The 109,075-nt window shown below is 61.9% G+C and carries 120 protein-coding genes, 1 tRNA gene and 1 pseudogene (1 of these 122 cut by a window edge); 51 read left to right on the plus strand and 71 right to left on the minus strand.

Annotated features, from left to right (window positions below; translation table 11 throughout):
* Positions 1–246: 246 nt before the first annotated feature.
* Positions 247–465 carry an addiction module protein gene (locus OOT43_RS10930; protein WP_266020613.1) on the minus strand — a complete coding sequence of 73 codons (219 nt, stop codon included), beginning with the start codon at positions 463–465 and terminating at the stop codon, positions 247–249.
* A 123-nt stretch (positions 466–588) separates the two neighbouring features.
* Positions 589–987 (minus strand): VOC family protein, encoded by a 399-nt coding sequence (locus OOT43_RS10935; protein ID WP_266020614.1) that lies wholly within the window; start codon positions 985–987, stop codon positions 589–591.
* Positions 988–1,634: 647 nt separating this feature from the next.
* On the opposite strand from OOT43_RS10935, the gene OOT43_RS10940 reads away from it, so the two are divergent.
* From OOT43_RS10940 to OOT43_RS10950, 3 genes are all read left to right on the plus strand, one after another.
* Positions 1,635–2,441 (plus strand): GlcG/HbpS family heme-binding protein, encoded by an 807-nt coding sequence (locus OOT43_RS10940; protein ID WP_266020615.1) that lies wholly within the window; start codon positions 1,635–1,637, stop codon positions 2,439–2,441.
* A gap of 185 nt (positions 2,442–2,626) precedes the next feature.
* Positions 2,627–2,932: an EthD family reductase gene (locus OOT43_RS10945; RefSeq protein ID WP_266024893.1), complete on the plus strand. Its 306-nt coding sequence runs from the start codon at positions 2,627–2,629 to the stop codon at positions 2,930–2,932.
* A gap of 62 nt (positions 2,933–2,994) precedes the next feature.
* A complete protein-coding gene (locus tag OOT43_RS10950) occupies positions 2,995–3,501 on the plus strand; it encodes an AAA family ATPase (protein WP_266020616.1) in 507 nt (168 codons plus the stop codon).
* 60 nt (positions 3,502–3,561) lie between these two features.
* Here OOT43_RS10950 and OOT43_RS10955 read toward each other — a convergent pair whose 3' ends face one another.
* Positions 3,562–4,536 (minus strand): helix-turn-helix domain-containing protein, encoded by a 975-nt coding sequence (locus tag OOT43_RS10955; RefSeq protein WP_266020617.1) that lies wholly within the window; start codon positions 4,534–4,536, stop codon positions 3,562–3,564.
* Between the two features lie 176 nt (positions 4,537–4,712).
* On the opposite strand from OOT43_RS10955, the gene OOT43_RS10960 reads away from it, so the two are divergent.
* The 8 genes from OOT43_RS10960 to OOT43_RS10995 all read left to right on the plus strand — a co-directional run bounded on the left by OOT43_RS10960 (position 4,713) and on the right by OOT43_RS10995 (position 19,621).
* Positions 4,713–7,829 carry a hypothetical protein gene (locus OOT43_RS10960; RefSeq protein WP_266020618.1) on the plus strand — a complete coding sequence of 1,039 codons (3,117 nt, stop codon included), beginning with the start codon at positions 4,713–4,715 and terminating at the stop codon, positions 7,827–7,829.
* A 240-nt stretch (positions 7,830–8,069) separates the two neighbouring features.
* Positions 8,070–8,465, plus strand: coding sequence for a DUF1761 domain-containing protein (locus tag OOT43_RS10965; protein WP_266020619.1), 396 nt, complete (start codon positions 8,070–8,072; stop codon positions 8,463–8,465).
* A 72-nt stretch (positions 8,466–8,537) separates the two neighbouring features.
* On the plus strand, positions 8,538–9,041 hold the full coding sequence (locus OOT43_RS10970; RefSeq protein WP_266020620.1) for a cupin domain-containing protein: 504 nt from the start codon (positions 8,538–8,540) through the stop codon (positions 9,039–9,041).
* A 303-nt stretch (positions 9,042–9,344) separates the two neighbouring features.
* On the plus strand, positions 9,345–10,727 hold the full coding sequence (locus OOT43_RS10975; RefSeq protein ID WP_266020621.1) for a (Fe-S)-binding protein: 1,383 nt from the start codon (positions 9,345–9,347) through the stop codon (positions 10,725–10,727).
* 413 nt (positions 10,728–11,140) lie between these two features.
* A complete protein-coding gene (locus OOT43_RS10980; RefSeq protein ID WP_266020622.1) occupies positions 11,141–15,175 on the plus strand; it encodes a class II glutamine amidotransferase domain-containing protein in 4,035 nt (1,344 codons plus the stop codon).
* Between the two features lie 31 nt (positions 15,176–15,206).
* The gene (locus tag OOT43_RS10985) at positions 15,207–17,654 is read left to right on the plus strand and encodes a HEAT repeat domain-containing protein (protein WP_266020623.1); all 2,448 of its coding nucleotides are present in this window, start codon (positions 15,207–15,209) and stop codon (positions 17,652–17,654) included.
* A 36-nt stretch (positions 17,655–17,690) separates the two neighbouring features.
* Positions 17,691–19,247 carry an efflux transporter outer membrane subunit gene (locus OOT43_RS10990; protein ID WP_266020624.1) on the plus strand — a complete coding sequence of 519 codons (1,557 nt, stop codon included), beginning with the start codon at positions 17,691–17,693 and terminating at the stop codon, positions 19,245–19,247.
* Between the two features lie 59 nt (positions 19,248–19,306).
* Entirely contained in the window at positions 19,307–19,621 is a 315-nt protein-coding gene (locus tag OOT43_RS10995) for a P-II family nitrogen regulator (RefSeq protein WP_266020625.1), read from the plus strand.
* A gap of 60 nt (positions 19,622–19,681) precedes the next feature.
* On the opposite strand, the gene OOT43_RS11000 is transcribed toward OOT43_RS10995, so the two are convergent.
* The 34 genes from OOT43_RS11000 to nifE all read right to left on the minus strand — a co-directional run bounded on the left by OOT43_RS11000 (position 19,682) and on the right by nifE (position 43,517).
* Complete coding sequence (locus OOT43_RS11000) at positions 19,682–20,977, minus strand: ammonium transporter (protein ID WP_266020626.1); 1,296 nt, start codon at positions 20,975–20,977, stop codon at positions 19,682–19,684.
* 159 nt (positions 20,978–21,136) lie between these two features.
* A complete protein-coding gene (locus OOT43_RS11005) occupies positions 21,137–21,301 on the minus strand; it encodes a hypothetical protein (RefSeq protein WP_218808026.1) in 165 nt (54 codons plus the stop codon).
* Positions 21,302–21,315: 14 nt separating this feature from the next.
* Positions 21,316–21,798, minus strand: a complete 483-nt coding sequence (locus tag OOT43_RS11010) for a hypothetical protein (RefSeq protein ID WP_266020627.1) — start codon at positions 21,796–21,798, stop codon at positions 21,316–21,318.
* Between the two features lie 25 nt (positions 21,799–21,823).
* Positions 21,824–22,144: a hypothetical protein gene (locus OOT43_RS11015; protein WP_266020628.1), complete on the minus strand. Its 321-nt coding sequence runs from the start codon at positions 22,142–22,144 to the stop codon at positions 21,824–21,826.
* A 124-nt stretch (positions 22,145–22,268) separates the two neighbouring features.
* Complete coding sequence (locus OOT43_RS11020) at positions 22,269–22,508, minus strand: hypothetical protein (protein ID WP_266020629.1); 240 nt, start codon at positions 22,506–22,508, stop codon at positions 22,269–22,271.
* A gap of 11 nt (positions 22,509–22,519) precedes the next feature.
* Positions 22,520–23,197, minus strand: coding sequence for a fumarylacetoacetate hydrolase family protein (locus OOT43_RS11025; protein WP_266020630.1), 678 nt, complete (start codon positions 23,195–23,197; stop codon positions 22,520–22,522).
* Between the two features lie 207 nt (positions 23,198–23,404).
* Positions 23,405–23,656 (minus strand): hypothetical protein, encoded by a 252-nt coding sequence (locus OOT43_RS11030; protein WP_266020631.1) that lies wholly within the window; start codon positions 23,654–23,656, stop codon positions 23,405–23,407.
* 1 nt (position 23,657) lies between these two features.
* Complete coding sequence (locus tag OOT43_RS11035) at positions 23,658–25,361, minus strand: AAA family ATPase (RefSeq protein WP_266020632.1); 1,704 nt, start codon at positions 25,359–25,361, stop codon at positions 23,658–23,660.
* 33 nt (positions 25,362–25,394) lie between these two features.
* Positions 25,395–25,628 (minus strand): FmdB family zinc ribbon protein, encoded by a 234-nt coding sequence (locus OOT43_RS11040; RefSeq protein WP_266020633.1) that lies wholly within the window; start codon positions 25,626–25,628, stop codon positions 25,395–25,397.
* Between the two features lie 19 nt (positions 25,629–25,647).
* Entirely contained in the window at positions 25,648–25,896 is a 249-nt protein-coding gene (locus OOT43_RS11045) for a BolA family protein (RefSeq protein ID WP_266020634.1), read from the minus strand.
* Positions 25,897–25,901: 5 nt separating this feature from the next.
* Positions 25,902–26,234 carry a Grx4 family monothiol glutaredoxin gene (grxD, locus tag OOT43_RS11050; RefSeq protein WP_266020635.1) on the minus strand — a complete coding sequence of 111 codons (333 nt, stop codon included), beginning with the start codon at positions 26,232–26,234 and terminating at the stop codon, positions 25,902–25,904.
* Between the two features lie 237 nt (positions 26,235–26,471).
* A complete protein-coding gene (locus tag OOT43_RS11055) occupies positions 26,472–26,780 on the minus strand; it encodes a 2Fe-2S iron-sulfur cluster-binding protein (protein ID WP_266020636.1) in 309 nt (102 codons plus the stop codon).
* 54 nt (positions 26,781–26,834) lie between these two features.
* Positions 26,835–27,323: a hypothetical protein gene (locus OOT43_RS11060; protein WP_266020637.1), complete on the minus strand. Its 489-nt coding sequence runs from the start codon at positions 27,321–27,323 to the stop codon at positions 26,835–26,837.
* Between the two features lie 13 nt (positions 27,324–27,336).
* Positions 27,337–27,663: a (2Fe-2S) ferredoxin domain-containing protein gene (locus tag OOT43_RS11065; protein ID WP_266020638.1), complete on the minus strand. Its 327-nt coding sequence runs from the start codon at positions 27,661–27,663 to the stop codon at positions 27,337–27,339.
* Between the two features lie 64 nt (positions 27,664–27,727).
* Positions 27,728–28,066 (minus strand): nitrogenase-stabilizing/protective protein NifW, encoded by a 339-nt coding sequence (nifW, locus tag OOT43_RS11070; protein WP_266020639.1) that lies wholly within the window; start codon positions 28,064–28,066, stop codon positions 27,728–27,730.
* Positions 28,067–28,104: 38 nt separating this feature from the next.
* Positions 28,105–29,259, minus strand: a complete 1,155-nt coding sequence (gene nifV / locus OOT43_RS11075; protein ID WP_266020640.1) for a homocitrate synthase — start codon at positions 29,257–29,259, stop codon at positions 28,105–28,107.
* An 8-nt stretch (positions 29,260–29,267) separates the two neighbouring features.
* Positions 29,268–29,606: an ISC system 2Fe-2S type ferredoxin gene (gene fdx / locus OOT43_RS11080; protein WP_266020641.1), complete on the minus strand. Its 339-nt coding sequence runs from the start codon at positions 29,604–29,606 to the stop codon at positions 29,268–29,270.
* 2 nt (positions 29,607–29,608) lie between these two features.
* Positions 29,609–31,468, minus strand: a complete 1,860-nt coding sequence (gene hscA / locus OOT43_RS11085) for a Fe-S protein assembly chaperone HscA (RefSeq protein ID WP_266020642.1) — start codon at positions 31,466–31,468, stop codon at positions 29,609–29,611.
* The gene (gene hscB, locus OOT43_RS11090; RefSeq protein WP_317133981.1) at positions 31,468–32,043 is read right to left on the minus strand and encodes a Fe-S protein assembly co-chaperone HscB; all 576 of its coding nucleotides are present in this window, start codon (positions 32,041–32,043) and stop codon (positions 31,468–31,470) included. Before hscB ends, hscA begins: the two co-directional genes overlap by 1 nt.
* Complete coding sequence (gene iscA / locus OOT43_RS11095) at positions 32,013–32,336, minus strand: iron-sulfur cluster assembly protein IscA (protein ID WP_266020644.1); 324 nt, start codon at positions 32,334–32,336, stop codon at positions 32,013–32,015. Before iscA ends, hscB begins: the two co-directional genes overlap by 31 nt.
* Before the next feature lie 26 nt (positions 32,337–32,362).
* Positions 32,363–32,755, minus strand: coding sequence for an iron-sulfur cluster insertion protein ErpA (erpA, locus tag OOT43_RS11100; protein WP_266024896.1), 393 nt, complete (start codon positions 32,753–32,755; stop codon positions 32,363–32,365).
* A 25-nt stretch (positions 32,756–32,780) separates the two neighbouring features.
* A complete protein-coding gene (gene iscU / locus OOT43_RS11105) occupies positions 32,781–33,200 on the minus strand; it encodes a Fe-S cluster assembly scaffold IscU (RefSeq protein WP_266020645.1) in 420 nt (139 codons plus the stop codon).
* A gap of 40 nt (positions 33,201–33,240) precedes the next feature.
* A complete protein-coding gene (locus OOT43_RS11110; RefSeq protein WP_266020646.1) occupies positions 33,241–34,452 on the minus strand; it encodes an IscS subfamily cysteine desulfurase in 1,212 nt (403 codons plus the stop codon).
* 379 nt (positions 34,453–34,831) lie between these two features.
* Entirely contained in the window at positions 34,832–36,100 is a 1,269-nt protein-coding gene (clpX, locus tag OOT43_RS11115) for an ATP-dependent Clp protease ATP-binding subunit ClpX (RefSeq protein ID WP_266020647.1), read from the minus strand.
* Positions 36,101–36,187: 87 nt separating this feature from the next.
* On the minus strand, positions 36,188–36,808 hold the full coding sequence (clpP, locus tag OOT43_RS11120) for an ATP-dependent Clp endopeptidase proteolytic subunit ClpP (protein ID WP_317133982.1): 621 nt from the start codon (positions 36,806–36,808) through the stop codon (positions 36,188–36,190).
* A gap of 56 nt (positions 36,809–36,864) precedes the next feature.
* A complete protein-coding gene (gene apaG / locus OOT43_RS11125; protein ID WP_266020648.1) occupies positions 36,865–37,245 on the minus strand; it encodes a Co2+/Mg2+ efflux protein ApaG in 381 nt (126 codons plus the stop codon).
* A 35-nt stretch (positions 37,246–37,280) separates the two neighbouring features.
* Entirely contained in the window at positions 37,281–38,351 is a 1,071-nt protein-coding gene (gene ygfZ, locus OOT43_RS11130; RefSeq protein ID WP_266020649.1) for a CAF17-like 4Fe-4S cluster assembly/insertion protein YgfZ, read from the minus strand.
* Complete coding sequence (locus OOT43_RS11135; protein WP_266020650.1) at positions 38,330–38,935, minus strand: nitrogen fixation protein NifQ; 606 nt, start codon at positions 38,933–38,935, stop codon at positions 38,330–38,332. Before OOT43_RS11135 ends, ygfZ begins: the two co-directional genes overlap by 22 nt.
* Positions 38,936–38,984: 49 nt before the next feature.
* Complete coding sequence (fdxB, locus tag OOT43_RS11140; RefSeq protein WP_266020651.1) at positions 38,985–39,296, minus strand: ferredoxin III, nif-specific; 312 nt, start codon at positions 39,294–39,296, stop codon at positions 38,985–38,987.
* A 9-nt stretch (positions 39,297–39,305) separates the two neighbouring features.
* Positions 39,306–39,497 (minus strand): CCE_0567 family metalloprotein, encoded by a 192-nt coding sequence (locus OOT43_RS11145; RefSeq protein ID WP_169602473.1) that lies wholly within the window; start codon positions 39,495–39,497, stop codon positions 39,306–39,308.
* A 13-nt stretch (positions 39,498–39,510) separates the two neighbouring features.
* A complete protein-coding gene (locus OOT43_RS11150; protein ID WP_266020652.1) occupies positions 39,511–39,990 on the minus strand; it encodes a NifX-associated nitrogen fixation protein in 480 nt (159 codons plus the stop codon).
* Entirely contained in the window at positions 39,983–40,408 is a 426-nt protein-coding gene (gene nifX, locus OOT43_RS11155) for a nitrogen fixation protein NifX (RefSeq protein ID WP_266020653.1), read from the minus strand. Before nifX ends, OOT43_RS11150 begins: the two co-directional genes overlap by 8 nt.
* Before the next feature lie 43 nt (positions 40,409–40,451).
* On the minus strand, positions 40,452–41,825 hold the full coding sequence (nifN, locus tag OOT43_RS11160) for a nitrogenase iron-molybdenum cofactor biosynthesis protein NifN (RefSeq protein WP_266020654.1): 1,374 nt from the start codon (positions 41,823–41,825) through the stop codon (positions 40,452–40,454).
* A gap of 9 nt (positions 41,826–41,834) precedes the next feature.
* Positions 41,835–43,517: a nitrogenase iron-molybdenum cofactor biosynthesis protein NifE gene (gene nifE / locus OOT43_RS11165; protein ID WP_266020655.1), complete on the minus strand. Its 1,683-nt coding sequence runs from the start codon at positions 43,515–43,517 to the stop codon at positions 41,835–41,837.
* 223 nt (positions 43,518–43,740) lie between these two features.
* Here nifE and OOT43_RS11170 point away from each other — a divergent pair, with 223 nt between their 5' ends.
* Together OOT43_RS11170 and OOT43_RS11175 are read left to right on the plus strand one after the other, a co-directional pair.
* On the plus strand, positions 43,741–43,995 hold the full coding sequence (locus tag OOT43_RS11170) for a type II toxin-antitoxin system TacA family antitoxin (RefSeq protein ID WP_266020656.1): 255 nt from the start codon (positions 43,741–43,743) through the stop codon (positions 43,993–43,995).
* A complete protein-coding gene (locus OOT43_RS11175) occupies positions 43,996–44,541 on the plus strand; it encodes a GNAT family N-acetyltransferase (protein ID WP_266020658.1) in 546 nt (181 codons plus the stop codon).
* A 70-nt stretch (positions 44,542–44,611) separates the two neighbouring features.
* Here OOT43_RS11175 and OOT43_RS11180 read toward each other — a convergent pair whose 3' ends face one another.
* The 4 genes from OOT43_RS11180 to nifH all read right to left on the minus strand — a co-directional run bounded on the left by OOT43_RS11180 (position 44,612) and on the right by nifH (position 49,339).
* On the minus strand, positions 44,612–44,980 hold the full coding sequence (locus OOT43_RS11180) for a 2Fe-2S iron-sulfur cluster-binding protein (protein ID WP_266020659.1): 369 nt from the start codon (positions 44,978–44,980) through the stop codon (positions 44,612–44,614).
* 251 nt (positions 44,981–45,231) lie between these two features.
* Positions 45,232–46,791, minus strand: coding sequence for a nitrogenase molybdenum-iron protein subunit beta (gene nifK, locus OOT43_RS11185; protein WP_266020660.1), 1,560 nt, complete (start codon positions 46,789–46,791; stop codon positions 45,232–45,234).
* A gap of 110 nt (positions 46,792–46,901) precedes the next feature.
* Positions 46,902–48,362, minus strand: coding sequence for a nitrogenase molybdenum-iron protein alpha chain (gene nifD / locus OOT43_RS11190; protein WP_266020661.1), 1,461 nt, complete (start codon positions 48,360–48,362; stop codon positions 46,902–46,904).
* Positions 48,363–48,457: 95 nt separating this feature from the next.
* Positions 48,458–49,339, minus strand: a complete 882-nt coding sequence (gene nifH, locus OOT43_RS11195) for a nitrogenase iron protein (protein ID WP_266020662.1) — start codon at positions 49,337–49,339, stop codon at positions 48,458–48,460.
* A gap of 511 nt (positions 49,340–49,850) precedes the next feature.
* Here nifH and OOT43_RS11200 point away from each other — a divergent pair.
* From OOT43_RS11200 to OOT43_RS11225, 6 genes are all read left to right on the plus strand, one after another.
* The gene (locus OOT43_RS11200) at positions 49,851–50,276 is read left to right on the plus strand and encodes a response regulator (protein WP_266020663.1); all 426 of its coding nucleotides are present in this window, start codon (positions 49,851–49,853) and stop codon (positions 50,274–50,276) included.
* Between the two features lie 111 nt (positions 50,277–50,387).
* The gene (locus OOT43_RS11205; protein ID WP_266020664.1) at positions 50,388–50,975 is read left to right on the plus strand and encodes a hypothetical protein; all 588 of its coding nucleotides are present in this window, start codon (positions 50,388–50,390) and stop codon (positions 50,973–50,975) included.
* A 57-nt stretch (positions 50,976–51,032) separates the two neighbouring features.
* Entirely contained in the window at positions 51,033–51,359 is a 327-nt protein-coding gene (locus tag OOT43_RS11210) for a Rieske 2Fe-2S domain-containing protein (RefSeq protein WP_266020665.1), read from the plus strand.
* A gap of 63 nt (positions 51,360–51,422) precedes the next feature.
* Entirely contained in the window at positions 51,423–51,674 is a 252-nt protein-coding gene (locus tag OOT43_RS11215) for a hypothetical protein (RefSeq protein ID WP_266020666.1), read from the plus strand.
* A 7-nt stretch (positions 51,675–51,681) separates the two neighbouring features.
* The gene (locus tag OOT43_RS11220; RefSeq protein WP_266020667.1) at positions 51,682–52,119 is read left to right on the plus strand and encodes an ArsC/Spx/MgsR family protein; all 438 of its coding nucleotides are present in this window, start codon (positions 51,682–51,684) and stop codon (positions 52,117–52,119) included.
* On the plus strand, positions 52,116–53,717 hold the full coding sequence (locus OOT43_RS11225; protein ID WP_266020668.1) for a SagB/ThcOx family dehydrogenase: 1,602 nt from the start codon (positions 52,116–52,118) through the stop codon (positions 53,715–53,717). The genes OOT43_RS11220 and OOT43_RS11225 overlap by 4 nt, the downstream gene beginning before the upstream one ends.
* 51 nt (positions 53,718–53,768) lie before the next feature.
* Here the strand turns inward: OOT43_RS11225 and OOT43_RS11230 are convergent, their stop codons facing one another.
* Positions 53,769–55,388, minus strand: a complete 1,620-nt coding sequence (locus tag OOT43_RS11230) for an alkaline phosphatase D family protein (RefSeq protein ID WP_266020669.1) — start codon at positions 55,386–55,388, stop codon at positions 53,769–53,771.
* Between the two features lie 160 nt (positions 55,389–55,548).
* Positions 55,549–55,851 carry a hypothetical protein gene (locus tag OOT43_RS11235; RefSeq protein ID WP_266020671.1) on the minus strand — a complete coding sequence of 101 codons (303 nt, stop codon included), beginning with the start codon at positions 55,849–55,851 and terminating at the stop codon, positions 55,549–55,551.
* A 154-nt stretch (positions 55,852–56,005) separates the two neighbouring features.
* On the opposite strand from OOT43_RS11235, the gene OOT43_RS11240 reads away from it, so the two are divergent.
* Positions 56,006–56,755, plus strand: coding sequence for a YkgJ family cysteine cluster protein (locus tag OOT43_RS11240; RefSeq protein ID WP_266020672.1), 750 nt, complete (start codon positions 56,006–56,008; stop codon positions 56,753–56,755).
* 41 nt (positions 56,756–56,796) lie between these two features.
* Here the strand turns inward: OOT43_RS11240 and OOT43_RS11245 are convergent, their stop codons facing one another.
* The 15 genes from OOT43_RS11245 to nifB all read right to left on the minus strand — a co-directional run bounded on the left by OOT43_RS11245 (position 56,797) and on the right by nifB (position 65,822).
* Positions 56,797–57,639 (minus strand): SIR2 family NAD-dependent protein deacylase, encoded by an 843-nt coding sequence (locus OOT43_RS11245; RefSeq protein WP_266020673.1) that lies wholly within the window; start codon positions 57,637–57,639, stop codon positions 56,797–56,799.
* A 6-nt stretch (positions 57,640–57,645) separates the two neighbouring features.
* Positions 57,646–57,876, minus strand: coding sequence for a hypothetical protein (locus OOT43_RS11250; RefSeq protein ID WP_266020674.1), 231 nt, complete (start codon positions 57,874–57,876; stop codon positions 57,646–57,648).
* Positions 57,877–57,894: 18 nt separating this feature from the next.
* Positions 57,895–58,239: a 2Fe-2S iron-sulfur cluster-binding protein gene (locus OOT43_RS11255; protein ID WP_266020675.1), complete on the minus strand. Its 345-nt coding sequence runs from the start codon at positions 58,237–58,239 to the stop codon at positions 57,895–57,897.
* Complete coding sequence (locus OOT43_RS11260; protein ID WP_266020676.1) at positions 58,236–59,390, minus strand: DegT/DnrJ/EryC1/StrS family aminotransferase; 1,155 nt, start codon at positions 59,388–59,390, stop codon at positions 58,236–58,238. Before OOT43_RS11260 ends, OOT43_RS11255 begins: the two co-directional genes overlap by 4 nt.
* Positions 59,387–59,665 carry a hypothetical protein gene (locus tag OOT43_RS11265; RefSeq protein ID WP_266020677.1) on the minus strand — a complete coding sequence of 93 codons (279 nt, stop codon included), beginning with the start codon at positions 59,663–59,665 and terminating at the stop codon, positions 59,387–59,389. The genes OOT43_RS11260 and OOT43_RS11265 overlap by 4 nt, the downstream gene beginning before the upstream one ends.
* A 2-nt stretch (positions 59,666–59,667) precedes the next feature.
* Positions 59,668–59,886 carry a putative nitrogen fixation protein NifT gene (nifT, locus tag OOT43_RS11270; protein WP_266020678.1) on the minus strand — a complete coding sequence of 73 codons (219 nt, stop codon included), beginning with the start codon at positions 59,884–59,886 and terminating at the stop codon, positions 59,668–59,670.
* A 66-nt stretch (positions 59,887–59,952) separates the two neighbouring features.
* A complete protein-coding gene (locus OOT43_RS11275; RefSeq protein WP_266020679.1) occupies positions 59,953–61,101 on the minus strand; it encodes a cysteine desulfurase family protein in 1,149 nt (382 codons plus the stop codon).
* Positions 61,098–61,439: a DUF3024 domain-containing protein gene (locus OOT43_RS11280; RefSeq protein ID WP_266020680.1), complete on the minus strand. Its 342-nt coding sequence runs from the start codon at positions 61,437–61,439 to the stop codon at positions 61,098–61,100. The genes OOT43_RS11275 and OOT43_RS11280 overlap by 4 nt, the downstream gene beginning before the upstream one ends.
* Positions 61,440–61,484: 45 nt before the next feature.
* Positions 61,485–61,754 carry a nitrogen fixation protein NifZ gene (locus tag OOT43_RS11285; protein ID WP_266020681.1) on the minus strand — a complete coding sequence of 90 codons (270 nt, stop codon included), beginning with the start codon at positions 61,752–61,754 and terminating at the stop codon, positions 61,485–61,487.
* Positions 61,751–62,071 (minus strand): nitrogen fixation protein NifZ, encoded by a 321-nt coding sequence (locus OOT43_RS11290; protein WP_266020682.1) that lies wholly within the window; start codon positions 62,069–62,071, stop codon positions 61,751–61,753. Before OOT43_RS11290 ends, OOT43_RS11285 begins: the two co-directional genes overlap by 4 nt.
* 21 nt (positions 62,072–62,092) lie before the next feature.
* On the minus strand, positions 62,093–62,884 hold the full coding sequence (locus tag OOT43_RS11295; RefSeq protein ID WP_266020683.1) for a 4Fe4S-binding leucine-rich repeat protein: 792 nt from the start codon (positions 62,882–62,884) through the stop codon (positions 62,093–62,095).
* Positions 62,865–63,425 carry a hypothetical protein gene (locus OOT43_RS11300; protein WP_266020684.1) on the minus strand — a complete coding sequence of 187 codons (561 nt, stop codon included), beginning with the start codon at positions 63,423–63,425 and terminating at the stop codon, positions 62,865–62,867. Before OOT43_RS11300 ends, OOT43_RS11295 begins: the two co-directional genes overlap by 20 nt.
* A gap of 7 nt (positions 63,426–63,432) precedes the next feature.
* The gene (locus OOT43_RS11305; RefSeq protein ID WP_266020685.1) at positions 63,433–63,816 is read right to left on the minus strand and encodes a HesB/IscA family protein; all 384 of its coding nucleotides are present in this window, start codon (positions 63,814–63,816) and stop codon (positions 63,433–63,435) included.
* Positions 63,817–63,827: 11 nt separating this feature from the next.
* On the minus strand, positions 63,828–64,052 hold the full coding sequence (locus OOT43_RS11310; protein ID WP_266020686.1) for a 4Fe-4S binding protein: 225 nt from the start codon (positions 64,050–64,052) through the stop codon (positions 63,828–63,830).
* Between the two features lie 201 nt (positions 64,053–64,253).
* The gene (gene nifB, locus OOT43_RS11315; protein WP_266020687.1) at positions 64,254–65,822 is read right to left on the minus strand and encodes a nitrogenase cofactor biosynthesis protein NifB; all 1,569 of its coding nucleotides are present in this window, start codon (positions 65,820–65,822) and stop codon (positions 64,254–64,256) included.
* Positions 65,823–66,314: 492 nt separating this feature from the next.
* On the opposite strand from nifB, the gene fic reads away from it, so the two are divergent.
* The 7 genes from fic (at position 66,315) to OOT43_RS11350 (ending at position 71,745) form a co-directional block, all read left to right on the plus strand.
* Entirely contained in the window at positions 66,315–67,430 is a 1,116-nt protein-coding gene (fic, locus tag OOT43_RS11320; protein WP_266020688.1) for a protein adenylyltransferase Fic, read from the plus strand.
* Positions 67,399–67,893 carry a type I restriction-modification enzyme R subunit C-terminal domain-containing protein gene (locus OOT43_RS11325; RefSeq protein ID WP_266020689.1) on the plus strand — a complete coding sequence of 165 codons (495 nt, stop codon included), beginning with the start codon at positions 67,399–67,401 and terminating at the stop codon, positions 67,891–67,893. Before fic ends, OOT43_RS11325 begins: the two co-directional genes overlap by 32 nt.
* Before the next feature lie 34 nt (positions 67,894–67,927).
* The gene (locus tag OOT43_RS11330) at positions 67,928–68,209 is read left to right on the plus strand and encodes a SelT/SelW/SelH family protein (protein ID WP_266020690.1); all 282 of its coding nucleotides are present in this window, start codon (positions 67,928–67,930) and stop codon (positions 68,207–68,209) included.
* An 11-nt stretch (positions 68,210–68,220) separates the two neighbouring features.
* Complete coding sequence (locus tag OOT43_RS11335; protein WP_266020691.1) at positions 68,221–68,598, plus strand: 4a-hydroxytetrahydrobiopterin dehydratase; 378 nt, start codon at positions 68,221–68,223, stop codon at positions 68,596–68,598.
* 304 nt (positions 68,599–68,902) lie between these two features.
* Positions 68,903–69,778 (plus strand): ThiF family adenylyltransferase, encoded by an 876-nt coding sequence (locus OOT43_RS11340; RefSeq protein ID WP_266020692.1) that lies wholly within the window; start codon positions 68,903–68,905, stop codon positions 69,776–69,778.
* A 226-nt stretch (positions 69,779–70,004) separates the two neighbouring features.
* Complete coding sequence (locus OOT43_RS11345) at positions 70,005–70,667, plus strand: class I SAM-dependent methyltransferase (RefSeq protein ID WP_266020693.1); 663 nt, start codon at positions 70,005–70,007, stop codon at positions 70,665–70,667.
* A 241-nt stretch (positions 70,668–70,908) separates the two neighbouring features.
* Positions 70,909–71,745 (plus strand): PEP-CTERM/exosortase system-associated acyltransferase, encoded by an 837-nt coding sequence (locus tag OOT43_RS11350; RefSeq protein ID WP_266020694.1) that lies wholly within the window; start codon positions 70,909–70,911, stop codon positions 71,743–71,745.
* A 427-nt stretch (positions 71,746–72,172) separates the two neighbouring features.
* Here OOT43_RS11350 and hflD read toward each other — a convergent pair whose 3' ends face one another.
* Both hflD and OOT43_RS11360 read right to left on the minus strand, forming a co-directional pair.
* On the minus strand, positions 72,173–72,793 hold the full coding sequence (gene hflD / locus OOT43_RS11355) for a high frequency lysogenization protein HflD (protein ID WP_266020695.1): 621 nt from the start codon (positions 72,791–72,793) through the stop codon (positions 72,173–72,175).
* An 11-nt stretch (positions 72,794–72,804) separates the two neighbouring features.
* Complete coding sequence (locus OOT43_RS11360; protein WP_266020696.1) at positions 72,805–73,179, minus strand: nucleotide pyrophosphohydrolase; 375 nt, start codon at positions 73,177–73,179, stop codon at positions 72,805–72,807.
* A gap of 142 nt (positions 73,180–73,321) precedes the next feature.
* On the opposite strand from OOT43_RS11360, the gene OOT43_RS11365 reads away from it, so the two are divergent.
* Together OOT43_RS11365 and OOT43_RS11370 are read left to right on the plus strand one after the other, a co-directional pair.
* Positions 73,322–73,636: a hypothetical protein gene (locus OOT43_RS11365; RefSeq protein ID WP_266020697.1), complete on the plus strand. Its 315-nt coding sequence runs from the start codon at positions 73,322–73,324 to the stop codon at positions 73,634–73,636.
* Positions 73,633–74,613 carry a metallophosphoesterase gene (locus tag OOT43_RS11370; protein WP_266020698.1) on the plus strand — a complete coding sequence of 327 codons (981 nt, stop codon included), beginning with the start codon at positions 73,633–73,635 and terminating at the stop codon, positions 74,611–74,613. The genes OOT43_RS11365 and OOT43_RS11370 overlap by 4 nt, the downstream gene beginning before the upstream one ends.
* On the opposite strand, the gene OOT43_RS11375 is transcribed toward OOT43_RS11370, so the two are convergent.
* Positions 74,607–75,104: a CDP-archaeol synthase gene (locus OOT43_RS11375; protein ID WP_266020699.1), complete on the minus strand. Its 498-nt coding sequence runs from the start codon at positions 75,102–75,104 to the stop codon at positions 74,607–74,609. The genes OOT43_RS11370 and OOT43_RS11375 overlap by 7 nt on opposite strands.
* A gap of 67 nt (positions 75,105–75,171) precedes the next feature.
* On the opposite strand from OOT43_RS11375, the gene OOT43_RS11380 reads away from it, so the two are divergent.
* Positions 75,172–75,603 carry an archease gene (locus OOT43_RS11380; protein WP_266020700.1) on the plus strand — a complete coding sequence of 144 codons (432 nt, stop codon included), beginning with the start codon at positions 75,172–75,174 and terminating at the stop codon, positions 75,601–75,603.
* Between the two features lie 14 nt (positions 75,604–75,617).
* Positions 75,618–77,048, plus strand: a complete 1,431-nt coding sequence (locus OOT43_RS11385; protein WP_266020701.1) for an RtcB family protein — start codon at positions 75,618–75,620, stop codon at positions 77,046–77,048.
* Positions 77,049–77,106: 58 nt separating this feature from the next.
* On the opposite strand, the gene OOT43_RS11390 is transcribed toward OOT43_RS11385, so the two are convergent.
* On the minus strand, positions 77,107–77,577 hold the full coding sequence (locus OOT43_RS11390; RefSeq protein ID WP_266020702.1) for a hypothetical protein: 471 nt from the start codon (positions 77,575–77,577) through the stop codon (positions 77,107–77,109).
* A 137-nt stretch (positions 77,578–77,714) separates the two neighbouring features.
* Here OOT43_RS11390 and OOT43_RS11395 point away from each other — a divergent pair, with 137 nt between their 5' ends.
* The 4 genes from OOT43_RS11395 to OOT43_RS11410 all read left to right on the plus strand — a co-directional run bounded on the left by OOT43_RS11395 (position 77,715) and on the right by OOT43_RS11410 (position 88,139).
* The gene (locus tag OOT43_RS11395) at positions 77,715–84,158 is read left to right on the plus strand and encodes an alpha-2-macroglobulin family protein (RefSeq protein WP_266020703.1); all 6,444 of its coding nucleotides are present in this window, start codon (positions 77,715–77,717) and stop codon (positions 84,156–84,158) included.
* Positions 84,159–84,173: 15 nt separating this feature from the next.
* Positions 84,174–86,477, plus strand: coding sequence for a penicillin-binding protein 1C (gene pbpC, locus OOT43_RS11400; RefSeq protein ID WP_266020704.1), 2,304 nt, complete (start codon positions 84,174–84,176; stop codon positions 86,475–86,477).
* Positions 86,478–86,888: 411 nt separating this feature from the next.
* Positions 86,889–87,128, plus strand: coding sequence for a hypothetical protein (locus OOT43_RS11405; RefSeq protein ID WP_266020705.1), 240 nt, complete (start codon positions 86,889–86,891; stop codon positions 87,126–87,128).
* A gap of 441 nt (positions 87,129–87,569) precedes the next feature.
* A complete protein-coding gene (locus OOT43_RS11410) occupies positions 87,570–88,139 on the plus strand; it encodes a hypothetical protein (RefSeq protein WP_266020706.1) in 570 nt (189 codons plus the stop codon).
* 605 nt (positions 88,140–88,744) lie between these two features.
* On the opposite strand, the gene OOT43_RS11415 is transcribed toward OOT43_RS11410, so the two are convergent.
* Both OOT43_RS11415 and OOT43_RS11420 read right to left on the minus strand, forming a co-directional pair.
* Positions 88,745–88,915 (minus strand): hypothetical protein, encoded by a 171-nt coding sequence (locus OOT43_RS11415; protein WP_266020707.1) that lies wholly within the window; start codon positions 88,913–88,915, stop codon positions 88,745–88,747.
* A 432-nt stretch (positions 88,916–89,347) separates the two neighbouring features.
* Entirely contained in the window at positions 89,348–89,650 is a 303-nt protein-coding gene (locus OOT43_RS11420) for a hypothetical protein (RefSeq protein ID WP_266020708.1), read from the minus strand.
* Between the two features lie 1,189 nt (positions 89,651–90,839).
* On the opposite strand from OOT43_RS11420, the gene OOT43_RS11425 reads away from it, so the two are divergent.
* The 6 genes and pseudogenes from OOT43_RS11425 to OOT43_RS20590 all read left to right on the plus strand — a co-directional run bounded on the left by OOT43_RS11425 (position 90,840) and on the right by OOT43_RS20590 (position 94,641).
* A complete protein-coding gene (locus tag OOT43_RS11425; RefSeq protein ID WP_266020709.1) occupies positions 90,840–91,619 on the plus strand; it encodes a haloacid dehalogenase type II in 780 nt (259 codons plus the stop codon).
* Positions 91,620–91,710: 91 nt separating this feature from the next.
* Positions 91,711–92,622, plus strand: a pseudogene (locus OOT43_RS11430) (transposase).
* 180 nt (positions 92,623–92,802) lie between these two features.
* A complete protein-coding gene (gene uppS / locus OOT43_RS11435; protein WP_266020710.1) occupies positions 92,803–93,726 on the plus strand; it encodes a polyprenyl diphosphate synthase in 924 nt (307 codons plus the stop codon).
* 358 nt (positions 93,727–94,084) lie between these two features.
* Positions 94,085–94,345, plus strand: coding sequence for a type II toxin-antitoxin system ParD family antitoxin (locus tag OOT43_RS11440; RefSeq protein ID WP_266020711.1), 261 nt, complete (start codon positions 94,085–94,087; stop codon positions 94,343–94,345).
* A gap of 6 nt (positions 94,346–94,351) precedes the next feature.
* Complete coding sequence (locus OOT43_RS11445) at positions 94,352–94,480, plus strand: hypothetical protein (RefSeq protein WP_266020712.1); 129 nt, start codon at positions 94,352–94,354, stop codon at positions 94,478–94,480.
* Positions 94,474–94,641: a hypothetical protein gene (locus OOT43_RS20590; RefSeq protein WP_394358054.1), complete on the plus strand. Its 168-nt coding sequence runs from the start codon at positions 94,474–94,476 to the stop codon at positions 94,639–94,641. The genes OOT43_RS11445 and OOT43_RS20590 overlap by 7 nt, the downstream gene beginning before the upstream one ends.
* Positions 94,642–95,503: 862 nt before the next feature.
* On the opposite strand, the gene OOT43_RS11450 is transcribed toward OOT43_RS20590, so the two are convergent.
* Positions 95,504–95,947, minus strand: a complete 444-nt coding sequence (locus OOT43_RS11450) for a lysozyme inhibitor LprI family protein (protein ID WP_266020713.1) — start codon at positions 95,945–95,947, stop codon at positions 95,504–95,506.
* A gap of 1,092 nt (positions 95,948–97,039) precedes the next feature.
* Between OOT43_RS11450 and OOT43_RS11455 the strand changes: the two genes are divergently transcribed.
* Positions 97,040–97,723, plus strand: coding sequence for a hypothetical protein (locus OOT43_RS11455; RefSeq protein WP_266020714.1), 684 nt, complete (start codon positions 97,040–97,042; stop codon positions 97,721–97,723).
* Positions 97,724–97,771: 48 nt separating this feature from the next.
* Here the strand turns inward: OOT43_RS11455 and OOT43_RS11460 are convergent, their stop codons facing one another.
* On the minus strand, positions 97,772–97,966 hold the full coding sequence (locus OOT43_RS11460) for a hypothetical protein (RefSeq protein ID WP_266020715.1): 195 nt from the start codon (positions 97,964–97,966) through the stop codon (positions 97,772–97,774).
* A 193-nt stretch (positions 97,967–98,159) separates the two neighbouring features.
* A protein-coding gene (locus OOT43_RS11465; protein ID WP_394358008.1) for an IS3 family transposase occupies positions 98,160–99,265 on the minus strand; the annotation gives its coding sequence in 2 pieces (ribosomal slippage) (positions 98,160–99,007 and positions 99,007–99,265; 1,107 coding nt in all).
* Between the two features lie 416 nt (positions 99,266–99,681).
* On the opposite strand from OOT43_RS11465, the gene OOT43_RS11470 reads away from it, so the two are divergent.
* The 4 genes from OOT43_RS11470 (at position 99,682) to OOT43_RS11485 (ending at position 101,737) form a co-directional block, all read left to right on the plus strand.
* A complete protein-coding gene (locus OOT43_RS11470) occupies positions 99,682–100,188 on the plus strand; it encodes a hypothetical protein (protein WP_266020717.1) in 507 nt (168 codons plus the stop codon).
* A gap of 122 nt (positions 100,189–100,310) precedes the next feature.
* On the plus strand, positions 100,311–101,018 hold the full coding sequence (locus OOT43_RS11475; protein WP_266020718.1) for an SOS response-associated peptidase: 708 nt from the start codon (positions 100,311–100,313) through the stop codon (positions 101,016–101,018).
* A 91-nt stretch (positions 101,019–101,109) separates the two neighbouring features.
* Positions 101,110–101,400 carry a toxin-antitoxin system TumE family protein gene (locus OOT43_RS11480; RefSeq protein ID WP_266020719.1) on the plus strand — a complete coding sequence of 97 codons (291 nt, stop codon included), beginning with the start codon at positions 101,110–101,112 and terminating at the stop codon, positions 101,398–101,400.
* Positions 101,393–101,737 carry an HVO_A0114 family putative DNA-binding protein gene (locus OOT43_RS11485; RefSeq protein WP_266020720.1) on the plus strand — a complete coding sequence of 115 codons (345 nt, stop codon included), beginning with the start codon at positions 101,393–101,395 and terminating at the stop codon, positions 101,735–101,737. The genes OOT43_RS11480 and OOT43_RS11485 overlap by 8 nt, the downstream gene beginning before the upstream one ends.
* Before the next feature lie 139 nt (positions 101,738–101,876).
* Here the strand turns inward: OOT43_RS11485 and OOT43_RS11490 are convergent, their stop codons facing one another.
* Both OOT43_RS11490 and OOT43_RS11495 read right to left on the minus strand, forming a co-directional pair.
* Positions 101,877–102,425 carry an IS5 family transposase gene (locus OOT43_RS11490; RefSeq protein WP_394358009.1) on the minus strand — a complete coding sequence of 183 codons (549 nt, stop codon included), beginning with the start codon at positions 102,423–102,425 and terminating at the stop codon, positions 101,877–101,879.
* 292 nt (positions 102,426–102,717) lie between these two features.
* A tRNA-Arg gene (locus OOT43_RS11495) sits at positions 102,718–102,794 on the minus strand.
* A 189-nt stretch (positions 102,795–102,983) separates the two neighbouring features.
* Here OOT43_RS11495 and OOT43_RS11500 point away from each other — a divergent pair.
* Entirely contained in the window at positions 102,984–103,361 is a 378-nt protein-coding gene (locus tag OOT43_RS11500) for a DUF4156 domain-containing protein (RefSeq protein ID WP_266020721.1), read from the plus strand.
* A gap of 10 nt (positions 103,362–103,371) precedes the next feature.
* Here OOT43_RS11500 and OOT43_RS11505 read toward each other — a convergent pair whose 3' ends face one another.
* Complete coding sequence (locus OOT43_RS11505; RefSeq protein WP_266020722.1) at positions 103,372–104,316, minus strand: polysaccharide deacetylase family protein; 945 nt, start codon at positions 104,314–104,316, stop codon at positions 103,372–103,374.
* A 24-nt stretch (positions 104,317–104,340) separates the two neighbouring features.
* On the minus strand, positions 104,341–105,216 hold the full coding sequence (gene rsmI, locus OOT43_RS11510; RefSeq protein ID WP_266020723.1) for a 16S rRNA (cytidine(1402)-2'-O)-methyltransferase: 876 nt from the start codon (positions 105,214–105,216) through the stop codon (positions 104,341–104,343).
* A gap of 27 nt (positions 105,217–105,243) precedes the next feature.
* On the opposite strand from rsmI, the gene OOT43_RS11515 reads away from it, so the two are divergent.
* The 4 genes in view from OOT43_RS11515 to OOT43_RS11530 are tightly spaced (at most 17 nt apart) and all read left to right on the plus strand, a layout consistent with a single transcriptional unit that may run on beyond the window.
* Positions 105,244–107,124, plus strand: coding sequence for a penicillin-binding protein activator (locus OOT43_RS11515; protein ID WP_266020724.1), 1,881 nt, complete (start codon positions 105,244–105,246; stop codon positions 107,122–107,124).
* Positions 107,125–107,487, plus strand: a complete 363-nt coding sequence (locus tag OOT43_RS11520) for a YraN family protein (protein ID WP_266020725.1) — start codon at positions 107,125–107,127, stop codon at positions 107,485–107,487. It abuts the gene before it with no gap.
* On the plus strand, positions 107,484–108,071 hold the full coding sequence (locus OOT43_RS11525) for a phosphoheptose isomerase (RefSeq protein WP_266020726.1): 588 nt from the start codon (positions 107,484–107,486) through the stop codon (positions 108,069–108,071). The genes OOT43_RS11520 and OOT43_RS11525 overlap by 4 nt, the downstream gene beginning before the upstream one ends.
* Before the next feature lie 17 nt (positions 108,072–108,088).
* On the plus strand, positions 108,089–109,075 hold the 5' portion of the coding sequence (locus OOT43_RS11530; protein ID WP_266020727.1) for an FAD-binding oxidoreductase. It continues 417 nt past the right edge of the window; 987 of the gene's 1,404 nt are visible here — the first part of the coding sequence; it begins with the start codon at positions 108,089–108,091; the stop codon falls past the right edge of the window.

Consider the following 109,075-nt stretch of genomic DNA (forward strand, 5'->3'; position numbering starts at 1 on the left):
CATTATCCGCACTCAATGTCGCCTAATTTCACATACAGGTAATTTACCGTTTCAAAACCCGCACTATATACATCCATATCGTATTTGTTCAGTCCCCTGGGAGCGCGGGCGTCCCGCCCGCTGAGAAGGCGGTCAGAATGGCCGCGTTCCCGGCAAAAATGCGGGGGTACGACGCGTAATACAGCGCTGCGCCCTCGCACTCTGCCAGCGCCTCTGGATGAAACTCCAGCCTCATTGGGCCAATGTTCACTGCGCCCGTTCTAGCGCTTCGTCGCCGGTGATTGTCCGGACGCGGTCTGCCCGTACCTCATCCAGGCGTCGACGTACTTCCGCCGTCCAAAGCCGACGAACGTAGCCGTCCTTGGCAGGGTCCAGGCTCTCGACGAGACGATCCGCCAGCAAAGCCCGCCCTTCGCTTGGCAGATCCAGCGCCTCCTCGGCAAGTTGTTCAAGGGTCAAAGTCATCTTTTCGCCTCGACGTAGTCAAAATTTCGGGAGGTCTGCCGGTTCCTTAACTGGGCGCGTTTCGGAACGAAGATGGAACGGGCCGTTACCGTCAATATCACGCTTCAGCGCACACTACCTGGGCTAACCGCAGGTGCTGGTGAAGTTGTAGCTGATGGCTGCGATGCTTGCGCCTTGGAGATCTCGAAAGACGCAGAACCGTCCGACAGAGGGGATGTCGGTCGGCGGCATGCAGATTTGGGCACCGAGTTCCTCGGCTTTTTTCGCAGTGGCATCCACGTCCTCTACGGTGACATAGGCACCCCATTGCGGGGCCGTGCCTTCCGCTTGGGGCGGTATCGTCATGATGCCGCCAATAGGTTTTTCGCCTGCTTTGAGAACGGTATAAGACATGCCCGTGAGGTTGACTTCTTCCATTTGCCATCCAAACAGGGCGCCGTAAAACCGCTTCGCGGCTTCGGCGTCGGAGGTGAGCAGTTCGCACCAGCTGAACGCGCCGTGTTGCTGACATTTGTTGGTCATGATGTCGCTCCTAAGAAATTTATCGAAATTGAGGAGGGCGAAAGGCTTGATCCACCGAGAGTGGCTAACCGATCGTTGGTGTTACGTAAGTCTTTGAAGGCTGGCACATCGTTTAACGGTGCGCAAGGCTCGTGTAGCCGCTCAGTCCCCCTGGGAGCGGAGCGTCCCACCCGCCGAAAAACCGGCCAGGATGCCGCGCTCCCAGCAAAAAAGCGGGGTATGAACGGTTATTCCATATCAGATCAAAATGTTCCATATCACCTGTACTACCTTCCGCCACACGACATGTAGCGAATTATCATGGGCCGCTCAATTCGTCCATGACGTTTCCATAGACTAGATGAGCGCAAGACTTTTCTGACCCTTGGGGTTGAGAGGCGATCTATGTCTTGCCATTCAACACCTCGTTTGGTGGACAATCGCTCATATCCTGGCAACTTGATTCGCTGGTCCTACGGGCCGGTCGATATCATAACCGACATGGAGAGTTCGGACTTGTCTCCGCGTGCACACGCATTTGTCCAAGACAAATTCTTCGCTTTATCTATAGACTCTCGGTGCCGGGTATCGCAGCCGGTGACGGTCGACTTTTCCTTTCGGACCGTCATTTTCGTTTGTTCAAAAAATATAGTAGATACGGGGTTCTGATGTACAACGTCAAACAAATAATCGGAGCAATGAGTTCCCTTGTTCTTTGTTCAAGCGCCGCCATGGCCGATACTTGCGCCGAGCTGGAAAAGCAAGGACTGACCTACGACTCCGTGAAGTCTACGATCGCCAGTGTCGTTTCGCTCAATAACGGCGGTTTGGGCTTTCCGATGTGGCTGACCCTGGTGGACGGCTGGGGCACCGTCTGCAGTGTCGTCAATTCGCTGAGCTCATCGCAGGATGCATCGGCCGACATCTGGCTGGGAAGTCGCAATATCTCGGCACAGAAAGCCAATGCCGCCAATGCTTTCAGCACCGGTGAGCTCGCCATCTCGACGGCCAACCTTTATTCTGCAACCCAGCCCAGCGGCAGCCTCTATGGGCTGCAGGCCAGCAACCCTATCGATCCGGCCCTGTCATACGCGGGCAACCCCTTCAAATTCGGTACGAAAATCGACCCTATGAAGGGCAAGCGTATCGGCGGAATCAACGTATTCGGCGGCGGCCTTGCGCTGTACAACTCCTCTAAGCGGAAGATCGGTGCCATCGGCGTTTCGGGCGACACATCTTGCACCGACCACGTCGTGGCCTGGAAAGTGCGGGAATCACTGGCTGGCGGAAATTTCTCGGTCAAGAATGTCCCGAACGGCATATCCCCCGGAAAAAACGACGCGATGATCCAGGACATCATCAAGGACAATGGTATCGGCAATCAAGCCAGTCTCAGCGGTTTCGGTCACCCGACCTGTCCCTATAATCCGGGGGCGGACGTAAGCGCTGGTTCGATTTACGGCCCGGCGCAGTAAATCGACATCGAAAGGCGTTTTCCGCAAAAAAGAACGCCGGTATTCGCCGGCGTTTCTCGTTACCCCACATCCGCCATTAGCAACAGGAAGACAATTATTTATTGAGCATCACGAAATATCGGCCATTAATTCTTGCCTTACAATCCAGGCTTGTCTGGGCACCGCAGCTACCCTGCCATCGATCAATGATAAAAATAAGCATCCTGTATCCTAACAATGAATCCTCCCGATTCGACACTACGTATTACATTGAATCACATATACCTCTGACCATCAGTCTCCTCGGGACCCACCCCGGCTTCCAAGGGATATCAGTCGAACTCGGCATCTGCGGCACGCCTCTCGGATCGGAGCCACACTTTATCGCGATATGCAATTTTTTATTTAAATCCGCGGACGATTTCTTAGCAGCATTCACGCCTAATTCGGAGGCACTACGGGGGGGATATGGCAAACTACACAGACATCGAGCCAATTATTCAATTCAATGAAGTGCTAATTTCTCGGTAAAATCGCATCATTCTTCTGAGATCGATTTTTTTCAGGACTCCATATGCCCGCGATTCATCTCGTCGAAGGCCCCGTTGGCGCAGGCAAATCGACATTTGCAGCTCGACTCTGTTTAATGAATGCCGCTCCTCGCTTCATCCTCGACGACTGGATGGCGACACTTTTCCGGCCTGATCGTCCAGACACAGACATTATTCCATGGTACCTGGAGCGGAAACGTCGTTGCATTGACCAGATTTGGAATATCGCCTGTGACTTGATCGACACCCGAACGAGCGTCGTGCTGGAACTTGGACTGATTCGACGACAGGATCGAGAAGACTTCTACAGCCGGGTGGACGCTGCGGAATTTGAGCTCAAGGTCTACGTGCTGGATACCCCAGAGGAGGTCAGACGGCAAAGAGTCCGACGACGCAATATCGAGAAGGGTAGCACCTTCCGTATGGAAGTTCCCGACGAAATGTTCGAAATCGCCAACAATCTCTGGGAAGCACCTGATTCAGTCGAGTGCCGCGAACGGCGTATTTCCTTTATTTCCGCAAATCAGTAGACTGTGAGGATGATAAACATTTAGGGAATAAATGATCTTTTACGAAATTGCTGCTATTCGCTATCGATTCATGTTGCGTCTGCGGAACTCCCCAGGAACATCATCGAATTGTAGTCGGAATCGGCGATAAAAATAGGAAAGATCGCCAAACCCGGATTCAAATGCGATTTCAGCAATACTGAGATGGCTATACCTGGGATCGCCCAGCATTTTCCGAGCCCTATTGAGCCGCAGGCGGTTGAGCACCTGAGTTATGCTTTCTCCCGTGTCATCCAACAAATCGTACAGATATCGCCTTGATATCTTCATAGCGGCAGCGATGTCATCCGCCGACAGATGATGCTCGGTATAATGGCTTTCAATATACTTTCTTAACGCAGCGAGGCGAGCCGCGCGCACCCCCCCTGTCGCAGCATCAGCGATCTCGCGTCCACCGAGCATAAACGCAATGATATCGATGATATGTCCACCGATTATCTCGTTAACATCCGGCGCGCGCCCATAGTCGTTATTTCTCACCATGTCGAGGTAACTCGACAACAACCTGAGCTGTTCTTGTCCGCAACACGGCTTCAGCAGCATTTGCTCCGCTTTTGGCACTCTCCGCAATAATTCAGCTCTCGGAAGACACAAATTTGTCATCTCTTGATGCTCCGCAATGGAGGCAGGTTCTATCCTCCCTTCCATCACATGACCACCGTCGAATAACGTCGCTTCACTCTTTCGCAGAAGTACCCGTGACCTGCCTTGCTCGATCTCACAGGAGCCTGCCCTGCAGATTGCCAAGGCAATATCATCACGTCCGTCCTCTGCAATGAGACTCCGGCTCCGGTGATAATGCTCTCCAGTCGACGTCATCGACGTTATCTTGACAGCTCCCAGGGAGAAAAAGCTCGCTGCCGTAAAAAACGGACGTGGGTCGACATGTAATACATCGAAACCTAGCATCCTCCTGGAAAACATTTCGCACCAGACGTCGAAGGGTTCCTTTTCAGACAGATCATCGCTGGAAAAAATAGCCCAGTTGTCACTCACGGAATATCCTATTTCTGAATTCACGCCACCCCCGGTCCCGGGCCGATGCTATCACAGTAGGCTCACAAGTATAGTGCACGCTTTGCCAAGTCGTTTCTGCACAGTTGTCCAAGACCGCGCGGACGATCGAATGCTTTCATGAGTTTTTCAGGTGACTTTAAGATATGGAGGCCACGATGAAATTGATTACGTATTTTGTGTTTCTTACTTTCGGGCTGGTCGCTCCCGCTGTGCAAGCGGGAACGGTGACCGACCTTGTCGACGACCCTGGCTTCGAAACCTCCGTCGGGGGCTTTCAAACCAATGAGTCCGCGGTGGACGGTTCGGTCACGCGAACGCTCTCGAACCCGATCGAGGGCCAGAGCAGCCTGAAGGTCACGGTCAAGAGTTATGGCCGCATCGTTCGCTACCATGCCTATCCGTATGCGGCGGGCCCGCTCGCGGATTCGGTGACGGTGAAGGCCAAGCTCCGGGTCGACGGTGCGAGCGCCGCCGGCAAGAAGCTGGAAGTCTGCTCGATCGCCTATCTTCACGATGACGGGTCGCGCTTGACCCAATGCCAGGAGTTCCCGGTGTCGAAAAACGTCGTGGAGGTCCTGCTGCCACTGAGTACCTCGGGGCGCCGGTTGTCGAGCGTCATCTTCCAGTTTCAGCTGAACGATTCCGGTTCGATCAAAGCCACGGTGGACGATGCCCACCTGCTGGTACAGGAAGCCGCCCCCACCCCGCCGAGCTGCACGGCGGACGTCTGGTCGTGCGGCGACTGGAGCGCATGCGGCACCGACGGCACGCAGTCGCGCTCCTGCGCGATGACGACGGACTGTCCGGACGTCACGACGCCCAGCCCGCCCACTACCCAGTCCTGCAGCACGCCGCCGCCTTCGGGCCAGCTTCCGCCGGTTCCGGACGGCTATCAGCTCGTCGACCTGCTCCCGGACGGCAGCTTCGAGACTTCGACTTCGGGGTTCGAGCCCCTGTACCCGGCGGACGGCTCGGTGGCGCGGACGACGGTCAACCCGATCGAGGGGAACGCCAGTCTCCGTGCGGATATCAATGCCTGGGGACGGATCGCGGCGTCGCATGACTACCCCTACGGCGGCGGCCCGCTCGGGGATTCCCTTACGGTCAAGGCCCGCATTCGGGTGGACGGCGCCAGTCCTGCCAGCAGCGGCGTGGAAATCTGTTCGATCGCCTACCTGGAGACAGACAGCGAACCCCGCTCGAAATGCCAGGCGTTCCCCGTATCCCAAAACCTCGTGGACGTGTTCCTGACGCTCGATACTGGCCGGCAGCAGCTCGACCGCGTGTTCTTCCAATTGAAGCGAGCCAATGACGGCACGGCGACGGTGACGGTCGACGCCGCCCACCTGTACGTCGTCCAGCAGCCGGCCGGCGGAGAACCGACTCCGACGCCGACTCCGACTGCAACGCCGGGGCCGACGTCCACGCCCGGACCGACCTCGACCCCCGGTCCGACCTCGACGCCGAGCCCGACCGCGACGCCCGACCCGGTCACCGGCGATCTCGAACAGGTGGGTTTCGCCCTGCGTCCCACCCGCTACCGCTCGATGACGGCGGAGATGGATCTGCGCAATGATGTCTCTTCGGATGGCCCAGCCGCCAACACGGAGATGCGGGGCGTGAACGTGGAGCTGATACCCGCCGCCGACGCCATCGGCCAGACCCGGCGGGTATCGTTCGGCTTCCCGCTGCCGCCCGGTACGCTCGTCAGCACGGACGAGGTTCGCGTGATGGGCGCCGACGGGGAGGAAATTCCCGCCTTCGTCCGCAGCCTGGGCGCCTGGGAGCACATGCCGGACCAGCGTCTGCTCTGCAGCGGTCTGGTGGCTTCCGGCAATCCGGGGATCCGGAGCGTGCTGATCCAATTCGACATGGCGTTTGCAGATGCCAACCCCAAGGTCGTCAGTGTCTGGATTAATCGGTCCCGCACGCGGACCCTCGCGACCGAAATACCCGTTCGCGACACTTATCGCATCGTCGACGACGGTACCTACGCGCCCGCCGTGAACACCAGCGGCCTCACGATCCACGAACCGAGCGTGCTCGCGTCGCTGCCCCCCTACTACGTGGCCTGCACCAACGTCTTTCCCCTGGTATATGCCACGGACAGGCGCCTGCCGTATCTGGCGGCGTCCGACCAGGCCACCGAGGACTTCTTCTACTCCGTGGTCAACCAGCACTGGCGGAAGCAGAACTGGGCGGTCACGGCGGCGGAAGACATCGTCAACTTCTATACCGACGCGGAACCGTGGCTCTACGACCGGGCCGGCGGCTTTTACAACGCCTACCTCCGCTCCGGCAATGCCGACATGCTCAGGGAGGCGCACCGGGCAGCCGACCACTATGCGCAGAACATCTACGGGCCGGAAGATTGCGCAAGCACGTATTACCCGTACTGCGTCGGGTCGTTCAAGCTCAAGAACCTGGACCCGCTCAATCCTTACCAGGACGTCAAGTATTCGTACAGCGAGAGCCTGCTGTCGAATTACCTGCTGACGGGTGACGCCACGGTCCTGCGGAAGATCGGGTATATCTCCTGGCTGATGGAGTTCCACGTCGATCTCACGGGCACGGCCCACACCGAGCGGGGCCTGGGCTTTGCACTGCTGGCGCATGCGGTCGATGCGGAGCTGACGGGGAGCGCCCATCAACGCGGCGTCGTGAATGCAGGCATCGATGCGATGCGGCTGCGCCAGACTTCGCCGCTGGACGGCTACACACCGAACGGATGCTTCAACTATCCGCCGGAAGGACAGACCCACACGTTCTCGCCCTGGATGTCGAGCCTCCTGGCCCACGGCTTCCTCAGGAGCTACCAGGCGACGAGCCACGCATCCGTTCCCCCCGCGCTGGTGGACCTCGCACAATGCGAGGCCACCCGCGGCATCACGGTGCTCCAGGGCGGGGAGTCCGGCCCCATGTCGATCGGCAGGTACTACCCTTACTACATCGCCTACAGCTTCGGCCAGCCGGGCGACGCCGATGGCTTCAATCCGTGGAACGGATTCGAGCACGCCATCGACGTTGCGATTCCTATATCGCTCGGCGCGTACTTCACGACGGATGCCGCCCAGAAGGCCAACTTGTCGAACCTGGCGAAGGAGCTGCTGCTGACGCACGACGAGTCGATCGCTTACTGGACGCGGGACAGTACCGAAACACAGCTCGCGGGCCGTTCGAAGTATCGGGTCAGTCCGCCGCGAAAGTGGCTGTGGCAGTACAAGAACTCCGCCGTCATCGGCGGCGCACTCGACGGACCGGACACCTGGTAGGTGTGACATCCGGTTGAATGCGGCCGGCGTTTGAGGATTGGCAGCGTTTTTTCCTGCCACGCCCAAGGATGGGAACTCATAACAATCGGGGGGATTGGGCGACAATATATATTGGAGCCCAGTCCCTACCGCATTGTGATCGGAGGCTCCTTATCACTAACGCGGTTTCCGGCGTTCTGGAGGAAGTAAGATGCTTATTTGCCGGCTCTCAATTTTTTGTCTTCGCTCAGAGTTACAAATATGGAGCTGATCCCGGCTTTCGCTGCGGGATTAGCGTATTTTCTGCTAGGCGGCTTCTGGTTTACCCCGTTATTCGGAAAGCAATGGGATGACGCGGTGGGCTTCGAACATCCAACGAAATGGCGGCCAAGTGCTGAATATTACATCGTCCCTCTGCTGGGCTGCCTGGCCGCCGCCTTTGCGACCGACTATCTCGCCACTCTCGCGCATGCACAGTCACTCGCAGAGTTTCTCCGCGTGGGATTCGCTGCGGGCCTCGGGTACGGGGCGGCCATCACGACCGTCAACGCGGTTGCTCCGAATATGCGCAGGCCCATGAAATATGCGGCGGTCGTCGGCTCCTACCATTTGCTCGGCCTGTCGCTTTGTTCGGCCGTTCTTTACTGGCTCTCATAGCGCGGGCATGAGGGTAACGACGCCCGACCCGACCGCGAGCGCTATGAGCCTCCAACTTCAGCAGAAATTCACATGCCGGAAAGAGCAAAGGTTTTAGCCGTTCTCCTGGTTCGCAATATCGGCGAGGTTCCCATGCACCCCCTCGTCCGTGAGCCGCACTACGACAGCACGGGTTCCAGCCTGGCCGAAGGCACGGCCGCGAAAAAGCTCGGTGCGTCGTTCGACATACTCCCGCCCGGCAAGCGCGGCAGCCCTTACCACTTCCATCATGCGCAAGAGGAGATGTTCGTCATCATGGAGGGCTCCGGCACTCTCAGGGTCGCAGATGAAGCGCTGCCCCTGAAACAAGGCGATGTCGTCTTCATCCCCCCAGGGCCTGAGTATCCGCACCAGATCATCAATACCTCCGACGCACCCTTGAAGTACCTGTCCATCAGTACGCAGGAGATGCCGGAGATCTGCGAATACCCTGATTCGGAGAAATTTCTGGTCAAAAGCGGCCTCGCGTCGGGGAAGCCATTGGGCGTCGTCCATCGCTCAGGTGAAAGCCTCGACTATTGGGACGGCGAACCCTAGTACGCGGCCCGAGCCGGATGCCGGAAAACGACAAGGGGACGACTGGCATCGATAACGATGTTGCGGCGCGCGGCTTAAGCAACCTGGGCGCCCGGATTCCAGACCGAAACCTGTTCGGCCCGATCCGCAGAGGTGTTCAGCGTCTAATCGGAAAGACCTGCAGATCCGTTGCCTTGTCGCACTTCGTACAGTCGACGACCTACCCAAGAGCCATGCCGCCTCATAAAACCAATGACTTGCATGAGTCCGCCGGCATGGCATCACTCCTGCTTGGATGGATTTATTTTTGCAAGGCTTAGAGGCATGGATACTCAACTCGACTGGTCGGCCTACGACAGCTACGGCGCGGGCGATGCCTATGCGGCCGTGCCTTCCGAAGGCGGCGCCTACGGTAAGGCGGCAGCGGTCTGCATCGGCAACCGGCAGTGCCAGCGCTCCGAAAAGGGCGTGATGTGCCCGAGCTTCCGGGTCACACAGGATGCGGCGCACTCCACTCACCACCGGGCCCAAACGCTGAAGGCGGCACTGAACGGCGAATACGGGCCGAAACCCTTCGTCGGGCCGGAGCTGGAAGCGGCCATGGACCTGTGCGTGGGCTGCAAGGGCTGCAAGCGGGAGTGCCCCAACGGCGTGGACATGGCGCTGCTGCGCATCGAAGCGCTGGCGCAGCGCTGGAAACAGCGCGGCGGCGCGCCGTTGCGGGAACGCATGCTGGCGCACATCCCGCACTGGGCGGGAAAACTGGCCCGGCTGAACTGGCTGGTGAGGCTGCGCGAGCGGGTGCCGCTGCTGGCCAAGCTGGGCGAAAGCGGGTTCGGCATCGCCGCCAAACGCTCGCTGCCCCTGAGCTCACCGATCGAGTTCCTCGCCGGTGCCCCGGCCGAACCCGCCGGTAACCCCGACGGGCGCGAGGTCGTCCTGCTGGTCGACACCTTCTCCAATCATTTCGAGCCGGAAACCGCACAGGCGGCGCTGGAGGTGCTGACCGTCGCCGGCTACCGGGTCCATCTCGCCCGGCCGCTCGCCGGGGAACGCCCGCTGTGCTGCGGCCGCACCTTCCTGTCCCACGGCCTGGTCGAGCAGGCGCGGACGGAGGCAAAACGCATGGTCGAAGCCTTGCGGCCCTATGCCGAGCGCGGCCTGCCCGTCATCGGCCTGGAACCGTCCTGCCTCTTGATGCTGCGCGACGAATACTACTCGCTGGGACTGGGCGATGCCGTGGCCGCCGTCGCCAAATCCGCCCTGCTGCTGGAGGAATTCCTGGCCCGCGAACACGACGCCAAGCGGCTCGAACTTCCGCTCCGCCCCTTGCCGCAGGCGCAGGCCCTGGTTCATGGGCACTGCCACCAGAAAGCCTTCGGCGCGATGAAGTCGATGCGCAAGGTGCTGGGGCTGGTGCCGGAGCTGCAGGTGGAATTCATCGAATCGAGCTGCTGCGGCATGGCCGGCGCCTTCGGACTGGAAGCCGAGCATTACGAAGTGTCCATGCAGATGGCCGAACTCGCCCTGCTGCCGCGGATACGCGAAGCGGACGAAGGCACCTTACTGATCGCCAACGGCACCAGTTGCCGCCACCAGATCCGCGACGGCGCACGGCGGGAGGGCGTACACTTGGCAAGGGTATTGAAGGCGGCGCTGGCGAACGGCGGCCGGGAAGCGGGCGAAGCGAACACTCAGCGCTCTTGACCGAACTCCAATTTCGACCGTTCTTGGCGAAGCCATTCTCCCGCCCCACGCCATGCATTGGATAGTGCACGCTCGTGCCGTCCTGCGCGAACGACACGATGCAACGGCACGGCTGTCCTTCAGTCTCAGGCCCGCCTCCCTGAAAATCCGGCCGATCGCACCACTAACAATCAAAGTCTCGCACTCTTTTGGTGCGTCGCACTTTTTCTGTGCGTGACATATTGACGCACCTCTCTCCATGCTCTAACGTAAGCCTGCTCGTATTGAATCGACACTTACAAAAATAATTAGCGGTTCGAGCTGCCCGGATCGATGCACCTGCGATTTGGCATGCCGACGCCGCCTGGAGTCCCGGCCCTCGCCATGGCGAAAGGATGCCGGAGGCCCTTGCACCATACCCGAGGATTGATGCCATGACAGGAAGCATCGTTCCGGCTTCGCGCGCGAAGCCGCGAGTTCTTTTGGAACTCATGCTGGCCCCGTTGCGGTTCACGAATGCCCTGGCCCTGGCGGTACACGGCCTGGGCCATGCGCTCGCCTTGTTCGCGGTTACCCGCGACCGGTCCGCTTTCTCCGCTGCGACGATTCTGGAGGGAATCCCGTTCCGAGACCTCGGCAGGAGCCTTCTGCCATTCGGCCCCATTCCCCAGTTGTCCTCGCATCCACCCCGCATTCCGGCATCCCCGTGCGATGGGTGGCGCTGCCGGATAGTCGCGGCGGCTGGCATCCTCGCCAATCTGTTGACGCTCGCCGCCGCTTCCCGGTGCCTGGAAAGCTATGACGGCATTGTGGCACTGCTCGCCTGGACCTGTTTCTGCGCCAGCTCGATCCTTGCGATGCTTTCAGTACCGGACCTCCTGGCCCTGGTCCGCGGCGCCGCGCCTTACTGGGCATGCGGCCCTGCATTCGCGGTCCGTTGCGGGCTGGACGGGGAAGAAAGCTCTCCCCTGCTGGTATCGGACCGTCTACGGGAAATGGCGAGGATACTGGCACGCGAGGCCTCGACCCGCGGCGGCCAGTCGGCGGGATTCTCGGTGCTGGTAGACAAAGGCGGCGCCCAGTCGGTGATATTCGACAAGGTCGTCAAAGGCAAGCGGGAAGATATCGTGGGCGTGCTGTCCGAGCGCCTGGACGGCCTGCTCGGCAAGGCTGGACGCGAAGGTTACCGGCGGCCCCAGGACTTCGAAGCTATCCTCCTCCATCTGCGTTACGCCACCGGCGGCGCGACCCATTGGCACAACGCGCAGCCGCATTGGTACGAATACTACGACGCGATGATGCACCATCGCGTGGAAGACCAGGCCATGGTTTCCCAACCCGGCGAAGTCTTCAACATGATCGCCCACAACGGCGACATGGACGGCGTGTACCTCGAGTTCACCCTCGACGGCGCGAAACACCGGCATTTCTTCACTCAGCAGGAAGCCCGCGCCGTGTTCTTGAGCATGATGCCCAGGACCAGTTCGAAAGGCGACTCGGACTCCCGCAGCGTCGCCGAATGGGCGGACTTCAATTACACCCAGGGACTGTCCTACAAGGCCCTGCGTTATGCCTATTTCACCGCCGCACTGGACTACAACCGGGACATAGTCAGCGGAAATTTCAACCTCGATCTGCTTCTGCGCTGGGCGGAAGCCGCCGATCTCGCCTTGCTGAACATACGCAAGGAGCTGGGCCGGCACGCCCTGGCGGCACCGGCGCGGTCCGTCGCTGACCTCTCCGCCGAAGCCAGACGCCGCCTGCGCGAGGCGCTGGCGAACGAAGTCCGGGCCACCCTGTCCGCCGACACGTTGGACGCCTTTCTGGCGGCATTCGAGGAAGCCTTCTGCCATCACGATCTGACCTGGGTGATGCGCACCGCTTCGCGCGACCTGGTCGGCGAGTTCGCGCTGATGGTCTGCTCAACTCTGGAACCTCGCATGGGGGTATTTTCCCTGACCCAGGCTTTCTCCCTCGGCCACAACCGAACGCGAGGGGAGGTCTTCGGCAGCGCCGAACCCTTGGGTGTCACATCGGCCCTGCACCAGGGCGAGCCTGACGACGATGCGCTGCAGATCTATCTGGAAGACGGCCAGTACGCCACGATCGAATATCGGGCGGCAAGCCCTTCGGAATTCATCCGCATCTACGATCGGGCCAAAGTTGGCGATGATTTTTCGCGGCCTCCGGTCCTTTCGCCGAAGGCGCTGCAGCCCGTGGGCGAAGGACGTGAAACCCCGAGCCTTTCCAACTGGTTCCAGGTCAACAACAACGCCAAGATCAGCCGTATCCACCGCCTTCCGGCGCCCGGCAACGCCGTCGAAAAAGACCTCCGCGAAATTCCTTTCGTCCTGAAACGCATCGTGGAGTCGTTCGAACCGGGGGGCGAGAACCACGCCGCGATGGACCGCCTCAGCCAACTGCTGTTCCAGAACCTGCTTGATCCCCGACGGGACCCGCGGATGCACGATCTCGTGCTCTACGGCGTGGATTTCAATCAGGATCTACTCAACGAATTCGCGATCGCCCTGCACTCCGTTCTGCCCGGCCTTCGCATCCGGGCGGAAAACTCCGGCAACGTGCTGAAGGAAATGAAGCGCACCCAGCGGGAGGGCATCGGCTGCTACGGCCCCTCGACCGTGTTCCTGGGCGTCAGCAATTCCGCCCAGACCCAGTCGACCCTGGCCGTGGTGCGCAAGGCGCGCGACCTGGTCGGCGCTGAGCGCTGCTTCGTCCTCTCCCAGTCCTTCCTGAACTCCATGACCGAAGCACTGGGCCAGGGCTATCGGCCCGATGATCCGATCCTGCCCAACACCTTCGTCAACCTGAGCCACCTTTCGCCCGATGGCACCAGCGGCCGGCGACGGGCCGAAGCGGCGACCATCGTGCCGGTAGCGACTCAGGCGGTGCTCACCGAAATTCTCATCAGCCTGACCAGGAAAGCCATCGAAGCCTACAGCACGCTGAACCGGGAGGTCCTGACCGGGCGAGGCGGCGACTTCGACCTGCGCAGCGATCTGCAGATGTCCGACATCAAAGCCTTCCGGGAATTCCAGGCCGCGGTTTACGGCGTCGACATTCCCAACCGGGTCGGGTTCAACGCATCCGGCGAACCCATCGCCTCGCCGGATGCGGACGCGCTGAACCGCGAAGCCACGGCGCGGGCGGAAAACCAGGTGGAATTCGTCCGCTCCTATGCCATCTTCGCGGCCTACATCGTGGTCGCCACGGTCTTCGGGATGCCGGTGTTCGGCCTTCTGTTCTCCCCGCTCGACTTCCTGGCCGGCGTCGGCCTCGCAGCCCACGTGCTGGATGCGGCGCTGTTCCTCACCGCGCTCTGGCTGATCCATCTCGGCGTCCGCCGCTGGCAGGGCCGGCCGGTGTTCGAGCGGATCGGCGCGCGGGCGGAAGTCTATATCGATCGCAAATACATCGCCCGCATCGTCGAGCGCTACAACGCCACTCTGTTTTCCAACATGCCGGCGTTCCTGACCCCCTTCTTCTACTGGGCCGATACGGTACGCGACGCCTTGCACCGCTACGGCATCCGGGCACATCGCGGCGTAGTGACCATCCACCGGCTGCCCGACGAGCGCATGGGCATCGAGGAGGCCAACAACGCCGCGGAGGAGAACATGGTCTACGCCCAGCTCGGCGGCATCCGCTTCAATGGCGGCCAGCCTCAGTCGCGGGACAAGGTGCGCCAGGGCTCCTGCTATGCCGGCGCTTCGCGGCCCTGCCAGACAGTGCTGTCCGACAGCTTGGCGGGCTTGCGGGCCAGATATGACGGCAAGCTGTCCCCGGAGGTGTTCCGCCTCATCAACCGCCGCCTCATCGATCTCTGCGACGGTCTCGTCACCGAGTTCGTAATCGGTTTCCACCGCAAGGAAATCGTCAACCGGGCGCTGTGGGACGTGATCCGCTGGATACCCGGCGCAAGCATGGCGCACGAAATGTTCCTGCGCAACGGGCTGGACCTGACGAACCTGGCCGGCGAGGCCGACACCGCCAACCAGGCCCAGATCCAGTCCACGAAACATCCGGTCTCGCCGATGGACATCCACACCCGGACCATGGTCCCGAGATCGACCTTCGATGCGCTGCGCACGGAAGAACAGGCGCCAGACGATTCCTTCGCCGTGCTGGTGTTTTCCGAACACCATCTCGCCCTACATCTGAACCGCCACGCCGTCCTGGAACAGCCGCTGGGACGGGTGCAGGAGGTGGTGCTGAAACCCGGGCGAGGCAGCGACCGCGGCAGACTGGTCAGCGAGCCGGGCGATGCCCAATCCGGCGAATTCGTCGGGAGTCTGGACCGCGTGGACGGGGAGCCCTGCCTTTTGATCGACAACAAAGGCGCCGGCCTGAGGATGGCTGTCCCCTTGGGCGGCCTGAGTCCGGAGCAGCGGCATTACCTGGCTCATCATTACCGCCTCGGCTCGCAGAACCCATTGGAAGCGGCCGCCTGACGCGCCGCCACACAGACCGGAGGTGACTGTCATGCTGCTGACCGCTGCCGCGGGTTTTCTCGCCGCGATCCTGCTCAATCTGTTTCTTTACCGCCTGATGCAAAGCCGCGGAAACGCCATCGTCCGGCTGTACCGGGCCGCGCTGCTGCTGCTGGCCGGTCTGGGACTGGCGGCCCAGGCGCTGGGTTCGGACCTCAACCCTTATCTGGTCACGCTCTGTTTCACCTTCGGCCTGGCGTTTCTCACGCTCGAAACCCTGGTCGCGGGATTCTGGGGCAAGATCGGTTACGGAAGCCTGACCGTCGCCCATCTGTTCCTGGGCGGTTATCTGTACACCATGACCCAGGTGCCCTACGGCGACCGCCCGTTCTCCGCGCTTTCCGCCAACCAGCCCAAACCGCTCTCTGACGCCGACTTGCGGGAGGAGTGGATCGCCGGCCTGCCCGTCGGCGGCGCCGCGCGATCCCCCGCACCGACCGAGCCCGCCCTCGCGGGAGGGAGTACGAGGCCCGCGGGCAATGTCCGCCCCAGCCTGAGCTGGAGCGACGTCGAACCGCTGATGGCTCACGACTCCCACATCCGCGACGTGCTCATCGCACTGCGGGAGAAGCAGGAGCGCGACCTCTCCGAGATGCTCGCCAGCCTTAACGAAATTGCCGTGAACAGCACCGGCATGCGCCGCCACGCCGTTGTCCGCGACAACGTCGAAAACCTGTTGCACGACGGGGCGATTTCCGAGGCGCGCTACCACACGATCCTGGAGACCTGGCGGCTGACCGACCGGGACGAAGAGGCCTTCCGCTCGAAACAGGCCGAGGAACTGTTTCGCGTGATGCTCCAGCTGCTCGAAGACGGCGAAGTCGACGAGACCCATAAAGTCGAGCTGATCGATTTCATGGTGGACCGTTTCTCCAGCGACGTCAGGCTGGTCAAGCCCTTGATCAATCTCTACGAGGCGCTGGACAGCGAATATCCCCGCCAGAAACGCCTGAACCACGAGTTCCTCAGCCTCTACCTGCAGAAGCGGAATGCGATTCTCAGGGGATTCTCGCGCATCGGCCGGCCAGGCCTGCAGCCTCTGCTCGACTACCGCAAGAAGACCATTTCCGAGATCCACTACTCACAGGCCAGGCTCGACCGGTTTCTGGAACAGACGTTCCAGCGGCGCGTGCGCCCCCTCTACGGCACGGTCGAACCCGTCGCCGTCACGGACTTCCTGAACCGGGACAAATATCCACCGCTGGGGAAGCTGTCGGGCGCCGCCTACGAGCAGGATTACCTGCGGCACAGCCTCATCCGCATCGGCCTCGAAAACCGGGTTCCCGCAGCCGGGCAGCCTGTCATGGGTCTCGCCACGGAGGACTACGGAAAAATCGTCCGGGCTTTCGAAGAGGGCTTGCCCGATGCCGTCGACGCCATGGTCATCGACAAGAATCCCGCCGTGCGCGGCAATCTGGCCTGGTATCTCGCCGAGCGCAAGGATCCTTACACCCTGCCGCTGATCTTCGAGCTCATGCAGGACTCCCACCCGGAAGTCAGGCGGCTGGCGGCGATCGCCGTAGGCAATTTCAAGATCACCGACATGCAGAGCGCCAACGACCGCAAGTTCACCGAGATCGTCCGGATGCTGGTGAATTACCGGACCAACGCGGATACCTTCGCCCGGGTCTTCGCCCTCTACGCACTGGCGACCGTCGGCGACCGGCAGAAAGCCCTTTACGTCCTCGACCTGATCTTCAATGACGGCGCCACGGTGCACTCCGTCATGGGACAGGCCGCGCCAGCCTGGAAAAGCGAGGAAGAGAAGGCGGCGGTGCAAAGCCTCATCGAAATATTGGGCGAAACCCCCGAGGAGCCCTATGTCAAAACCCAGGCGCTGAAGGTGCTTCTCGCCACGGAGTCACAGGAATCCATCGGCATCCTGCTGCATTACCTGAACCATATCTACGAATATACCCACAGCCGCCCGGGCCTGCTGCGCTATGTGGTACCGCACATGACCCTGCCGCAGGAGGCGGAGAACGTGGAGGACGTGGTCGACTACCTCGCCGCGCGCTACCGCGCCAATCCCGAACGCCTGCAACAGCCGCTGAAGGCGCTGCGCGCCTATCTCGGATCGGCCTACGGCAACCACCGCAGCGGGGAATTCTTCCAATTCCTCAAGTTTCTCGAGGAATACGACGGCCAGGAATACGAGGAATACCTGAAGCAAACCCAGGAACACGTCCTGCTCATGCGCATACTCGAGTATGTCAAATCCACTTACGGCTTCTGGCTCGTTTTCTGGCCGCTCTCACTGCTGATCCTGATCGTGGCGCAATACGGCTTCGGACTGTCTCCCCGCTTCGCCCGTGCCGGCGACGGCACGGCTTCGGCAAAACCCAACCGCCGCGCCAATCCGGCGGCGGACATCCGCAACCGGCGCCAAGCGCCCGCTGCGGCCGTGGTCCCCATCAAGATCACTTCCGCCGAATCCTGAGAGGCTTCGACCCGGAACCGGCTCGGGAGATCACGTATGCGCACTACCCTGTTCGATCTGGCTCGCGCCCTGTTGCAGCGTCTGGCGATTGCTGCCGGGGCGGGACTCCTGCTATGCGGCTGCAATAAAATCGGCCCGGATTTCCACCGCCCGGAAATCAAACTCACCGACGCCTGGCTGGATGCGCCGAAGAAAACCGCAAAGGCCGGCGACTTCAGCACCTGGTGGAAACTGTTCCACGATCCGATACTCGATCGCCTGATCGAAAAGGCCTACCGGCAGAATCTGGATGTCCAGAAGGCGGCGATCCGCATCTATCAGGCGCGCGCCCAGCTTGGCATCGCCAAAGGTTATCTGTTCCCGCAAAAACAGAATGTGGGAATGGACACGTTCTACGAGCGCATCAGCGAATTCTCGCCCTACTACCAGGGGAGTGATTTCCATACGTTCACCTACTTCCAAACCGGATTCGACGCCATGTGGGAGCTCGACATCTGGGGCCGCTTCCGCCGCGGCATCGATGCCGCCGGCGCGGAAATGGCGGCGTCGACCCTGGAATACGACGACATGGTGGTGACCCTGACCGCCGAAGTCGCCGCCGCCTACGTGCAGATACGCACTTTCCATCAACGCCTGGCTCTCGCCAGGGGCAACGCCGACCTGCAGGAGCGCAGCTTCCGCATCGCCGAATCGCAGTTCCGCAACGGCCTGAGCACCGAACTCGACATGCAGCAGGCCAAGGCGCTGCGGCAGGCGACCCTGGCGGAAATCGCCAGCCTCGAAGTGGGGTTGCGCCAGTCGAAGAACGCACTGAGCGTCCTCCTGGGGATGCAGCCCAGCCACCTGGACAAGGAACTGGGCCCGGACAGCGACATCCCCGCCGCCCGGTCGGAGATCGCCATGGGCATCCCGACCGATATCCTGCGCCGCCGCCCCGACGTACGCGCCCAGGAATACAAAGCCGCCTCCCAGTGCGCCCAGATCGGCATCGCCGAGAGCGAACTTCTCCCCCGGCTTTCCCTGGTCGGCACCGTCGGCTTCAATTCCGGCAGCATCGACGGACTCGACGTGGCCAATGCCATCAGCCCTTCCGGGCTGGCGGGCAAATTCGGACCAACCGTCATCTGGCCGATATTCCAGTACGGACGGCTGACCAACAACGTCCGCGTCCAGGACGCCAAATTCCAGGAACTCCTGACCGATTACCGCAGCACCGTATTGCGCGCCCTGCGCGAGGTGGAAGACGCGATCATCGCCTTCAAGAAGGCCGAGGAAAGGGTGGCCAGCCTGGAGGACGGCGTCCGGGCTTCACAGCGAGCCGCCGAACTCGCTCTGCGGCAATACCAGAACGGACTCGAAGACTACACGCGGGTCCTCAATTCCGAGCTGTTCCTGGTGCAGCAGCAGGACCGGCTGACCGCCAGCCGGGGCGACGTCGCCCGCAGCGTCATCGCCATGTACAAGGCGCTGGGCGGCGGCTGGGAACTGCGGGAAGGGCGGGAACTGCTGCCGCCCGGCGTAAAGAAGGAAATGCGGCAGCGCACCGACTGGAACGATCTGCTCGAGGAACCGGTCGGCAGCGAAATCAACTAGAAACGAACCGGGACCGGCGAGCGTACGTCGCCGCCGGTCTTGCAAGAGGGGGCAGGATAATGAAACTGGTGACCGCGATCATATCCTCGCAAAAGCTGGATGAAGCCCGCGAGGCCTTGCTGGAAATCGGCGCAACCGGCCTCACCATCAGCCGCATTTTCGGCGATGCGTTCGAGAGGCACGGGTCCCGCACCGACGACTGCCTGTTCAAGCTGGAGATCCTCGCCGCCGAACGCCTGGCGGACACCATCGTGGAATCCATCATCGGCATCCTGGGCACGGAGGCGGCCGACGATGCCCGGATATTGGTCTTCGAGCCGGAGCAGGCCGTGCGCATCCGCACGCTGGAAATCGGCGAAGAGGCCGTGGGCTGACCTCCCCCCTCCCGGCCTCCTAAATGTGGATTGGCCCTTACGGAACTGGCTTTTACTCATTCAGAAGTAATAGCCCTTGCCGTTGTGCGAGCTCAAGTCCAGGCCTTCGGTTTCCTCGTCGGGGCCGACGCGCAGTCCCAGCCAGCGATCCAGACCTTTGAGCACGAAATAGCTGGCGGTGCCGCTCCAAAGTCCTGCGGCGGCGATCGCGGCAAGCTGAACACCGATCCGCTGCCCCAACCCTAAATCGCCCGGAAATCCCGAGCCTCCCCAACCCCCGCCGGCGACCAGCGGAGTGAGAAGCACGCCCAGCAGGGCGCCGGCCGCATGCACCGGGAATACGTCCAGGGCATCATCGATTTCCAGCTTGCGCCGGATCCACGGGATCGCGAAGAAGCAGGCCAGCCCACCCGCGCCGCCCACGATGAGGGCACCCTGCGGCCCGACATAACCCGCCGCGGGCGACAGCGCAACCAGACCGGCGATCATGCCGGTCACCAGCCCGAGCAGGGTCGGACGGCCGAAGCGCACCCACTCGGCGCCCATCCAGGCCATCGCGCCGGCGGAAGCCGCCAGGTGGGTATTCAGCATCGAGAGTCCCGCCGCGCCGTTCGTCATCAAGGCGCTGCCTGCGCTGAAGCCGTGCCAGCCGATCCACAGCATGCCAGCGCCGGCTGCTGTCAGGGTCAGATTGTGCGGGGGCATGAGCGCATCGGGGAAACCGCGCCGCGGCCCGATCAGCCAGGCTACGGTGAGGGCGGAAACGCCGGCGGTCGCATGGACCACCACGCCGCCGCTGAAGTCCGCCGCGCCGAAGCGTGCCAGCCAGCCGCCGCCCCACAGCCAGTGGCAGACCGGCGCATAAACCAGCAGCGTCCACAAGGCGGTGAACCAAAGCACGGCCGAAAACCTCATGCGCTCGGCGAAGCTCCCGACCATGAGTGTCGGTGCGAGCACGGCGAAGCTGAGATGGTAGATGCAGTACGCCGCTTCGGACACGCGGCCAACCGCCGAATCGGCCGTCAGGCCGCGCAGAAACAGCCTGGACGAACCGCCGATCCACAGCGACGAAGGCTCACCCCCGCCCAAGGCGAGGCTGTAGCCGGCACCCATCCAAACCAGGGACACCAGGGCGGCGACGGCAAAACACTGGGCCAGGACGGAGAGGACGTTCTTGGTGCGGACCAGCCCGGCGTAAAGCAAGGCCAGCCCCGGCACCGTCATGAACCAGGCGAAGCCGGTCGATGTGAGAATCCATGCGGTATCCGCTGCATTGAGCTCGTCCGCCTCGAGCGGCAGCGCCACCATCAGGCATCCCAACAAGCTGAAACCACGGAATTTCGGACCTTGCCCCATCGCTCCCCCCGTCTGTGTCGTGGCGCGGCCCACGCCAACCGGAAGCCGTCTCTGCCGGATTATCATCCCTCCGGGAGACCGCTTGCACAAAACCGGTGCAATGAAACCACGATTAGGCGGGTGTGCCAAGATTCGAGGAGGCTTTCCGCCGGGATGCGATCACTCGTTCATGTCGGGGAACAGAATCGCTTCGTCCGGCACCCCGTTGCCGTTCTGCTGCAGGCCGACGCCGCCGACCAAGGCATAGCCGGCATCGCCCTCGTAGAGCACGACGGCGTTTTTGGGCATTTCTTGCAGGGCTTGGATCAATTGCTCTACAGTCATCGCGGCCCCCAAGCTCACATATCGTCCGAAATGACTTCCATCGCGATCAGTTGTTCCCGCAGGGCCATGTGCGCCGGGAAGCCCTCCCGGCCCTGGTAGAACGGGTCGCCGTAGAGGGCGTTCATCGCGGACTGGTCCGACAGGTAGACCCGGCAGCCCTCCAGCCCTTCCGCCAAGGCGGCGACGCAGGCTTCGAACTCGGAGACCGGTTCGGATTCATAGACGCCCTCGCCCAGCAGCTCGTCGGCCCGATACAGTTCGGTGTCCCAGCCGTGCTTGTCGGCCAGCTCGAAGATCCAGCCGTGGCTGGCCCCCGCTTCGGGCGAGTCCGGCGTGAAACCGGCGGCTTCGAGCAATCCGCGCGGGGTCGCCGCGGCGAAGATCACGCGGCCTTCCCGTTCTTTGGCGGCGCGGACCTTGAGGGAAAAATCCTCCCGGTCGAATGCGAACCAGGCATTCGCCTTGCCCGGAGCGGTGACTTCGACGATATAAATCATGGCTTTTCCCGATGGTGAGATGGGTTCAATGCGTCAGACTCGAAACGGCGGCGTCCGTGACGGCGTCGGCCCGCACCGCAAGCTTGATGTCGACGGCGCGGCTCAGCCAGCCCAAGGTCACCGCGCGGAAGGCGGCTTCCTCGGCCTCGTCCCAGATCAGGCACAGCAGCGCCTCTTCACGGTTGAGCAGTTCGTCTTTCTCCATTTTTTCAACGGCGAGCTGGCAGGCCAGCGGGTCCGCCTCGTTGCGCGCGAACACTTCGCGCGCCGCCGCGATGCCATCGGCGGTTTCGTCTTCCGACGCGAGGGCGGCGTGTTCGCCTTCGATGCTGATGATGAACGACATGGGTCTCTCCGATTAAATCTACAAAAATGCAGTGGAATATCCGCGTTTATTAGCCTAGGAAAGCAGTCTTCCCCTTCCCCTCTCCCAGAGGGAGAAGGGGAGGGGAAGGGGATGAGGGCTCAAGCTATAAGGGCACACCGAAAAACCATTCCTCGCTGCCGCCCCAGGCGAGATGCAGCTGGTAGGCGGAGCGCCAGCGCGCCGCCTCGGCTTCGTCGGCCGGGCGGTGGCTCAGTTCCGCCTCCGGCGCGTCGGCGGTGAAATAGGCGCGGCCGTTGCGCAGGAAGCGGGCCAGATCCTTGCGGTCGTTGGGCCGGACCACGGCCTTGGGGACGTCGTTGACCAGGATGGTCGTCACCTGCATGGCTGCCTCCGCTATCCGATGGTGACGATCAAGGGCTCCAGTCCCGCCACCGTGGCTTCGATCACATCGCCCTGGACCACGGGACCTGCCAGGCCCGGCGTGCCGGTGTAGATGAGATCGCCGGGGAATAGCTCCATCCGGGTGGAAAGATAATGCACCGTCTCCGGAATTTTCCACAGCATGTCGGCCACGTTGCCGCTCTGCCGGACCTCGCCGTTGACCTTGAGTTCGATCTTGCCGCTGGCAATGTTCCCTGCGTAGAACTCCGGCGTGATCGCCGAGCATGGGGAGGAATGGTCGAAGGCTTTGGCCTTTTCCCAGGGCAGCCCCTGTGCGATGGCGGTGTCGAGCGCGTCGCGCAAGGTCATGTCGAGGCCTACCGCATAGCCGAACACGTAGTCGTAGTCGACCTTGTCCGCAGGGATGTTGCGGCCGCCCTTATGCAGCGCCACCACCATTTCCACCTCGGGAAACAGTGCGTCGGTACCGGGCGGATACGGCAGCACCGAATTGTTCTGCAGGATGGTGCCGGGCGGTTTCAGGAAGAAGCTCGGCTCGGCGGGCTTGACCGCTTCCTGGCCGGGCACCGGATAATTGCGGGCGAGGCAAAAAATGCGGCGCACCGGAAACGGGTTGCTCGACATGGCGTCGAGGGTAATTACGGGGGCGGGTGGGAAAGCGTAGTTCATGTCTTCTCTTATCCGATCATGTTATTCCTGCCCCCTCTCCCTTTGGGAGAGGGCCGGGGTGAGGGAAAACCTTGGCTCGGACCATCACTGCAAACGCCAACGATACACCCTCACCCTAAATCCCTCTCATGCCAGGCGTCGTGCCTAGCACCGCAAATCTGCTCCCGGCAGATTTGTCCCAGAGGGAGGGGGACTTTTAACCGTTTGTTACACCAGCCGGTCCGGCCAGCGGTATCCGGCGTCCATTTCGAATTCCAGGTAATAGATCCTGAAATGCTCTTCCATCTTTTCCGCTTCGGGAAGGCTGCCTTCCCGTTCCGGGTATTGCGCCAGCAAGGCGCTGCGGTGCGCGGTCCAGGCTCTGAGCAAGGCCTCGCGGGCCATGGCGGCGGTCGCGCCGGCGCCGCGGAACATGAAGTGATGCGTGTTCATTTCCGCGACGACGAAGCGTTCGCCCATCTCAAGCCTCTTCCGCCGGTCCCAGGTCCATGCCGCGGAAGATGGAGCAGCGCTTGAACACCTCCAGGCTGGGCGCGACCCGCTTGTGTGAGCAATATTTGGCCACCAGCTTGGCCAAGCCCTTGATGTCGCGCCCGGTAGCGGCGGGGAAGACGTCCGCCAGTTGGCCGATCAGCGCCTCGTCCACCGCCAGTGCGAACTGGCCGGTCATCACCCGCCAGATCTTGCAACGGTCGTCGCGGTCGGGCGGATAGAACTTGATGAGGGCGATGCAGCGGGAGACGATGGCCTCGTCGATGTCGTCCACCCGGTTGGTGGTCAGGAACAACAGGCCGTTGAAATATTCCAGCACCCGCAGGAACACGCCGACCACGGCGTTCATGGTGATGTCGTCGTCGCGGCGCTTGATGTAGACGTCAGCCTCGTCGATCAGCATGACGGCGCCCCAGCGCTGGGCACGGGTCAGCACGTCCTTCAGCGCGGTCTCCATGGCCGCCACGCTGAGGCCGAGCTGGCCGGAATGCACCCGGTACAGCGGACGCCGGATGATCTCGGAATAGACCTCGGCGGTCAGAGTCTTGCCGACGCCCGGCGGACCGGCGCAGAGCACCGTGGTGCCGCCGGACTTGCCGGCCACGATGTCGTCCATCAGCACGTCCATCTCGGCGGTGAGGATGTCGATCAAATCGGTCTGCTCCTCCGGCAGCACCAGCTTACGCTTCAACTCCGGCTGGTACTCGTAGGGGCTGACGTCGTCGACATGCACCCACAGATAATGATGCAGCTCCAGGTGGAACATCAGGATGTAGGGATGCACCGGGAGCTGGGTGAACAACCCCTCCGGCATCGCGTCATGCAGTTCCTGGACTTCGTCCTCGGCGTCGTAGCGGTTGCTCTTGGCGGCCTTGCGCAGATAAGGCCCCAGAATGTCGCCGGTGGCGTCCAGCGTCAGCGCACGCTGGGTGAGGATGCCCTCGTCGTTCACCAAGCGGGCACTGCCGCCGCCGGAAGACAGCACGATGACATCCTTGCGCGACCAGTCGGTGTCGCGGTGAGTAGAAGACGGGTCTTCCGCGTAGAAGCCGATGCCTTGTCCTGAAAACTGGGCGCCGTAGCGGGCGCGCCAGTCGAAATAACGGGCCACGGTGCGCTCGTAGGCCTCGACCAATTCGGGCGTCTCCTTGAGAAACCCCTTGGCCGCGAAGATCTCGCCCACGGTCCGGCCGGCGACATCGCTGGCGGTGATGCGCAGGGCGACGGTAGCGAGATTGCCCTTGGCATTGGCCTTCAGCTCGATGATGATCTTGCCGATCTCGTCGTTCGATTCCGGAATGTAATCGAGCCGGGTGATGACGTAGGGCAAGGGCCGGTTGGTGACGTTGGCAGTGAACACCCAGCCGCGGAGGGCGCCGGTCGCGAGATAGCGGGCGATGGCGGGCACGGCCTGCTCCAGCTCGTTCGCCTCGAAGCGCACGCCGTCGTCGTTGAGCGCTTTCTGCAGCACGGCAATCTGCACCGCCCGTTGCTTCAGGTCGGGGCCGGCTTCTTCGTACAGGTTGCGCAGGAAGTTGACCTCGGCATTTTCCAACTGGACGAAGGCGATCTCGGCCTTGTTCCCGAACCGCAGTTGCTCCTGCAAAGCCGCCAGGCGCGGGAACTCGGTAACCATGGCCTCGACGTAAGGCTTTTCGATCTGAAGTTTCACGGCACTGCCCTCGCCCGTTCGGGGTTCAATGGGTCATTTCAAGCGCGGACGCTCGGACGGTTTGTAATTGCTGAAATGCCCTTCCTTGGCGGCCTGGGCGCGTGTCTTCTGGAGCATGCCCGGCGTCTTCATGTGCGGCGCGATCTGCGCCAACTGTTTCTCCATGTTGCTACCGCCGCAATGCGGGCAGACCGGCGTGTCGCTGAGCTTGAGCAGCAGTTCCGAGGTCTGGCCGCAGTCGCGGCAGAGGAAATCGTATAGGGGCATGGCTGGCTCCTGGTCTAACTCAAGCGGAATCGGCCAGACGGCTCCATTCCGCCGGCGTATAGACTTTCATGCTGATGGCGTGGAGGGCACCGGTGGACAAAGGCTCGGTGACGGTAGCCAGAACCTTCTGCTGCCGTTTGACCGAGTTCAGGCCCTCGAACGCCTCGCCGATGATCACCGCAGAAAAACTGCAGCCCTCGCCTTCCACCCGGACTTCACAGCCCGGAATACCCGTTTCGATGAGCGCGCGGACTTCGGCGATTTCCATGGGCTTTAACCTTCTGCCTGTCCGGCGACGGCGGCATCGAGCAGGGTCTTCAACTCGCCGCTGGCCGACAGTTCGCTGACGATGTCGCTGCCGCCGACCAGTTCGCCGCCGATGAAGAGCTGCGGGAAAGTCGGCCACTGGGAGATGCTCGGCAGCTTCTCCCGGATGGACGGCGCCGCCAGGATATTCACGTAGGCGAACGGCACGCCGGCGGACTGCAGGCAGGACACGGCCTTGGCGGAAAATCCGCACTGGGGCATCTCCGGTACGCCCTTCATGTAAAGGATGACCGGATGTTTTGCGATCTGGTCGCGGATGGTGTCTTCGATATTGCTCATGGCGATACCTCTCGAATTGGAAGAAACTGCACCCTCGTCCCCGCTCCTTCAGGGTCCATGCCGTTCAGTTAAGCCGTCTTTCCGGCAGGGGTTGCCGGAACCCAGGGGCACTAGGGTGTGCTAGGCCGTGACCATCATTGGTTCCTGGCCCCCGGCATTCCCTGCCGGGGTGACGAGACGGTCCTTAATTTGACGATATTGCCCCAAGGGAGAAGGGAAGGGAGCGAAACGCGCTACTTACAAGCCGGACGCGAAGCCCAGCAGCTCGACGGTGATGTCCTCGTCGCCGGTGACTTTCGCCTGGCACGCCAGGCGGGACTTGGAGCCGACGCCGACGATCGTGTCCAGTTTGGCGTTCTCTTCGGCGCCGATCTTGGACACGCTCTTGCGGCCGGTCTGCAGGAAGATGTGACAGGAGCCGCACTGGGCGTTGCCGCCGCACTTGTGCATGATGGCCTCGCCGGCTTCCATGATGAGTTCGAGCAGGGATGCGCCTTCCCGTGTCTCAATGGTTTTTCCGGCAGGCTGGATGGTCAGGGTAGACATGTAGCGTCCTCTTATAGTGTGTGTCTTAGGGGGTTTAAAAAATCCAAAGGTCGATCAAGCGGCGCTCCCTTCCGCAAAAGCCCGGATCACGGAAGCGCCGACGCTGTCGTTCCGGTCCAGCTCGCCCAGCTTGGCCAACAGGCGTTCGCAGTCCTCCCGCTCGCCCCTGCGCAGCCGGATGAAGGCCAGCGCCTTGAGCGAGAACAGGTAGAAATGCTGCGGCGCATCGTAGCGCTGCCAATCGACGGTGCCGGGCGTCAATGCCTCGATGTCGTTCGGAAAACCGCCTTGCAGCGCCGCCGCCTCCAGCGCCATCCGTACGACCCGCTCGGCATCGGCCAGGCGTCCCTTGTAGAAATAGAACTTGTACATCGAGAAATAGACCGACAAGGCCTCGGGCGCCTCGGCGTGCGCCTGCCGCAAGTAGGCTTCGGCCTGTTCGGTGTCGGCGTAGGCGCTCATCGCCTGCTCCAGGAGGCCTCCCACCTGAGCGGGCACCTCGCCGGCATAGAACGAACGCATGGGATCGGCGCTGGCGGCCATCGTCCGGCTCCCGTCAGCTCCAGAGCGCGGCCGGGGCGAGCAGCCTTTCGACCGGCCGGTCGTTCTTCAGATGTTCTTCGATGATCTCGGACACGTCTGCCGGACTCACCTTGGAATACATCACGCCCTCCGGATAGACCAGGACGGTCGGCCCGAGATCGCAGGTGCCCAGGCAGCCGGTGCTGGTCAGCGCGAACTGGCCGTAGAGCTGGCCGGCCTCGAACTGCTGCATGAAGGTCTGGAACACCGCGGTGGAACCGAGCTGGCCGCAGGAACCGCGCGGATGGCCGGGCGGACGGGTCTGGGCGCAGACGAAGACGTGCTTACTGGGTTTTGGCATGAAAAGTCCTCTCCTTTGTTGAACAATCGTTGGCTCCCACTCCAAGAGGGAGAGGGGAGAAATCTCAGGCCCGCTGGCCGCGCGTGGACAGGCTCGCTTTCATGCTGTCCAGCGAGATGCTCTTGCCTTCCTGATCCTGGAACACCTTGAACACCTTTTCCTGGGCCGCGTTCGATTTCACGAAGTCATCGTGGGCCTGGCTCAGCAGCGACTTGCAGGTCGCCATGGCGGTGGCCTCGTCCATGTCGTCCGGAATCGGGCTTCGGTTCAGGTACTGGTTGAAGCGCTTCAGGATGTGCAGCCGGTTGACGTGCACCACCGAGGGCTCGTACTCGACGCCGAAGAAGTCGAGGAATTCCTCGGCTGCGGAAAAACTTTGTATGCGCTGCAACACCGGATTCATGATGAGTCCCCTTCGGAAAATTAGGTTTGGAATTGTCCTCAGCCGAACAGACCCGGGCGCGGCTGGGACGACACCGAGGTTTCGGCGTAGAACAGCTTCAGCTCGGTCTCGCTGGGCGGCCGCTTGGTCTGGCAGGCGTGGATGCGGATGCGCTTGAGCAGCCTGCCGGCGTCCACCTCGGTCAGGTCGATCCCGAGCAGGCCGAAGCTCCGCTTCACCGCGTGAGTGCCGGAATGTTTGCCCAGCACCAGGCGGTGCTCGCGGCCGAGCTCCTTCGGGTCCACACCCTGGTAGTTGATGACGTTCTTGAGCAGGCCGTCGACATGGATGCCGGCTTCATGGGTGAACACCGCCTCGCCGACGATGCTCTTGTTGGCCGCCACCGGCCGGCCGGAAGCGGTGGCCACCAGCCCGGAAATTTCGGGAAAATGATCGACGGCGATGCCGGTATCGATGCCGTAAAGCTGGTGCAGGGCCATCACGGTTTCCTCGATGGCTGCATTCCCGGCTCGCTCTCCCAGGCCATTGACCGTGGTGTTCACATGACTCGCCCCGGCCTGCACCGCCATCAGGGTATTGGCCGTCGCCAGCCCGAAGTCGTTGTGGGCGTGCATCTCGATTTCCAGATCGGTGCCTCCGGCCAGCCGGCGAATGCGCTCGAAGGTCGACATCGGCTCCAGCAGGCCCAGGGTGTCGGCGAAGCGGATGCGCCGGGCGCCGGCTTGCTGCGCCGCCTGGGCGACCTGCGCCATGAAATCGGGATCGGCGCGCGATGCGTCCTCGCAGCCGACGCAGACTTCCATGCCGGTATCCAACCCCAGCTTCACGAAACGGTCGATGCTCGCCAGCACCCATTCACGGGTCCGGTTCACCTTGTGGCGGAGATGGATGTCCGATACCGGAATCGACAGGTTCACCAGATCGGCCCCGCAGCCGGCGGCCGCGGCCAGATCCTGCTCGCACATCCGGCCCCAGACCATCAGCCGGGTCGGCAACCCCAGGCCCGCGATCGCCCGGATCACCTCCTGCTCCTCGGCGCCCATGACCGGTATGCCCACTTCCATTTCCGGCACGCCGGCCCGAGCCAGCGCCTGGGCGATGGAAAGCTTTTCCTCGGCGGTGAATGCGACCCCGGCGGTCTGCTCGCCATCCCTGAGGGTGGTGTCGTTGATGGTGACCGTGTGCATAGCCATGGCTGACCTCACTTGAGTTCCTTCGCCAGGTTACGGCTGTAGCGTGGCAGTTCGATGACCAGATCGGCCTTGCTCACCACCGCCTGACAGGCCAGCCGGGAATGCGGCTCGAGACCCCAGGCCCGGTCCAGCATGTCGTCCTCGGCGTCGTCGGCAGCGTTCAGCGAGTCGTAGCCTTCCCGCACGATGACGTGGCAAGTGGAGCAGGCGCAAGCCATTTCACAGGCATGCTCGATTTCGATGCCGCCGTGCAGCAAGGCATCGCAGATACTCTGACCGTAACTGGCCTTGATGACGGCGCCTTCCGGGCACAGTTCGGCATGGGGCAACACCTTGATCTGCGGCATGCTCAGACTCCCAGGCTGTCCAGCTTCTGGCCGGTGAGCGCGGCCTTGATGCTGTAATCCATTCGGCGCCCGGCGAATTCGGTGCTGGCGTCGTTCAACGCATCGGCGGCATTCTTGATCGCTTGCCAGTCCGAGCCCTCCATCGCACCTTTGAGAACCTGCAAGCCTTTCACCAGGACCTCGAGTTCTTCCTCGCTGAGAAGCCCGCCGTCCTCGGCCAATGCCGACTCGGTGGCCTCGACCAGACGCGAGGCTTCGACCTTCTGCTCCTGCAGCCGCCGCGCTTCCAGGTCGTCGCGGGCGTGCAGGTACGAATCCTCGATCATCCGCGCCACTTCACCGTCGCTAAGCCCGTAGGACGGCTTGACCTCGATCCTTGCCTCGACTCCGCTGGTCTGTTCGGCTGCAGTCACGTTGAGGAGCCCGTCGGCATCGACCTGGTAAGTCACCCGGATGCGCGCCGCGCCTGCCGCCATCGGCGGGATGCCGCGCAGCTCGAAACGCGCCAGCGAGCGGCATTCGCTCACCAGCTCGCGCTCGCCCTGCACCACGTGGATGCTCATGGCGGTCTGACCGTCTTTCCAGGTGGTGAATTCCTGGGCCCGCGCCACCGGAATCGTGGTGTTGCGGGGCACGATCTTTTCGCACAGGCCGCCTAAGGTTTCGATGCCCAGCGACAGCGGAATGACGTCGAGCAGCAGCCAATCACCGCCGGCGCGGTTGCCGGCCAGCATGTTGGCCTGCATGGCGGCGCCCAGCGCCACCACCTTATCCGGATCGAGATCGGTGAGCGGCGTTTGCTGGAAGAATTCGGCCACCGCCTCCCGGATGCAGGGCATGCGGGTCGCGCCGCCGACCAGGACCACGCCCTTGATGTCGTCGATGGCGAGTCCGGCGTCGCGCAGCGCCTTCCGGACCGGGGCGAGCGTTTTCTTCACCAAGCCGGCCGTCAGCTCCGCAAAGGTATCGCGGCTCAGCGTCAGCGCGATCCGGGAACCGTCCGACAGCGCGGTGTCGATGGCCGCCCCGGCCCGGTCGGAAAGCTGCTCCTTGGCGACGCGGGAGGCAGCCATCAGCAGCCGCGCGTCGCTGCTGGACAGCCCGCTGAAACCGCTCTGTGCGAGCAGCCAGTCGTAGACCGCGCGGTCGAAATCATCGCCCCCCAGGGCCGGGTCGCCGTTGGTGGCGAGCACTTCGAATACGCCGCGGGTGAGCTTCAGCACCGAGATGTCGAAGGTGCCGCCCCCTAAGTCGTAGACTGCATACACCCCCTCGGCGGCGTTGTCGAGCCCATAGGCGACCGCCGCAGCGGTCGGCTCGTTCAGCAGCCGGAATACCTCCAGCCCGGCGAGCTTTGCGGCGTCCTTGGTCGCCTGGCGCTGCGCCTCGTCGAAATAGGCCGGCACCGTGATCACCGCGCCCGCCAGTTCACCGCTCAGTTCCGCGACCGCCCGGTCGCGCAGAACCTTGAGAATTTCCGCCGATACCTGAACCGGACTGATCCGGCCGGCGCGGGTGTCGAACTGCACCATGCCCTCGCCTTCAACGAACTTGTAGGGCGCCCCGTGGTGCTCGGCGATGTCGTTCAGGCCCCGCCCCATGTAGCGCTTAACCGAAACGAAGGTGTTCTCGGGGTCTTCGCTCTGCCGGGCCTTGGCCTCGTAGCCGACCTCGGCAGCCCCGCCGTCGAGGTAGCGCACTACCGAGGGGAGCAGGGTCCGGCCCTGAGCGTCGCCGAACACCACCGTCCGCTCGTCCCGGACGGTGGCCACCAGCGAATTGGTCGTACCCAGGTCGATGCCTACCGCGAGCCGCTGTTGCGGCTTTACGGCGGCGCCGGGTTCGGAAATCTGTAGCAGCATCAGTCCTCCAGCAGGGCGTGCGCCTGATCGAGATCACGTTTGAGTTTTTCCAGGAAGGCGAGCTGGCGCACCAGCACCGCGGCGTCCGGATGCGATTGCTTGATGTCGAGCATGGCGCCGAGCGATTCGATCAGATGATCCATTTCCTTCTTCAGCCGAAAGCCGAGCCGGTCCAGCGCCGCTTCACTGCGGCCGGCGATGGCGTCCTGCATTTCCTCCCGCCATTCGATCTGCTCCAGCAGGAATTCCGCCGGCATCGCCGTGTTGTCCTCCTCCCGCGTATCCACGCCATGGATCCTGAGCAGGTAACGCGCCCGGTCCAGCGGACGCTTCAAGGTCTGATAGGCCTCGTTGGCGAAAGTCGCCCATTGCAGAGACAGGCGTTTTTCCGCATCGCTCAGATGAGCCGCCTTGTCCGGATGGACACGGGCCTGCAGCTCCAGGTAATGGCTATCGAGCACGCTCAAGTCCAGCCGAAACATTTCGGGCATCTGGAAAAATTCGTAAAAATTACGGGGCGCCATTTCGCTCATAGCCATCGCTCCTAAACGTTGAAACTCTCGCCGCAACCGCATTCGTTCTTGACGTTGGGGTTGTTGAACTTGAAGCCCTCATTCAAGCCTTCCCGCACGAAATCCAGCTCGGTGCCTTCCAGATAGACCAGGCTTTTCGGATCGACCAGCACGGTGACACCAAAACTTTCGAACAACTGGTCCTCCGGCGCCGGCTCGTCCACGAACTCCAGGGTGTACGCCAGGCCCGAACAGCCCGAAGTCTTGACGGCGAGCCGCAGCCCGACGCCCGCACCGCGCGCGGTCAAATGCTTCTGCACCTGGACCGCCGCCTTTTCTGTCAGGGTTACTGCCATCGTTGCCCTCCATTCAAAAAACAGTCTCAGTGGGACGAGCAGCTCGAACCGCCGCCACCTTCGACGGAGAAGGAACTGCCGCAACTGCAGGAAGAGGTCGCATTCGGGTTCTTGATGACGAAACGCGAACCTTCCAGCCCTTCCTGGTAATCGATTTCGGCGCCCTGCAGATATTGCAGACTGGTGGGGTCGACCAGCAGGGTCACGCCGTCCTTCTCCACCGCCGTATCGTCCTCGTTCACGGCCTCCTCGAACGAGAAGCCGTACTGGAATCCCGAGCAGCCGCCGCCGGAGACATAGACCCGGAGCTTCAGCGCCGGATTGCCCTCCTCGGCGATCAACTCGTTGACCTTGGCCGCCGCATTGCCGGTGAAAATCAATGCAGGGCCGGCCGGCGTCAGATCGACAATGCTGGTCATGGCTGTCATAACGGTTTCCTCGCCTTCAGGCCGCCGATTTGCAGATTTCGTAGCCTTCGTCGGCCACGCCTGTTTTTGCCTTGTAGTCCGAGACCGCAGCCTTGATCGCATCCTCGGCCAGCACCGAGCAGTGGATCTTCACCGGCGGCAGCGCCAGCGCCTCGGCAATCTCGGAGTTCTTGATGGCCAGGGCTTCGTCGACGGTCTTGCCCTTGACCCATTCGGTGACCAGCGAACTGGAGGCGATCGCCGAGCCACAGCCGTAGGTCTTGAACTTGGCATCCTCGATCACGCCTTCGTCGTTGATCTTGATCTGCAGCTTCATCACGTCGCCGCAGGCCGGAGCGCCCACCACGCCGGTACCTACGCCGTCTTCGTCCTTGTCGAAGGAGCCGACGTTGCGGGGATTTTCGTAGTGGTCGATGACTTTATCGCTGTACGCCATTGTTGTTCTCCTGATTGGATGGTGAAGGGCTTCGGGCGCCTTAATGCGCTGCGGCCCACTGAACGGTGTTGAGATCGATCCCGTCCTTGTACATCTCCCACAGGGGCGATATCTCGCGCAGGCGAGCGACCTTGTCCTTGATCAGGGAGATGGCGAAATCCACGTCCTCCGCCGTGGTATAGCGGCCCAGGGTGAAGCGGATCGAGCTGTGGGCCAGTTCGTCGCTGCGCCCCAGGGCGCGCAATACGTAGGAAGGCTCGAGGCTGGCCGAGGTGCAGGCCGAGCCGCTGGACACCGCCAGATCCTTGATTGCCATCATCAAGGACTCGCCCTCCACGTAGTTGAAGCTGATGTTCAGGTTGTGCGGCACCCGCTGTTCCAGGTCGCCGTTGACGAACACCTCTTCCATGTCCTTGAGACCGGCCAGCAGCTTGTCGCGCAGCCCGCGGATGCGTGCATTCTCCGCCGCCATTTCTTCGCGGGCGATGCGGAAGGCCTCGCCCATGCCGACGATCTGGTGCGCGGCCAGGGTGCCGGAGCGCAGTCCCCGCTCGTGGCCGCCGCCGTGCATCTGCGCCTTGAGCCGGATGCGCGGCTTGCGCCGCACGTACAGCGCGCCGATGCCCTTGGGGCCGTAGGTCTTGTGGGCGGAGAAGGACATGAGGTCGACCGGCAGCTTTTCCAGGTCGATTTCAACCTTGCCGGTGGACTGGGCGGCATCGACGTGGAAGATCACACCGCGCTCCCGGCAGATCTCGCCGATCGCCGCGATGTCCTGGATCACCCCGATCTCGTTGTTGACGTGCATGACGGACACCAGCGAGGTATCGGGCCGGATCGCCGCCTTGAAAGCCTCCAGGTCCAGCAGGCCGTTCGCCATCGGCTCGAGGTAGGTCACTTCGAAGCCCGCGGACTCCAGCTCGCGCATGGTATCGAGCACTGCCTTGTGTTCGGTCTTCACCGTGATGAGATGGCGGCCCTTGGTCTGGTAGAACTCGGCCGCGCCCTTGATGGCCAGGTTGTCCGATTCGGTCGCGCCGGAGGTCCAGACGATTTCCCGGGGATCTGCGTTGACCAGCTTCGCCACTTCCTCCCGCGCGTTCTCCACCGCCTGCTCGGCGGTCCAGCCGAAGCTGTGGGAACGGCTGGCCGGGTTGCCGAAGTTTTCCGTCAGGAACGGGATCATCTTCTCGGCAACACGTGGGTCGACCGGCGTCGTTGCCGAGTAATCGAAATAGACCGGTAGCTTCATTGCATGTTCTCCGAGTTCGCCATGAGGATAGGCGGTTTGCCTTGATCTCTATCTTGCAAACCTCGGGCCACTCTCGAGAATAACGCTAACAAACGGATTTTATTAACTTTAATCCGCAATAAGACGAAAACCGGTTTGTCTCGTTGTCGACAAGGAGCGGCCGGCCCGGCGCCCTTCCAAAGCGCCCGGCGCGCAAAGAGGACCTGTATGGTACGGATTACGAAGGTTTGAGCAGGAAGGATGGGTGGTGCCGGTGTTTTTGTCGGATTTGCTACAACTCGACACGATGCACCGAAACGGTGAAAGCGATGCGACGCTGCCTTCGTCTACGGAAACGAGAAAGGCCGGGTCGCCCCGGCCTTTCTACCCGCCTCACCGGCTAGGCTGAGACGCACTGCTTCTCGTCGGTCCTGTAAACCAGATAGGGCTCGGTTTCGCCCCGGATCACCTTCTCGTCGATCACAACCTTGACGACGTCCTCGGCGGACGGCAATTCGTACATGGTGTCGAGCAGGGCATGCTCGACGATGGTCCGCAGGCCCCGCGCGCCGGTCTTGCGCTCCATGGCGCGCCGGGCGATGGCTCCCAGGGCCTCCGGCAGGATTTCCAGCTCGCAGCCTTCCATTTCGAACAACCGGGCGTACTGCTTGACGAGCGCATTTTTCGGCTCGGTCAGGATGCTGACCAGCGCCGCTTCGTCGAGTTCCTCGAGCGTCGCCACGACCGGCAGGCGGCCGATGAATTCCGGTATCAGGCCGTAGCGGACCAGGTCTTCGGCTTCGACCCCCGCCAGGACCTCCCCGAGGTTGGTGTTCTCTTCCTTGCTTTTCACTTCAGCCGAGAAGCCGATACCGCTCCTTTCCGAACGGGAACGTATGGTCTTGTCGAGCCCGGCGAAGGCGCCGCCGCAGATGAACAGGATGTTGGCGGTGTTGACCTGCAGGAACTCCTGCTGCGGGTGCTTGCGCCCACCCTGCGGCGGTACCGAGGCGACGGTACCCTCCATCAGCTTGAGCAGGGCTTGCTGCACGCCTTCCCCGGACACGTCGCGGGTGATGGATGGGCTGTCGGACTTGCGCGAAATCTTGTCGATCTCGTCGATGTAGACGATCCCGTGCTCGGCCTTTTCCACGTCGTAATCGCAGGCCAGCAGGAGCTTCTGGATGATGTTCTCGACGTCCTCGCCGACGTACCCGGCTTCGGTGAGGGTGGTGGCGTCGGCGATGGTGAAGGGGACGTCCAGCACCCGCGCCAGGGTCTCAGCCAGCAGAGTCTTGCCGGAACCCGTCGGACCAATCAGGAGGACGTTGCTCTTGGCCAGTTCCACATCGTTCTTGAAGGTTCTGGCCTTGAGGCGCTTGTAATGGTTGTACACGGCGACCGACAGGATGCGCTTGGCCTTGTCCTGGCCGATGACGTATTCGTCCAGAATCGCCTTCATTTCCTTCGGCTTGGGAAGGCCCTCTGCTGCACCGGCCTCGCTGCCCTGCAACTCTTCGCGGATGATGTCGTTGCACAGCTCGACGCATTCGTCGCAGACGAACACGGCGGGGCCTGCGATGAGTTTCCTGACTTCGTGCTGGCTCTTGCCGCAAAACGAGCAATACAGCAGCTTGCCGGACTCTTTGTTTTTCCTGTCTTCGCTCATGGCGCTTACTCCCCTGGTTAGGAACGGTGTTTGGCTGTCACTCTCCCTTTGACTGGCAAGTTGTGCGCCAAACTGCGAGCCAGCCGCTCAGGCCGCGCCAGCTGCGCGATTCACGAGTACTTTGTCGATCAGGCCGTATTCCACTGCGTCGTTTCCGCCCATGAAATTGTCGCGATCGGTATCAACCTGGATCTTTTCGATGGGCTGGCCGGTATGCTGCGCCAGGATTTTATTGAGCCGTTCACGCACCGCCAGGATCTCACGGGCATGGATATCGATGTCGGAAGCCTGACCCTGGAAACCGCCCAGCGGCTGGTGGATCATGATCCGCGAATGCGGCAGCGAATAGCGCTTGCCCGCCGCGCCCCCGGCCAGCAGCAGGGCGCCCATGCTGGCGGCCTGGCCGACGCAGAGCGTGCTGACGTCGGGCTTGATGAACTGCATCGTGTCGTAAATCGCCAGCCCCGCCGTCACCAGCCCGCCAGGCGAATTGATGTAGAGGTGGATGTCCTTGTCGGGATTCTCCGATTCCAGGAACAGCAACTGGGCGATCACGAGATTGGCCATGTAATCCTCGACCTGGCCCACCAGGAAGATGACCCGCTCCTTCAGCAGCCGCGAATAGATGTCGAAGGCCCGCTCGCCGCGCGCCGACTGCTCCACCACCACCGGAACCAGTCCGCCGGCGGCCCGTGTTGCGTTGTCCATGCCGTACCTATCCTTCATGAAGTTCATCGGATTCGTCCTCGCTCCTTTGTAGCGGTTCAGTGCAGCCGGCGCGGGATCGCGAGGCTGAATGCTGCGATGGGCGCCTCAAACGGCATCCCGTCGTCGGCGATCAGCTGATAACTGCCGTGCATGCTGCCGACCGGCGTGGCGATGGTCGCCGCGCTGGTATATTCGAAGGCCTCGCCGGGGCGGAGATAAGGGTGCTCCCCCACCACGCCTTCGCCGACCACTTCCACCGTCTTGCCGTTCGCGTCGCTGATGATCCAGCGCCGACCCAGGAGTTTGGCCGGCACGGTGCCGGTATTCTCCATCGTCACGGTATAAGCGAAGGTATATTGGTCGGCGTCGGGCTGGGAGTGCTCCCGCAGATAAACGGCCTTGACTTCGACCTTGAGCTCATAGGGCTTACGTCTCATGGCATTGTCCTTTTCGTTCATGATTCGCCGGCCCTTCAGCAGCCGGCGTCGGAAGCCGGCGGCTCACCATCCTGATCGGCGAATACCAGCAGCGGACCTTCGGCATTCCCGAAATGGATGTCCCCCAACGCCTTCTGGTCGATTACCGCGACGACAAGTAAGGCGATCCGGTGCTCTCGGCCATCCTTAGCCGCCGAGACGACGAGGCCGACGCTTTCGTCGAAACCCGGCCGATACAGCCTGGTGCCCGGTACCGGGACCTCGGAATAGTCGGCATAAGCCAGAAACACCTTGCGCTTGAGCTGGCCCCGGTAATGCAGGCGGGCGATCACCTCTTGTCCGGGGTAACAGCCTTTCTTGTAGCTCAGGCCGCCGAGGACTTCGAGGTCGAGCATCTGGGGAATGAACTCGCCGGCGGTATCGGCCACAACGTGCGGGATGCCGGCCAGTATATCCAGCAACGCCCAGGCACCCGTTCCCGCCGGCCTGGCCGCCACTGCGAGCTTTTCCCAGAGGGCGATCACGGCCCGGGGGCTTCCGACCGCCAGCCAGCGCGACCGCGGCTCGCTGCCCAGGGCAATCAGAGTACAGTCACCGACCACCGCAGTCCCGCCCCTCTGCTCCGGCAAGGCCAAGCCCAGCGTTTCCGGGATCCCGGCACCGGACAACCCGATCCGGGCCAGCGTACCGCTGGCATCGGCGATAGCCGCCTTGGTGCGCAGGAGGAACATCCTCAGCCGCGCGATGACGCCCGGCAGCAGTTCTTCCGGCAACAGCAGGTAATAGGCTCCGTCCCGCAGGAACAGCCAGAACGTGGCCTGGATCCGTCCCTTGCCGTCGCACCAGCTGGTGAACTGGCCCAGGGTCTCCGATACCAGGCGTACGTCGCCAGTCAGCATGCTGCCCAGGAATTTGCCAGCCTCCTCGCCCTTGACCTCGATCAGTCCGAAATGGGACAGGTCGGCGACGAGACTCCCACCCAGGGCGAGTTCCGCGCCGTCGCCCGCCGCAGGAACGAAGCGGTCCAGAAAATCCGCCCATTCGGTGGGAGCATTCGGGGCGGCACTCCCGGCCATCTGCACTTTCAACGCTTCACCGGCTGCCATGCATCATCCTCCTCGGGTCCGAAACAGTTCGCGTATTCGTCGCATTCCGCGCAGGTCGGCGAACGGCAAACGAAAGCGCCTTCCCGTTCACAGAGCTGCTTGTAAAAGAATTTCTTCCAGCGCATACCGCCGGTATTGCGGGCGAACAGCGCAGGGAAATGGCACGCCAGGAGCTCTGACAGCGCCTTCCGGTCCGCCAGCCCCATGTCCTGCCAAAGGTGGTCGTCGCCCATGCAGCAGGCGGCGATGGCGTGCGCAAGCCAACGGGATTCCGCTGCATCGCGCCCGCAGTAATCCAACAGGAGCCCCAGGAGCGAATCGAATTCATCGGCCGGCGCCCGCCGTGCCGCATCCATGACCGTCGGCGCCGGCTTGATGTAGACGCCACGCGCGCCGGGGAAATAGCGGTCAAGCAGCGCGCAGAATTCGGCGTGGTCGAGGCCGAAGCCCTCGCGGCCGGCCAGCCGCGAAGAACTGCGCGCGAGTTCGATGGCCGAGGCGAATGTGAGGATCAACGGCTCCCGCGGATCCTTCGCGTACGCCAGCAAGGGGTCATAGCTGAAAACGTCGTTTCTGGCCAACATGCTCTGTGCTCCCCGGCATGAAGAAAAACCACACCCGGCAAGCCTTGGATCAAGCCGCCAGGGGCACGTGAGTGTAGCACTGCTTAGGGCAGATCTTGGCGCAGGACTCGCAGCCTATGCAGTTGTCGACGTTGGCGATCGACATCACCTTCTTGTCGTACTCGTCGTCGTCATCGTCATCCTCGTCGGCGCTGATGGCGACGGCTTCGCCGTCTTCGTTGATGCCGACCATCTCCAGCACCTCACGTCCGCAGACCTTGTAGCAACGCCCGCAGCCGATGCACTTGTCCTGGTTGATCTCGCCGACAAACTTCGGCACCCAGACTTTCCCGCTGGGGAGGGTAACGGAAAATTCACTCATGATTCACTCCTAACTGGCAGTGCTTTTGCGGAACTCGTCCAGCTGACGATAGGCCTCGTAGGTCTTTTCGGCGACCTCCATGATTTTCGGCCAGCCCGTAGGCAGATCCTCGGCCAGATCGTGCAGGTCCATCTTCAAGGCCGTGGCCTGGGCATTGAGCTTTTTCAGCTTCGCCTTCAGTTCTTCTGCTTCATCGCTCATCGGACACCTCGAATCAGCTGTAGTTCGCCACATCGGGGTAGCGGGTGATCATTTCCACCCCGGCATTCACCAGCTTCTCGCCTTCCTCAGCCAGCTTCTCCATGGTGGGGAAACCGAAGCGATGCACGTCGCGCAACTGCTTGTTGACCACGACCAGCCGGCCGGCGATCAGCACCATGCGGCCGAAGCCTTCGTGGGACATCTTCATCATCGGCGTGACCATCACCTTGGTGGCGCGCTCGATCGACAGGCCCACGGCGGCGTAGAACAACTCGAGACGCCACAGAGTCTCCGGATCGGGGTCGCCGATGATGGGGATTTCTGCGCGCTTGGCCTTGTCGAGGATGTAGGGCTCGAGCAGTTGCTCGTCGCTCTTGCCTTCCCAAGTCCCGTAGGAATCCTGGGCCCGCCACTGCTTGACCAGTTCCTTGATGAACGCCGAGTCCATCGGCGAGGCGGGGGTTTCCGCCAGTACTGCGGCTGCTTCAGCCATGTTGCACCTCTTCGTCGTCTTCAAAATCGAATGAGCGTTCCTGACCCTTGCCTTCTTTCGCCAGCACCTTGCGCAGCCAGGGCGGCGGATTGCCTCTCAGAACGTCGCGCAGCTTGTCCAGCAGCTCGGCGATGGGCTCCGGCTGGGGCACCTTGATGGGATGGATGCCCTGGGCCACGACCCGCGCAGCCCCGGAACCGCCGATGGCGGCGACGTAGAGAATGGCGCAGTCCTTGATGGCCTCCAGCTTGGGCGCCAGTTTGTCCTCGTTGCCGTCTTCCTGCAGATCGCCCTCGAACTGGATCGCCTCGATGAACTCGCCGCCCTCGGTCGAGAGTTCGTAGATGGCGATGTTCTTGGCCCAGCCGAAGTGGGCGTCGACGCGCTTGAGATCCTGGGTAGCGAATGCGACTTTCATGCTTCCTCCGCGATTAAACGATTCGTCCGATACATCTTGGGGCTTAATGAGCCGCAAGCGCCTTCTCGCCAACATGTCCCGTTTCCTCCGGTAGAGACCAAGTCCCAGGGTTAGGCTCGTGGCCGCTGGCGATAAACATGTTTCCGATCTCGAAGATGAGATCGCGGGTGCCCCGATAGCCGACGATGGTCTGGTGCGCCGCGCCCAGCCGGTCGAACATCGGGATGCCGATGCGGTAGAACGGGATCGCCAGCCGTTCCGCCGCCTGCCGGCCGTGTGAATGCGTCACCAGCAGATCGCAGTCGGCGGCGCGCTTTTCCAGGTCTTCCAGGTCGCCTATCAGCACTTCCGCCGTGGCGATGCGCTCCAGCAACGGCGATTCGGTGGTGGTCACCGCCGCGGCAACCTCGGCGCCGAGTTCGCGGAACCAGCCGCTCAGCGTCCACAAGAGATCCGGCTCGGCGCCGATGGCGATGCGCTTGCCGCCGAAGTGGAAATGCCCGTCGAGCATGGCGTCCACCAGCTGGCTGCGCTGGCGCTTGATCTTGTTCGGCACCGGCCGGCCGCTCAAACCCGCCAGCAGGGTAATGAATTCGTCATTGACTTCCAGTCCGGTGAGCCGGTCGAACAGGGTGTACGGGACGCCGGTCTTCTTCTCCATGGCCTCGGCGGCCGGCCGCATCTGCTCGCCCACCGCGATGGTGTGGCGCGAGAGCCCCATGGCGGCGATCTCTTCCAGCCCGATCCCGCCGATGGTGGTCGGGGTGAAATCGTCGGGCACGTGGCCGTCCAGCGAACCCGAGAGATCGGGCAGGATCACCGGCTCCATGCCGAAGGCCTCGATCAGGTCACGCAGCTCGTCCAGATCGCCCGGCGTCACGTGGGCGCCCGGCAACAGGTTGACCTTGGCCGGATCGCGTACCGCGTCCGCCGGCACCGGCTCGACCAGCTGCTCGATCATCCGGGTCACGGTCTTGGCCCAGCCGTCCTGGAACGCATCCTTGAAATCCGGGGTCGAGACGTAGACCAGGGCGATGTGATCCAGCTCGGGATGCTTTTCGCGGATCAGCTTGAGGTAGCCATCGACGTCGTCGCCCTTGGTCTCGGTCACCCCGGTGGAGGAGATGCCGATGATCGAGGGCTTCTGCCGGTTGGCGATGGTGACGATCGCCTGCTCGACGTTCTCCAGCCCGCCCAGCACGGTAGCGACCTCGCTCATGGCGGTGGTCTGCAGCGGTATGGCTTCCTTGAAATGGCGCACGAACAGCACCAGGCCGAACGAGGTGCAGCCCTGCGAGCCGTGGAACAGCGGCATGCAGTTCTTGATGCCCATGAAGGCCAGCGCGCTGCCGATCGGCTGGCTCATCTTCAGCGGGTTGACCGCGCAAGCCTTCTGGGTATGGGTGACTTTAGCCATGGAACCGCCTCAAGCCGCCTGCTTGGCCGGTTCGTTGACCGAGCCCGGGCGCCAGTCTTCGATGCTGTCGAGGATGCCGGCGATCGTTCCGGTGCAACCGGTGCAGCCGCTGCCAGCGTGGGTGCGCTCGGTAACAGCCTCGACGCTGTCCAGCCCGTGTTCGAGGATGGCATCCTCGATGGCGCCCCGGTCCACTGCCTTGCACTTGCAGATGCGGGCGGAACGGCGCTGCGCCTTGGCCAGCTCCGGATCGGCGGCCAGGGCGGCGGCTTCGGCGGCGATAGCCGCATCGGCCCGCTCTTCCCAGGTGGTTTCCTCCCAGGGCGCGCGCTTCCTCACCTGCTCCCACACGGGGTTGGCCAGGGCCTTGTCGATTTCCTTGACCAGTTCGACCATGCCCACATAGCCCATGTAGGCGTGATGGCGCTCCTGGTTGATGTCCAGCCAGGGCATCTTGGCCTTGAGGGCGATGAACTGGGAGCGCCCGCCCGACAGCATGATGTCGGCCTTGGCATCCTTCAGCATCTTGTACATTTCGCGCGGGCTCATATCGTCGATCATATGCGCATCCTCGCCCATGAGTTCCTTGATGCGCTCCTTGTCTTCCTTGGTCGATTTCTTGACGCTGGTGCCGACCAGTTCGAGCCCGGCCTCCTGCAGCGCAGCGACCACCGACCAGGATTTCACACCGCCGGTGATGAGCAACACCTTCTTGCCCGCCAGGCGCTGTTTGTAGGGTTCGATGCCAGCCCAGGCGCGCGCTTCTTCGCGGGCGATCAGGGCTTCGGTGCGCTCCATCAGTTCGGCCGGCGCGCCGCGCTCGATCAGGAATTGGGAGATTTCGCGCAGCGCGTCGCTGGTGTCCTCGATGCCGTAGAACGATCCTTCGAAGAAGGGGATGCCGTAGCGCTCCTCCATCTTGCGGGCAATGTTGATCATGGATTTGGAGCAGACCATCATCGCCGCCTTGGCGCGATGCGAACAGGCCACGTCATGGTATTTGGCGTCACCCGAGATGCAGCACAGGATGCGGATGCCCAACTCGTCCAACAGCGGCTTGACCTGCCACAGTTCGCCGGACAGGTTGTACTCCCCGATGATGTTGATGTCGTAGGGCGTGGTGTATTCGGGTTCCTCAGTGCCGATGACGTGGTCGAGGATCGCCTCGCCGGCCAGCTTGTTGCCGAGATTCTTGGGGCCGACGAAGCCGGGCGAATTGACCGGGATCACCGGCTTGCCGAATTTCTTCGACGCCGCCTTGCAGACCGCGTCGATGTCGTCGCCGATCATCGCCGGCACGCAGGTCTGGTAGACGAAGACTGCGGGGGGATCGTATTTCTCGATGATTTCCTTCACCGACTTGTACAGCCGCTTCTCGCCGCCGAACACCACGTCGGTTTCGTTGATGTCGGTAGTGAAGCCGGTGCGCCAGAGATTGGAGCCGGACGATTTCGAGCCGCGGTTATCCCAGGAATTGCCCTCGCAGGCGATGGGGCCGTGCACCAGATGGGCCACGTCGGTGATCGGCTGCAGAGCGATCTTGGCGCCGTCGAAGGCGCAACCGCCGGCGGCCCCGCCCGGCTGGAGTTGCTTGGTGCAGCCCTTCTTGCGCTCCTTCTCGGACTTGCCCTGGTTCTTGCCGCAACCGGGCTCGTTGAAAACGTCCTGAATCTTGCTCGATACGCTGCTCATACCCCACCTCCACGACTACGCATATCCGGGTCATGCAGAGGCCGTGCCACAAGCTCATTCGATTGATATAGAACGTTTTTCCCGGCATGGAACGCAATTCATCCTGTAACCTTGCGAACAAACTGCGGGGCAAATGTAAGGAAGCACACAACACCGGAACTCGGGCACGCCAAGTGCGTCAAATTGACGTACAATCGCTCGAGTTCGTTAGAGAGACGCCACCATGACCACCGAATCCGCCCGCATCAACCTCCGCACCAGCCCCGAGGCAAAAGCCCTGATCGAACGCGCCGCCGCGATGATGGGCACCACCGTGTCCGGCTTCATGCTGCAGAACGCCTACGAGGCCGCGCGTCGGATCGTGGCCGACAACGATACCCTGCTGCTTTCCCAGCAGGCGTTCGAGGCTTTCGTCAGCGCCTGCGAAAATCCTGATGAACCGAACGAGGCGCTACGCGCTCTGATGGCGCGGCGCTGAATGGGCCGGCACATCGAATTGCTGGATCGGCGCCATCGCCGTGACGGTTTCGACTGTGGCCATGCCGCGCTCAACGATTTCCTCCTCCGGCACGCGGGCCAACTGCAGCGTCGAGGCTTCGGGAAAACCTATGTCGCGCTGGCCGGAAACAGCTTCGATGTCGTCGGATTTGTCACGGTAAGCGTGGGGCAAGTAGCGGCGCAAGCCCTGCCTGGCAGCCTGAAGCTACCCCGTCATCCCGCCCCCATCCTGCGGATCGGACGTCTTGCCGTCGATCGAAGGGAACAGGACAACGGGTACGGCCAGGATTTGCTTGCCTTCGCTCTTCACTTGGCGCTGGAATTTTCGGTCCGTGTCGGCTTGTATGCCGTCGTGGTGGACGCCAAAGACGACAAGACGGCGGGGTTTTATCGGCGACTGGGCTTCGTGCCGACGCGGGACGATGCCTTGTGCCTGTTTCTGCCCTTGTCCTCGCTGGCGAAAGCGAAGGCGCAGCAGGACCTCGTCTCCGGCGCGGGCATTGAAGAACAATCGGCGAAGCGATAATCCCCTGCGGCGGGGAACGCCGGCGGCTCTGTCCGCCGGCGGTGTTACCGGATGAATCCAGCTCCGCACATCAGACGACGCCGGGCTCACCGCTGAATTTGACCAGGATATCCTCGTCCCGGACGATGTACTGGCAGGCCAGGCGATAGCGCGGCGGCTTGTCGTTGACGACCGCTTCTTCGATCTCCGCCTTGGAGAGCTTTCCCGCCGCCACCAGGGTGGCACGCTCCTTCTCGGTGAGATCCTGCGCCATGAAGGGCTTGTCCGACAGCGACACCACTTCCATCACACAGGAACCGCAGTTGCCGTCCTCGCACTCGAAGGGCAGCGGAATCTTGTTTTTTTGCGCCACCTTCAGGAGGGTGTCCGTGTCGCCGGCCACCGCGTAGACGGTCACGTCCTTCGGCAAAAGCGGGGAGGAAAAAGTCACGTTAGCCATGTTGTTGTCCTTGATTGACCAGTTTGAAAGAAAACCGAGCTGCCTGGGTGAATCCGGTGCTCGCCAATCAGTTTATCGGAAATAACCATACTTTTCGTGACGTATTTGCACCCTCTCGCGCAGCCATTGCGCTGCCCTGCCGGAAACCGGCCAGGGCAGCGCAATGGCTTGCGAACCGACCTTTTCCGGCCTGCCGCGCTGATGAAGGGGGCACCAGCGCGGACAGGAGGAAAAGACCTACGTGCCGCGAATCAGCGAATGATGTCGAAGCTGTAGTCGGTTTTGGCGGGAATGTTGGTGTTGGCATCGATCGCATCGAACATGCGATCAAGGATCCAGACCAGAACATTCAGGCCGCCCTGATAGCCCCACACCGGGTAGCGGTGCTTGTGGTGGCGATCGAAGATCGGGAAGCCGATGCGGATCAGCGGGGTACCGGTGTCGCGCTCCAGGTACTTGCCGTAGGTGTTGCCGATCAGGAAGTCGACCGGATCGGTGAACAGCAGCGAGCGCATATGCCACAGATCCTTGCCCGGATAGACCTTGCAGTTCTTGCCGAACGGCGAGGAGTCGAACAGTTCCTGCATCTTCTTTTCCCAGGCCTTGCCGCCGTTGGTGGCGAGGACGTGGGTCGGCTCCGCACCGAGTTCCAGCAGGAATTCCGCCAGGCCGTAGCACAGGTCGGGATCGCCGTAGATGGCGAACTTCTGGCCGTGGATATGGGCAGTGGAGTCCGCGATGGCGTCCACCAGACGGCCGCGCTCCTTCTCCAGCTCGGCCGGGATCGCCTTGCCGGTCAGGCGCGAAATTTCCATCAGGAACTTGTCTGTCCCCCTCACGCCGATCGGATGATTGAGAGCGACGACTTCCTGACCGTGCTCGGCGATGAACGGCAGCGTCTTCTCCGTGCAGAATTCCTGCATCGAGATGGTGGCCTTGGCGTGCAGCGAATCGGCCGCCTGCTCCAGGGTGGTGCCGCCGTCGTACATGCGGAACTCACCGTCGGTCGGGGTGTCCCATACGTCACTGTTGTCGCCGATGATGGTGTAGTCAATGCCGAACAGGCCGAAAATGCGCTTGATTTCGCGCAGGTTGCCCACGGTGTAGCCATCGAAACCGCCGAGGAAGTTGATTGAATCGTTCGGCTGGCGCACCAGCGGCTCGACGGTGCCGGATTTGCCGTCCCAGAAGTGCTGCAGGATGCCCTTCATGACGTTGTCGTAGCCGGTGATGTGGCTGCCAACGAAGGCCGGAGTATGGGCGAAAGGCACGTCGTATTCGGCAGGGATGCTGCCCTTTTCCTTGGAGGTCTTGATGAACGCGTTCAAGTCGTCGCCGATCACTTCCGCCATACAGGTGGTGGAGACCGCAATCATCTTCGGCTTGTACATGTTGTAGGTGTTCGCCAGGCCGTCGATCATGTTGTTCAGGCCGCCGAAAACCGCCGCATCTTCCGTCATCGACGAAGACACACAGGACGTCGGCTCCTTGAAGTGGCGGCTGAAGTGCGAACGGTAGTAAGCCACACAACCCTGCGAGCCATGAACGAAGGGAATGGTGCCTTCGAAGCCGACAGCTGCAAACACCGCGCCCAGCGGCTGGCAAGCCTTGGCGGGGTTTACGACCAACGCTTCACGGGCAAAGTTCTTTGCCTGGTATTCCTCGGTCTTGGCCCATTCGCGCACCTCTTCGACCTGCTGGTCGGGGGGCATGAATTCAAACTCTTTTCTCTTGTTCTCGAACAGATTGACGTATTCCGGTTCGCGGAACAGGTTGAAATGATCGAGAACCTTTTCTGCATTCTGACTCATGGCTTAACTCCTAAAAACGTCGGTTGGTAGGGTGCGCCCACCGGGCGCACCTTTGGAGCCTTGAACACGGTGCGCCAGGCGCACCCTACTGACCTTTCTCCGGCTGCGGCTTAGGCAGCGCTCTTCCACGGGGCTTTGGTCAAACCCCAGACCGGGTTATTGATGGCCATGTCCATGTCCCTGGCGAAAATGGCGAAGCCGTCATAACCGTGGTAAGGGCCGGAATAGTCCCAGGAATGCATCTGCCGGAACGGTACGCCCATCTTCTGGAACACATACTTTTCCTTGATGCCGGAACCGACCAGGTCAGGCTGCACGGACTCGACGAACTTCTCGAACTCGTAGCCCGTGACGTCGTCGTAGATCAGCGTGCCGTCTTTGACGTAGTGCGTGGTGCGCTGGTAGTCGTCGTTATGGCCGAACTCGTAACCGGTGCCGACGATTTCCATGCCCAGATCCTCATAGGCGCCGATCACATGACGGGGACGCAGGCCGCCCACGTACAGCATGACCTTCTTGCCTTCCAGGCGCGGACGGTACTTGTCGATCACCGCCTGCATGAGAGGCTGGTACTTGGCGATGACGGCTTCTGCCTTTTCCTTGATGCTGTCGTCGAAGAAGCTGGCGATCTTCCGCAGCGATTCGGCGATCTTGGTCGGACCGAAGAAGTTGTACTCCACCCACGGCACCCCATACTTCTCTTCCAGGTGGCGGGAGATGTAGTTCATCGAACGGTAGCAGTGCAGCACGTTCAGCTTGGCCTTCGGGGTGTTCTCCAGTTCGGCCAGCGAACCGTCGCCGGACCACTGGGCAATCACGCGCAGCCCCATTTCTTCCAGCAGGATGCGGGAAGACCAGGCATCGCCGCCGATGTTGTAGTCGCCGATGATGGCCACATCGTAAGGCGTAGTCTGGAACTCGGGGTGCTTATCGCCGGCCTTGTCAAAGATCCAGTCGCGTACCGCGTCGTTGGCGATGTGGTGGCCCAAGGACTGGGACACACCGCGGAAACCTTCGCAACGCACGGGAACGATGGTATGGCCGTTGTATTCCTTGTTCTTTTTCTTGGAGACGGCTTCGATGTCGTCGCCAATCAAGCCGATCGGGCATTCCGACTGAACGGTGATGCCGTGATTCAGCGGGAACAGCTCCTGGATTTCGTCGATGATCTTTTCCAGCTTCTTGTCGCCGCCGAAGACGATGTCCTTCTCCTGGAAGTCGGAGGTGAACTGCATGGTGACGAAGGTATCGATGCCGGTGGTGCCGATGTAATAGTTGCGGCGCGACGCCCAGGAGTACTGGCCGCAGCCGACCGGACCGTGGCTGATGTGAATCATGTCTTTGATCGGACCCCAGACCACGCCCTTGGAACCAGCATAGGCGCAGCCGCGGATGGTCATGACGCCGGGGACCGACTTGATGTTGGACTTGACCCCGCAGTCGGGCTTGCCTTCTTCGAAGGTGCCAAGATGTTTGGCTCGGCGCTTGGCCGTCTTGTCGGGGTAAACCTCAAGAACCTCCTTGATGAGATCCTTGTTTCTCTGCTTGACTTGCTCAACTGTGAGGCTCATTTTCAGCTCCTGATTGAGTTAGTGAAAAACGACCGGAAGGCCAAGAGGCGGTGTGCGGCGTTAAAAGCCCGCACACCGCCGTGCCGCCAGTCTCCTTACGCCGCCAGCTCGGCTGCGGTTTTGCCGACCTGCGACTCGTCGACCTGCTTCATGATGCCGTGCTCCATCAGCAGATCTTCCAGCTCGTCCATGGTGATCGGGGTCGGGATGGTGCCGTTGCCCTTGTTGGCGTGGACCTTCTTAGCCAGCTCACGATACTCGTTGGCCTGCTTGGATTCCGGTGCGTACTCGAGTACGGTCATGCGACGCAGCTCGGCGTGCTGCACGATGTTGTCACGCGGCACGAAGTGGATCAGGGTGGTGCCGAGCTTTTTGGCCAAAGACTCAGCCAGCTCGTATTCCTTGTCGGTCTGGCGCTCGTTGCAGACCAGCCCGCCCAGACGCACGCCGCCGGAATTGGCGTACTTCAGAATGCCCTTGGAGATGTTGTTGGCCGCGTACATGGCCATCATTTCGCCGGACATGACGATGTAGATTTCCTGCGCCTTGTTCTCGCGGATCGGCATGGCGAAACCGCCGCAGACCACGTCGCCGAGCACGTCGTAAGAGACGTAGTCGACACCGTCATAAGCGCCTTCTTCTTCCAGGAAGTTGATGGAGGTGATCACACCGCGGCCGGCGCAGCCGACGCCCGGCTCCGGACCACCGGACTCCACGCAACGGATGTCGCGGTAGCCGACCTTCATGACATCGTCCAGCTCCAGGTCCTCGACGCTGCCGGCATCGGCGGCCAGGGACAGAATGGTGTCCTGGGCTTTCGAGTGCAGAATCAAACGGGTGGAGTCGGCCTTCGGGTCGCAGCCGACGATCAGGATCTTCTGACCCATTTCAGCCAGAGCGGCCAGGGTGTTCTGAGAGGTGGTGGACTTGCCGATACCGCCCTTACCGTAGAAAGCAATTTGTCTCAAATCTGACATGGTATTTCTCCGAAATAGGATGATCGATGCTTCATGGCCAGCAGCATTCCACCGAACTCACGCTCGGCTTACCGCGGAGCAGGGCGCTTTCTTTTTCTTATTCTTGTCGCCACCACTTTTGCGGCAGTGAACACTGCACGCTTATCTCCGATGCAACCGGTGTGCCACACCTAAAATAAAAACATAATGGCTTGAAATATCTGGGGTTTAACCCCATTAGAAAGCTCCACACCGACCAGGGTGGGATGTCCACAACACTACAAAACCGCACTGCTTGTAGGGAACAACACAAGCTGCCGTTCGCCCGCGACGCCGCCGCCCTTAGACTCAACCCGTTGAAAATGCTGCTGGCGTGCTTAGCCGCACGAATCGTGCCCGTGCCGGCACATCGATTGCTTAGATTTGAGTGAAGGTCTCCATACTTCACCGGGGCGTCGACGGCCCCGGTGAAGTTCTAAGGAGAACTCGCGCAACCGCCGACAGAACCGGCAACCTTTAATAGGAGAAGCCCATGCAGATAGGCGTCGATAGTGAAAGAGCAGTAGACGACCGACGTGTCTTCGTCGTCGACGACGATGAAATCACCAGCGCCGCGCTGCAGTTCATGCTGCACGACGAGATCGAAACCCATGAGCTGAGCAGCCTCGAAGCCGCCTATGCCAAGGCCGTGGACTGGAAGCCCGCGGTACTGCTGCTGGGGTTGGGCATCGTCAAGGCCCGGGGCATCGAGGTGCTGGAAGAAATTCGCGCCCGGCTGGAGGACATCAAGATCATCGTGGTGACCGAGACCGCGACCGATCCCCTGGCGCAGCAATGCCTCAAGCAGGGTGCGAACTCCCTGCTGGCCAAACCCCTGACCATCGAAAAGGCGCGTCAGAAGGTGGACATGCAACTTGGCCGCAAGGTCAATCTGGCCATCCCCGTCGTCGTCACCTGACCGGAGTCGCCGGATCGAACTGCCGCACGGTTCTGGGCAGTTCGTTGCCTGTTGCGCGCCGTTTTAATGCAATAACGTCGATTTTTCGCAAACCAACATTTTAGGAGCGTCATGACCACCATTAGCGAAACCCCCTTCGCCTCCCTGGAAAACGAAAACCGGCTGTTGAGCCCGGTCTTCAAAGGCGCCACCGCCCAGCCGGGTGTCTTCGGCTTCCGCGGGATGATCGCCTTGAAGTTCGCCCAGCAATTGAGCGACGAGGCTCGCCCGCCTGAAATCAAGTTCGACCAGGTGATGACCGTGGCGAAAGCCGGCGAATCCACCATCCCCTTCTTGGCGGGGGTGGCGCTGTCGCTGGAATATCTGGATCTGCTGCTGGACGTCCTGGGCGACAAGCTGTCCCCCACCGGCAAGTATTTCTTCTTTGCCGGCAACCTGGACATTTCCAAGCGCTACCAGATCACCCACCGCGGCGCCACGTTCTGGGTGCTGCCGTTGGACGAGGCGACCGTCTACAACGAACTGCTGGAGCTGTTCCGCATCGAAAAGAACGACCTGAAGAAGCTCGATACCGCCGGCAAACTGGTTGCCGTCGCGGATGCCGCGGCCAGCTTCGACGAGAAGTTCGACGTGATCAGCTTCGAGGAGGGCCTGAAGATCATGGGCCCGATCCGGATTCCGGACAACCGCCCGGTCTAATCCTTCAAATGGAACGCCGTCCGTAGACGGCGTTCCCCTGCCCGGTAGGGATCAACCATGTACACCAAAGCCTGTGACGAAAGCGAACTGAAGGAAGGCAAGTACGAGGTGGTGGCGGTCAACCGCACACTGATGCTGGTGGTATGGCCAACCGGCGCCCAGCCTCGTGCCTTTCAGGGCATGTGTCCCCATGCCCGCGAACCGCTGGCGGATGCCCGTTTCGACGGCAAGATACTGACCTGCGCGCACCACGACTGGGAATTCGACAGCAACGGCGCCTGCATCAAGGGCAAGCACTGCACCCTGGCCGAATATCCCCTGAAGATCGAAAACGGCGAGGTCCTGATCGACACCGACGGGGTTTCCGCCAATTATTTGAATTAGACGAAAGCGGCCTCGGCACGACTTTCGCGTATCGACTACACCTAACCCCTAAAGGAGTAAACCATGACCTACCAAGTCATCAAATCGGCACTGAAATTATGCACCGGCGCGCGCAAAAGCAGCGGCGAACCCTGCAACGGCACGCTGTACACCTGCAAGGCTTGCGGCGCCACAGGATGCAAACAGTCGCGCGATGATCTTTGTTCGGACCAAGCCTTCAACGTGCTCGAACATTGTCTGAAATGCGGTGCGATCGGCCAGATCGAACCCGTCGCCGCCGGCGATTACCGCCCGCAACAGGCTTGGCTGAACTGAAGCCGACGTGGCCCAGATACACTTCTACGAAAAACCCGGCTGCGCCAACAACACGCGGCAGAAGCAGATGCTCCGGGAGGCCGGCCACGAATTGGTCGTGCACGACCTCCTGGAGACGCCTTGGCGCGCCGAGGAGTTGCGCGCCTTCTTCGGCGAACGCCCGGTGACCGAATGGTTCAACCGGGCCGCCCCCCGGATCAAATCGGGCGAGATCGTGCCGGAAGATCTGGATGACGCCGCCGCTCTGGCGCTCATGCTGGACGATCATTTGCTGATCCGGCGCCCGCTCATGCAGGTAGGCGACCTTCGGAGCGTTGGCTTCGACGCCGATAAGGTCCATGCCTGGATCGGCCTGAATCCCGACGAAGAGGCCGCCCGAGCCGATCTGGAAAGCTGCCGCCGGCCGCATCATTGCCCGTCCCCTAAGGATTCCGCCGACCGATGAACGGCAACGCCGAAACCGATCTGCAGCGCATACTGGCCTATCACGAACGCACCAAGCACCGGCTGGAGCGCTATGCCGCAGGACCGGAAACCCTGGACTGGAGCGCCCAGCCCGATCCCTTCCGGAGCTTCGCCGGCGCCGAACGCATCCCGTTACCCCTGACAGCCGACGCCCTCTCCGCCACTTATTCCGACCTGCACCGGCCCGGCGCACTCGTGCCCCAAGCGCTGACCCTCGAATCGGTCGCGCTGCTGCTGGAACTGTCCCTGGCTTTGTCGGCCTGGAAGGAATACGGGCCCGACCGCTGGTCGCTGCGCTGCAATCCGTCCAGCGGCAACCTGCACCCCACCGAGGGCTATGTGGTCTGCCGTAATGTGGAGGGGCTGGAGGACGGCGTCTACCATTACTTCAGCCGCGAGCATGCACTGGAACGGCGGGCGCAGCCTGTGGAAACCAATGCAGGCGGCGGCCCGCCCTGCCTGTTCATCGGCCTCAGCTCGATCCACTGGCGGGAGGCTTGGAAGTACGGCGAGCGCGCCTTCCGCTACTGCCAGCTCGACACCGGCCACGCCATCGGCGCCCTGCGCTATGCCGCGGCCGCGCTGGGCTGGGGCCTGCGCTTGGTGAACAGCGCGGGGACCGGAGAGATCGCCAGCCTGCTGGGACTGGACCGCACCGCCAATTTTATCGGCGCGGAAGCCGAAGAAGCCGAGCTGCTATTGGAAGTGACAGCCGCTTCGGGGACGGTGTCCTCTCTCCCCTTATTCGGCGACCTGGACTGGACCGGCACCGCCAATGTGCTCGATTCGCACCCCATGTACCACTGGCCGGTGATCGACGAAGTGGCCGCAGCCAGCCGCTGCCCCGGCGGGGCGCAGCCGGCCCCGCCCACCGCGGTTTACCCGCCCCGCTCCGGTTTGCCCACCGTCACCGCCTCGACGCTGATCCGCCAGCGCCGCAGCGCCCAGCGCTTCGACCGGAACTTCGAATGGGAAGCGGACGAATGCTATGCCTTGCTAGACGCCCTGCTCGCCCGCGAATGCGCACCCTGGGATGTCTGGAATTCCGCACCGGCCCTGCATCCGGTGCTGTTCGTCCACCGGATCAAAGGCTTAGCCCCCGGTTTGTATGCCCTGCCGCGCACCGCATCCGCCGAATCGAAGCTGCGCTCCGCGTTGCGGCAGGATTTCGCCTGGACCCAACCCGAAGGCTGTCCCGCCCATTTGCCACTGTTCCTGCTGGCGGAGGGCGGCTGCATGGCCGCGGCCCGCACCATCGACTGCCATCAGGCCATCGCCGCCGATAGCGCCTTCGCCTTGGGGATGCTGGCGGAATTCGAAGACACCTTGAACACGGCCCCTTGGCGCTATCGCCGGCTCTATTGGGAGGCAGGACTCCTGGGCCAGGCGCTCTATCTGGAAGCCGAGGCCCGCGGCCTGCGCGGCACCGGCATCGGCTGTTATTTCGACGACGCCTTCCACGAACTGCTGGGGCTGTCCGGGAAGGCTTTCCAGTCGCTGTACCACTTCACCGTAGGCAAACCGCTGAGCGACCCGCGGATCACGACCGAGGCGCCCTACGTCCGAACCCCAGCCTGAACGCCCCCGGCGCGGCTTCGGCGGCTCATCCCGAGCGGATCGGGCCGGCCGCTACCTGCCGCCGAAATTGAAGATCGGCTCGGGGCGCAAGGTTTTGCTGAATATCGACACACCGTCGAGGTCCTTGAAGTCCACCGTGAGGCTCTGATCCGCCCGGTTGATGTTGACCTCGCCGAAGAACTGCAGGCCGGCGTAGGGCGACAGGTTGACCTGCCCTGCCGGCGGGGCCTTGTAGAACACGACCTGGGGACCGAAGGTGCCGTCGGTGCTGTTGGGGCCGAAGGTGCCCGCGTTGAGCGGGCCGGACACGAACTCCCAGAACGGTGCAAAATCCTTGCTGGCGGCCTGTGCCGGGTCGTAATAGTGCGCCGCGGCGTAATGCACGTCGGCGGTCAGCCACACGATGTTCTTGATGCGCTGCTTCTTGACGAAACTGAGCAGGCGGGCGATCTCCAGTTCGCGCCCGGCGGCGGGGCCGTCGTTGCCGTTGGCGATCGCCTCCCACCTGGCGCGGCCCTGGGCGTCGGTGCCGTCCCCGATGTTCAATCCGATCGGCATGTCGGCCGCGATGATTTTCCATGTCGCCTTCGAATTCTTCAGCCCCTGTTCCAGCCATTGGACCTGGGCCTCGCCCAGGAATGCAGTCTCCAGCCCTTCCTGGTTCTGCAGGTTATAGGTATTCGGGCCCCGATAATTGCGCATGTCGAGGACGAAGACATCGAGCAGCGGACCATAGGAAATCTGTCGATACACCCGCTCGGACTCCTCCGTTGGGTAGGGGCGCATCGGCGCATACTCGTGGAAAGCCTCCGACGCCCGGGCCACCAGGAGCGGAACATCTTTCACCGTATATCGGGAATCGGCGCTCAGATCCTTGGCGTCGGACCAGTTATTGACGACTTCGTGGTCGTCCCATTGCCAGATCTGCGGAACCTCGGCATTGAACCGGCGAACGTTGTCGTCGAGCAGATTGTATTTGTAGCGTCCGCGGAATTCGTCCAGGGTTTCGGCAACCTTGGCGACTTCCGGAGTGACGATATTGGTCCAGACCTGGCCGTTCTCGGCGGTCACCTCCGGCTTGATGATGCCGTCGGAATAGACGTTGTCCCCGCTGTGGATGAAGAACTGCGGCTTGACCTGGCGCATAGCCTCGTAGATTTTCATCCCGCCGAACGATGGGTTGATGCCCCATCCCTGGCCGGCGGTATCGCCGCCCCACACGAAACGGATGTCGTCACGCTTGCCGATGGTATGGAAATGGCCGGTCACGGGTTCGCTCTGACCGCGGGCATTGGTGAGATCTTCGAACCACACCTTCACATAGACGTCCTTACCGGCAGGCAGCCCGACCAGATCCTGGCGAGCGGTATAGTCGGTACCTTCCATGGCATAGGGACCGCGAATGACCTTTGAATCGGCAAAGTCGGAGCTGAAGGCGTATTCGACCATCATGCGCGCAGGACGGTCCGACCGACTCCAGATCACCGCCTTGCCAGGGGCCAGATCGCCGATCTGAATGCCCTGCTCCACCTGCGGAACGGTATTCTCGGCGTTGACGGAGGCGCAGGCGGCCAGCGCCAGAATGAGGCCGGGAATGAGCGCTTGAACGGAATTTTTTCGGCTCCCGGATCGGAAGGCGGTATGCGGGTGAGACGCTGCGGCAGTGATCATGGGACTCCTCGCGGGGGGTTGATCGAAGCGAGGAACCATAAGCCCGAATTAAGTCAGAGCCATGGCCGGCCAATGACGATTCGGTGACGGACTGGCCAAGGCGGACTGCCTGCCCGGCTAAACAGCCCCGGACGGAGCGGCCCGTCCGGGGCCTTGCCCGTCAATGGGCCTGAACGCCACTGTGCACGTTGACGCCGGTCTTCGGCTGTACCCAGGCGAATTCCGCATCCGGCTTGGAAGCCGAAATCGCCTGTTCCTTCATCAGCCTGTCCGCCAGCATTGCCAGGCACTCCTCCAGGCTCTGGTTCGGATCGTTGTCCGGATCCTCGAAGCGGTCCAGGGAAATTTCCGGCCCCTCCTCGTCGTCTTCCAGCATGTAGATCAGGAACAGCTCTTCCTTGCCCGTACGCCCGTGAATCGTGGCCCTGAACCTTTCCCCGCGATACCAAAATTCGCCAACCATGTTGTTCTCCTCGCTCCTCAGCGTGTACCAGTTGCTCCGGACACCCGGACCGGATGCCCTCAGCACAATTTTACTACAAAAAGTATGGTTATTAGCCGGCGGTGCCGATATCATGTGGATTTGCTGGAAAATTTTTGCGGAGGCGAAGAAGCGAATGGCGGGCGCAGGCAGCGGCGATTTCGGACCTTTGTCCTTCTTCAAGGCTCAGCACCGAGCCTTTGCCGAAACGCTGAAGCAACGGCAGGGAACCGAAGGCCTCGTCGACGGCCTGCTGCTCCAGGCCTGGGACAGCTTCGACCGCAACGTCGACATCCAGGCGGAAGGGAAGCCCCCGCTGGCCTGCCACAAAGGCTGTGCGACCTGCTGCACGCTGCGGGTCACCGCCACGGCGCCCGAAGTGCTGATGATCGGCCGCTACGTCCGCTGGAGCAACGGCAGATTCAAATCCATCGGCATCGACCTCCCCGCCCGCATCGCCGACGCCGATGCCCAGACGCGCGGACTGGACGAGGCGCAGCGGGTCATGCTGCGGCTCCGCTGCCCCTATATCGAGAATGGCGTCTGCCTGATCTACCAGGTCCGCCCCCTGGCCTGCCGCGGCCATGCCTCCTACGACGTGCGCGCCTGCGTCGAAGCCGCCGCCGGCCGCGCCGACGAGATTCCCTATTCGGAACCCCATATGGTTGTGCGCAGCCTGGTTCAGCACGCTATGCAATCCTCCCTGCGCGACGCGGGGATGGCATTCGGCGTCTATGAACTCAATCACGCCCTCTGCATTGCCCTGCAGAACGAAAACTGCTGCACCGAGTGGCTATCCGGCGCGGATGTTTTCGCGCCGGCAGCCGTCACCGAAGTGGGTTCCGACGAAATGGCTCGCCTGTTCGACGCAATCCTGGCAAGCTGAGAGAGCGGAACCGGACCCGCTGGGCACGTTCAGGCGCAGCCTCAGGCCGCCTGCCTCGCGGCTTCGTCACCCAGCAACTGCCGCACGAAGTCCTCAAGGGGCATTTCGATCCGGCGAATGTTCTGCTCTTCCAGGAAGCGGGCTTCGTTGCGGGTCGGTTCGTCCGGCAGCACCGCCCAGTGCAGATCGGACGAGCGCTTCATGATCTGCCGGGCATAGGTCCGCTCCAACTGGTTGCGGAAGCGGCAGCCCAGGAACAGGAAGTGGCGTCCGCTGCGGATCTGCTTCACGGGTTCCGGAATCGGCGTCTGAATGTCGATTTCCGTCAGCACTTCGACGTAATCCGAATCGGACAGGATGAAGTTGGCGGCCGGCGCGATGCTGCCCAGCGGTTTGTACAGCAGCAGCTTCCAGTTCGCCGCCTCGGATTCCTCCGCCGGACTGCCATCGGCATGGAAATAATGCACCCATTCGCTGAAATGCTCGGCCCGGCTCACGCCCTGGACCTGCCCGAAATCGGACCGCCCCTCCAACGCCGCCGCCATGCTGGCGTCGTACCAGGCATCGACGATCAACGGCAACGGCAGCCCCGCCAGATACCGGTGCAGCCCGGTGGGCTCCGGCGCCGCGGCGAAAGCCTCCTTGAGCAGGCCGACCAGGGTCTTGCGATGCTTGAAGTTTTCGATGTACTGGCCCGCCGCGGTGAGATTCTTGCGGATCTTGTGGGGCACGGTCACCTTCGCGGTGATCAGCTCCACCAGGGTTTCCGGAGCGCTGGGTACGGTGCTGCCGCCGTCCAGGCCCAGCACGCCGGGACCGAGATAAGGAATGACCTGGCCGCCGGCCAGCGCCGCTTGAATCTCTGTGGGAATCGTTGCCGTCATTGGTATTTACCCCGCTGATGAAATGGCGGCCTTGAGCTCATCCACTTGCGGACGCGGCAGGCGGAACATGCCGCGTCCGCCGGCCAAGGCCTGGTAGCTGTTGGAAGTCTGGTTGCTCAGATAGTTGAACCAGGTCTGAGCCTCGACGCCCTGCGGACGCTCGCCGATTTCCATGACCGTCCCATTGGGAGCGAAGCGGACATGGATCAAGGATTCGATTTTCTCTGTGGTCGTCATGGTGGTTGTCCTCTGTTCTTAGGTTAGCAACTCGATGGTGATCTCACGGGAGCCCAGGACCGCCTGGCAGGACAGCCTGGATAGGGTTTCCGTACCTCTTATGTTTTCGAGCTTTTCCCGCTCGTCGGGGCGGATCTTGGACAAGCCGCGTCCGCCGTTTCGCACCAGCACGTGACATTCCCCGCAACGGGCATGTCCGCCGCATTTGTGGACGATCGCATCGCCCGTCAGCAGCACCGCGTCGAGCAGGCGGCTGCCGCTGCTGATTCGCACCGTCTTGCCCGAGGGCAGGACGGTCACGCAGACCTTCGGGTTCCGCCGTATTCCGGTACGCAGATAACCGGACATCGCTTCTAAGCTCACAGATAGATCGCGGCCCCGGCGCCCACGTTGATGGACGAGTCCTTGGCGGTCTGCACGATGAAACCGATCTGGTCTTCGGTGAGGTGGCAATGGAACGGCAGGGCAATGGCCCGGTCCGCCAGCTTTTCCGTCACGAAGAACTGGCCCTTGCGGTAGCCCAGGTCGACGTAATGGCGCTGGGTATGCAGGGGCGAACAAAAAGCCACCGATTCCACTTCCGCCGTCGCCAGATCCTGGATCACCACGTCGCGGCTGGAGCGGGTGAAGCGGGTGCCCAGATGTACCAGGTAGACCATCCAGTGCAGCTCGTCGACTTCCGGCGCCTGGTAGGCCGGCTTGATACCTTCAAAAGACTGCATGAAGGCGTCGTAATAAGCTTCGACGTCTTTGCGGCGCTCGAGGATCCCGTCCAGCCGCTCCAGTTGGGCCAGTCCGAGGGCCGCATTGATGTCGCTCATCTCCGCCCGGTACGGCGGCAGGTCACCCAGCACCACCGACTTACGCTCGTCCAGGCGGCGGTTGCGGAAGCCCCGCAGGCGGACCGCCAGCTCGCGGTCGTCGGTCACGACCATGCCGCCCTCGCCGGTGGTCAGGGCACTGGGCTGGGTGAAATCGAAGATCGAACAGTCGCCGAAGCTGCCGACCAGCTTGCCCTGATAGCGTGAGCCGATGGCCTCGCTGGAATCCTCGATCAGTATCAGGCCGCGCTCATCGGCCAGCGCACGGAGCTGCGCCCACAGCGCCGGATGGCCGTTGACGTTGCAGGCGACGATGGCCTTGGTCTGCGGCGTGACCGCCGCCGCGGCCTTGTCGGGCACGATGGTGCAGGTCCAGTAGTCGATGTCCACGAACACCGGCTTCGCTCCGGCCAGCGCGATGGCGTGGGCGTTTTCGCGGAAGCCGAAGGGCGAAGCGATAACCTCGTCCCCCGACCCGATGCCGTAGGCTCGAAGTGCCAGCAGCAGCCCCATCGTGGCGCTGCTCACCGCCACAGCGTATTGCCGCCCGAGATAGTCGGCGAAGGCCGCCTCGAAGTCCTCGACCACCGGCCCGCCGGACAGGCCGGGCGATTTCAGCACTTCCTCGACCGCCTCCAGCTCGCCGAGACTCATGTCCGGATCGGAAAACAGGATGCTCGGCTGCCCGCTCATTTCGCCGCTCCCTTGGGTTTCTCGGCCAGGATCAAACCGGTAGCCCGGCTTAGATCGCTAGTCACGTGGGCGCAATGATCGGCGGCATCGAGCAAATACAGGTTGAACCGGGCCGTCTCGAGTACCGGGGTTTCGGTATCGATATCGCCGACGTCGCAACGGGTGATGGACAGGCCGGGAAAAGCCTGGCGCAAGGCGGAGACATGCTCCACCGCCGTGGCCTCGCTACCGAGCTGGCCGCGAATCTGCTCGAGCGCTTCCGTCGTGAGCGCCATGATCAGTCGTCGCCTCCGGCGAGCTTCTTGGCATCGACCGTGATCGGCAAAGTCGTCCCCTCCGCCATTTCCGGCAGAGCGAGTTGCCAGCCGTTGGCCAGAGTCACCGTGCCGCCCCACAGATCGGCTTTTTCCTGGGAGACGATCGGCTCCTCCAGGTCTTTCTTGGGGACGTAGGCGGACAGTTCGCCGGCGGCATTTCTACGGATCATTACCTTCATGAAGACTCCAGGTCACGGTTGAAAAATCGATCGATCAATTCTTTTCGGATATCGCGGACGCTGAACTCAGGCCGCCTCCGCCACCATAGTCCGCACGATATCCGGCAGCAATTCGCACACGGCGTCCACTTCGGCCTCGGTGGTGTAGCGGCTCAGCGAGAACCGGATCGTGGCCAGCGCCCCTTCGGCGCCCAGCCCCATCGCGGTCAGCACATGGGAGGGCTCGGTGCCGCCGGCGCTACAAGCCGCACCGGCGGAGGCGCAAATCCCGGCGCGGTCCAGTTTGTCCAGCACCAGTTCCGCTTCGACGGCGCCGAGGTTGAAACTGGACGTCCCGGCCACCCGAGGCGCGCCGCCGCCGTTGACCGAAGCGCCCGGCAACGCCGTCAGCAGCCGGGTTTCCAGGCGGTCGCGCAGGCGGGCGACGCCGTCGCCGCCGGTCGCCAAGTACCCCTGCGCCAGTTCCGCAGCCGCGCCCAAACCGACGATACCCGGCACATTCTCGGTGCTACCGCGGCGTCCGCGCTCCTGGTGGCCGAACAGCAGCGGGGGCAGCTTGCGTCCCTTGCGCACGAACAGCGCACCGATGCCCTTGGGGCCGTGCAGCTTGTGTCCGGAGAGGGACAGGAAATCCAGCGGAATCTGGCTCAGGTCGATCGGCAGCTTGCCGACGGCCTGCACGGCGTCGCAATGGAACAGTACGCCCCGGCTCGCCGCCAGCGCCGCCGCCTCTTCGATGGGAAACACTACGCCGGTTTCGTTATTGGCCCACATCAGGCTCAGCAGGGCGGTGCCGGGCGTGATCGCGGCATCCAGCAATGCCGGATCGAGCAAACCATGGCCGTCGACCGGCAGCCTGACCACCTCGAGCCCCAGCGCTTCGAGATGCGCCAGCAGCAGCAAGGTAGCGGGATGCTCCACCGCGCTGGTCACCACCCGGCGCTTGTCCGGCGCCAAGGCCAGAGCGCCCAGAATGGCCTGATGGATGGATTCGGTCCCGCCGCTGGTGAACACAATCTCCGCCGGCGAGACGCCCAGCAGGGACGCCACTTTCCCACGCGCGGCGATGGCCTCCATCTTGGCGGCCTCGCCCAGATGATGCTTGCTGGACGGATTGCCGTAATGCGCCTTGAGACAGGCCGTCATCGCTTCCACGCATTCCGGCGCAGGCGGCGTCGTGGCATTGTTGTCCAGGTAAATCGAGGTCTCGCTCATTGCCAGAACCGCCTTTTCGGGTCTTCGTTCAGGAGCGCCAGGATCTGCTGTAGAGACTGGTATTCGCCGTGCATGATCCAATGTCCGATCTCATGATCCTTATGGTACAGCCACCAGCAGCCTCTGTTCGGTTTGAACTCCAGCCGGGCGATGTCGATGACGCCGCCGTTGGGATCGATGTTGCGCGAGCAGCACGAACTCTGGATCAGATAGCCGTCCTCGGTCGGATGCACCTCGGGGGTGACGTAGCGGTAACGCTTGCGGTCCTTGATGGAACGCTCGATACGTTTGCGGTCCAGTTCGTTGGGTTGAGGATTCGCCGCGCTGATGCCGCCCATGACGCCGCCTCCGTACCCGATGACCCGGCCCACCGCCGCCATCCGCTAGAGCAGACCCGCCACCTGGACGGACTTCTGCTCCGAGCTCAGTTCCTCCTCGAAGCAGCCGATGACATAGCCACCGGGAAATTCGACCAGATACACCGGGATGTTGGCTTCCTCGTGATGGCCGATCTGGACGATCTCACCCTCCGTACCGGCGGCGACCAGCAGGGCCTCCGGCTCATGGTCGGGGTAGCTGCCGTCGTTGAAGATATCGACTTCGGTGGCGACCTTTTGTCCCCATTGATAAATCGGAGCGCGTTGGTCGATCATGCGGCCTCCTCCTTCGTTTCCGGCGCCTCTTTCGGCGGCGGCGGGTTGTCGAGCGACTCGATCTCCCGCCCTTTCATGCCGACCGCGTAGCCCCGATCGGGGAAATCGACGGCATAGATGTAGAACTGCTGGAGAAAGGTGTTGATGCTCTTGACGTAGCCGACCTCGCCTTTCTTGACCAGCACCTCGCCGATCTCCGCGCCGTTGAATGTGCCGTCGTTGCGCACCACCTTTTTGGATTTGACCTTTTCGCCGAAGTTGAACTTCGGCGGGTCGTTCAATTCCATGCTATCGCTGTCGCGACTGATATCACCCATGGCTATCCCCTTGATTCATCTCTAGCAGGCTTCCGGCAAAACGTCGCCGGCCTGCGGTTCGTTAAACCGCTGCGCCACCAGCTCCCGCACCGCCTGGTCCGGGTCGGCCCGCATAGGCTCCAAATCCGCCAGTTCCAGGCGGCTGGCGACTTCGTAACGCAAGCGCCAGTCCGGATCCTTGATTAACTGCTTCAACTGCTTGTTGTCCATGCGCCTGACCGCCGCCAGCCGGACTCCGACCTCCCGGTCCGCGGCCAGCGTCGGCAGCCATTCCGGCGCGATCCGCTGCGCCACCACTTTGCGCACTTCCGGGTCGCGGTCGTGGATCAGCTTCACCAGCAACCCCGGCGGCAAACGTCGCGCCACGATCTGGCGCACGAAATAGTCCTCGTCGCCGATCATCGCGGCCAAATCGCCCGGCTCCAGCCGCTCGGCCACCCTGACCCGGACGTCCCGGTGCGGATCGCGCCGGAGGATTTCGAACTGCTTGGAGCGCACCGGCAGTCGCTGGGCCACGCTCTGCCGCACGGTCTCGTCCGGATCGCCGACCAGCCGTGGCAGGTAGAACAGTTCCACGTGCTTGGCCGCCACCGCCCGGGTCTCGAAATACGGATGCTCCAGGTAGGATTTGGCCAGATCCGGATTCCACTTGAAGAACCGGTCGATGCGGCGGGCGTAGCGGTCGTGGACGCAGGCGTGGCCGAGATGGCAGCGGCCTTCGGTCAGGCCCTCCCGCTGCTCGCATCGACCGCAGTCCAGCAGTTTGCCCTGCCAGTCGCGCGCCTCCTCGATGTCATTCGTCGTCGTCCCCATTGGCCTGCCTCTCCAGGACGCCCATCAACACTTTGCCGCCGAGCTTGTCGGCCGGGTCCAGCTCCAGCAACTTCTCCACCGCGGCCCGGCCTTCCTCCAGGTTGCCCAAGCGCATCTGCAGATAGGCATAGCCCTTGAGTGTGAACAGGAAGAACCGCGGCACGATGGCCTCGAAGCTGGTGAAATCCGCATCCGCCGGCTTGGCCTCACGCCAATCGGGTGACATGCCGTTGTCGAGCGCAGCCTTCACCAGGCATTCCTTTGCGATTTCCAAAGCTTCGGCCAGCCGGTTCTTGTAGAAATAGAACCGGTACTTGCCGATGTATACCGCCGCATGCCCCGGCGCAAGTTCCCAGGCCGCCTGCAGATGTCCCAGCGCCACCTCGTCCCGGTGATAGTTCTGTCCGGCCAGACGCAGATGCCGCTCCGCTTCGGCGGGCAGGCCCTCGCCCAGGCATTCCGCCACCGGGTCGCCGTCAAGCGGGACTAAGACCGGCTCCTCCGTGCCTTTGAGCGCCGCGCTGTCAGCAGCCGTGCCCATGTCCGTCTCAGGCGCTCTTGATGGGGATGCTGGAAATGGACACCGCGGCTTCGGCCGGAACGGCACCCGGCGCGCTGGTGCTGCAGGTGCCGCAGCCGGTCGCTTTCGGATCGATGAACACCAAACCGCTCTGCAATGGAGTGTCCTTGAAATCCATGGTCACACCCTGCAACAGCAAGCGGCTCTCCGCAGGCAGGAACAGCTTCAGCCCTTGCACGGTGACAACGGCATCGCCCGGCAAGGGCGCGGCTTCGACGCTGAATTCCGACGCCAGACCCGAACAGCCGCCCGGGCTGACCAGCAGCCGGAAGCCGGCATCCGGTCCGGCCCCGCCGAAACGCACCATGCGCTGAATGAACTTTTCCGCACTCGGAGTGATGGTTAGATCCATGGATGTTCCCCTTAAGCCGCTTCGTATCGCGGGTAGTTGTCGTCAATGATGCAGGTGAGGTCGATGGGACACACCGCCACACACTGCGGTTCGTCGTGATGGCCGATGCACTCGGTGCATTTGGCCGGGTCGATCACGAAAAGCCCGTTGCTCGCTTCCGAAATGGCCTGGTTCGGACACTCCGGCTCGCAGGCGCAACAGCCCGTGCAGTTTTCTTCGACTATCGTGTAAGCCATGTTTCAAACTCCTGGGTGGCATACCCTCGTTCTCAGCCTTTCCCTTCCGGGCATTGCCGTAGAGTTAAATGTGCCTCGTCACCCCGGCAGGGAATGCCGGGGTCCAGGAACCAAGGATGGTTACGGCCTAACACATCCCTGTGCCCTGGATTCCGGCAATCCCTGCCGGAATAACGGCTTAACTGAATCTATTTCCCCACATCAAGCCGCGATCAAAGCGCCCTGGCGGATTTCCGCATCGCCTTTGACCACATGCTCGATCTCGCCGGCGGTAACCTTGTCCAGATATTCCCTGAAGTAGGCGATCGCCGACTGCTCGATGAACTGGCCGGCATACTGGTCCACCGGATCGATGCCAGCCGTCTTCAGATCGTTCTTCGGACAGCCGCCGATCTTGGCCACGAACACCGCATGGCAGTCGTTGATGGCCCGGATCACCGTGCCCAGCGCGTCCTCCTCGCCGTAGCCGCCCTGGCAGTACAGGTCCACCCGGCGATGGCCGACGAACTTGGCGCCCGAGGTCGACAGCTCGTAGATCTGGAACTCGGTGGCATGGCCGAAGTGCTCGTTGACCTTGCCGCCGCCCTTGGTCGCCACCGCAATCAGCATCTTGATGTCGGAATGCGCGCCGGCCAGGGTCTGCAGTTCTTCCTGCTTGGCCGCCACCACCGCCTGACGCTCGTTCTCCACGGCAGCCTGATAGGCCTTGCGGGCGTCCAGGTCGTAGTTGACCTCCATCTCCATGATCTTGTCGGTGGTGAACTCCGCGCTGCGGTCCTCGCCCAGCAGGCCCACCGCGTCGGCGCGGCACTGGCGGCAATGGCGCATCATGTTCATCTCGCCTTCGCAGCTGTCCTGCAGCGCCTTCAGCTCCTGCGCCGTCGGGCCGCGCTGGCCGGTCAGGCCGAACACGGTGCCGTGCTCCGGCGCCGAGATCAGCGGCATGATGTTGTGCAGGAAGGCCCCGCGCGACTTCACCGCCTTGTTGACCTCGACCAGATGGTGGTCGTTGACCCCCGGAATCATCACCGAGTTGATTTTCGACAGAATCCCGCGCTCGGTCAGCATCTCCAGACCCTGCAACTGGCGGTCGGTCAGAATCTTGGCCGCCTCCACGCCGGTGTAGCGCTTTTTCTTGTAGTAGATCCAGGGATAGATCTTGGCGCCTACCTCCGGATCGATCATGTTGATGGTGATGGTGACGTGGTCGATGTTGTACTTGGAAAGCTGTTCGACATGATCGGGCAGCGCCAGACCGTTGGTGGACACGCAAAGCTTGATGTCCGGTGCCGTCTTGGCGATCAGCTCGAAGGTCTTGAAGGTCTTTTCCGGATTGGCCAGCGGATCGCCGGGTCCGGCGATGCCGAGCACCGTCATCTGCGGAATGGTGGAAGCCACCGCCAGCACCTTCTTCGCCGCCTGTTCCGGGCTCAGCTTTTCGCTCACCACGCCCGGCCGGCTCTCGTTGGCGCAATCGTACTTGCGGTTGCAGTAGTTGCACTGGATGTTGCAGGCCGGAGCCACCGCCACATGCATGCGCGCATAGTGGTGATGCGCTTCTTCGCTGTAGCAGGGATGGTTCTTCACCTTCTCCCAGATTTCCGGCGGCAGGTCGTTCTCGCCCGCACCCGAACCGCAGCTCGCCTTGCCGGAACCGCCGGAAGTGCCGCAACCCTTGTGCTCTGCGACCTGCTGCATGATTTCTTCGACATTCACCGCGGCATTGACGCCCGCGGACTCCGCCCCCGTATGGTTCTGCACTGTTTGCATTGCTAGACTCCTAGATTCGTTTGCCCGTCGCTGCTTCTGCTTCGTCCCGCCACGCCCCTTGAATTCGTTCGCTACCCACCGGTAAAACCTGCCGGTGCGGAACACTGGTAGACACTCACGTTGAAGATAAAGCAATCGGCGTACCAGAAACGGATATCTAGGGAAAACAAGCCCTTGATTTAATTACCACACGAATCGAGCGTGTTTAGGGGGGCACAAATCCGCCGGATTTGGTCGGGCTTGTCCGGAACGCGACAAACTGAAGTGCCTCACCGATCCTGGGTAGCCCGTGCCTGCAAAGTCCCCCAGCAAGCGGGCTAGTGCGTAGGAAGAAGTGGCCTTGCCTCGCCGTCCAGAAACAGGGATTGTCGATGCCATCGACACATTGCCGTCTTATGTCGATTAAGCCGGAAACCATCGACACATTTGATTGACGTGTCGATGCCATCGACATAGACTGCGGATGTGTCGAAAAACTTGATAAACGTCAACATGAGCCATTGGCAGGCCGACCGGCCTTATCACGATCTGCCGCCGTTGCCGCCGCAGGCGGATATCGAAACCAAGGCCATCCTCAAACGCTGTATCACCGCGCGCGCCGCCCTGGCCGAGCTGAAGCAGGCGGCCGAATTGATCCCCAACCAGGCAATCCTCATCAATACGCTGCCGCTGCTGGAAGCCTGCGCCAGTTCGGAAATCGAGAACATCGTCACCACTACCGACAAGCTGTTTCGGCACCTGGGCAACGAGGGCCAGGCCGACCCGGCCACCAAGGAAGCCCTGCGCTACAGCCGCGCCCTGTTCGAGGGATACCGGGCACTCAACCAGCATCCGCTGAATACCCGCACGGCGGAGGAAATCTGCACCCAGATCAAGGACGTGCAGATGACCGTGCGCCGCACGCCCGGTACCGCGTTGGCCAACGAGGCGACGGGCGAGGTGGTCTATACGCCGCCGGAGGGCGAACATCTCTTGCGCGACCTGCTTGCCAACTGGGAGCGCTTCCTGCACAACGAGGTCGAGGTGGATCCTTTGATTCGCATGGCTGTGGGGCATTACCAGTTCGAGGCGATACACCCCTTCACGGACGGCAATGGCCGAACCGGGCGCATCGTGAACAGCCTGTTCTTGATCCAGGAAAACCTGCTGACGCTGCCGATCCTGTATTTGAGCCGTTACATCATCCATAACAAGGCGGAATACTACCGTCTGCTGTTGGCAGTGACGCGCGAGCAAGCCTGGGAGCCCTGGATACTGTATGTACTCCGCGGCGTCGAGGAAACCGCGGTGTGGACCGGCGCCAAAATCGCGGCGATGCGCGCGCTGTTCGACCACACGACCGAGTATGTGCGCGCCAGCCTGCCCAAAATTTACAGCCATGAACTGGTGAGTCTGATTTTCGAATTGCCCTATTGCCGCATCGGCAGCCTGACCGAGGCGGGTATCGCCAAGCGGCAGACCGCTTCGCAATACCTGAAGCAGTTGGTGGAAATCGGCGTGCTGGCCGAACTGGAGGCAGGCAGGGAAAAACTGTTCGTCCATCCCAAGCTGCTGCAGCTGCTGACGCGCGACGGCAATGAATTTACGCCTTACGGGCGACAACCGTGAACGAGCCGAAACCCGCGCCGAGCACATCGGCCCCGCCCTGGCGGCGGCGGGCTGGGGCATCGTGGAAGGCAGCCGCATCCGCCGCGAATATCCAATCACGCCGGGTCGCATAGAAAGCCATAGCCGGCGCGGCAAGGCGCTCACCGCCGATTACGTGCGGGAGTACCGCAACCCCAGGCTGGCGGTGGTTGAGGCCTGGGACAAGCCGCTGACCGAGGGCGTGGGGCAGATCAAGGATTACGCGGACAAGCAGCAGGCCTTCCTCGACTTCGTGCTTTCCCACTACGTCTGCAGCGGGGTGGAAGAGCTGGATCAGGCCAAACTGGCGCCGTTGCTGCGCCTGAAGTATCACGACTCGATCGCCGACGCCCTGGCCGATCTGGGCCGGCCGGAGGAAATCGGCCGGCTGTTCGCCGGCTTCCAGAAATATCTCTATCAGCGCGCCGCAGCCGCGTCGGCATGAACGCCCAACACCGTAATGGCCATCGGGAGACACCATGAGCAATCGCGTCGAAATACTCTACTGCACTCAATGCCGCTGGCTGCTGCGCGCGGCCTGGATGGCGCAGGAACTGCTGACGACCTTCGACCAGGAAATCGGCGAACTCACGTTGAAGCCGGGTACGGGCGGCATCTTCGAGGTACGGGCCAACGGCGAGCTGGTCTGGTCGCGGAAGGAGGAAGGCAGGTTTCCGGAAATCACCGAACTGAAGCAGCGGGTCCGCGACCGCATCGCCCCCGGACGCAGCCTCGGCCATGCCGACAGAAAGGAAAACTAAGGGTGCATGACATGACGACGCCGAAAGAACGGACTTATGAGGAAGCGGAAATCCGCGCCCGCCTGACGGCGGAACTTCCGCACTGGTATTACGAGAACGGTCAAATCAGGCGCAAGTACAAGACCCACGGCTGGAAAAGCACCCTGATGGTGGTCAACACCGTCGGGCACCTGGCCGAAGCGGCCTGGCACCATCCCGACCTGTCGGTGAGCTATGCCTTCGTCATCGTGAAACTGGTCACCCATTCGGCGCACGGCGTCACCGACAAGGATTTCGCCTTGGCGAAGAAAATCGAGGCGGTGATCCAGTGGCAGCCGGCGCTGGAAACCGGCGGCTTACTCGAAGGCACGCCGGACGATCCCAGGTTCAAGTACCTGAAATACGACTGAACAGCCCCCTCTCATCCAACCCCCACTTACACAAAATTCTCGACCCGATTCCCTCGGGTCATTTCTCTCCTCAAGCTTCCAAGAAGAAGCGCTCGCCCCGGCGGCAGGGATGGGCGCCACCCGTTTCCCAGGGAGCAACCTTTCGCCTGGACGAGGTCGGTTTCCAGCGATACGTCGCTCGGGATCTAAAGCGATTTGTAACGAAGGCATGTTCTACTAAATTTAACTTCATGACTTGTTTAGCGCTTCACATTGCCAACTGCCCACGCGGATCTTCTGATACTTCATCTGATCCTGAACGAGCATGACCCGCTTTTTTTGCTACGGCGACGCCTTTTCCCGCAATCTGGGATGGACTACTGAAGCCGAACAGGAGCGCCTTCGGGGCGCCCGTATAGCCATCGCCGGCCTAGGCGGAGTGGGTGGCTTTCATGCACTGACTCTGGCAAGGCTTGGGATAGGGGCATTCAACCTGTCCGATTTCGATCGTTTCGACATCGCGAATTTCAATCGCCAGGCCGGCGCGGCAGTGAGCACATTGGGACGCAGCAAGCTCGCTGTGCTCGCCGAGCAGGTCCGCGACATCAATCCTGACGCCGACATCAAAGGCTTTCCGGAAGGTGTCAGCGAGCGGAATATCGACGAGTTTCTTGACGGTGTGGACGTCTACATCGACGGTTTGGACTTCTTTGCTTTCTCCGCTCGCCGGCTCGCGTTTTCCGCCTGTGCTCGCAAGAACATACCGGCAGTTACCGCGGCGCCGCTCGGCATTGGCACCGCAGTCTTGGTTTTCATGCCGGGCGGTATGACATTTGAGGAATATTTCCAATGGGAAGGCTGCGACGAAACCGAAATGGCTCTACGTTTCCTGGTCGGCCTCGCACCGGCCGGCCTGGCCCGGGGTTACTTGGTCGACCCAAGCCGCATTGACCTCGCCTCGCATCGAGGACCTTCCACAGTCATGGGCTGCTATCTATGTGCCGGCGTCGCCGCAACCGAAACCTTCAAGATCCTGCTTGGGCGTGGCGAAGTCCGGGCCGCGCCGTGGGGATACCAGTTCGACGCCTACACGAACCGAATCAAACGCACCTACCGCCCGGGAGGCAACCGTCACCCGTTGCAAAAGCTGGCGCTGGCCATCGGCCGCCATGCCATGGAAAGCCGCCATGACCGCCATTGAGTCAACCTCGCCGGAATTACCCCCCTGCTTGCCTAGGTCGGGTCGTGAAGTTTTCGTCAGCGTTCTCAGATACTCGGAGCTTGTATCGTAAAACTGGAATGAAGCAGATCAACGGAACTGGAATCGGCGCGGCACATCCTGGTGGATTTGCTGAGGCAGGTACTGCATGTTCGGGCTCATTCCGCTAATATCATAAACACCGTAGCCATAATGAAGCGAGGAGAATATGCCCGGAGCTAAAACACGCGAAGAAGTTGCACTTGCCTATTCGTCCGAGCCCTGGTGGTATGATATTCGTGGATTTTTTATCCTAACATTTGCCTATAACAGCACAATTACTTCACAGATACGCTTTTTTGGACCCAACTTCGGGCCTCGCCACCTTGAAGTTGCCTGTGGGACCGGAACCCTGCTAGAGCTTTTCCTGCGTTGGCGCAACTGGAAAAAACTGCCCCCATCCCAGATCGTCGGAATTGATTATGCCGAATCGATGTTGGCGGGTGCGGTCAAGCGTTTCGCTGGTATCCCCTCGGCGCGGTTTCACCATGCCGACGCCGCCAACCTCCCCTTCACTGACAACAATTTCGATACTGCAAATATTGCCAACTCCGTACATTGCTTTCCCGACGTCAACGGCGCATTACGTGACGTTTTTCGAGTACTCAAACCAGGGGGCAGATTGGCAGCCAACGTATTACTCTATCCTCGAACCTCCTGGCCATTCAACCGGATTGCTCAGCGCATCAATCAATGGGGGATAAGAAAGGGAATACTCTTCACCCCCTATGAAAAGGATGATATTCGGCAACGGTTTATCGATTCCGGATTTGAAATTTCCACCGAGTCGGTCACCGGCAACTGTTACAACATTTTGTGCATCAAACCCTAGCAAGCCGTCACGCCCCGGATGACGGCTTGCGGCATGGCCTTGGCGCAGTGCGGCACGCACCCGGTGCAGACCCTGCCATGCCGCTTGATGGGACCGAAAAAGATACCTCCAATTCGATCTCGCTGGATAACGGAATTGGAATTCGCAATGCTCAGCAATGCTTTTATGAATCGCTTTTCTGAGTTTCGCTTCGCTAATTATCCGTTCTAGTCGTGACCCCATTTTTATATAGGAACATGGCATGGCCGATTGGCATGATAGATTTTATCGCTATTTCGAAGTGCAATCGGCAAATACGCCTGATTTACTTCGCGAAGCGATGTCTCTGAGGTATCAAGTTTATTGCGTTGAGCGGGCCTATAATGACCATCAACTCTATCAGGATGGCCTGGAGAAAGACGAATTCGATCAGACCTCCGCTCAATCCGTATTGCGTCATCTGGAAAGTGGAGAGGTGGCGGCAACGGTACGTCTGATACGACCCACCGCAGAGATTGAGTGCGGTCTGCTACCGATGGAGCTGCACTGTCAAATTGATCCGGAATTTCGCAGTAAAATATCAGGTATTCCTCGCGAACAAATCGGTGAGATTTCTCGGCTCGCGGTTTCAAAACAATTCCGCAGGCGCTTGGGTGAAGAACGGACCACACAGGGAGCCATCGAAATCTCAACACCTCAACAGCGGCGCCCGGATGACAGGCGAAGCATAATGCCGTTAATCACCTTGGGACTTTTCCAGGCGATTGTGACGATGAGTTCTGAACAAGATATTACCTTTTGGATGGCGGTCATGGAGCCACAGCTGTTGAGGCTGCTCAGGGGCTTTGGAGTAGCATTTGTGCAAATCGGGCCGGCTGCCAATTACCACGGGAAACGAATTCCGTGTGTTGGCCGGATATCTCAAGTCTTAGCGGAAATACGACGATCACGCCCAGATGTATGGGAGTTCCTCACACAGGATGGCATAAATACAGGAGGGACACCTTGCAGGCTCGAAGCTCACCCTGATTTCTGTTCTGGAAGGGGCTGTGGTAAGGCCATCGAATTTTCCGAAACAGATTTTGTATGTAAAGATTGAGGATCAGCACGGCACTTTGAGTTAGGGTCAGAACTGGTACAGAGGCAATGAGGGACACTGACTTTTTGTCATGCCAAAAGAAACGGGGGATGTTACTAAGCGAAAAGAAATAAATGTCGCATCGCTCGTCATTCCGGCATGGACTGCCGGAATCTAGAAGCCAGGGATGGCAAGGCCGATACATCCATGTCTCGGCACTCGCCAGAGTGCGTAGCGAATCCATGCCGAGGTGACGAGCTACTTTTCTTTCTTAACGTTTAGTAACCGGTCAAGAATTGGCGCGGCAAAAGTCCCGGAGCGGGATCGCTACCTCGCAGCTGACCTGGGGCGCCCCAAACCGCCCAACTCAGCTGGTCTAGACCGCACCTCCGTAAACCGAATAGCTCGATTCGATTTCGTTCTGTAACCGGGCTTCCAATCCACAGAGCTACAGCGCCTGAAATAGCCTCCGCGCCTCCTTACGCATGCCGCTGCGCTGGAACAGGAGCTTCCAGCGCTCGCCGCCGCACTGCCGCCACAGGACCACGGCGCGGATGCCGGCCAGGAGAAGCGCGCGGATGCGGTTGGCGTTGGCGCTGTTGGTGAGATAGGACGGTTGGCCGTTCACCATGACGCGGGGCCTTAACTGGCTCACGGTGCGCTGATAGAGATCGGCCAGGTTGGCGTAGACGGTGTCGTTGAGCTCGCCGAAATACTCGGCCTGCTCCTTGACCTGCTCGATGCCGGTGCGCAGGGTTTCGAGCATGCGGGGGTCGCTGACGAGCCTGCGCTCCAGCAGGATCAACGTGGCGCCGTAGCGCGCCAGTTCGGCATCGGGCGGCTCGAAGCCCGCGAGTTGGCGGTCCAGGAGCTGCAATCCCGTCTTGAGCCGTTCGATCCCGCCGTAAACGGCCGGCACGTCATCGGCATCGATCGCGAACACGCTGCGGACGACGGCGTCCAGGTCGCCGGCCTCCGCGGTGCCCCGCTGAGCGATCTGTTTGACAAGGTAGGTGGCCTGAGCCAGTCCGGCCAGCGCGATCACCTGGTTGGCGAGCGTCTTGATCATGACTCGATTTCCTAATCCTCTTCCCGACAAGCCATCTTGCGCCGGTTGTACTTGACGGCGTTGCCCTTGGCCAGATGTACCGGATATTTCTCTGCGTTGCGCTTCATCTTATCCCGAATGGCGGTTTCCAGATCGATCCCCAGCCGGTCGGCCAGGCGGATCAAGTAGATCGCCACGTCCGCCACCTCCTCGGCCACGGCCTGCCGGAGGTCGGGATCGTCGCCCACGGCGAGGGACTGTTCCGGCGTCAGCCACTGGAAATGTTCCATGAGCTCCGCGCTCTCCACCGCCAGCGCCATCACCAGATTCTTCGGCGTATGGAACGGGTCCCAGTGCCGCTCGGCGGCGAATTCGCGCAACTGTTGCTGTATCTCGGGCAGGTCCACGACCGGCTTTCTCCTTTTCGATGTCTTTGCTTGATTCCGCTCAACTCGTCAAAATAACTCCGACCCGCCGCGTCCAGGACCCTCCTCGTCATGGCATCATGTGGGCCAATTTTATGAATGAAGGCACGGGAGCTTACCGACTATGGACCGACTGATAGCCGACCTGCAGAAAACCATCCAGGCGCTCGAAACCATCAGCACCACCAAGCCGGCACTCGCAGAGCAGAGCGACGAGCTGCTGGACCAGTTGTTCCAGCAGAAAATCGACCTGGTGGCCGCCTCGCTCAATGCCGAAGCCCCCTCCTACCAGCAGGCATTACAAGCCATTTCGTCGGCGGCGGGCAAGGTCGAGAAGCTGGCCAAGAATCCAACGGATGCGGGAGAGACCTTCAAGTCCGTGGAAAACGCCATCGCCAAGCTGGCGCGTCTGCTCGATCAACTCGTGCATACGCAGTGACGGATCGGCACCCTGCCTGTCCGCCGATCCAGGCCGACGCGTACGCCCGGCTGGAGCGGCGGATCGGCCGCTGCCACCTGAATCAGCGTCTGGGCATCGAGCACGATTTCGAAGCCCGGATCTTCGGGCAAGGACGCACTTTCTTCCATATCGAAAACTGGAACCGCCTGCACACCCTGCTGCGGCGCATGCTCAAGCTGAGCCTCTTGTACCGCCCCGGCCAGCGCGCCGCCCGCCGCATCGAAATCCGCCGAAACGAATTCCGGCTGGAGCATCTGCCGGACGCCTTCGAAGGCTACACCCTGCTGCATATCAGCGACTTGCATCTGGACATGGCCCCGGACCTGCCCGATGCCCTGATCCGCGCCATCGCCCAGGCCGGGCATTACGATGCCTGCGTGCTGACCGGTGACTTCCGGGTTCGCACCTTCGGCCCTTACCGAAGCGCCATCGACGCCTTCGCCCGCGTGCGCCCCTCGATCGACAAACCGGTGTTCGCCATCTTAGGCAACCACGACACCATCCGCATGGCGCCCGAGATCGAAGACTTGGGGGTGCGCATGCTCCTCAACGAAGTCCACGAGATCAGCCGCGACGGCGCCTCCCTATTTCTTGCCGGCGTCGACGATCCGCATTACTACCGGGCGGACAACATCGAAAAAGCCGCCGACCCGATCCCGGAAGGCGCAGTCTCCATCCTGCTGTCCCACTCGCCCGAGCTGTACCGCCATGCCGCCTATGCCGATTTCGACATCATGCTGAGCGGCCACACCCACGGCGGCCAGATCTGCCTGCCCGGCGGCTTTGCCCTGACGCTGAACGCCCGCTGTCCGCGCGCGTTCGGCCGGGGCTATTGGCGCTATCACCGCATGCAGGGCTACACCTCGGCCGGCTCCGGCGTTTCCATCCTGGACGTCCGCCTGAACTGCCCGCCGGAGATCGCCCTGCACCGGCTCTCCCGCCTCCCCGCTCAATAGGGCCGGTTGCGGATGCGGAGCCGGTAAAGGACGGCGGAAAGGGCGAGTTCGAGGACGATGAACACGATGACGAACCAGGCGATGTAGCTCCATTCCAGACCGAAGCGCTCCCGCACCGCCAGCAGCGGCAACAACGCCTCCGGCACCTGGTCCAGACCCAGCGCCATGCCGCTGGAGCCGATGCCGAACCGCCGCTTGAGGAAGCTGGACAAGAGGTCTCCGGCCAGCGATGCCGCGCCGACCAGCGCTCCGACCTCCCAGGGCAGCCCCAGCAGCGGTGCGCAGCCCGCCGCTGCGCCTATGCCGCAGACCAGCCCCCGCCAGGTCTTGCTCGGACCGAGCCACGGACGCCCGTCCGGAAAGCGGCAACCGCTGTCCACCGGCCAGCCCAAGCGGTCGCCCAGCAGCTTCCGCAGCAGGATCGGCATGCCATTCGCCATCATCAGCAGGATGAGCAGTCGTGCGGTCATTCCCGTGGTTTCGGCGCCCATGTCGTTGCATCCGTAAATTCGCTACGATGCCGATCATAATCCGAACCGCCTTCGGCGTAGTATCCCGATGACCGACCCAACCCCTTCCCGCTGGGAGCATTTCGAGCACATGGCCGACATTGGCGTGCGCGGCTTCGGCCCCACGCCGGCGGAAGCCTTCGCCCAGGCGGCGCTGGCGCTGTCGGCGGTGATCTGCGATCCGGCCTCGATCCGGGAAACGGAAAAAGTCGAAGTGGAATGCGAGGCTACCGATCTCGAACTGGCGCTGGCGGACTGGCTCAACGCACTCGTCTACGAAATGGCGGTGCGGGGGATGGTGTTCGGCAGGTTCCAGGTCGACATCGCCGACGGCCGGCTGAAGGGCCGCGCCTGGGGCGAACCGGTGGACCCGCTGCGCCATCGGCCCGCGGTGGAAATCAAGGGCGCGACCTACACCGAGCTCAAGGTGGAACGCGAAGCGGGCGGTCTGTGGCACGCGCAGTGCGTGGTGGACGTTTGACGGGGAGGATTGCCATGAACATCGACCGCCTCGAAAAGATCGACGCCTACACTTGGCGCCTGAATCCGGAAACCGGCATGCACGTGCCCGCCATCCTGTACGGCGACGAGGCTCTGGTCCGCGCCATGGACGACAAGGTGCTGGAACAGGCCTCCAACGTCGCCCGGCTGCCGGGCATCGTCCAGGCCAGCTACGCCATGCCCGACGCCCACTGGGGCTATGGCTTTCCCATCGGCGGCGTGGCGGCTTTCGATGCCGGCGCGGGCGGCGTGGTTTCGGCCGGCGGCGTCGGCTTCGACGTCTCCTGCGGCGTGCGCACCCTGCTCACCGGCCTGAAGCGGCCCGCCATCGAACCGGTTAAACCCAAGCTGGCCGACGCCCTCTATGCCGACATCCCGGCCGGGCTCGGCAGCCACGGCAAGATCCGGCTGGACGCCAAGGGCCTCGATGCCATGCTGAAAGGCGGCGCGCAATGGGCGGTCGAACAGGGCTGGGGCGAGGCGCGCGACCTGGCCCGCATCGAGGAACACGGCCGCATGGAGGGCGCCCGGCCGGAAAACGTCTCGGCCCGCGCCAAGGAACGCCAGCGCGCGGAAATGGGCACCCTCGGCTCGGGCAACCACTACCTGGAAGCCCAGGAAGTGACCGAGATTTTCGACGCGGGGGCCGCTCAGGCCTTCGGCATCGCGGAAGGCGACATGGTCGTCAGCATCCATTGCGGCTCGCGCGGCCTGGGCCATCAGATCGGCACCGAGTACCTGCGCCTCATGCAGGGTGCGGCCAAGCAATACGGCATCGCCCTGCCCGACCGGGAACTGGCCTGCGCGCCCATCGAATCGGAAGTCGGCCAGGATTACCTCGGCGCCATGCGCGCCGCCATCAACTGCGCCCTCGCCAACCGCCAGATACTCACCCACCTCACCCGGCAGGTTTTCGCCCGCGTGCTGCCCGCGGCCCGGCTGGAGCTGCTGTACGACGTCTCCCACAACACCTGCAAGTTCGAGGAGCATCTCGTGGACGGCGAGCGCCGCCATCTGTATGTCCACCGAAAGGGCGCAACCCGCGCCTTCGGCCCCAGCCATCCGGACCTGCCGGCGGCATTCGCCGAAACCGGCCAGCCCGTCCTCATCGGCGGCTCCATGGGCACGGCGTCCTACATCCTGGCCGGCACTTCGCGGAGCGAGACGCTCTCCTTCGCCTCCGCCTGCCACGGCGCCGGCCGCAGCATGAGCCGCCACCAGGCCACCCGGACTTGGCAGGGGCGGCAGGTGATCGACCAGCTCGCCGAACGCGGCATCCTCATCCGCAGTCCTTCGTACCGGGGCGTCGCCGAGGAAGCCCCCGGCGCCTACAAGGACGTCCACGCCGTGGTGCAGGCCTCCGACCGGGCCGGGCTAGCGCGACTGGTCGCCCGGCTGGAACCCATCGTCTGCATCAAGGGCTAATGGACATTTCCCCGTGGCCGAACGCCCACTCGGAGAACAAACTTGCCTAAAACCTCCATCAATAGATCAAGGTGACAATGTAGTAGCCTTTGATGCTCGTTCGGCTGGGACTCTGATAAACGGTGAGCGAGCCGTGCGGCCTCGCTGCCGTCGGCGTTTCCGCCGTGAGGTCCACATTGCCCGAATTGATGCTGGCGACCAGATGGCTATCCAAGGTGGTACCGGCGGCCTGCGAACCGTCGGAATTCGTGCCGATCCACGTCAGCTGACCCGACGAGGGATCCTTATTCACCAGTGCGGTCATCAATTCGCTGGGAAGCTGGGTACCGCCGTTCTTGCTCGTAACACTGACTGCGACCCGAATCGGTATTTGTCCAGCCGGCAGCGAAATGACTTTGGAATCCCCGGGCATCAGGGAGAATTTTACTTTAACGTAATTAGGCGACGCCGCCGCCGCACTACCCGGCATCGCAATGGCTGCCAGGCACATGAGGCTGAGACTAATGATCAAGCGCTTTGTCTTGTTCATGGCTAGATCTCCTCATTTAGTGTTTCGCGCGGCTCCAGAGACAACACGGACGTCGAATTTTGTCAAGCACCTTGCGGGACTGCACCGTCATGCAACCGCTCGCTATTTTTGACCGTGAGCCGACACAGGAGAACATCATGGAAGTATTGCGATGGGGACCGGGAAACCTTTTTCCCCGTCTTTTTCTTGCGGCCATCCTGCCGATCCTGGCCGGCTGCGGAAAAGGCCAGGAAACGGTCAGCCCGTCGGTCTATCTGCTCAATCACCGGCATTGGACGCCAGCCCTGGTGCTCAATTTTCCCCAGGAGGTCGCCCCGCTGGGGGCGGTGGGCGAGGCGCCCGGGGTGCCACCCCAGCTGACTCCGCCCCTGGACGGCGCATGGCGCTGGGACGATCCGTCCCGCCTCGTGTTCCTGCCGGCCAGCACGACCATCCAGCCCGGCGCCGCGCTGACGATATCGCTGCAGGGCTTGAGCTTGCGCGAAGGTTACCGGATCGCCGCGGGTAGCCTGCCCTACCGCACCCCGCCGCTTTCTGTGCTTATCCAGACCTGCCGTTGGCAGGAGTCGCGGCAAGCGCCGTTCCAGCGTTCGCTGGAAGCGGTACTCGATTTCAACTATCCGGTCGAAACGCCCGCTCTTGCCGCGGTGCTGGGCAAAAACTCTCCCCTGGCCTTGCACTCGGACAAGGGCTCGCGCGTCACCGTGCATTCGGGCGCGCTGCTGCGGCCGGACAAGGACAGCGTCCTGCGGTTCGAAGTCAAGCCCGGCGACCTCCAGCTACGCAACCGCGATGGGGCCGGCGGCGCCGCGCTGCTGGCGCAAGGCACAAGCTGCGAACTTCCGGTGCTGCGCGCCGACTGGGACCGCCTCGGCGAACCGCAGAAACCCGCACCCACGGTCAGCGACATCGAACTCGGGCTGGAAGACGGCGGGCTGACCGTGCGCCTGAAGGGCAAGGACCTGACCCAGTCCGCGACCAAGACATCCGCCGGCGAGCCGGCCGGGAACGGCATCGCGCTCGAACCGGCGACGCCCGGCGTCTGGCGCTACGGGGAGGCGGCCGGCGGGCCGGACCTGATTTTCACCCCGGCACAGCCGCTGAAACCGGGCACGGCCTATCGGGTGGACCTCGACGCCGCGGCTTTCCCCGGCGCGGCCTTCGCCCAGCCCCGCATTTCCAAGCCTTACCGGACCGCCGAAATGCGCGGGGAAATCGGCGACATCCAGCTTTACAGCGATCCTGCCGACCCGGCCCGCAAGCGGATCACCGCCAGGCTCAGCTTTACCTATCCGCCCCAGCGGGAAAGTCTGGCGGCGAACGCCGCGGCGCTGCTGCGGGTAGAGCCCGCCAAGACCTTCACGGACCAGCGGGTGCGCTCGCTGCCTTACGAACTGGTTTACGACGAAAAGAATCCCCGGCTCGCCTATCTGAAAACCGCCCCCATCGCGATTCCGGAAGAACCCGGCGAGGTGAGAATCATCCTGGACAAGGGTATTCTCTCCAGCCTGGGCGGGGAGCCGCAGCGCGAGCAGATCGAACGGAACTTCCCCATCCCCGGCGCGAGGGACTATCTGAAGGTGACCGAGCTCGACAGCCGGAGCGTAGTCAAGGCCGACGGCGACATCGAGCGGCTGCTGGTGCTGCGCACCACCGTCCCGCTCAAGGACCCCGGCGCCCTGCCGCAATCGGTAGAAGCCTATCTGCTGCCCGACTGCCGGCAGGAAAATCCGCAACGCCCGGAACTGTGCCAAGCCCGCGAGATCGAGGAATGGACCAGCGCCGACCAGGCGGACGGCGACGCCATCGCGCTCGCCCAGCCTGTCCCCGTCGCCGCCAAGCCTGCCGAGGACGAGGACAAGACGCTGCGTTACCTGAGCTTCACGGCGCCGGAAAAGCGCCAGTTGCTGGTCCGGGTGAAGAAGGGCCTGGAAAGCGTGGACGGCTTCCGCCTGGCGGAAGATGCCCGCTACCTGGTCGAGCTGGGCGAAAATCAGCGCGAGCTGAAGATCCTGCACGACGGCGCCCTGCTGAGCCTGACCGGGAGCAAGAAACTGGGCGTGGCGGTGCGCGGGGTGAACAAGGTCCAGGTGGAACTGCAGCGGGTCCTGCCGCACAACCTGCACCATTTCGCCCGGTTCACCCGGGGCGACTTCCAGAATCCCTGGCTCCGGCTGTCCATCGAACATTTCGCCGAAAAATTCGCGTATGAGGAAGCCTTGCCGCCGGGCAAGGAAATGGCACGGCAGTATTTTGCCGTGGACTTCGGCCGTTTCCTCCGCGACAAGGGCTTTCCGCCCCGCGGCCTGTTCCTGCTGACGGTGAAGGAGAAAAAGGCCGAAGCGAAAACCTGCGGCGAACCTGAAAATGCAGAGGCCGGCGGCGAGCCGGACCCGACGGTAGCAGAGGTTTCCGCCGACCCCGCTGCGGACAGCGAAGAGGCGCCCGCCGACTGCAGCGAAGGCGAAGCCGAATCGGACGAAAGCGAGGGCACACCCCCGTCCGACACCCGGCTGGTCCTGTTGACCGACCTCGGCCTCCTGGTCAAGACCGGCAAGGACGGTCGCCAGGACGCCTACGTCATGTCCTTCCGCAGCGGCCAACCGGTCGCCGGCGCCGAGGTATCCCTGCTGGGAACGAACGGCGTGCCGGTTTCCAGCGGCAAGAGCGACGAACAGGGCCACGTCAGCCTACCTTCCACCGAGGGGCTCAAGGCGGAGAAGACGCCCGCGGTCTACCTCGCCGAGAAGGACGGGGACCTGGCTTTCCTGCCGTTCGCCCGCGACAACCGCCTGCTGGACGTCGCCCGCTTCGACATCGACGGCCTGCGCGACACCGCCGAGTCGCTGCACGCCTATCTGTTCTCCGACCGCGGCATCTACCGTCCGGGCGACACCGTGCACATCGGACTGATTCTGCGCAGGCGCGACTGGTCGGCATTGCCCGCCGGGCTCCCGCTCAAGGCCGTCGTCACCGATCCGGAAGACGCGGAGGTCATGAGCAAGACCCTGGCCTTCGGGGCGGAAGGTTTCGAGGAGCTGGCCTGGGAAACCTCCGCGGCAGGTAAGACCGGCACCTACCGGGTCGAACTGTTCGTCGCCAACAAGAGCAAAAAGTCGCTGGGCTACACCACGGTGCGGGTGGAGGAATTCCAGCCCGACCGGCTGCAGGTCAAGACGCGGCTCCCCGGCGCGCCGGCCGAGGGCTGGCTCGATCCCCGGGCCGCCAAGGCCAGGGTCGCCGTGCGCAATCTGTTCGGCACGCCAGCCGCAGGGAGCCTCGCCAAGCTGGAGCTGACGGTGCGCCCCTGGTCCGGCCGGGTGCCGGGCTTCCCCGACTACCGCTTCCGCGGCACGGTCGCGGCCAATCTCCCGGACCAGCCCATGGAACTGGGCGAAAGGGCGACCGACGCCCAGGGCGAGGCCGAGTTCGAGCTGCCGCTGGCGTCCCTCGGCGAGCCGGTGTACGAAATCGCCGTCGCCGGCGAGGGCTTCGAGAAAGGCTCCGGCCGCTCCGTCGTCGGCGTCGCCTCGGCCCTGGTTTCGGCCCAGCCCTTCCTGCTCGGCCACGCCGCAGACGGCCCGCTGGACTACATCGCCAAGGACAGCCGCCGCAGCTTGAATCTGCTGGCCCTGGGTCCGGACCTGAAACCGCGGGAAGCGGGCACGGTCCGGGCGGAACTCCACGAAACCCGTTACGTCTCCACCCTGGTGAAACGGGAAGACGGGCTGTACGCCTACCAGTCCGTCCAGCGCGACGAACTGCGCAAGACCGAAACCGTCGAGCTGAAGGGCGGCAAAGCCGCCCTGGCCCTGGCCACCGCCGCCCCCGGCAACTTCGTCCTGGTCTTCAAGAACGACATGGACGAAGAATTGAACCGGCTGGCCTACTCGGTGGCCGGCGACGGCAACGTCTCGCGCAACATCGAGCGCAACGCCGAGCTGGAGCTGCGCCTGAACAAGAAGGAATACGCGCCCGGAGAAGAAATCGAGGTGCAGATCGTCGCCCCCTACCAGGGCGCCGGGCTCGTCACCATCGAACAGGACGGGGTGCTGGCCAGCCGGTGGATCAAGACCGGCACCACCGCTTCCACCCACCGCATCGCCCTGCCCCAAGGCGCCAGCGGCAACGCCTACCTGTCGGTGGCCTTCGTCCGCTCGCTGGACTCGCCGGAAATCTATATGAGCCCGCTGAGCTACGGCGTGGCGCCCTTCGCCATCTCCCGCCAGCCCCACACCCAAGAAATCAAGCTCAGCGTGCCCGAGCAGGTCCAGCCCGGCGGGGGACTGGAAGTGCGCTACCGGGTGCAGGAGCGGACCCGGCTGGTGCTGTACGCCGTGGACGAAGGCATCCTGCAATTCGCCCATTACCGCGACCCGGCGCCGCTGGATACGTTCTTCCGCAAGCGTGCCCTGCAGGTCAAGACCCACCAGATCCTGGACCTGATCCTGCCCGACTACGCCCTGGTGCAGAAGCTGTCCGCGCCGGGCGGGGATGGCGACGCTGACATCGCCGGGAAGTACAAGAACCCCTTCGCCCGCAAGCACAAGCCGCCGCTGGCGGCCTGGTCCGGCATCGTCGACGCCATGCCGGGCGAGCATGTCTGGACGGTACCGGTGCCGGACTACTTCAACGGCAGCGTCCGCGTGCTGGCGGTCGCCGTCGATGCCGCCCGGATCGGGGTGGCCGGGGCCCGCAGCCTCGCCCGCAACTCCTACGTGATCCAGCCCCAGCAGCCGCTGGTGGCGGCGCCGGGCGACGAGTTCGACATGGGCGTGCTGGTGGCCAACGCCAGCGGCGAAGGCGGCGACAAGACCCTCGAAGTCTCCGTCAGCGCTGGCGACGCCCTGGCGGTTCAGGCGCCCAATCCGCAGACGGTGACCCTGGCCCCGGGCCAGGACGGCACGGTGCGTTTCCGCGCCAAGGCGAAGGACAAGCTCGGCCCGGTCGAAGTCCGCTACCGCGTCGCCGGCGGCGGCAAGGAAACCAGCTACGGCGAGGAAATGAGCATCCGGCCCTCCCAGCCGCTGCTCACCACCCTGCAAGCCGGGGTGCTGCGCGTCGATGAGCAACGGGCCGGCAAGGCCCGTGCGCTCGACCTGACACGGGATGTCTACGACACCCAACGTTTCGCCGAGTTGGCGGTGTCGGTCACGCCAGGCGCCTATCTGCGGGGCATCGTCGAGTTTCTCAAGAGCTATCCCTACGGCTGCACCGAACAGCTCGCCAGCCAGGCCTTCCCTGCTGTGGTGCTGGGCGCCAATCCGGAGCTGGGCCTGTCCGCGGAGGACGCGGGAAAACTGCTCGAACGCACTCTGCACTCGCTTCAGGCCCGCCAGAAACACGACGGCAGCTTCGGCTACTGGACGGTGGCCGACGGCGGCGATCCGTTCTATTCCATGTACGCCACCCATCTGATGCTGGAAGCCAGGGAGCGCGGCCTCAGGGTGCCCGATGCCATGTTCGAGCGGGCCCTGCAGTACGCCGACGAATATGCCCAGACGCCCCGTTACCAGTGGTCCGAACACGATGCGGAGAGCTACGCCCTGTACCTCCTGGCCCGCAGCGGCAGGAACGTGGCCGAGCGCCTGCGCGCCTTCGAGGCCGAGCTGGAGCGGCAATGGGGACAGGGCGGCGAGCACGCCAACCGCACGCGCTTCCTCCTGGGGGCCGCCTACAAACTGCACCATCTGGACGCCGATGCCGACCGCTATTTCGGCGAAGTCCAGCGTCAATGGAAGAAAACCGGCCTGCTGCCCTGGGGCCTCCAGCAGGACACTGAGGGGCTGAGCCTGTATTTGTACCTGGTGGGCAAGCACGCGCCCGAGCTGTTGGATGCGCCCGATCCGGAATTCGGGCGTTACCTCATCGAACTCTCGCAAGACATCGTCAAGCAACGCATGAGTTCCTTCCGCGGCTCGCTCGCCCTGCTGGGCCTGGGCGGCCTCTGGTCCCGCTTCGAGCAGACGGGCGACAAGGCCCTGAACATCCTCGCCGGCCAGCCGCCGGTGCCGCTGGCACTGGACGGCAAGACGGTCAAGCGCACCACCCTCGAGCGCACCCGCCGGCCATTGGAGATCAAAGGCGACGGCAGCTGGAACCTCTATTACCAGCTCACCGAGCGCGGCTACGACAAGGCGCCGCCGGCCGCGCCCATCGCTCAGGGCATCGCCATCAACCGGAACCTGCTCAACGACAAGGGGGAAAAGATCGCGCAGCTGTCACTGCGGGACAAGCTGCACATCCGCCTCGCTCTGCATCCCGACCGGCCCATGCAGGACCTGGCGGTGGTCATGCTCATCCCCGGCGGCTTCGAAATCGACCTGGGCGAGGACGGTCTGGCTGGGCGCCGATCCCTGCCGATCGGCGACAAACCGCTGTGGGAACCCGACTACATCGACGTACAAGAGGACCGAGTGGTGTTCTTCGGCGCCCTGGACGGCGGCGAGAATTATTTCGAATTCCGCCTGAAACCGCTGAACACCGGCACCTATGCCGTCCCGCCGGTGTTCGCCGAGGGCATGTACGACACCGAGATACTGTATCGGGGGCTGGCGGAGACGGCGCAGGTCAAGGATTAGTAACGATCCGCCACCATGGGGCTCAGGCGCCGCCAACGCATCACAGGCCTCGTCATCGCTGCCACGCTTTTGGGGCCAGCGCTTTGGCTGGGTTTGGGGCTGATTCCCCCGCCCTTGCTGGTCAATCGGGGAGACACCTCCTATGCCGTCACCGATCGGAACGGGAACCTGCTGCGCCTGAGCCTGAGTTCCGACGAGAAATACCGCTTGTGGACGCCGCTGGCCGAACTGCCCGAAGCGCTGCAGGAAGCGACCCTGCACTACGAGGACCGCTGGTTCTACCGCCACCCGGGTGTCAACCCGGTCGCGCTGGCGCGGGCGGCCTGGACCAGCTTCGCGGCTCACGGCCGCTGGATGGGCGCATCCACCCTGACCATGCAACTGGCCCGCCAGCGCTGGCGCCTGCGGACCGGCACGCTGTCCGGGAAGCTCAGGCAGATCGGCTACGCGCTGTGGCTGGAGCGGCACTTTTCCAAACAGGAACTGCTGGAGGCCTACCTGAATTTGGCGCCCTACGGCGCCAATATCGAAGGCGCGGGTGCCGCAGCCTGGGTGTATTTCCGCAAGTCCGCCGGCCAGCTGAACAACGACGAGGCACGCGCCCTGGCGCTGATCCCGCAGAATCCGGCGCGGCGCTCACCGTTCACCGCGCACGGCAAACGCGCCTTGCAGCAGGCCTGGCGAACCGTCTACGGCGACGACCCCGGATTCGGCCGGCTGTGGTTCCGGCGGAGGGAGGACCTGCCACTGCGCGCCCCGCACTTCGCCGAACGGCTGCACGAACTGTTCTACGGCGCGAGTACGCTGCACTCCACGCTGGACCCGACCGCTCAGGGGCTGACGGAGGACCTGTTGCGAAGCTTCATCCGCCAGCACCGGGCACAAGGCATCGTCAACGCCGCGGCGATGGTGATCCACGCCCCCACGATGGAAGTCCTGGCCTACGTCGGCTCGGCCGATTATCTCGACCGCGGCATCCGGGGCTACGTCAACGGCCTGAAGGCGCGCCGATCGCCCGGCTCGACGCTCAAACCCTTCATCTACGCGCTGGCCATCGACCAGGGCCTGATCACGCCGGATACCCTGCTCAAGGACACGCCGCTCTGGGTGGGAGACTATCAGCCGGAGAATTTCGAGCGCAATTTTTACGGGCCCTTGTCCGCGACCGATGCCCTGGTCCGCAGCCGCAACATTCCCGCCATCGCCCTGATGGATCGGCTACAGAGGCCGACACTGTTCCAATTTCTGCAGCGGGCCGGGCTGCGTCTTCCTGCCGACGAGGCCCGCTACGGGCTGACCCTGGCCATGGGCGGAGCGGAAGTTTCCATGGAGGAGTTGCTGGGGCTGTATGGCCTGCTCGCCAACGGCGGGGAGTGGCGGAGCCCCAGTTGGCTGGGCAACCCGCGCGAGCAGAAGTCGGCTCCCAAGGCAAGCCTGCTGCTTTCGGCCGAAGCCGCCTTTCTGGTGCGGGAAATGCTGGAAGCCAATCCGCCGCCGCAGCGCAGCTTCGGAGTCCGCAGTTTCGGGCGAGGCAGGCCGGTGGCCTGGAAGACCGGGACCTCGTCCGGACTGAAGGATGCCTGGGCGGTAGGTCTGGCGGGCGATCTGCTGGCGGGCGTGTGGCTCGGCAACTTCGACGGCACTCCGAACCGCCATCTGGTAGGGAGGGAATTGGCAGGGCCCCTCTTGTTCGGCATTCTCGAGGCCATCGGCCTGGAGCGCCCCGCGACTCAGCCTCGGCCGCTACCGCCCGAAGCACTCAAGCGCGTGGAAATCTGTCCGGTCTCGGGCGCCCTCCGCTCGCCCTGGTGCCCTCACGGCAGGACCGGCTGGATCATTCCCGGCGTGTCTCCGCTACGGCCGTGCACGGTGCACCGGCAGATTCACGCCGATCCGGCCAGCGGCCTCCGCTTGTGCCGGGGCGACGAGGGCCGCGGCGAACCCCGGGTGGCCGAGTTCTGGGACGGCGACGAACTGGAACTGTTCCGCCTGGCCGGCGTGCGCCGCAACCTGCCGCCGCCTTTCGAAAGACCCTGCGAAGACCCGGCCGGGAGCGATGCCGGAACACAGCCGCCCCGCATTCTCTCCCCCCGGCCCGGGGTGAGCTATCCGGTCGGCGCGGCGAACAACAAACTGATCGAGTTTTCCGCCGTGGCCTCGGGCGGACGGCACCGCCTGTTCTGGTTCGTGGATGATGTCTACGTCGGCGAAGGCGGAACGCTCGGCTGGACCGGCAAGGCCGGGGACCACCTCGTGCGGGTAGTGGACGAGCAAGGCCAATCCGCATCGGCCACGCTGCTGGCGGTGCCGGCGCAATGACGCCGACTCCGTCTCGGGATGCCTAGAGTTCGAGCGCGGGCCCGGAGGATTCGCCTCCAGGAATAAAAAACGACCCTGGCAGCAGACGTCGCTGCCAGGGTTTAATGAGGGGCATTCCTTATCCCAGACACACACCACAGAGAAACGAGGTTCCGGCAAGGAGACTAGAGCCGGAACCCGCTGACGCCGGGATGGCCAGCGAAGACCCCAACCGGAGCATGCTCCGATTTCCCCGACGCCGAGGCCAATGTATCGCAAATGAGAATTGTTCGCAATTTTTTTTGCGCCCCCCTGAATGTTCAATAATAAGAAACATAGCTTAGACATTTTAAATATTGTTCACCTCGAAAGAACTGTATAGACTCCAAACCAGTTTCCGCCGGCTGATTTTGTGTCGAGAGGTACCGTTACATGAATACCGTTCAGGCAATCCCGCTGTTCTCACAAGCGTTTCAGGATGTTTCGGCCTACATTGCGAGCATCCGCGCGCCGTATACGCTGCAGGACATTCAAGGCTTCAACACGGCGTACAAGCGGGCATATTCCTCCCTCAGCCGGGAAGAAAAACGCAGGATCGAGGCATTCGTGGATACGATGATCGAGCGTGTAGCCCAAAAGGAACTCGCGAGCAAGATTTTCGGCGTCGTCTAAGCTCCCGCGCTCAATCCAGCGCCGAGTTCCAACCCGCATTCTCACTCCGGACAGGTAGACCGCCTCTGCGCCCATATGGCCTAAGCGGGGCATCGGCCTATGCGGATTCTTCCTCTCGATCGCACTCTCAGCGCAGCATGCGCTGGATGTTGTTCAGCGCCGTGAACGCAACCCCGTCGTCCGCTCAACCCTGGTTCTGACCGAGCTGCCGGCGTATCATCTCGCACACGCCCCACGTTTCCTGGCGCCGAAGCGCTCTCCCTGCGTTCGCATTGCGGAACGGTCCGAGCGACACTGTCTTGGTGCTGCGCAATCGTTCCTGCGGCAGCTGACCGAGACGGCCGAATCCGAGCCATGCCCCCCTGCCGGACTGCCCCGCAGTGAAATGCCAGCGGAAAAGCGCATCACCGGCAAAGAACAAAAACAGATGAGGAGACACCTATGATGATTTTCCGCGCTCTTCCATCGGGTCTTGTCCGGAAAGGATTGGCGAGCACGTTATGGCTCCTGCTGAGTTCGTCCGCGTTTCTGACCGGCTGCGGCGACCAGCCGAATAGCGCCACTGCCCTCGATGAGCGAACGCAAAAATACGAAAATGAGGTGACTCTCGCGGGAACGGTAACCGGCCAGAAGGGCGCCGTCACCAATGGCAGAATCCTGGCCACTGACGAAAAAGGCAACGTCATTTCCAGTAAAATCCTGGAAAATACCAACCGGTATTCCATCGTGATCCCAGCCGGTACGCTTTTGCCCATCTTGCTGCAGGTCCATCCAGACGCCGCGTCCGAAAATGGCAAGCCACTCACGCTGGCCATCGCCGAGACATCGATGACGAACTACAACATCAACCCTCTTACCACGGCAATAGCCGAAAAAGCCAAATCACTGGGTGGTTACACGCGGAAAAATCTGATGGCCGCCGCCGTACTCAGCACATCGGTGCCGGACGAGGATAAGACCTCTTCAGGCTTCCGCGGAGATCCGACCAAGAACTACGGCGGCTGGCACTGACGCGACCGGTATCGCTGCATTATGAAGGTCACACCTTGACACCTGCCGGAATGGAAGCCGGCGAAGGCGCTGGCAAACCCCGGAACCAGCGCCATCGTCTTGTTAGCGCGGGGAAGCCGCAATCCCTTCTGCGTGTCAGTTGCCGTTCGGCTGGCGAAACCTCGAAACCACCTGTGCCGAATAAACAGCGACACTACAAATAACAGAATACGCAATATCAATGCTGGATACGACATGGGCAGACACGGTCTTTTCACCGGATCACCGCTGATTGATCCAACCTCAATCCGTTCCTTGTAAGTAGCAATATGCGGAGCCAAGCCAGGGCTGCGTTGAATCGGCTCGGCTATTGACACCCACCCTCGAACCTTCTCGTTCGGACTTTCGCGATCGTAACGTTGTCGCGATGAGGCGGTCTGCCGCATCGGAGCAGACGAGCACGGCTCACGACACCGCCGCCGCTCCTCGGAGGCTCAGCACCAGTCCAACGGGTCAGCGCGATCTACGAAAGATGGGTATTCGAGGGCAATCCACCGGTGATGGATTGATCTTCAGAAATGAGGTACTTCCCTGCACCTCAAAAAGACGGGGACTTAATATTATTATTACTGCTGCTTCGCCTTGGCGATCTGCTCGTCGATTTCCTTAGAGGTTTCCGTATAAGCCTTTTCCGGGATCGACTCCTTATGGGTGTTCTTGAAGACAAATACAAGAGCGATCACAAAAACTATCAAGCCGCCAATGTAGAACCAAAAGTTATCTTTCTCTTGTTCCATTTCGACCTCCTCGAGTTGATTTCTTAGAATGGTAAGGCACGCATGACCTGCGAGCCGCAGCCATCCTAACCATGCAACCATGACATCATCATTACCGTATCGATAAGGATACGTGACGAGCTGATGCCGCAGTTCGGATGCCTCCACGAGGTCAGATTTCAGCCCTCCTCACGGCCGTCAATGGAATTCCGGAGGATGCCAGGGCATTTCCAGGCAGGCGGCTTCTGAAGGAAAGCAAATCTGCCGCCGATCTGCTTCTATAACCCATCCAGCAGGACTGCCGGCACAACTATTTCCTGATCCTCAACGCTGACGAATGGGTAAAGCCCGAACACCGGGAGGTCCTAGCCCTTCACACTGCCGCTTGCAATAATAAGTCGGCGGAAACGCCAGCCGTTTTAGCGCAATTAGCTCCAACCTGTGTTCTGCCGATCATTCCTTCTGTTCGTAAATTGCGACCCCTCGCTTCCCACAAGCTGCTGCTTCTTTATTCAATTTCTCTGTGGTCTTGATCAGATCTCCATTCAGCTCGATGATTTCCTCGAGCAACATACGCGCCTCCTTATGCTTGAAAAGCAGCACCACGTACTGGCTATGCTGAATGGTATCCAAGGTGCGATTGATCATTCTCGTCAACTCGACACCGAGCGCATGCCGTTTAACCAGAAGCTCATCGAAGCGCTTCAAAGTCGTGAAATAGCGATCCAGCTTTTCCTGGGCGCTCAATTCCGTCATATAGATTCCCCCTTAATTTGCTGAATTAATGGACTCCCTATCCCTAGGCGAAATCCTTTTGCCGACGCCTATGAATCCCCTGCCGCCCACCGAAGGCCGCCTGATTACGCATCGCCGGACATCTTCGTCCACTGCGCATCAATCGCGCAAGCTTGAGATAAGGTTCGCTCGAAGCCCTGGTCACGACTGACCAACGTTTGGCATGGCCGGCCAGTACCACAAAAGTCAGGGCCGGGAGAATCCCATGATAGGGCTCCCCCATCTCGAAAGTCTTTCAATAGATCGAACCCGGCCCCGCTGCGCCCGTCACCGCTGTACCTCGCGGGCGTGTCGATATCGTGGCCAAGGGTTGGCGCACGATCATGGAATTCGAATCGCCGCTCATGGGCTGCGCTTTCGATGCCGCCAATTGAACCTTCGCCGTCCTGAACGAGGCTCAGGGGTGCGTCACTGCTGTTCCGACGGCCGACCAGGCAGCTTAACCCGTCGAATCCGGCAACTGCTCGGGCCGGGACATCGACAAATTCAAAGCCTTTGGCCCAACCCCGCCTGCGTCCTCAGAAATTGCACTGGCAGCGCACGAGAAGGCATGCCAAACCTATTTCATTGACGTCGTCACCCCTCCCCGCTTCGAAGTCTTTTCGAACGAACCGCGCGCATTGGGTAGGAGCGTTTCCGTCAGTCTCCAGAGGGACCTGGCGCGCCTCTTCGTCAAGAATCTGGCCCGCACAGAATTTGAGCGGGGCGCTGAATCCAAGTGGGGCTCCCCATGGCTGGATGGCCCACCCCGTGGAAACCGTCCACCGCGACAAGGGAAAGCAAATCATCGAAGGAGGATTTGATACCCCTTATCGTGAAGCCGATCGTCTCTTGGAAATCCTGACGTCGAGCTACATCCGGAGAATCCGGCAGCCCGACAGTCTATCCCGGTGCCACTCCGCCAGGCCGGAAACCGGCGTCGAAATCGGTAAGCGGGTCTGCCGTAATCGAAGAGATTCGTACCTCAGCCCATACCACAGAGGTTAAACGCGCGGACGTAAGACCTTTGCTTTCGACTCCGTGCATGTTGACTTCGTCAGGAAGCCGGCGTGAATATTGCCGCTGAGCTTGATGCTTCGGCTCAACTTGCCCTCGCTAACGGATTCGACGGGTTCAAGGCCAACGTCGACCCCTACCTCTGAAGGAGTAAATGATGCCGCTCAATCGCCGCCAATTTCTTAGTCTCGCGGTCACCGGCGCTGCGGCCATGGGCTATGAATCCATGTCACCCGTGTATGGCACTGGCAAATCCAAGATCAAAGCCATCCTCTTCGATGCTTTCCCGGTTTTTGATTCGCGTCCGGTCTTTATTCTTGCTGAGCACCTTTTTCCCGGAAGAGGTGCTGAGCTAAGTAACGTATGGCGCACCAAACAGTTTGAATATCAATGGCTGCACGCCCTATCGGGACGGTACGTCGATTTCTGGCAAGCAACCGAAGACAGCCTGGTATATGCGGCGCGGCTGCTAAAGCTCGAACTCACCCCACACAAGCGTAAATATCTGATGGACGCTTATCTGAGCCTCAAGGCGTGGCCTGACGCTCCGGCAGCATTGGAAACCCTTAGAAGCGAGGGACTCAGGTTGGCGATTCTGTCCAATGCCACCCCAAAAATACTTGATGCAGGGATCAAAAACTCTAGCCTTGAGGGCAAATTTGAGCATGTCATCAGCACCGATAAAATCAAAACTTATAAACCCGATCCGCGGGCTTATCAAATGGCAATCGACGCGTTTGGTCTCACGAAAGAGGAATTTCTTTTTGCCGCATTTGCCGGCTGGGATGCCGCCGGAGCAAAATCGTTTGGCTATACGACATACTGGGTAAATCGATTGAATCTTCCCCAAGAGGAACTTGGCGTTACCCCCGATGCTGCAGGAAAAGACTTGAGCGATTTGGTTGCCTTCGTAAAGGCCTTGAGGCAAGTATGACGATTGCGACTGATATGTCGCTCAAGCAGCGCCGGCTCCACTGAACCGCCCCGGGTTTGGTGGAGGCTCCACCCGTTGAGAATATGGAGCCATGAAAAAGTCTACGAAGTTTTCCCCCGAGGTGCGCGAGCGCGCCGTTCGTCCGGTGTTGGAGCTCCGCAACGAGCACCCCTCGCAATGGGCCGCCGTTGAATCCATTGCCGGCAAGATGGGCTGCACGCCCCAGACGCTGCTGGAGTGGGTGCGACGGCATGAACGCGACGCCGGGCAACGAGAGGGTGCGACCTCCGCTGAGCAGCAACGCCTCAAGGAGCTGGAGCGCGAGGCGAAGGCACTGCGCAAGGCCAATGAGATCCTCAAGCTCGCCAGCGCTTTTTTTCGCCCAAGCGGAGCTCGAACGCGTCTGGCAGGCCAACCTGCAGGTCTATGGTGCCGACAAGGTTTGGCGGCAGTTGAACCGAGAAGGTATCGCGGTGGCTCGCTGTACGGTTGAGCGGCTCAGGCGACGTCAGGGTCTACGCGGCGTCATCCGTGGCAAGTCGGTGCGCACCACGATCAGCGCCCCTGAGGCGCTCTGCCCGCTGGACCGGGTCAACCGGCAGTTCAAGGCCGAACATCCTAACCGGCTTTGGGTGGCGGACTACACCTATGTCTCGACCTGGCAAGGTTGGCTGTACGTGGCGTTCGTCGTCGACGTGTTTGCCCGGCGCATCGTCGGCTGGCGGGTGAGCGCTTCCATGCACACCGATTTCGTGCTGGATGCACTGGAGCAAGCGCTGTACGCCCGCCAACCAGGCCGAGACGATCAACGGACGGTACTAGGCCGAGTTGATCCACCGGCGGGCGCCTTGGAAGACCCGGGAATCCGTCGAACTGGCCACGCTCGAATGGGTGTCCTGGTTCAACCACTCCAGGCTGCTTGAACCCTCGGGTATATCCCGCCGCAGAAGCTGAGGCAAACTACTACCGCCAACTCGCCACTCAGGCCGCCATTCCAGCCTGACTTAAACCAACCCGCCTCCACGATTCCCGGGGCGGTTCACTCAGGGATTGAGTCCGGCGCAGCCTCCCTTGCACCGATCTCCGAATTGCCTAAGCTTGAGAAACCAACGTCCGTCTCCGATCGGCGGTGGCATTCATTGATTCCTTTCTTTCCGTTCCGGTCTCGAGGTGAGGTCAGTCGATGTCCCTTTACGCGATGTGTTGTAAGCGCTTCGACGGCATGCTCTGCGGTGCCCGCGTGGCACTCGATAAGGTCGCGCGCCCCGCCGGGCTCTCCGTACTGCGCAAGAGGGTGTCGTCGTGGGTTAGACCTGTGCACGCTGCCTTCATCCTCGACGGTAATCGCCGATACGCCATGAACGCAAAGCTCACAACGTACCGGATGGGGCACGAGATGGGGACGCAGCGCTTCTACGGGTTGATCGAGCTCTGTCACCAGTACGGCATCCCGAACCTGTCCGTATATTCCTTCTCGATTGAGAACTTCAAGCGATCGCAGACGGAGATCACCGCCCTTTTCGACATCCTTCGCACCACGCTTAACGACATGGCCACACCGGGCAACCTGGTCCATCGCCTAGGCTGCCGCATCCGGATCATCGGTGACCGCGCGATGGTGCCCGCCGAGGTCTCGGCCGCCATGCAGCGCGCCGAGCACGCCACCCAGCACCACGCAGCGATGACGGTGTTCATCGGCGTGGCATACGACGGTCGCGAGGAGATCGTGCAAGCGGCGCGGAGGTGTGTCGCCGAGGCCGTGAGCTCTTCGAACGACGCACGGGGTGCGGCCTCGGTGGCGAGTGCGATCACGATCGAAGCGATGACTCGGCACATGTACCTGCGTGCTCACGAAGCCAGCGTGCCGCCCGTCGATCTGGTAGTGCGCGCTGGCGGGGCGAAGCGACTTTCGAGCTTCCTCATGTGGGACGCGTCGCACGCGGAGCTTCATTTCGATCCCGTGCTCTGGCCTGAGTTCGGCGAGCTCGAATTCCTGCGCGCGCTCAGCGAGTTCAATAAGCGTCAGGCGAGCAGCCAAACGGTAGACCTCCGATACTCCTCCAAGGAAGAGCCGCAGCTAGCAGAGGCCAAGCAGTTCGCGGCGTAACACGGGGCGCCGGTACCGGCGAACTCAAACCGCAGATCTCGTCACCCCTTTCCATCGGAACCTTCTCTTGATTGACGTCGACTACGCCGAAAAGTGTTGAAGAGGCCGTAGACGACTGCCTCCCGAATCCAGCGGCCAAGCAATCACGCTTTAATATTCATTAGGTTAAATCTACACGCCCCGCGCAAACGTGACCGAAGATGACCCGCGATGCCGCTTCGTGACCAAACTTGGTCACGATTTGGTCACGCTGGATCTTCACCGCTTCGCCCAAGAACGACGCCCTTCACCTACGGCGGTTGCAGGAATTATCAAATCTTGATAATACGTGCCCTGATCCAGAAGAAGGTGCTTTCTTATGCCGTCCAGCTACGCCATAGGCTCACATTTCGAGCAATTCATTCGCCAGCAAATCCAGAGCGGCCGCTACACCAGCGCCAGCGAAGTCGTGCGCGAAGCCCTGCGCCTGCTCGAAAACCGCGAACGCCTGCGCCAGATCGAGTTTGAAGAGTACCGCGTCAAGATTCGCGACGGCATCGAAAGTCCCGGTGTCCCGGCCGAAGATGTGTTCACACGCCTGGAAGCCAAGTATCAAGCCATGGTCGACCCGAAAGTCTGAAGCCTCATGCGATGCACCTTTTCCGGGCGAGCCGAACTCGATCTCGAAGAAATCGCCGACTACATCGCCCAAGGCAACCCACCCAGGCACTATCCTTTGTCCGAGAAATCCGCCAGCGTTGCCAAGCCATCGTAGACTTTCCCCAGGCCGCACCCCTCCGGCCGGAACTCAGAGAAAACATCCGCATAGTGCCAATCGGCCTGTATTTGATCTTTTACACCACCCACGCGGACCAGTTCCGGATCGAGCGCATCCTGTCCGGCTCTCGCAGCCTGTCGGAAGACTACTTCAGATAAAACGCACCTTGGCTGGGCTGCATTACTCCTTCAGCCCAAAAAGGACAATGCCGGCAATCAGCCCGGCCACGAACGTCGTCCCGATAAGAAATGGAAAGAGTAAATCGCGCTGGTTCCGCCGGATATACCGTCGTATCCTGCGCCTCAGCGACTGGGGTTCTGCCATTCGCCAGTTCCCTTGGTTGTGGACACTCCTACCACCATAGTCCACTCGTAGCGAAAGCTCAGCGACTATCGAGCAACAGAGAGTTTGCAAACTTGAACCAACGATAGTGCCCGCCCTCTTTAGGATTCCGTGCACGTAGACTTCGTAATGAAGGTGGCTTGAGTCTCAACCGAGCGCCTCATACTTCAGCGTACGCTACACGCTAGCCAATCTAAAAAAATCGTCTATCCTGGCTTCGAGGCCTTCTGCGCAAGATGAAATTCCGAATTCATCCGAGCGAGAATAATGTGTGCATTACAGAAAATCAGGTTGAACTGTTAGAAAACGCATATTCCAATCAAATACGTCGCCTCGATGCGCCCAAAGCCATTCAGGCAGACCCTCTTACGCTCAAAAACCTCGTAGAGGCCGGCCTGATTGTACCGGCCGTCCCGCTGGTATCCGGGTGGTATGTGCTGACTGATCTTGGGAAGTTCGTCTTGCGGCATCGTCATCGAGCCGCCCGATCCCCCGACCGCTTCGTATCCGCTCGCCGAAATCTCCCTCTCATCGACGTCGACCACCTTGACTAAAAACCATCGTATTACCTGTGTCCTGCTCTGCGATCGGCCGCCTCTCGCCACAGCGTCGAAGTTTAGTAAAGCAGTAGGTCTTCACCCTTCCCAATAGCAATCTGCGTCTTTTCCCGCTCCGGAATCACTTCAGTATCAAAGAATCGACAGCGACCTTGAGCTGTTCCGCACGCCGAATATTCAGCTCAAACACACAACCAAGGCGCAACATCGCCAGGCCGTTCCCGACCGCCCCGCCACCCAACGACTCGGCAAACGCACACTGAGTCTCCCGGTATCTGACAAAAGCTAGGCTCGAAGCCATCAGCTTCGCCTTTGCAAGCGCCACGTACTTAGTATCTTCATCCCATTTCGCCAGCCTGCCCAACACGTAGTCCTCGGCCTCCTTCAATTTCGTTTCGCTTTCCCCCGCCTTTTTCAACAGGCAAATTCGCATCTCCGCTTCAGAGTACACACTGCACTCCTGCCGAACTCCCAGCGAATCTTGAAGCTCTCCGCCGCTGGAATCCCCGGAAAGGCCGATCACGCCAACGGCCGAAATCAAAACGAAATGGCCAAATCTCCGCAAATCGAACGCTCCTCCTCCCCTAGGTTGGGCCTGAATCTTGGGTCGCAGCCGGCACAAAGTGTGGTGCCTGCGGTGCTTATAAACGCCATCGCCCCATTCACATTGCAACTGTTGCCGATCCAAGACAAATAAATCAAAGGGAATATTGGTGCATTGGGGGGTATTCCACCAATTACCCCATTTTACTCAATGATACAAATTGTTTCGCGCCAGCCAGCAATTGATCTAAGTTATTGATTAATATAAATAACATCTAGAATTATCACCATTACTGACATCGTAAATAGTAACTTGGATTCGGGATTGGCACCGTCGATGCATTATCAGATTCGAAGGACAAAAATCCGATCCTTCAGACGAACCTTACCGACGCAGATTTGAATCGGTCCCTCTAATAGCCAAATCAGCGTCGGCCCTGACTCGTCTCATCTATAGGAGTTACTATGAAAATCCTACACGATCTATTCTCCAGTATCGCCCTGGCTGCTGTCTCGCTAGTCTCTGTCAGTATCGACGTAGCCGACGAAAGGCTTCGAGAAAACACAAATTCCCTAACTACAGTCGTCGTTTACGACCATACCGAAAAGTCCTCAAAAAAGCATACCCATGTCTGAACGCCATTTTTCATATCGGACCGGATATAGAATTCTATAACCTATTACCGCACTGACGACAGCCGCTCCCTAACCGGCCCGCCGTAACGATAGGGCCGAAATGGGGGTGGCCCAAATAATCAGTTTCCCTTCAAACAGAGCTGAAACATTCTCGTTGTGCGGCGTGTTTCGCGCTGGAGCTCGCATCACGCAGGTAGCTTCGCTCTGCCTTTGACCTCTTTTCCAAGCTTCTCAGCTCAGCATAGCTGCCGCCCTGGAATCGACGATCTCCGTCTTCTATCATTGAATTGGTTTAATTCACGCTATGGCTGGTGCATAAAACCAAATAGATATGCACATTCACTTGCAATACCCCTTACAAACTCGGCATATGCTATATGGCATACACTTTGCCTGTGGCACACTTCGATCGGTAGATTTCTTGCCGGAGGCTTTTTCATGCCGCATGCCAAACTCTACTTTCAACGAGGACTTACCCGTGAAAACCTGCATAAATACAGCTTTATTTCTTCTAATCGGAACTTCAAGCCTATTAGGGGCTGCAAATGTCCAGGCGCATGAAGCCCGTTGTCTGAAAAGCACCGTCCACAACGACCCATGTTATTACCTCGTCCTCGTCGGATTCACTCACGAACCCGCCCTGGCCAATGAAATGAACGGTGTCGACCTCTGGATCAAGAAGAACGTAGGCACCCCAACTACGCTTGACCTAACAAAGACCGTTCCAGACTTTGACGACGATACCAAAAACGGGGGAGCCCAATACGTCCCAGTCGATGTAATGAGTCAAGACACCATAATGGACGTCATGGTGCACGTCTTGCGGCTCAAAAAACAAACCCACGTAACGAGCGACACTGACAAGAACGTCATTAGCGCCACCATGCTCATGCCATACCTTGGCTATGACATGATGGGGCCGCTCGTACAAAGCATGGACCCAATGTTCAACTATAAATACACAGCGCGCTTCATGACAGGCCCAACCGGCCCAAAAACCGGCGCGTCCTCAAGTGTACAAGGTGTCGGTGCATACGGATTTCACATCATGGCAATGATTAACGACGAAATGTATGATGAAATTTTTGTCTGTGGCGCCGGATCGACAAATCCCACAGGCGACGCTTTCTCCTGCGTAGGCTCGCCTCAAAAGATCAAGTAGACGCTTTGACGAGCCTTGGGGGGGGTTCGCGCTAGGCGGCCTCATGGCTCAGAAGGGACTTCTGAAGTCGTCGAACGCGACACCCGAATCGCTCAGGGTCGGCATTCGAGTCACTAATGAAAGCACCGTGTCGATCGATCGCCGGATCTCCGAACCCAAGCCGGTCGCCAGTTGCTCATACCATTCGAATGCCTCGGCCAATCCCTGGTCCGCCCTCGGCGCAAGACGCACAGTGGCCGTCATCGGCCATTCGTGAATCGCCGCCTGACCTCATCCCAGGAAGATCGCAGACTTTCGTGCTTCACCAGCGCACCCATTCGCTTCTCGAACTCCCACGCCTAAGCCTCGGACAAACCGAAATTCTCCTGCGGAACGGCTATGCTATCCCACAAGTCCGCCACGATCTGCATACGCTCCGGGTGACCTGCTCCCCGATTTAGTCCGAAACGGACATAGAGTCTGCGGTTAAAAATGTGTCTGCAAACTGATCTGGCGTCAGGTAAGCCAACGAACTGTGGGGGCGTTGCTCATTGTATTCCCGACGCCACTCCTCAATGACTTGGCGAGCATGGCGCATCGAGACGAACCAATGCTCGTTCAGGCATTCATCCCGGAATTTGCCGTTGAAGCTTTCGATGTAGGCGTTCTGCTGTGGCTTACCTGGCTGGATGAAGCTCAAGCACAGTCCTTGGCTATCGGCCCATTCATCCAAAGCCTTGCCGGCAAACTCGGGGCCGTTGTCGACGGTGACTGATTTGGGCAATCCGCGGATCTCTGCCAGCCGTTGCAGCACACCGACTACACGTCTGCCAGGCAGCGAAGTATCGACTTCGATGGCCAAGCACTGCTTCGTGAAGTCATCGACGATATTCAGGCACCGCAGCCGCCGACCATCGGCCAAACCGTCCGAAACATAGTCCATAGACCAACTCTCGTTAGGCGCCGATGGCGCGACCTTGATTTGGCGCTCCACGCCGGCAATGCGCTTCCGCTTTCGTTTGCGGACCATCAGGCCGGCCTCGTGATACACGCGATAGGTGCGCTTTCGGTTGATTTCCCAACCCTCTCGGCAAAGTAGCACGTGCAGCCGGCGATACCCATAGCGCCGCTTCTGCGCTGCCAATTCGCACAGTCGTTCCTTGAGCTCCTGGTCTACTGGCCGCTTAGCTTCGTAGCGATACAGCGACCGAGAAATACCGATCAGCCCACAAGCCCGCGTGACGCCCATCTGGTGCTTTGTCATCAGATGGGAGACCGCCACCCTCTTGGCTTGTGGGCTTACCACTTTCGGCCTACAACCTCTTTCAACGCAGCATTGTCCAGCATCGCCTCCGCCAGCAGGCGCTTGAGCCGGGCATTCTCGGTCTCCAGTGCCTTGAGCCGCTGCGCATCCGACACTGTCAGGCCGCCGTATTTCGCTTTCCAGTTGTAGTACGTCGCCTCGCTGAGCCCGTGCTTGCGGCACAGCTCCGCTACTTTTAGGCCGGCTTCGGCTTCCTTCAGGATGCCAATGATCTGTTCTTCGGTGAAACGCTTCTTCATGCTGCCTCCTATCGAGGCAGACTCTACATCACGACCGGACTAATCTCGGGGAGCAGGTCACGGGGATCGAAAGCCCCTTCAAGGATTCCAGGAGTTGGGTGCTTACGATTTCTGGCATGTTCTTGCCTCGTCGATTTCGTGCCGGGTGAGGACTTTCATCTGGACCGGGCGCGATAGGCTTCTGCGCGCAGAATGGGCTGCCCACATAGAACAGCCCGAATGATCAGACCCGGAAACGTCACAATTGATCGGGCGATATCCCCAAGAGGGTGCATGTAGATTGGTGGATTACTGGCTTTGTGGAGTCGAACAGAGCCACGAGCGACTGAATTCACAGCTCGAACCTCTGGCACCGGCATTGCTTGAGGCCTTACGTACTCTTCGACCGTCTCCCTTCAAATTCCGGATCTGTCTCTATGCGCTTTGAACGAACCAGCCACCGAATTGCCCCACGTCGCACCAAAAATCACCTGAGCTGGCGTCTCGGTCTCGGGACACTGGTCGCCGGATTAGGATACGGCACCCTATGCAATGCGCACTCAAGCAGCCCAGTGCATATCACTGCTGCGAAGCTCAATCCGGGAACCGGGAATATCACAGTCAGTGGAAAATGGGACTGCTCCGGTACAGCGCTCAAAGGCCCCATCGACATCATCGCAACCGTGGAGGAAGAGCGAGGTGAGGCAAATACACTTCTGATAGACGAATCGTTTGAGCCCTACGCAATCGGCATCGCCGTCATCGATGGATGCAGAGACGAACGGCCTCAAACCTGGTCAGTCTCCGTTGGAGCCCTCCATCACAACGCCATTCATTCCGGCTCGATGGTGCACTGTGCCGTTACACTGTCACCCCGCGAGACTCACGAAGGCGATTTGCCGCTGATCTCCACCGAAACCGATCGTCGCCTTGGAGGTGGATAAAGCGCCAATCAGCCTGCGTGAACCGCCCCGCATGGCCTCGGGAACGTTAATGGTAATGCGTTGGAGCGTCTTTCCTGGAGCGGTAATATGGCTCCTCCTGCAAACCCGGTGAAGCCCAAGCCATGTGCGGCCGCTACTCCCTCAAAGGCACCTTCGAAGACATCACCGAAAATTTCAAAGTCGACCGGCGCCTGAGAGACATCGCCAAAGCCGTCCTCCGCTACAACATCGCCCCCTCCCAGCAAATCGTCGCCGTCCGCACTGCCCCCGACGGCCTGCGCGAACTCGTCCCGCTCAAGTGGGGACTGCTCCCCAGCTGGTCCAAAGAACCCAAGGCCGAATACAGCACCATCAACGCCCGCGCCGAAACCGTCGCCGAAAAACCCGCCTACCGCGCAGCCTTCAAGCATCGGCGCTGCCTCATCCCCGCCGACGGCTTCTACGAATGGCAAGCCCGGCCAGGCTTCAAACTCAAGCAACCCTGGTACATCCAACTCACCGGCGGCGAACTGTTCGCCTTCGCCGGCCTCTGGGAACGCTGGGAGCCCCGCCCCGGCCAATCCGGCGAACCCATCGAAACCTGCACCATCATCGTCACCGACGCCAACGCACTCATGCGCCCGATCCACGACCGCATGCCCGTCATTCTTGACCCGGCCGCCTACGACGTCTGGCTCGATCCAGCCTTCCACGAACGCGAAGCGCTTCAGTCCCTCCTCCGCCCGTACCCCGCCGACGAAATGACCGCATGGAGAGTCAGCACCCACGTCAACGGTCCAAAGAACGACGATGCCGCATGCCTGGAACCCATAGAAGAAGATGAAGGATAAGACCAGCCGCCTTAATAACCCGATTGATCCTTCGCCACTTCCATCATTGTCCTAATTGACAACAAAAAAGGCTGTTGTCAGACTCTCCAACATGAATGCCGAACGCCTCGTCAAAGAACGTCTTTCGCAAGGAGACAACGGCTTTGTCGAACTGGTTCTTTGGCGGGTTCCGCAGCCGGTTCCCGGCAGCTTGCACCTGTTCAAGTATCGCCTGGCCTATGTCGTCGAAGGGGAATGCGTTCTGCGTTACGACAACGAAGCCGGCAAAGGCGACCACAAGCACCTGGGCGACACCGAGAGCGTTTATGTATTCAGTACACCCGAACGCCTGCTGGCCGATTTTTGGGCCGATGTAGACAACTGGAGAACAACACATGAATGAAGTCATCATTGGCGTAGCCAGCCGGGAACAGGTATCCGCCCGGTTCCTTCAAGCCTTCGAGACCGGGCAGCCCCAGGGCGCTCGAATCAACTTCGAGACCGAAGAACAGCTCTGGAAAACCCTCACCCCCAAGCGCTGGGACATCCTCAAGAAAATGACCGGCGCCGGCCCTATGACCATACGCGAAGTCTCACGACGGGTGGGTCGCGACGTCAAAGCCGTGCACGGCGACGTCAAAGCCCTCCTCAACGCCGGCTTGCTCGACAAGACCGAAAGCAACAAGATCGTCTTCCCTTACGATTCCGTGCATGTCGACTTCATCATGAAGGCAGCGTGAGTCTTGACCGTGCTACGCCGGCTGAACCGGCAAATTCGGAGAGAGAAGGGACCGATGAAATACCGCAATCCAATCGCGTAGATCGTAGCCACCACAATCGTAAATTATCCTGCCGCGCCTCACGCACGCGACCCCGGCGTCAACCAGGCCGGTGCCGCCGCTCGGCAGGCTTCCAGTCCGCGGGCGTCGCCTGCGCCTTGATCTGTTCTCGTTCTTCCTCGGTGACGTGCTGCCGGGGCACGGGAACCCGGCTGGCGTCCACGATCTGACCGCCTCGCGCGATATAGCCGTGCCGCGCCAGTTGCCGGTTCACCGCCTCGAACAGCGCGTCCCCGGCCTGCGCCGCCGTCAACCGCTCGCGGAAAGTCCATAACGTGGTCCGGTCCGGCACCTGACTGCTGTGCCGCAGGCCGAGGAAACGCTGGAAGCTCAGCCGGTCCAGCACCTGGTATTCCATCTGCTCGTCGCTGAGCCCGTACAAGTTCTGGAGGATCAAAGCACGGACCATCAGTTCGGTGGGGAACGGCGGACGTCCGCCCCGTTCACGGCTGGGTCGCGGGGCCGCGCGGTCGATTTCGGCGGCCAGCGCCTTGAAGTCGATGTGCCTCTCCATTGCTCGCAGTACATCGCCCAGCCGGTCCAGCTTGGCTTCGCGTTCCTCGGCGGCGAATAGGCTCTCTTTGATCATGGCGCTTCAGCTAGGAAATTCAGGTCCGGTATTGTCCCATGACCCCGGTTTTTCGAGGCGCCCCGTAGCTTCGTGGCTTGTCATGGAAGGGGTTCCGCTTGTCGAGGTTCGTGATGTGTTACGGCATAGCACCGTCAAGATGACGGAACGCTACGCTGATTTGCGCCCGGAGAACGTTCGCGCGGTCGTTGGGAAAATCAGAGGGATGTCACGTTTTAGTCACGCAAAGAGCGAAGACATCGCGACGAATCGCCCGAAGATTCATTAATCTATTGATTTTGAAAGAGGAGATTGGCGCCCCGGATACGATTCGAACGTACGACCTTCCCCTTAGGAGGGGGACGCTCTATCCTACTGAGCTACCGGGGCGTTGAGATGAGGGAGGCTGCCGCGCTTCGGGCGGCCTCCGCCTTATCGAAGGCTTACGGCGCATTTTAGCCTTTATAAACATGGTTTTCCAATTTGAGCCAGGGAGTCATGGATGCAGGGATGCTCGCCGCGCTCTGCCGACTTCCCCATCCTAAGCAACCGACGCTGCCCAACCATTGGAGGATTGGCATGCAGAAACGCGCTCGTCTCGTCTTGATCTGTTCCTTAGTACTGGCGGGCTGTTCCGCCAATCCCCTGCTTCCCGAAGCCCGCGCCGTCAGAATCGTCACCAGCGAACCGGCCGGTTGCGAATATCTGGGCGAGGTCACAGGAAATCAGGGCAACTTCTTCACCGGCGACTTCACCAGCAATGCGAACCTGGAGACCGGCGCGCGCAACGGGATGAAAAACGAGGCGGCCAGGCTGGGAGCGAATACGGTGCAGATCCTGACCAGCCGGGCGGGGGAAACCGGCAGCATGAGCATTTCCAATGGTTCCGGCAGCGGCCATGTGGCCGAGACGAACGTGACCTACTCGGGGATCGCCTACAAGTGTCCGGGCCGATGATCCGGCCGGTTCAGCGACCCAGCGCTTGCTGAATCCTGAATAGGATGCCGGAAACGGTCGCCGCAAAGGTGGCCGCATCCGCCCCCCGCCCGATCCCGAACCGGGGGATGGTGAACCGGTCGGCCGGGTTCTTCCAGACGCCGGGACGGGTGAGGACGGCGCCTTCGAAACCCAGCCTCCGGCAGAGCGGGATGTGCTCCGGCGTCCATCCGCCGTTCGGAAAGCAGAAATATCCGCCATACCCCGGCAAGGTATTGAGGATTTCCAGCGACTGCAGCAGAGTCCGCTCCGCTTCGGCCTGGCTCAGGCGGGGGAGAATCTCGTGGCGATGGGTATGGGAGCCGAAGCGGACCAAGCCGCTCGCCGCCATCTCGCCGATTTCCTCCCGGTTCAAGGGCCGGTAAGCTTCGACCGCGTCCTCCGAAATCGTGCCGGCGTCGGGATACCCTCGCAGCAAAGCGTCCACGGCATCGTCGATGCTGTCCGGGTGCGCATTGGCCTTGACGTCTTCCTTGATGCGCTTGAGCTCGGCAAGCGCCACCCTTCCGCGCAGCGCCATCTGCAAACGGTCGAACCAGAACAGGCGCCGGGTGCCGACCGCGCCAGTGACGAGAAAGACGGTAGCGGGAAACCCGAACTCCCGCAGGATAGGGAACGCCACACGGAAGTTGTTGGCATAGCCGTCGTCGAAGGTCAGGGCAACCGGGGGCCTGCCATCATCTTTCCCCTCCCAGGCCCGTTCCAAGGGAACGACGCGGTAATGCCGGTCAAGGTGTTGCATCTGGCTTCTGAATTCGGAGGCCCGAACCTGCAGCCAGTCGCCTTCCGCCAAATCGAAACCGTCCTCCATGACGCCGTGGTACATCAGCACGGTGACGCCGCCGCGGTTGATCCGCCGCGCGATGGCATTCGCGCCGGCCAGGGCCAGACCCTGGGCTAGAACGCTCTTGAGCATGACCTTCCTCCCTCTATGATGGTTTCAGACCCTGTCGCCTTCGGCGCGCTTGAGTTCCAAAGCTGCCCGGTACAGGTCCTCCCGGCGCGCACCGGTGATCCTGGCCGCAATCCCGGCAGCGCTCTTGACCGAGCATTCTTCCAGCAGCAGTTTCAATACCCGCAAGGCCTCCGGCGACGGCCCGGCTTGGGCCGGTTCGGGCTTGGCGCCCTCGATCATCACCACGAATTCGCCTTTACTGTTTTCCGGCGCCCCGTCCATGAGCGCCGGCATGTCCACGGCAGGGGCGCACAGGAAGCTCTCGTGCAGCTTGGTCAGCTCTCGCGCCACCACGACCCGGCGCTCCGCCGGGAAAACCACGGCGATATCGGCGATGCAATCCCGGATCCGGTGGCTGGCTTCGTAGAACACCAGGGTGCGCTCGTCGGCCACCAGCGATTCGAACGAGCGCCGCCTGGCGACTCCGGTGCGCGGCGCAAAGCCCTCGAAAGCGAAGCGCGCGGCGGACAAGCCCGAAGCGGACAAAGCGGCGATGAGGGCACAGGCGCCGGGTACCGGTGTTACGATGATGCCGGCGGCACGGGCGCGGCTCACCAGCGGGAAACCCGGATCGTTGATCAGCGGCGTACCGGCGTCGCTGATCAGCGCGATACACTGGCCGGCTTGGAGCCGGTCGATCAGGCGATCGGATGCCTGCTGCTCGTTGTGCTCGTGCAGAGCGAACAGCGGCCGGTTGATGCCGTAGCGATCCAGCAAAGGCCGGCTGTGGCGGGTGTCCTCCGCGGCGATCAGATCGACCGCCTTGAGGATTTCCACGGCCCGAAAGCTGATATCGCCCAGATTGCCGATCGGCGTGGCAACTAGGTATAGTACTCCGTTTATCTGCTCAGACGCCTGCATTTTCTAAATGGAATCAAAGGGTTCGACATGCGCATAGTCACTCGAGTCGCCGCCCTGGCGATCACCGCCGCCCTGGCCGGCTGCGCCAGCCTGAAACCCGCGGCGACCGATCCTGCCGCCAGACTGTCGGCGGAGGCACAAACCCGGCTGCGGGCGGGCGATTTCTCCGGCGCCGGCCAGCTCTACGAAAAGGCGGGCCGCATTTCGAACGTGCCAGACTACTTCCGTCTGCGCGCCGCCGACGCCTATCTGCGCGCGGGCGATTCGGCGGCCTCGCGGCGGCTGCTGGGATCGGTCGACCCGCGGCGGCTGGACGAGGACGACCACATTCTTTACGGGCTGCTCAACGCCCGCATCGACCTCAACGCCGGGCGCGCCAGGGAAGCGATGTCCAAGCTGGACAGCCTCGATTACTCCCAGATGACCCTGGCCCAGAAAGGGCATTATCACACGCTGCGCGCCTCGGCCTACAACCAGATGGGGAACATGGTGGAAAGCGCCAGGGAGCGCATCGCCGCCGGCCCCCTGCTGAGTTCGCCGGACGCCGTGCAGAAGAATAACGAGGCGATCTTCGACGCCCTCAGCCGGGTTCCCGGTCCGGTGCTGGACCAACAGTCCGAGGCTGCGACCGGGGTGTTCGAAGGCTGGGTGGCGCTGGCCAGACTGGTCCGCCAGACCACCACGCCGGATCAGCGCGCCAAGGCCATCGCGGACTGGAACGCACGCTATCCCAACCATCCGGCCCACGGCGCTTTCGCAGACGCCCTGGCCCGGCGCAGCGATGTGGCGGCGACCGAACCGGCGGGCACTGCCGCGCCGGCTGCGGAAACCAAACCCGCCGTTCAGATCACGCCTCTGGCCGAACCCGGCGGCAGCCGGTCGGCGCCCGTGGTCGCGGTCCTGCTGCCGCTCTCCGGCGCCTATGCCGCGCCGGCCGAAGCGATCCGGACCGGCATCGACGCCGCCCACGACGCGGACATCGCCCAGAACAGGCCAGCACTACGCTTTTACGACACCCAGACCGGGGACGTGCCGGGCCTGTACCGGAAGGCCCTGGCCGAAGGTGCAAGCCAGATCATCGGCCCGTTGCTGAAGGAAGACGTCGCCGCCCTCGCCACCAGCGGCGAGCTGCCGACCCCGGTGCTGGCGCTGAACGAAAATCCCGTCGTCAGTGCCACCCAATTGTTCCAGTTCGGCCTTACCCCCGAGCAGGAGGTCGAGCAGGTCGCGGCAAGCGCCCGTCTGGACAATCGCCACACGGCCCTGCTGATTGCACCGTCGTCGGCTTACGGCCAACGGGTGGCGAACCACTTCAGCGACTATTGGCGCCGCGCCGGCGGACGCATCGCGGCGGCGAAAACCTATGCGGCGGGGGGCAACGATTACTCAACGGTACTGGAAGACGTCGCCCTGCTGGTGGGACAAGGCGGTCAAACCACGCCGGTGCCCTACGAAAACGTGGCGGACTTCATTTTCCTGGCGGCCGACGAGCACGACGGGCGCATCATCAAGCCCTATCTCGAATCGCTGGGCGTGAACTTGCCGGTCTACGCGATGTCCTCGCTCTATTCCGGACAGCCCGACCCAGGATTGGGCCGCGAACTGAACGGCGTGGTGTTCTGCGACATCCCCTGGCTGCTGGACGAGACCGCCGGCGACGCCTTGTCCGGGCGCGCGCTGGAAGCCAAGGTCACGCAGACCCCTCAGGACTACCGGAAGCTGATCGCCATGGGAATCGACGCCTATCGCCTCGCCGGCCGGCTCGACGATCTGCGCTCCGGAGGGCGCTTCGACGGCGCGACCGGTATACTCACGGCGGGCGAAGGCAACCGCATCCGCCGCCAGTTGAGCTGCGCGCAGTTCGAGGGCAACACGCCGCGCCTGATCGGGCCGGCGCCGTCGCGGTAAATGAGTCGATCCGTCGGGCTGACCGGGCCCCAGGCCGAAAGCTGGGCGGCGGAATACCTCACGGCGCGCGGCCTGCGCCTGATCGAGCGGAACTACCGCTGCCGCTCGGGCGAAATCGATCTGATCATGGCCGAAGGCACCGCGGTGGTCTTCGTCGAGGTCCGCTACCGCAGCAGCCGCCGCTACGGCGGCGCGCTGGAAAGCGTCGACCGCCACAAATGCCGGCGGCTGCTGGCCGCGGCGCAGCATTACATGGTCGAACGCAGTGTCAAAGGTGCAGTCCGGCTGGACGTGGTGGCGGTTTCGCCGGGAACCGCCGGTCCGGAGGCGGAATGGATCAGGAACGCAATCGAGGCGCAATGAGCCCACACGAACGTATCGAGCGCCATTTCAGCGCGCATGTCGAAGCCGCCCAGGAAGCCCTGACCATGCTCGGGGATCTGATCGAGGTCGCCGCGGCACGGCTGGCCAACTGCCTGCTGTCCGACGGCAAGATCCTGTGCTGCGGCAACGGCGGCTCGGCCGCCCAGGCCCAGCATTTCTCCTCGGAGATGCTCAACCGCTTCGAACGCGAGCGGCCGGGCCTGCCGGCCTTGGCCCTGACCACGGATACCTCGACCCTCACCTCCATCGCCAACGACTACCACTTCGACGAGGTTTTCGCCAAGCAGGTGCGGGCACTTGGGCACGCCGGCGATATCCTCCTCATCTACAGCACCAGCGGCATCTCGCCCAGCGTGCTCTCGGCCGCGGTGGCGGCCCATGACCGCGACATGAGCATCATCGCCCTGAACGGCCGCGACGGCGGCACCCTGGCACCGCTGCTGCGCGAGACCGACGTGGAAATCCGCGTCACCGCACCCAGCACCGCCCGCATCCAGGAGATCCATCTGCTGATCACCCATTGCCTGTGCGATCTGGTGGACCACCAATTGTTTGGCGAATAGCGGAAGGGAACTGGACGATGACCGTGCCCGAAGGATTCCTCCGCGAGCTGGAACGGATCTTCCCGGCCGGCAGCCGTCATACCGATCCGGCCCAGTGCTGGGCCTACGGCTATGACAACAGCAAGCGCCAGGCGCTGCCCGATGCCGTGGTGTTTCCCCGGTCGCATGAGGATGTCGTGGCCCTGGTCAGACTATGCAACCGCCACCGCGTCCCGCTCACCGCCCGTGGCCGCGGTACCGGCACCACCGGCGCCACCGTGCCCATCGCAGGCGGCGTGGTCGCCTCGCTGGAACGCATGACCCGGATCATCGAGATCTCGCCCGACAACCGCTTCGCCGTGGTCGAGCCCGGCGTCACCAACCAGGCGCTGCAGGACGCGGTGAAGCCGCACGGCTTCTTCTGGCCGCCCGATCCCACCAGCGCCGAGTTTTGCAGCGTCGGCGGCAATCTCGCCTACAACTCCGCCGGCCCACGCGCCGTGAAATACGGCACGCCGCGGGAAAACACCCTGGGGCTCCGGGCCGTGACCGGCGCCGGCGAGGAGCTGCGCTGCGGGGTCTACACCACCAAGGGCGTGGTGGGCTACGACCTGACCCGGCTCATCATCGGCTCCGAGGGCACGCTGGCCATCATCACCGAAGCCACCCTCAAACTCACCCCATTGCCCTCGGCCAAGCGCACCCTGCGGGCCATCTATGCGGACGTGGCTTCCGCCGCCCGCGCCATCGCCCGGATCATGGCGCAGCCGGTGATTCCCTGCGCCTTGGAGTTCATCGACGGCAACGCCATCGCCCTGGTGCGGCGCTACGCCGCCGTCGATTTGCCGGAAGATGCCGCCGCCCTGCTGATGATCGAAGTGGACGGCTCGCCCGAGAGCCTGGACGCCGCCGTCGAATCCCTGCGCGAAGCGGCCTCCCTGGACGGGCTGGTGGAGTTCCGCGCAGCCCGCACCGCCGCCGAGGTCGATGCCCTGTGGAGCATCCGCAAAGCGCTGTCACCCTCG

The organism is Methylococcus mesophilus (assembly GCF_026247885.1).
GTDB classification, from domain to species: Bacteria; Pseudomonadota; Gammaproteobacteria; order Methylococcales; family Methylococcaceae; genus Methylococcus; species Methylococcus mesophilus.

Excerpts from the sequence above, each read along its gene's own strand:
- OOT43_RS10930 (WP_266020613.1), bottom strand. The coding sequence starts at position 465 with ATGACTTTGACCCTTGAACAACTTGCCGAGGAGGCGCTGGATCTGCCA.
- OOT43_RS10935 (WP_266020614.1), bottom strand. The coding sequence starts at position 987 with ATGACCAACAAATGTCAGCAACACGGCGCGTTCAGCTGGTGCGAACTG.
- OOT43_RS10940 (WP_266020615.1), top strand. The coding sequence starts at position 1,635 with ATGTACAACGTCAAACAAATAATCGGAGCAATGAGTTCCCTTGTTCTT.
- OOT43_RS10945 (WP_266024893.1), top strand. The coding sequence starts at position 2,627 with ATGATAAAAATAAGCATCCTGTATCCTAACAATGAATCCTCCCGATTC.
- OOT43_RS10950 (WP_266020616.1), top strand. The coding sequence starts at position 2,995 with ATGCCCGCGATTCATCTCGTCGAAGGCCCCGTTGGCGCAGGCAAATCG.
- OOT43_RS10960 (WP_266020618.1), top strand. The coding sequence starts at position 4,713 with ATGAAATTGATTACGTATTTTGTGTTTCTTACTTTCGGGCTGGTCGCT.
- OOT43_RS10965 (WP_266020619.1), top strand. The coding sequence starts at position 8,070 with ATGGAGCTGATCCCGGCTTTCGCTGCGGGATTAGCGTATTTTCTGCTA.
- OOT43_RS10970 (WP_266020620.1), top strand. The coding sequence starts at position 8,538 with ATGCCGGAAAGAGCAAAGGTTTTAGCCGTTCTCCTGGTTCGCAATATC.
- OOT43_RS10975 (WP_266020621.1), top strand. The coding sequence starts at position 9,345 with ATGGATACTCAACTCGACTGGTCGGCCTACGACAGCTACGGCGCGGGC.
- OOT43_RS10980 (WP_266020622.1), top strand. The coding sequence starts at position 11,141 with ATGACAGGAAGCATCGTTCCGGCTTCGCGCGCGAAGCCGCGAGTTCTT.
- OOT43_RS10985 (WP_266020623.1), top strand. The coding sequence starts at position 15,207 with ATGCTGCTGACCGCTGCCGCGGGTTTTCTCGCCGCGATCCTGCTCAAT.
- OOT43_RS10990 (WP_266020624.1), top strand. The coding sequence starts at position 17,691 with ATGCGCACTACCCTGTTCGATCTGGCTCGCGCCCTGTTGCAGCGTCTG.
- OOT43_RS10995 (WP_266020625.1), top strand. The coding sequence starts at position 19,307 with ATGAAACTGGTGACCGCGATCATATCCTCGCAAAAGCTGGATGAAGCC.
- OOT43_RS11000 (WP_266020626.1), bottom strand. The coding sequence starts at position 20,977 with ATGGGGCAAGGTCCGAAATTCCGTGGTTTCAGCTTGTTGGGATGCCTG.
- OOT43_RS11005 (WP_218808026.1), bottom strand. The coding sequence starts at position 21,301 with ATGACTGTAGAGCAATTGATCCAAGCCCTGCAAGAAATGCCCAAAAAC.
- OOT43_RS11010 (WP_266020627.1), bottom strand. The coding sequence starts at position 21,798 with ATGATTTATATCGTCGAAGTCACCGCTCCGGGCAAGGCGAATGCCTGG.
- OOT43_RS11015 (WP_266020628.1), bottom strand. The coding sequence starts at position 22,144 with ATGTCGTTCATCATCAGCATCGAAGGCGAACACGCCGCCCTCGCGTCG.
- OOT43_RS11020 (WP_266020629.1), bottom strand. The coding sequence starts at position 22,508 with ATGCAGGTGACGACCATCCTGGTCAACGACGTCCCCAAGGCCGTGGTC.
- OOT43_RS11025 (WP_266020630.1), bottom strand. The coding sequence starts at position 23,197 with ATGAACTACGCTTTCCCACCCGCCCCCGTAATTACCCTCGACGCCATG.
- OOT43_RS11030 (WP_266020631.1), bottom strand. The coding sequence starts at position 23,656 with ATGGGCGAACGCTTCGTCGTCGCGGAAATGAACACGCATCACTTCATG.
- OOT43_RS11040 (WP_266020633.1), bottom strand. The coding sequence starts at position 25,628 with ATGCCCCTATACGATTTCCTCTGCCGCGACTGCGGCCAGACCTCGGAA.
- OOT43_RS11045 (WP_266020634.1), bottom strand. The coding sequence starts at position 25,896 with ATGGAAATCGCCGAAGTCCGCGCGCTCATCGAAACGGGTATTCCGGGC.
- grxD (WP_266020635.1), bottom strand. The coding sequence starts at position 26,234 with ATGAGCAATATCGAAGACACCATCCGCGACCAGATCGCAAAACATCCG.
- OOT43_RS11055 (WP_266020636.1), bottom strand. The coding sequence starts at position 26,780 with ATGTCTACCCTGACCATCCAGCCTGCCGGAAAAACCATTGAGACACGG.
- OOT43_RS11060 (WP_266020637.1), bottom strand. The coding sequence starts at position 27,323 with ATGGCCGCCAGCGCCGATCCCATGCGTTCGTTCTATGCCGGCGAGGTG.
- OOT43_RS11065 (WP_266020638.1), bottom strand. The coding sequence starts at position 27,663 with ATGCCAAAACCCAGTAAGCACGTCTTCGTCTGCGCCCAGACCCGTCCG.
- nifW (WP_266020639.1), bottom strand. The coding sequence starts at position 28,066 with ATGAATCCGGTGTTGCAGCGCATACAAAGTTTTTCCGCAGCCGAGGAA.
- nifV (WP_266020640.1), bottom strand. The coding sequence starts at position 29,259 with ATGGCTATGCACACGGTCACCATCAACGACACCACCCTCAGGGATGGC.
- fdx (WP_266020641.1), bottom strand. The coding sequence starts at position 29,606 with ATGCCGCAGATCAAGGTGTTGCCCCATGCCGAACTGTGCCCGGAAGGC.
- hscA (WP_266020642.1), bottom strand. The coding sequence starts at position 31,468 with ATGCTGCTACAGATTTCCGAACCCGGCGCCGCCGTAAAGCCGCAACAG.
- hscB (WP_317133981.1), bottom strand. The coding sequence starts at position 32,043 with ATGCGGTTGCGGCGAGAGTTTCAACGTTTAGGAGCGATGGCTATGAGC.
- iscA (WP_266020644.1), bottom strand. The coding sequence starts at position 32,336 with ATGGCAGTAACCCTGACAGAAAAGGCGGCGGTCCAGGTGCAGAAGCAT.
- erpA (WP_266024896.1), bottom strand. The coding sequence starts at position 32,755 with ATGACCAGCATTGTCGATCTGACGCCGGCCGGCCCTGCATTGATTTTC.
- iscU (WP_266020645.1), bottom strand. The coding sequence starts at position 33,200 with ATGGCGTACAGCGATAAAGTCATCGACCACTACGAAAATCCCCGCAAC.
- OOT43_RS11110 (WP_266020646.1), bottom strand. The coding sequence starts at position 34,452 with ATGAAGCTACCGGTCTATTTCGATTACTCGGCAACGACGCCGGTCGAC.
- clpX (WP_266020647.1), bottom strand. The coding sequence starts at position 36,100 with ATGAGCGAAGACAGGAAAAACAAAGAGTCCGGCAAGCTGCTGTATTGC.
- clpP (WP_317133982.1), bottom strand. The coding sequence starts at position 36,808 with ATGGACAACGCAACACGGGCCGCCGGCGGACTGGTTCCGGTGGTGGTG.
- apaG (WP_266020648.1), bottom strand. The coding sequence starts at position 37,245 with ATGAGACGTAAGCCCTATGAGCTCAAGGTCGAAGTCAAGGCCGTTTAT.
- ygfZ (WP_266020649.1), bottom strand. The coding sequence starts at position 38,351 with ATGGCAGCCGGTGAAGCGTTGAAAGTGCAGATGGCCGGGAGTGCCGCC.
- OOT43_RS11135 (WP_266020650.1), bottom strand. The coding sequence starts at position 38,935 with ATGTTGGCCAGAAACGACGTTTTCAGCTATGACCCCTTGCTGGCGTAC.
- fdxB (WP_266020651.1), bottom strand. The coding sequence starts at position 39,296 with ATGAGTGAATTTTCCGTTACCCTCCCCAGCGGGAAAGTCTGGGTGCCG.
- OOT43_RS11145 (WP_169602473.1), bottom strand. The coding sequence starts at position 39,497 with ATGAGCGATGAAGCAGAAGAACTGAAGGCGAAGCTGAAAAAGCTCAAT.
- OOT43_RS11150 (WP_266020652.1), bottom strand. The coding sequence starts at position 39,990 with ATGGCTGAAGCAGCCGCAGTACTGGCGGAAACCCCCGCCTCGCCGATG.
- nifX (WP_266020653.1), bottom strand. The coding sequence starts at position 40,408 with ATGAAAGTCGCATTCGCTACCCAGGATCTCAAGCGCGTCGACGCCCAC.
- nifN (WP_266020654.1), bottom strand. The coding sequence starts at position 41,825 with ATGGCTAAAGTCACCCATACCCAGAAGGCTTGCGCGGTCAACCCGCTG.
- nifE (WP_266020655.1), bottom strand. The coding sequence starts at position 43,517 with ATGAGCAGCGTATCGAGCAAGATTCAGGACGTTTTCAACGAGCCCGGT.
- OOT43_RS11170 (WP_266020656.1), top strand. The coding sequence starts at position 43,741 with ATGACCACCGAATCCGCCCGCATCAACCTCCGCACCAGCCCCGAGGCA.
- OOT43_RS11175 (WP_266020658.1), top strand. The coding sequence starts at position 43,996 with ATGGGCCGGCACATCGAATTGCTGGATCGGCGCCATCGCCGTGACGGT.
- OOT43_RS11180 (WP_266020659.1), bottom strand. The coding sequence starts at position 44,980 with ATGGCTAACGTGACTTTTTCCTCCCCGCTTTTGCCGAAGGACGTGACC.
- nifK (WP_266020660.1), bottom strand. The coding sequence starts at position 46,791 with ATGAGTCAGAATGCAGAAAAGGTTCTCGATCATTTCAACCTGTTCCGC.
- nifD (WP_266020661.1), bottom strand. The coding sequence starts at position 48,362 with ATGAGCCTCACAGTTGAGCAAGTCAAGCAGAGAAACAAGGATCTCATC.
- nifH (WP_266020662.1), bottom strand. The coding sequence starts at position 49,339 with ATGTCAGATTTGAGACAAATTGCTTTCTACGGTAAGGGCGGTATCGGC.
- OOT43_RS11200 (WP_266020663.1), top strand. The coding sequence starts at position 49,851 with ATGCAGATAGGCGTCGATAGTGAAAGAGCAGTAGACGACCGACGTGTC.
- OOT43_RS11205 (WP_266020664.1), top strand. The coding sequence starts at position 50,388 with ATGACCACCATTAGCGAAACCCCCTTCGCCTCCCTGGAAAACGAAAAC.
- OOT43_RS11210 (WP_266020665.1), top strand. The coding sequence starts at position 51,033 with ATGTACACCAAAGCCTGTGACGAAAGCGAACTGAAGGAAGGCAAGTAC.
- OOT43_RS11215 (WP_266020666.1), top strand. The coding sequence starts at position 51,423 with ATGACCTACCAAGTCATCAAATCGGCACTGAAATTATGCACCGGCGCG.
- OOT43_RS11225 (WP_266020668.1), top strand. The coding sequence starts at position 52,116 with ATGAACGGCAACGCCGAAACCGATCTGCAGCGCATACTGGCCTATCAC.
- OOT43_RS11230 (WP_266020669.1), bottom strand. The coding sequence starts at position 55,388 with ATGATCACTGCCGCAGCGTCTCACCCGCATACCGCCTTCCGATCCGGG.
- OOT43_RS11235 (WP_266020671.1), bottom strand. The coding sequence starts at position 55,851 with ATGGTTGGCGAATTTTGGTATCGCGGGGAAAGGTTCAGGGCCACGATT.
- OOT43_RS11240 (WP_266020672.1), top strand. The coding sequence starts at position 56,006 with ATGGCGGGCGCAGGCAGCGGCGATTTCGGACCTTTGTCCTTCTTCAAG.
- OOT43_RS11245 (WP_266020673.1), bottom strand. The coding sequence starts at position 57,639 with ATGACGGCAACGATTCCCACAGAGATTCAAGCGGCGCTGGCCGGCGGC.
- OOT43_RS11250 (WP_266020674.1), bottom strand. The coding sequence starts at position 57,876 with ATGACGACCACAGAGAAAATCGAATCCTTGATCCATGTCCGCTTCGCT.
- OOT43_RS11260 (WP_266020676.1), bottom strand. The coding sequence starts at position 59,390 with ATGAGCGGGCAGCCGAGCATCCTGTTTTCCGATCCGGACATGAGTCTC.
- OOT43_RS11265 (WP_266020677.1), bottom strand. The coding sequence starts at position 59,665 with ATGGCGCTCACGACGGAAGCGCTCGAGCAGATTCGCGGCCAGCTCGGT.
- nifT (WP_266020678.1), bottom strand. The coding sequence starts at position 59,886 with ATGAAGGTAATGATCCGTAGAAATGCCGCCGGCGAACTGTCCGCCTAC.
- OOT43_RS11275 (WP_266020679.1), bottom strand. The coding sequence starts at position 61,101 with ATGAGCGAGACCTCGATTTACCTGGACAACAATGCCACGACGCCGCCT.
- OOT43_RS11280 (WP_266020680.1), bottom strand. The coding sequence starts at position 61,439 with ATGGGCGGCATCAGCGCGGCGAATCCTCAACCCAACGAACTGGACCGC.
- OOT43_RS11285 (WP_266020681.1), bottom strand. The coding sequence starts at position 61,754 with ATGATCGACCAACGCGCTCCGATTTATCAATGGGGACAAAAGGTCGCC.
- OOT43_RS11290 (WP_266020682.1), bottom strand. The coding sequence starts at position 62,071 with ATGGGTGATATCAGTCGCGACAGCGATAGCATGGAATTGAACGACCCG.
- OOT43_RS11295 (WP_266020683.1), bottom strand. The coding sequence starts at position 62,884 with ATGGGGACGACGACGAATGACATCGAGGAGGCGCGCGACTGGCAGGGC.
- OOT43_RS11300 (WP_266020684.1), bottom strand. The coding sequence starts at position 63,425 with ATGGGCACGGCTGCTGACAGCGCGGCGCTCAAAGGCACGGAGGAGCCG.
- OOT43_RS11305 (WP_266020685.1), bottom strand. The coding sequence starts at position 63,816 with ATGGATCTAACCATCACTCCGAGTGCGGAAAAGTTCATTCAGCGCATG.
- OOT43_RS11310 (WP_266020686.1), bottom strand. The coding sequence starts at position 64,052 with ATGGCTTACACGATAGTCGAAGAAAACTGCACGGGCTGTTGCGCCTGC.
- nifB (WP_266020687.1), bottom strand. The coding sequence starts at position 65,822 with ATGCAAACAGTGCAGAACCATACGGGGGCGGAGTCCGCGGGCGTCAAT.
- fic (WP_266020688.1), top strand. The coding sequence starts at position 66,315 with ATGAGCCATTGGCAGGCCGACCGGCCTTATCACGATCTGCCGCCGTTG.
- OOT43_RS11325 (WP_266020689.1), top strand. The coding sequence starts at position 67,399 with ATGAATTTACGCCTTACGGGCGACAACCGTGAACGAGCCGAAACCCGC.
- OOT43_RS11330 (WP_266020690.1), top strand. The coding sequence starts at position 67,928 with ATGAGCAATCGCGTCGAAATACTCTACTGCACTCAATGCCGCTGGCTG.
- OOT43_RS11335 (WP_266020691.1), top strand. The coding sequence starts at position 68,221 with ATGACGACGCCGAAAGAACGGACTTATGAGGAAGCGGAAATCCGCGCC.
- OOT43_RS11340 (WP_266020692.1), top strand. The coding sequence starts at position 68,903 with ATGACCCGCTTTTTTTGCTACGGCGACGCCTTTTCCCGCAATCTGGGA.
- OOT43_RS11345 (WP_266020693.1), top strand. The coding sequence starts at position 70,005 with ATGCCCGGAGCTAAAACACGCGAAGAAGTTGCACTTGCCTATTCGTCC.
- OOT43_RS11350 (WP_266020694.1), top strand. The coding sequence starts at position 70,909 with ATGGCCGATTGGCATGATAGATTTTATCGCTATTTCGAAGTGCAATCG.
- hflD (WP_266020695.1), bottom strand. The coding sequence starts at position 72,793 with ATGATCAAGACGCTCGCCAACCAGGTGATCGCGCTGGCCGGACTGGCT.
- OOT43_RS11365 (WP_266020697.1), top strand. The coding sequence starts at position 73,322 with ATGGACCGACTGATAGCCGACCTGCAGAAAACCATCCAGGCGCTCGAA.
- OOT43_RS11375 (WP_266020699.1), bottom strand. The coding sequence starts at position 75,104 with ATGGGCGCCGAAACCACGGGAATGACCGCACGACTGCTCATCCTGCTG.
- OOT43_RS11380 (WP_266020700.1), top strand. The coding sequence starts at position 75,172 with ATGACCGACCCAACCCCTTCCCGCTGGGAGCATTTCGAGCACATGGCC.
- OOT43_RS11385 (WP_266020701.1), top strand. The coding sequence starts at position 75,618 with ATGAACATCGACCGCCTCGAAAAGATCGACGCCTACACTTGGCGCCTG.
- OOT43_RS11390 (WP_266020702.1), bottom strand. The coding sequence starts at position 77,577 with ATGAACAAGACAAAGCGCTTGATCATTAGTCTCAGCCTCATGTGCCTG.
- OOT43_RS11395 (WP_266020703.1), top strand. The coding sequence starts at position 77,715 with ATGGAAGTATTGCGATGGGGACCGGGAAACCTTTTTCCCCGTCTTTTT.
- pbpC (WP_266020704.1), top strand. The coding sequence starts at position 84,174 with ATGGGGCTCAGGCGCCGCCAACGCATCACAGGCCTCGTCATCGCTGCC.
- OOT43_RS11405 (WP_266020705.1), top strand. The coding sequence starts at position 86,889 with ATGAATACCGTTCAGGCAATCCCGCTGTTCTCACAAGCGTTTCAGGAT.
- OOT43_RS11410 (WP_266020706.1), top strand. The coding sequence starts at position 87,570 with ATGATGATTTTCCGCGCTCTTCCATCGGGTCTTGTCCGGAAAGGATTG.
- OOT43_RS11415 (WP_266020707.1), bottom strand. The coding sequence starts at position 88,915 with ATGGAACAAGAGAAAGATAACTTTTGGTTCTACATTGGCGGCTTGATA.
- OOT43_RS11420 (WP_266020708.1), bottom strand. The coding sequence starts at position 89,650 with ATGACGGAATTGAGCGCCCAGGAAAAGCTGGATCGCTATTTCACGACT.
- OOT43_RS11425 (WP_266020709.1), top strand. The coding sequence starts at position 90,840 with ATGATGCCGCTCAATCGCCGCCAATTTCTTAGTCTCGCGGTCACCGGC.
- uppS (WP_266020710.1), top strand. The coding sequence starts at position 92,803 with ATGTCCCTTTACGCGATGTGTTGTAAGCGCTTCGACGGCATGCTCTGC.
- OOT43_RS11440 (WP_266020711.1), top strand. The coding sequence starts at position 94,085 with ATGCCGTCCAGCTACGCCATAGGCTCACATTTCGAGCAATTCATTCGC.
- OOT43_RS11445 (WP_266020712.1), top strand. The coding sequence starts at position 94,352 with ATGCGATGCACCTTTTCCGGGCGAGCCGAACTCGATCTCGAAGAAATC.
- OOT43_RS11460 (WP_266020715.1), bottom strand. The coding sequence starts at position 97,966 with ATGACGGCCACTGTGCGTCTTGCGCCGAGGGCGGACCAGGGATTGGCC.
- OOT43_RS11470 (WP_266020717.1), top strand. The coding sequence starts at position 99,682 with ATGCGCTTTGAACGAACCAGCCACCGAATTGCCCCACGTCGCACCAAA.
- OOT43_RS11475 (WP_266020718.1), top strand. The coding sequence starts at position 100,311 with ATGTGCGGCCGCTACTCCCTCAAAGGCACCTTCGAAGACATCACCGAA.
- OOT43_RS11480 (WP_266020719.1), top strand. The coding sequence starts at position 101,110 with ATGAATGCCGAACGCCTCGTCAAAGAACGTCTTTCGCAAGGAGACAAC.
- OOT43_RS11485 (WP_266020720.1), top strand. The coding sequence starts at position 101,393 with ATGAATGAAGTCATCATTGGCGTAGCCAGCCGGGAACAGGTATCCGCC.
- OOT43_RS11490 (WP_394358009.1), bottom strand. The coding sequence starts at position 102,425 with ATGATCAAAGAGAGCCTATTCGCCGCCGAGGAACGCGAAGCCAAGCTG.
- OOT43_RS11500 (WP_266020721.1), top strand. The coding sequence starts at position 102,984 with ATGCAGAAACGCGCTCGTCTCGTCTTGATCTGTTCCTTAGTACTGGCG.
- OOT43_RS11505 (WP_266020722.1), bottom strand. The coding sequence starts at position 104,316 with ATGCTCAAGAGCGTTCTAGCCCAGGGTCTGGCCCTGGCCGGCGCGAAT.
- rsmI (WP_266020723.1), bottom strand. The coding sequence starts at position 105,216 with ATGCAGGCGTCTGAGCAGATAAACGGAGTACTATACCTAGTTGCCACG.
- OOT43_RS11515 (WP_266020724.1), top strand. The coding sequence starts at position 105,244 with ATGCGCATAGTCACTCGAGTCGCCGCCCTGGCGATCACCGCCGCCCTG.
- OOT43_RS11520 (WP_266020725.1), top strand. The coding sequence starts at position 107,125 with ATGAGTCGATCCGTCGGGCTGACCGGGCCCCAGGCCGAAAGCTGGGCG.
- OOT43_RS11525 (WP_266020726.1), top strand. The coding sequence starts at position 107,484 with ATGAGCCCACACGAACGTATCGAGCGCCATTTCAGCGCGCATGTCGAA.